This is a genomic window from Methylobacterium sp. AC690 (assembly GCF_979256535.1).
On the sequence record NZ_CEEDOX010000008.1, the window covers coordinates 53013 to 143211 of the forward strand.

Genomic DNA, 90199 nt, shown 5'->3' on the forward strand with positions numbered 1-90199 from the left:
CGGCGCATTGCGGACGCGCTGTCCGCGCGCTGGCGCGCGACGACGTTGGAGCCAGCGCCGTAGGGTCGGAATTCAATCCGGTTCAATCATCGGGGGTGGATTTCGGCCCTTTGCACCCCCTCTGAGGGTCCGCGTCTCGGCAGCTTGATGGACGACGCGCTACGACCAAGTTGGGTGGATGAACGAACCCGCTCGCGCGGGATTGGTGGCAGCTTCGAGGTTTGCGGATTGAGACGAACGCCCCGCGCTGATTGAGCGTCGCCCGGCCTGGGCGGACGATCGTGGCTCCCTTCATCCGAGTGGAGCCATCCCATGACCATCCTTGCCGTTCCCGCCGCTGCCGTCGGCTCGCTGCGTCAGCGCCTGACCGACGACATGACCTTGCGTCGGTTCTCCCGTGAGACGCAGCGCAACTACATCCGCGATGTCGGGCGTCTGGCGACGTTCCTGCGGCGCTCGCCCGACACGGCGACCGTCGACGACCTGCGCCGTTTCCAGATCGCGCAGCAGGAGATCGGCCTCGGGGTGCCGACGATGAATGCCATCGTCTCGGCCCTGCGGTTCTTCTTCGTCCATACGATCGACCGGCCCGATCTCGCCCGCAGGCTGGTCCGCCTCAACCATCCGCGCCCGCTGCCCGACGTCCTGAGCGCCGACGAGGTGCGCCGGCTGCTCGGCGCCACGGTCTGCCTCAAGCATCTGGCGGCCCTGTCGGTGGCCTATGGCGCGGGATTGCGCGTGGCCGAAGTCGCCGCGCTCAAAGTCGCCGACGTCGACTCGACGCGCATGCTCCTGCGGGTCGAGCGTGGCAAAGGCGGCCGCGACCGCAACGCGATGCTGTCCGCCGATCTTCTGGGTCTCCTGCGGCGCTGGTGGACCGAGGGACACCGCCAGGGCGTCCTGCATCGCGAGGGCTGGCTGTTTCCCGGCCAGGACTGGGCCCGGTCGATCAGTACCCGCCAGCTTCACCGCATCGTGGTGGAGGCGGCCCGGTCGGCCGGGATCCCCAAGCGTGTCGGTCCTCACACCCTGCGCCACTCCTTCGCCACCCATCTCCTGGAGGACGGCGTCGATATCCGCGTCATCCAGGTGCTGCTCGGACACGCCCGCCTCGACACGACGGCACTCTACGCCAAGGTCGCCACCCGGACGGTGCGGGCCGTGACGAGCCCCCTCGACAGGCTCGCCCTGTTCCATGGGGAGGGACCCGCACCGGGCTGAGGCGATGCCCGCCACGATCGAGTTGGCCGACGTCTTCCGCGCCGCCGGTCCCGCCTATCGCGCCGATGGGGCCGGGCACCTGAACCTGGCGGCGCTCAAGGTGATGGCGGCGATCGAGCAGTGCCGCACGGCCAGCCTCGGCGGGCATGTCGAGGGCTGCGACGCGTGCGGCCACCTGCGCGTCGCCTACAATTCCTGCCGTAACCGGCACTGCCCACGCTGCCAGGGCGCGGCGGCGCGCGACTGGCTCGCCGCGCGCGAGGCCGACCTCCTCCCGGTCGGCTACTTCCACGTCGTCTTCACCCTGCCCGCCGAGATCGCCGCCATCGCCTTCCAGAACAAGGCCGCCGTCTACGATCTGCTGTTCCGGGCAGCGAGCGCGACCCTGACGCGGATCGCCGCCGACCCGAAGCATCTCGGTGCCCGCATCGGCCTCACCGCCGTGCTCCACACCTGGGGCTCGGCCATGACCCACCATCCCCATCTCCACATGATCGTGCCCGGCGGCGGCCTCTCGTCGGACGGGACCCGATGGGTCGCGTCACGCCCGGCCTTCCTCCTGCCGGTGCGGGTGCTGGGCATGCTGTTCCGCCGCCTGTTCCTCGAAGGGCTCGCGGCCCTCCACGAGGCCGGGACGCTCGCCTTCTTCGGCACCCTGGCCCCTCTCGCCGACGCCAGGGCCTTCGCCCGCGCGCTCGCCCCGGTGCGCAGGAAGCGCTGGGTGGTTTACGCCAAGCCGCCCTTCGCCGGACCGAAGGCCGTGCTCGCCTACCTGTCGCGCTACACCCACCGCGTGGCCATCTCCAGCCGACGCATCCTCGCCCTCGACGGGGAAAACGTCAGCTTTGGCGTCAAGGACTATCGGCGCGCTGAGGGCGGGCAGGCGCGGGTCATGACCCTGTCCGCCACGGAGTTCATCCGGCGCTTCCTCCTCCATGTCCTGCCGCGCGGCTTCCACCGCATCCGGCACTACGGCTTCCTCACCGGCTCGAACCGGAAGGCCGCTCTGGCCCACATCCGCGCGATCCTCGGCACACCGGTCCCGCCGCGATCCACCGACTCTGAGCCGGACGCGCGAGACGCTGCCACCGACGTGCGAGGGCCTTGCCCCTGCTGCGGTGGTCCCATGAGGATCGTCGGCGCCTTCGCGGGCTGGTACGAGCCGCGTGGGCCGCCGTTCCGCCCCGTGCCGAACCAGGCGTGTACGCCATGACCCGGCATGGCCTGTCACCACCACACATCCGAGGAGGCGCACCTCGGGGCACGTCTCTCCGCGTGCCGAACGCAAGAATGGTCTTCACAAACGCTGTCACCCGACCCTGTCGCGCTCCGCCAAACGCCGGAGACCGAGCAATCCGGGAGCGCTCAGGTACCCAGGCGCCGGTAATCACGCGCCTTCCGTCCCTCGCTGGGGACGACGGTCTGCCCAAATCCCCATAGCTCTGCGCCCGCCATCCGCGGGTTCGTTCTTCCACGACTTTCGTACGCCTCGCGGCGCCCGAAACTCTTCAGGTAAGCGGAATGGCTGCTTCCGAGCGGGAGGCTGAGACTACAGCCATTCGGCGGATGGCCACAGCCAAGCGACAGGGAGATGCCGTGCAGGAAAAAACGAGTCCCGCACGGCCGACGATCAGCGCTTATTCCGCAAGTTCGCGCATGACCTTGATCAGGTCGGATTTGCCCTCGAAGCCGATGCCCGGAAGCTCGGGCATCACGATGTGCCCGTCCTCAACCCTTACGCCGTCGGGGAAGCCGCCATAGGGTTGGAACAGGTCCGGATAGCTCTCGTTGCCGCCGAGGCCGAGCCCGGCCGCGATGTTCAGCGACATCTGGTGACCGCCGTGCGGGATGCAGCGCTTGGGCGACCAGCCGAACTGCTTCAGCACGTCGAGGGTGCGTAGGTACTCGACGAGGCCGTAGGACAACGCACAGTCGAACTGCAGCCAGTCACGGTCGGGCCGCATCCCGCCGTAGCGCAGCAGGTTGCGGGCGTCCTGGTGCGAGAACAGGTTCTCGCCGGTGGCCATCGGGCCCTGATAAAATTCTGACATCGCGGCCTGCAGGGCGTAGTCGAGGGGGTCGCCGATCTCCTCGTACCAGAACAGCGGGTATTGCCGCAGCATCTTAGCGTAGGCGATGGCCTGCTCAAGGTTGAAGCGTCCGTTCACATCGACGGCCAGCTGCGCCTGGGAGCCGATCTCCTTCAGCACCGCCTCGATGCGACGCTGATCCTCGTCGATTGGGACGCCGCCGATCTTCATCTTCACGACCGTGTAGCCCCGGTCGAGGTAGCTACGCATCTCGGCGCGCAGCTGGGTATCCTCCTTACCCAGATAGTAGTAGCCGCCGGCCGCGTAGACGAAGACGCGCGGGTTGGCCTCGATGCCCTTCTGGTCGGCGAGCATCCGGAACAGCGGCTTGCCGGCGATTTTGGCGGTCGCGTCCCAGATCGCCATGTCGAGGGTGCCAACCGCCACCGAGCGTTCACCGTGACCGCCGGGCTTCTCGTTGGTCATCATCGCCGCCCAGAGCTTGTGCGGGTCGAGGTTGTCGCCGGCCTCGTTCAGGACGCTCTTCGGATCGGCCTCTAAGATGCGGTTCTTGAAGCGCTCGCGGATGAGGCCGCCCTGGCCGTAGCGGCCGTTGGAGTTGAAGCCGTAGCCCACCACCCGGCGGCCGTCGCGCTCCACGTCGGTGACGACGGCCACGAGGCTGGCAGTCATCTTCGAAAAGTCGATGTATGCGTTGCGGATGGGCGAGGCGATCGGCTTAGTAACCTCGCAGACGTCGACGATACGCATGGTTGCTCTCCTCGGATTTTCAAACGGATTTGAAAGGGCGTGAAGGAAGGGCCGTGGCTCTACGGGACCACGGCTGTCGGGATCTGCAGGACGTGCCTCGCTTCCGTCTCAGGGACGACGTCCGCGGCGGCGATGGCGGCGCGGTCGCGATAGGCCGCCTCGGCTTTCTGGCGATCGAAGGCACCCTCCCACTTGGCGATGGCAATGGTGGCCACCGCGTTGCCGATGAGGTTCGTGACCGCCCGCGCCTCGTTCATGAAGCGGTCGACTCCGAGCAGCAGCACGAGGCCGGCGACCGGGACGGTGTGGATGCTCGACAAGGTCGCGGCGAGGGTGACGAACCCGGCCCCGGCCACACCAGCCGATCCCTTCGAGGTTAGAAGCAGCACCCCGAGGACGACGAGTTGGTCGCTGATGCCGAGCGGTGTGTTGGTGGCTTGCGCGACGAAGATCGTCGCCATGGTCAAGTAGATGCAGGTGCCATCCGCGTTGAAGGTGTAGCCCGTCGGCAGCACGAGGCCGACGACCGACTTCTCGCAGCCGAGCCGCTCCAGCTTGGCCATCATGCGCGGCATGACGGCCTCAGTGGAGCAAGTCCCGAAGGTGATCAGGATCTCATCCTTGAAGTAGCTCAGGACCTTGGTGAGCGAGAACTCGGTCCAGGCGCAGACGGAGCCGAGCACGAGCACGACGAACAGGATCGACGTGGCGTAGACGCCGAGCATGAGGTAGGCGAGCGACCAGACTGTACCGAAGCCGTACTTGCCGATGGTGAAGGCGACGCCGGCCCCGGCACCGATGGGGGCGAGCCGCATCACCATGGCGACGACGCGGAACAGCGCGTCGAGCAGGCTGTCGATGACGGCGACCACCGGCTTGCCGCGCTCGCCGGCCTGGACCAGGGCGAGGCCGAAGAGCAGCGAGATCAGGATAATCTGCAGCATGGCGCCCTTGGCGAAAGCGTCCACGATGGTCGTGGGGATGATGTCCATCAGAAAGCCGACGAGGCCGGGCTGCGCCTCGGCCCGCTTGGCGTAAGCGGCAATGGCGCTGCCATCGATGTGCGTGGCGTCGATGTTCATGCCGACGCCGGGCTGCATTACGTTGACGACGATGAGGCCAATGACGAGAGCAAGGGTCGAGACGACCTCGAAGTAGATCAGCGCCCGTACGCCGATGCGGCCGACCTCCTTCATGTTGCCCATCTTGGCGATGCCGACGACGATGGTGCCGAAGATGACTGGTGCGAGCAGCATCTTGATCAGCTTGATAAAGCCGTCTGCGAGGGGCTGCAGCGTCACGGCGACGTCGGGCAGGAAATAGCCGACAAACCCGCCTGCGACGATTGCGATGAAGACTTGAACATAGAGTCGGCTAAGCCATGACTTCATGTCCTGTTCCCTCCTACCTGCTGCCTCTTGGGCAGCTTGATCAGTGATCCCTCTTGCGGGGCTTGCTGCTGTCTGTACGCCTGGACACCTGCGCTCGGCCAATGCCATGTTCGGTTCGCGCTATGCGCGAACGGCATCGGGCTGGACTGGCGGATGGACCTGGACTGGCTGAAGGACTTTGTCGCGTTGGCCGAGCAGAAGACGTTCTCGCGCGCGGCTGAAGCCCGAAGTGTGACGCAGCCGGCCTTCAGCCGGCGCATCCGGGCGCTTGAGGACTGGGTCGGAACGCCCCTGTTCGCCCGGGGTGCGCAGGGCGCCACGCTGACGCCGGCCGGCGCTCACTTTCAGCCGGCAGCTCACGAGTTGATGCGCAGCCTGGAGCGTGCTCGGCGCGACACACGGGCGGTCGGTGCTCAAGATACGGCGACGCTCTCGATTGCGGCGACCCACGCCTTGTCGTTCACGTTCTTCCCAAGATGGGTCCGCGAGGTCATGCAATCCGGGCCTCTGGGCACCCTCAACCTCATCTCAGACAGCATGGAAGCCTGCGAGCAGATCATGCTGTCCGGTGAGGTGCACTTTCTACTTTGTCATTTCCACCAGGATGCCCCGACCCGTTTTGAGGCCGACCGGTTCCAGAGTGTGCGTGTGGGCGATGACCTGCTCATCCCGCTTTGCGCCCCCTCCGCAGAAGGCACGGGAATGTGGTCGCTGCCGGGATCGTCGACCGAGCCGGTCCCCTACCTTGCCTACAGTCAGGCCTCAGGGCTCGGGCGCATCCTCGCAAGCTGCCAGAACGGGGAGCCGATCCACCTCGCGACCCGCTTCACCTCACACCTTGCCGCAACGTTGACGACCATGGCGCGCGAAGGGCACGGCGCCGCCTGGCTGCCTCAGACGGTTGCAACGGACGATCTGGCTCGTGGCAGTCTTGTCCGTGCAGGGCCCGAGCAATTTGACGTGTCCATCGAGATCAGGCTGTTCCGATCGCTTGAGTGCCGCAATCACGCAGCCGACGAGCTTTGGGATTATCTGAGCGAAACTTAGATCTGTTAATTTATGGCGGCATACCTGTTGAGAGCGACTACCCTCCCCTTGATGAACGTCTGCTTCCGCGAAGCGCGTCAATCACTTTCATTGGCGAGCTTGGGTCGGGGCCGGCTCGTCCGCTCTACGACTGGATTGGGTAGCTTTCTGCCTGTCCACTTCGTGGGCTGAAGATCGCGATAAGCAGATTTGCGCGTTCTTATAACAAACTTGCAAGGTTGCTTTTGACAATGAGAGGCATCGCTTGGGCCCGGCTGCCACCTAGATCGACCCATAGCCCCTAACTGCCTTCACAGCGCGTAGACCAGCCGATCCTCCTTGTTGCGTTAGATCGGATCCCGTCGGGCGAGTTGAGCTAGCAAAGCGGCTCTGCACCTAACCTGTGCGGTGCTCAATTTCGCCTTCCAGTTCCCTGTGAAGCCGCTCGTCGATCGCTTCGGCGCGGACAACGGCAGAACGGGTGCGGAAGCGCTCGACATACCTCAGCAATTCGAGGTTCGGCGGCACGAGCTTCGCACTTGTCGTCCAGCCGAGCGCCGTCGCCCAGAGGACGTCCGCGGCCGTGAACCGCTTGCCGAACAGGTAGGGTCCCCGGCGAAGCTGCGCTGTCAGCGCGTCCATCACGGCGTCGTAGCTTCCATAGGGCGACATCGCCTGAAGTCCCGGATTGCGCGTCATGGCGCGATCGACGATCGCAGGTTCGAAGGCGGCGCCGTGAAACGCGAGCCAGCGCAGATAGGGGCCGCGCAGAGGGTCATCGACTGCAGGGGCGAGCTTCGCCTCAGGATAGAGGTCGGCGAGATAGATGACGATCGCCGCCTGCTCGGTCACGACCACGTCGCCATGCACGATCGCCGGCACCTTCCCGAGTGGATTGATTGACAGAAACGCGGGTGTGCGTTGTTCTCCCGCCTTCAGGTCGAGCGTGCGGAGCGCATAGTCTGCCCCGAGTTCCTCCAGCAGGGTCAGAACACCTGACGAGCGGCTGCGTGGCGCATGGTAGAACGTGATCCGGCGGGAACTCATCCCTAACAACTCCGTCGTTTGATGATCACGTCGTCGAGCACGGCGCGACGCGGCTCAGGGATGTTTGGCCGAATGGCCGGCAGACTCGAGGAAGAGATCCGCGATCTCCTCAGGATGCGAGATCAAGGACAGGTGGCTGGCCTTCACTTCGATCGTCCGCGCGTTCATGCGTGTGGCCATGAAGCCCTCGAGGTCCGGATTGATCGTCCGGTCCTCGGTCGACACGGCGTAGAAACTCGGCTTCGAGCGCCACGCCGCCTGGGTTACCTTGCCCGTCAGCAGGGCTTTGTGGAACGGTTGCTGGACCACGAACAGCACCTTCGCCTTCTCAGGTGGCAGGTCGCCCGCGAAATCCTTCAGGAAGTTAGCCTCACTCAGCGGCGTTGTCCTCGCCGGCGTCGGGGGCGCGAGCCGCGACGTAGACGAGCGCGCTGACGTTAGGGTCGCCCCCGGCTTCGGTGACGATCATCCCCGAGAAGGAGTGGCCGACGAGGACGGTCGGTCCCTCAGCCCGAGCCAGCACGCGCCGGACCGATGTGACCGCCTCCTCGAAGGTAGTCAGCGGGTTCTGCACCGACGTGACGTCAAGGCCGGCCGCCTGCAACCGCGGGATCACCTCCGACCAGCACGAACCGTCGGCGAAGAGGCCATGCACGAGGACGACGTTGCGGGCCTGCGGGATCGCCTGGGCCGTCGCAGACTTCGGAAGAAGTGCAAGTGATGCGGCTGCGGCGAGCCCGCCGTTCAGTGTTCTACGGGTCATCATGGCGGGCATCTCCGTTCGGTGCGCTCAGAGCGATCAGTACGACCGGCCATATTCGTCGTCCGTGCAGGCATGGATACATGCGGTGCTCGTCCATGCCCATGACGAGCGTCGCGTTCGTCTGTGGCAGATCGGTCAGGCTCGGTGCCCGACACCGAGCTTATCGTGTGGGCGAGCGGTTTTCACGCGTGCCCGCCACATCCGCATCCCGGCGCATGCGCGCCGCTCGGCCAGCGCGAGGCCCGGATCACGCTGCAGAAGTTACCCCGGCGGAAGCTCGGGTCCTTGTCGGCCAGAACATCAGCCTTGACGTTGCCGAAGGTCGTGTCCGGCTTGTGCCGGATGCCGTCGTTGAATGCCTGGACGATATCTTCCTTGAAGTCCGGCGTGCGTGGGTAGGCAGAGACCACCGCCTCGCGTTCGTCCTCGGAATACTCTGCATAGGTCAGCCCCAGCACGTCCATCTCGACGCCGGCCGTGACGAGCGCGACCACCGGATGCATATGGACCGGGATGCCGGGCGTCGTATGAAGCGCGATGGCGGTCCAGACCGTGTAGACGTCCGCCTCCGGCATCCCGTACGCCTTCAGGAAGTCCCGGGCGGCATTGGCTCCGTCGACCTCGAAGCGTTCGTTGGGGCTGCTGTAGTCCGGCATCAGGCCGACGTCGTGGAACATGGCGCCCGCATAGAGTAGCTCGCAGTCGAACGTCAGGCCGCGATGGAGGCCGGCCAGGGCACCGAACTGGTACACCCGGCTCGAGTGGTTGAAGAGCAGGTCGGTCTCGGTATCCCGGACAAACTCTGTGATGGCTCGGGCGAGCTTGCTCTCGGGGATGGCGGCGTTGGAACTCAGGGTCATGGGAGGAGGTCCTTTGCTTCGTTTGCCCTGATGGCGTACGAACACCGCGATCTGGCATCAATTGTCGCGATCAGGCGATTTCTGCCAATTGTCGGGTGCGGACGGACAGACGGGAGTTCGGTGATGGTGCGTCGCGTGGCGGTCCTTGCCCTGCCCGGGGTGCAACTCCTCGATGTCGCTGGTCCCCTCGACGTCTTCGCCGAGGCGAATGTCCAGGCCGGCACGATGGTCTATGACCTTGCCATCGTCGGTCTCGGTCCGGGGCCGATCGAGACATCGTCGGGTCGCTGTCTCGTCGCCGACCTCGTCGTGGAGGCGGACGATCCGGTCGCTTTCGATACCCTGTTGGTTGCGGGCGCGCCTTACATGCACGGGCTGGCGCCGGACGAGGCCCTGTGCCGCTGGCTGTCGACGACCGCGATCCGCTCCCGGCGCTACGGTTCGGTCTGCAGCGGGGCGTTCTTGCTTGGGCAGGCGGGCCTCCTCCAGGGTCGACGCGTCGCGACGCACTGGGCGGTGGCGGACGCGCTCGCGGAACGGTATCCCGACGCGCGTGTCGACGCCGATGCGATCTGCATCTTCGACGGTCCCCTCCGGACTGCGGCCGGGGTCACCGCCGGTCTCGACCTAGCCCTTGCCTTGGTCGAGGAAGATCTCGGCTCCGAAATTGCCCGTAAGGTCGCAGCGCAACTGGTGATGTTCTTCAAGCGTGGGGGCGGCCAGCTCCAGTTCAGCCGGCGCGGTGTCGGGGCACTGGCGAGCCGCTCTGCTCTCCAGGAGGTACAGCGCTGGGTGGCGGCGCATCCGGCGGAGGATCACGGCGTTGCGAAGCTCGCCGCTCGCACCGGCATGAGCCCGCGCAACTTCGCGCGTCTCTTCCGGGCCGAGACCGGCCTGACGCCGGCTGCCTACGTTGAGAACGTCCGGATCGAGGCGGCCCGTCGCCTGCTCGAGAATGGCCGGGCGGCGCCGAAGCAGGTCGCGGGCGCCTGCGGGTTCAAGGATAGCGACACGCTCCGGCGGGCCTTCCAGCGCCGCATCGGCCTCACGCCCGCCGAGTATCAGCGCCGCCACGCCGCGCAGGCGACGGAGACGCGGATGTACCCAGAGCTTGCGGCCTCTGACGCGACGTGAGGGTTAATGCCTCGCACTGGACGCCTGCTTTCTTCAGCCGCCTGCCCGAAAGCAGCCATTCTGCTCCCAGCAACGACCGGCCGTCAGCAGCATGGAAGCTTATGTCCGCTTTCGGATAGTGTGGGCAGCACCCCGTGTGACCGGCTTGGGTCGATAGCTGCCACTAAGATGGAATGGTCGGTCCCGCGGCCACAGCATCTTTCGGTCGATGCCGCCTGTCCCGTCATCGACCGCCGCCGTACGATCCCGCCCTCCCAGCGGTCCGGGGCCGGACGGATCTCCGGCCCCGGTCGCACCCGTCACAGGCTCGGGTGCAGTCCGCGCACGGGACTGACGCCTTCCAGCACCGAGGCGGCCCTGAGAAGTGTCGTCTCCGCCTGCCAGCTTCCCACCAACTGCACGTTGATCGGCAGGCCCTCGCGGCTTGTCCCGAACCGCATCGACAATCCCGGCAGGCCGGTCACGTTCAGGGGCACGGTCGCGCCCTGCAGGTAGGTTAGGTCGACGGTCTCGCCGTTGACGACGAGTTCCTGGATGCCGTGCTTGTGCGCCGGCACTGGCAGGACCGGGGTCAGGAGTAAGTCGAAGTCCCGGAAGTAGGCCGCGTAGCCGTCCCGGAGCCGCTCCGCCGCCTGCTCGGCCGCGACGTAGTCCTCCACCGAGGTGTCGGGTAGCGACAGCATGGTCTTGGCCATCCGGTACATCTGGTCCTCGTGCCCGGCGACCGCCTCGCGGAAGGCGGGCTTCATCTCCATGACGTGGAGCTTGTTGAACACGTCCAGGGCGAAATCGCGCTCCAGCGCCGGGATGCGCACCTCCTCGACTTGGTACCCCTCGCCTCTGAGGGCTTCGGCCGCCGCTTTCACGGTCGCCGCGACCTCGGTGTCGATGGGACCGAAGCCCGGCCCGACCATCCAGCCGACGCGCAGCTTCCGGTCGGACGCGGCGCCGAGGCCAGCGTCGAACGGGACGGTGCTGGTCGCGAAGGCGTCCTGCCCGTCGGGGCCGGCGAGTTGCGAGAAGGCGAGGGCGAGGTCGCGGATCGAGCGCGCCATCGGGCCGACGTGCCAGAAGCGGCGCGGCGCCCGCGGCCAGATGCCGGTCATCGGCACGCGCCCGTGGGTGGCCTTCAGCGAGACGATGCCGGTCTGGGCGGCCGGGCCGCGGACCGAGATGGCGAGGTCGGTGCCGAGCCCCAGCGGCGACATGCCCGCCGCGATGGCCGCCGACTCGCCGCCGCTGGAGCCGCCTGGCGTGCGGTCGAGGTCCCACGGGTTGTTCGACCGGCCTGAGAGCAGGTTGTCGCTCTCGATCCAGTAGGAGAACTCGGGCAGGTTGGTCTTGGCGAGCAGGATGCCGCCAGCCTTCTTCATGCGGGCGACGCTGGTGGCGTCGGCATCGGGGATGCGGCCCTTGAAGATCGGCGAGCCGCGCTGGGTCAACACCCCGGCGGTGTCGATGGAGTCCTTCACGGTGAACGGCACGCCGTGGAGCGGCCCGAGGTCGCCACCCGCCATGACCGCCGCCTCTGCTTCCTTCGCGGCGGCGAGCGCGCCCTCCGCAACCGTTACGATGGCATTGACCTTCTGGTCGACGGTCGCGATGCGGTCGAGGTGCGCCTGCATGACCTCGACGGGCGAGAGCTGCTTGGTCCGGATCAGCGCGGCGAGCCGGGTCGCGTCGGAGAAGAGGATGTCCTGGGTCATATCCGTGTCCCGATCTGCTAATTTACCTACCTATCGTTAGGCAGGTGAACAGCTAGGGCTGGATTTTTGGGACGTCAACCCCTAACTAACAGTCGGTAGGCTGCGAGCTCGAAAGCGGAGGCAAGGGTGAGCACGAACGCGAAGGAGACCATCCTGGCCGCCGCGCGGAAGACCGCGCAGGCCCACGGCTACGGCGGGTTGGGCTACCGCGACCTCGCCGCCGAGGTCGGCATCAAGGCCGCGAGCATCTACCACCACTTCGCCAGCAAGGCGGACCTCGGCGCGGCCGTAGCGCGACGCTACTGGGAGGACATTGCGGTCGAGCTCGACGCCATGCTGGAGAAGACCGGCGACCCGATGGCGTGCCTGCGGCTCTACCCGGGCACCTTCCGCCGCTCGCTGGAGGACGGCAACAGGCTCTGCCTATGCAGCTTCATGTCGGCCGAGTACGCCAACCTGCCGGAGGCCGTGCAGCGGGAGGCGCAGGGCTTCGCCGACGTCAACGTCGCGTGGCTCGCCAAGGTGCTGGTCATGGCCGAAGCAACGACGCCCGAGGACGGCGAAGCGCGGGCGCGAGCGATCTTCGCCGCGGTGTCGGGCGCCCAACTCTACGCGCGGAGCCGTTCGGACGTCGCGGAGTTCGACAGCCTGATCGAGAGCTATCGCGCCTCGGGGCTCCTGCCGGCCTAGGGCAGGACATGACAGGCGCCGACCGGCCATCCCCTGAGCCTTTGCGGCTACCCTAGCCCTTGCCCGCTTTCGGGCGGCTCTCAAACTTGCTTAGACGATCGGGTCGGGTCGGACGCAGCAGGGCTGCATTTTAAGCTTGGCAGCTCCGTGGCTCACATCCCGAACGTCGAACCGGTGATACGCAGGCTACGTTCGTAGCACCCTCTCTCTCTACCGACATGGGCCGGTTGGGAGATGAGAAATGGGACATTCAGAGCACGACCCAGCCTTCAAAAACCGTCGACCGTGGATCGCAGGACGGAAGCTCGGTGCTAAACGCGCTCTTAGACCACAGCTATGAACTCACCTACATAATCTAGGGTCTGGACTCGATCAGCACCAGAAGGCGATGACGGCAACGAGTGCGATGGCCGAGACGTAGTTTCGGGCCAGCTTGTCGTAGCGGGTGGCGATGCGACGGAAGTCCTTGAGGCGATTGAAGGTCGCCTCGATCCGCCAGCGTTCGCGGTAGCGGCGTTTGTCGTGGCGGATCTTCCGCTTGCGGCCGTGATCAGCCCCCATTGAAGTGGTCCGCCCTTTGGTATGGCCTTTGAGCCTGTGGAGTTAACCCCGTTTGTGGTCCACGGCCTATGCAAGTTCTCGGGCTGTGACAGCTTGGTTGGCGAAGGCTCGGGGCGTCAAGCCGCCCAGGGCCGTGTGGGGTCGATCTTCGTTGTAGTGGCATCTCCATTCCTCGATGCGCTCACGGGCATCGGCCAGAGACAGGAACCAAGAGGCGTTCAGGCATTCCGCTCGTAGGCGGCCGTTGAACGACTCGACGTAGGCGTTGTCGGTGGGCTTGCCCGGTCGGGAGAAGTCGATCTCGACCCCGTTCAGGTAGGCCCACTGGTCAAGCATGCGCCCGGCGAACTCCGGTCCATTATCGACTCGCAAGCTCTTGGGCCGTCCCCTCAGCCGGACCAAGGCGTCGAGCGCCTCGGTCACTTGGTAGGCGCGGAAGTTGGCTCTCGGTGTGAGTGAGAGCGCCTCTCGCGTGTGGCAATCGACAACGGTCAAGATCCGGAACGGACGTCCGTCGAAGATGCGGTCGGACATGAAGTCCATAGCCCAGACCTCGTTAGGCCCACCGATCGCCGGTCGCCCCTGACGGTAGCGCCAGGCTCGCTTGCGCTTGGGCAGCTTGGGCCGGATCGATAGCCCCTCGTCTCGGTAGATCCGGTAGGTTCGCTTGTGGTTCACCTCCCAGCCCTCCCGTCGCAGCAAGATGTGCAGCCGCCGGTAGCCGTAGCGGACCCGTGCGGCGGCCAGCTCCTTCAACCGCATCCGCAGAGCGACCTGCGGATCGGCTCGCTTCCTGTAACGCTGGGACGAACGGCCGAAGCCGGGGGCCTGGCAGGCCCGACGCTCACTGATGTCGTAGGCCACCTGCAAGTGACCGGCGACTTCACGGCGAACGGCGGGCCTCACCACTTTCGTTTGAGGACGTCCTGCAGCATGGAGCGGTCCAGCGTCAGATCGGCGACCAGCCGCTTGAGCTTACCATTCTCGTCCTCCAGCTGCTTGAGCCGTCGGATCTCCGGCACGCCCATGCCGACGAACTGCTTCTTCCAGCGGTAGAAGGTCGGCTCAGATACGCCCATCTTCCGGCAAACTTCGTCCACCGAGGCGCCGTTCTCCGCCTGCCGCAGGGCGAAGGCGATCTGTTCATTCGTGAAGCGTTTGCGAGGCATGGCATCCACCCTCCTTCAGGGTTCAGGATGCCCGAAAAACTTGCGCTCAGCGCGGACCAGTTTGCTGGGTCAGGGTCACAGTCGCGGTCGGGACAAGCCTTCGAGAAGCGGCCCATCTCGCCCTCGGCCTCGGCGATCACCCACCAAATTAAGCAGAGCCAGGGCCTTCGGCCCGTGGGTCTCCCCAGCGGACCGACGCCTGCCAGCCTGTCGGATCCGTCTTCGGACGCCGTACGGGCGCGGCGGGGAGCGCCCTCGGCCCGAGCAGGGCACGCGCCCGCGAATGCCTGGGGCTCGGTCGGCCTCCGTCTTCGGACGACTCACCCCACCGCGCCGGCGCGCTCCTCGCGCAGCAGCGCCTCGGCGCGGCTCCGGGCGCGGGCCCAGCGCCGGCACTCGCGCTGGGCGTCCGAGAGGGCGCGATGCTCGGCGGCCGGATCGTCGCGGGCCTCCCGCCGCAGGGTCGCCAGGAGCTTACCCGCCAGGGCGTCGCGCGGGGCCGGAGCCACGCCGCCGGCCGCGAGGACGTCCAGGATCACGCGGCGCTGCGCCTCCGCCGTGGCCTTCAGCCGGAGGGCGTGGCGCGGCAGGCCGGCGGCGCGCAGGAGCCGGCTCAGCCACTGTCCGTCCCAGGAGGGCGCCGAGGCGTAGAGCGTGACGTCGCGCAGGGCCGTGAGCATGTGCAGCGCCACCCAGTCATGGGCGACGCCCTCCCGCACGACCCGCTCCCGCGCGAGCCCGTGCACCGCCTCGGCCTCGGGCGCCCAGTCGGTCCAGCCCGGGGCCGGGCGGATGAGGAAGCTCTCCGACGCGCCGTCGGGAAACACCCAGGCGACCTCGATCGGGTAGCTGGTCTTGGCCAGCGAGGACGCCTCGAAATCCAGGAAGGCGATGCGGCTCAAGGCAGGACCATCGGGGCTCGGAACCGGAACGGGGTGGGGAAAAGGGACGCCGCCCGGCAACAAACCGGCGCAGAGCCGAGTTCCGGCTTCGACGAACCACGAAGGATTCCGGGTGAGCGACGCAACTCCGATCTCGATGCCCGCGCGCGGGACGCGCCGCGGGCGCGCCGAGGCCGCTTCCCTTCTCAGATCTTCCCCCAGATCTTCCCGCACACGATCTTCGCTCGCAGAACCCGTCGCGCAGATCCGCCGACGCTCGGCCGCCCTGGCCGCGCCGCATCCGGCGCTCTGGGGCCTTGCCCTGGCGGTCGCCCTCCTCGACGCGGTGTGGCTGCGCCGGGTGGGGATCGCCCTGGCGCCGTTCGGCTTCGGCGTGGCGGCGGCCATGGTGGCGGCGCTCCTGGCGCTCGCGATCCTGTTCGGCCCCATCCTCTCCGAGCCCAAGCTGCGGGCCATGGCGCTGGCGAGCGCCAGCCTCATCGCCGTGACCGTGCCCATTGCGGTGCTGCACTACCTCACCGCCACCTGGGCCCTGCCGCTGGCCGATGCGCGGCTGGCGCGGGCGGAGGCCGCGCTCGGCTTCGACTGGCCCGCCTACCTCGCCGTCCTGCAGGCGCATCCGCGCCTCGCCTGGTGGCTGGCGCTCGCCTACCACACCAGCGGGCCGCAGGTCGGGCTCACGGTGATCGCGCTCAGCGCCACCCTCCGGATCGCCCGGCTCTGGGCCTATGTGCGCCTGTTCGCAGTGCTGCTCCTCGCGGTCGTGCTCATCGCCGCCCTGGTGCCGGCGGCCGGCCCCTTCGTGCATTACGGTCTCGCCACCGTGCCGGACGGCTCCATCGAGACCCTGGGCGCCCTCTGGCACCTCGACGCCCTCGAGCACCTGCGCGCCGGCACCCTGCGCACTCTGGCCCTGGAGGACATCCGCGGCCTCGTGACCTTTCCCTCCTTCCACGTCTGCCTCGCGGTGCTGACCGCTTGGGCGCTGGCGCCGATCCCGGTCCTCGGCCCCCTGGCGATCGCCCTCAACGCCGTCATCGTCGTGGCGACCCTCGGGGCCGGCGGGCACTACCTGCCCGACCTCCTCGCCGGCTTCGTGCTCTCGGTCACGGTCATCGGCGGGCGCGCCGTCCTGCGCGGGCGCCGCACGCGCGCGCCGAACCTCCGGCCCGAACCCGCCCCGCACGGGTCGCGTTGTCCGGGGTGAACACGCGCGGCCGAGATCTGCGGCGCGCCCGATTCAATCCCTCGGAGAGGATCGACATGCGTCCTTCCAGCCTCGCCATCGCGGCGGCCCTGGCCTGCGCCGCGGCCTCGGCCCTGCCGCTGCCGGCCGCGGCCCAGAGCACCGGCTACGTCACCGGCTTTCCCGGCAAGGACCCGGCCGGCGACGACGCGATCGGCTGGGGCCCGGCCTATCGCCCGGAGACCAGCTTCTCCCAGCCGGGCACGCCCCCGACCCCGGGCGATTTCGCCGGCGCAGCCTACCGGGCCCGCACCGGGCGCGGCCCCTACGACGACGTACAGGGGACTGGGCAAAGGACCGGGCAGGGGACCGGGCAGGGCATTGGGCAGGCGCCCGAGCGGCGGTCCGGATTGCGCAGCGCCCGCTTCGCGCCCGACGACGCGGTCGAGGGCGTGCCCTCCCGGCGCCACCGCGCGGCCCGCCATCACCCGACCCGGGGACGGTACGCCGACCGCTGAGGCCGTCGCGCTCCGACAGGACGGCACCGCGTGCTGTCGGGCGTGACATCAGGACTGGCATGATTTGCCTTGACGGCCGCGGCGCCCCACCTCGTGGCGAGAGCCGCCCGCCGCGCCGCACACGGGACCCAAACCCTCGATGACAGCCGCCATTCCCTTCGCCAACACCTATGCCCGCCTGCCGGAGCACTTCTTCGCCCCGGTGAACCCCACCCCCGTGGCGGCGCCGCGCCTGATCCGGGTCAACCACGACCTGGCCGCGGAGCTCGGGATCGACGTCGCCTGGCTCGAGAGTCCGGAGGGCGTCGCGGTCCTGGCCGGCAACCGGGTCCCGGAGGGCGCCGAGCCCCTGGCCATGGCCTATGCCGGCCACCAGTTCGGCAACCGCGTCCCACAGCTCGGGGATGGCCGGGCGATCCTGCTCGGCGAGGTCGTCGGGCGCGACGGTCTGCGACGCGACATCCAGCTCAAGGGCTCGGGCCCGACGCCGTTCTCCCGCCGCGGCGACGGCCGCGCCGCCCTCGGGCCGGTGCTGCGCGAGTACGTGGTCAGCGAGGCCATGACGGCCCTGGGCATCCCCAGCACCCGCGCCTTGGCGGCCGTGCTCACCGGGGATTCCGTGATGCGCGAGTCGGCCCTGCCCGGCGGTGTCCTGACCCGGGTCGCCACCAGCCACATCCGCGTCGGCACCTTCCAGTACTTCGCCATGCGGGGCGACGTCGACGGCGTGCGGGCGCTCGCCGACCACGTCATCGGCCGGCACTACCCGGAGCTGGAAGAGGCCCCGAATCCCTACGGCGCGCTGCTGACCCGGGTGGTGGAGCGCCAGGCTGACCTCGTCGCGCGCTGGCTCCTCGTCGGCTTCATCCACGGCGTGATGAACACCGACAACTGCGCCGTCTCCGGCGAGACCATCGACTTCGGACCCTGTGCCTTCCTCGACGCCTACGACCCCTCCGCCGTGTTCAGCGCCATCGACGAGAATGGCCGCTACGCCTACGGCAACCAGCCGGGCATCCTGCACTGGAACCTGACCCGCTTCGCCGAGGCGCTCCTGCCGCTGCTGGCGCCCGAGACCGAGGATGGCATCGCCGTGGCGCAGGACCTCCTCGGCGCCTTCGGCCCCCGATTCGAGGCGGCCTATTACGGCGGCCTGCGGGCCAAGCTCGGCCTCGCGACCGAACGGGACGAGGACCGCGAGCTCGGCCGCACCCTGCTCGAGGCGATGCAGGCCGGGCGCGCCGACTTCACCCTGACCTTCCGGCGCCTCGGCGCAGCGGATCTCGGCCCCGAGGGCGATGGTCCGGTGCGCGACCTGTTCGACGACTCCACCGTATACGATGCTTGGGCGACCCGCTGGCGCGCACGTCTCGCCGCCGAGCCGATGGACCCGGCCGCGCGCCGGGCGGCGATGGACCGGGTCAACCCCGCCTTCATTCCGCGCAACCACCGGGTCGAGGCGGTGATCGAGGCCGCGATCGCGCGCGACGACTTCGCGCCGTTCCACGAGCTCGTGACGGTGCTGGCCCGCCCCTACGATGACCAGCCCGCCTTCGCGGCCTATGCCGAGCCGCCCCAGCCGCACGAGCGCGTGCTGCGGACGTTCTGCGGCACCTGAACCGAACCGGCTCCGGGCGGGCGGTGTTCTCCGAGGGACCACACCCCGCCCATGACGGAGACACGCCGGATGCCCAAAGACCCCACCGCCGGAGCCGATTCCACGGGCGGCCTCGCCACCGGACCGCGGGACACCGTCACTGGGCAGGTCAAGAATACGCCCGGCGAACCCATGGACAGGCCCGGCACCGAGGCCGCCGAGGCGGGTGCCATCGACGCGCCGCGCCTCACCCCGCAGGGGCGAACCGGTGACGCGGCGCAGGACGAAGACGAGACGGACCCGATGGGCGGTGTGAAGACCGGGCAGACGGACAAGGCCGAGGGCTGAGGGGTCCGGCTGAGGGATCGCCCCACCGGTGTGGAGGGAACGCGGAAAGGCTTGCGGCATTTCTGGTATATTGTATTTCGTAGGTGCGCGGGAGCGCATGCCAGGAGTGTCCCGATGACCCAGACACTGAAGCCGGACCGTCCGATCTGGCCCTCCGTACCGGACGACCGTCCGCCGCCCCGCACCACCCGGCCGGAGCCTTCGGCGCCTCAGATCGAACCTGCCCTCATCGAGAGGCCCAAGGCCGACGAGGCAGCGAACCAGCGCGTCGGGTTCGAGGGCTTCGGCTCGTTCTCGCGCTGAACGTCTCGGCTCACGCCACCGAGGCGACCGGGTGTTCCGCCGCTGCGCTGCCGTCGGTCCAGTCCACCGCGAACAGCCGCATGTCGCGGGTGTCCCGGCACTCCGACGGGGACATGCCGGAGAGCCGGAGCGATGCCCGGGTGGTCGGTCCCAGGAGGCGGATCACCTCGTCCGAGGCCGACAGGGTCAGGTCGGCGGCCTTGGCCCGGGCCTCGATCCGCGCGAGCCGGTTCATCGCCGGGCCCAGCACCGTGAACTCGGCCCGGTGGCCATCGTCGAAGACCCCGACCAGAACCTCCCCGGCATGCAGCGCCATGGTGATGCGCAACTGCGGTCGATCCTCCCGGTGGCGCTCCGCGTTCAGAACCGCGAGACGGGCCATGATGGTCCGAGCGCAGGCCATCACCGCCTCGGCCTGGGACTCCGGGCGCCCAACGATGAACTGCGCCAGGACGCCGTCGCCAACATACTTGTCGACGATGCCGCCATGCTCGCTCACCGCCACGTGGGTCAGGGCACGGACGTCGAGGAGGGCGCGGACCACCTCCTCCTGGGCCTGATCCCGCGAGAAGGCCGAGAAGCCGCGCAGATCGAGTCCGAACAGGCAGGCATGGCGGGACTGAACCGCCCCGACGCCGCCGCCGCGCTGGGCAAGCTCCCCCGCCACGCGGCGCGGCACGAAGCGCGCGAGGCTCGTCCGCTCCTGCTCCATCCGTAACGCGGTGGTCACCGCCATCTGCAGCCGGCGCACCCCGTCGATCACCACGACACTCGCGGCCAGGAAGGTCAGGAGGCCCGGTACCTCCTCCTCCAGGGTCACGTGCGGGCCGAGGAGGGCACTCTCGGGAGCGAGATAGGCGAGGAGAATGGTGCCGCCCCAGGCGAGGCTGACCAGCCCCGAGAACGCCGCGGTGTGCCAGACCCGCATGCTGAGGCCGGTTTGCAGCAGGAGCAGGAAGGCCGGCAGGCGGCTCACCGCGGTGGCGGTCTCCTCGGTTTCCACCGCGCCGAGCAGGATGTGCTCGACGATCAGGAACAGCGCTACGCCGGCGTTCAGCAGGGTCGCGGTCCAGGCCAGCCACTCCGTCCCGGGCACCGCTCCGCCCTCTCGCTGCGAGGCGCGCCAGTCGGCGATCCCGAGGCCGAGGGAGAAGACCGCGTAGACCCCGAGGCCGATCCAGTGATGGGTGGAATGGGTCGAGCCGTCGTAGCCCTGGGCGGTGGCCACGAGCACCAGGACGATGATGAGGTAGAGCAGCAGGGACCGACGGCCCGAAGCGGCCTGAAGCCGTCTCAGAATAGCGGGATCACCGTCGTGTGGACGGCGACGCGAGGGCAGGCGCATGTGGTTGGCAATCGATGAGTGGCGCGTGGTTCCTTACCACGCCAGGCCACCCGCGCATCGGCGGCGATTCGCCGTGGCTCAGAGAGCGCCTTCGCGGATGGCACCGGGATCGGCCAGCGCGTGCAGCAGCCGCGCGGCGCTGTGGGCGAAGCGCAGGGTCACGGCCTTGCGCCGGGGACCGCTCAAGGGATGTTCCGCCGGGTCGCGCAGGATCGCGGCGCCGAATGCATCGGCAACGATGAGGCCGGTGTCCTCCGGGGTCAGGGTGGTGGAGAGCGTCTCGGGAATCGCGAAGTAGAAGCGATCACAGTAGTCCCGGTAATCCGGCCATTTCCGGTCGGCCCGGAAGTCGGCGACGCTGGACTTGATCTCCACGATCGTCAGGCGCCCGGCCGGGCAGAGGGCGATGACGTCGGCGCGACGACCATTTGCCAGGGAAAACTCCGGAATGGTGACGTGACCGAGTTCGGCGAACAGGCGCCGGACGCCGCGCTGGACTTGGAGTGCGGTGGCCGACTGTCGCCGGTCGGGCGGAAGAATCACGGACGCGAGGGCTGCTGACATACGGCTCTGATGCATCGGAACGACGTCCCGAATCGGGACTGTTCGCAGGAAATCAGCCCCGGCGCGGCTTGTCACCTGCGACCCCTTTGCCCCGCTTCGGGTGGAGCCCCGGCTCGGATCATGGCACCCAACGCGGTCGATCGGGGGGAGGTGGACCTGCCGAAGAACGAAGATCCGGACCGGGACGCGCGGACGGAGCGCGTGACGCGTGAACTCGCGCACTTGGTGTCGCTGCATGCGCGGCGGCGACTGCGGGTGCGCCTGTTTAGGGTGGTGCGCGGTACCATGGGCGCTGGTGTGACCCTGGCAACCCTGATCAAGCTGAAGCGCGCGGGCTCTCCGGCGCTCAAGCTCGGCATCGCCGTGCTGGTCGGGCTGGGCTTGGCCTGGCCCTTCGTCGTCCTGGCGGTGGTGGCGCTCGTTCGCCTCGTCCTCGCCCTGGTGAGCCTGTTCGACGAAGGTTCCGCCGATTGTCCCGACATCGCCCGCGGCGATGGATGCGAGCGCCGGGGAAAAGCGGGCGGTTCGCCTGCGCCATCTTATCGTCCGACGCCGAGCCTGGCTCGCGGCCCCGTCAGGACGGGCTCCAAGCGCGCGCCGGCGTGAGGCCGACCCTTTGCCGGCCGTATGACACCGCTCAGGCCATGTCCCACAGGGCGGCGCGGAGCGCGTCGAAACCGTCCGTCAGGGCGGCGGGGCCGGGCTGGAGAATCAGCGGCGACTTGATCTCGTGAATGCGCCCGGCGGCCACCGCCGGAATCGCGTCCCATCCCGGGCGGGCGCGGATGTGGTCGCGGTTCACGCGCTTGCCGCACCAGGAGGCGAGGATCACATCGGGTCGTGCTGCGATCACCGCCTCCGAGGTCACGATCCGGTCCCGAGCCGCCGCCTGCCGGCTGAGTTCGGGGAAGACGTCGTCGCCGCCCGCCGCTGTGATGAGGTCCGAGACCCAGCCGATGCCGGAGATCATCGGGGCGTCCCACTCTTCGAAATAGACGCGCGGCCGCGGCCGCCCGGCGCTCTCCCCGGCGGCGGCCGCGATCCGGTCGGCCAGCCGTATCGCCAGTGTTTCGGCCTCGGCCGGCACGCCGGTCAAGGCGCCGACGGTCCGGATCATCGCCAGGCAGCCGGCCAAATCGCGCTGGTTGAACAGGTGCACGGCGATGCCGGTCCGAGCAAGATCGGCCACGATCTCGGCCTGCAGATCGGAGAAGGCCAGGACGAGGTCGGGAGCGAGGGCCAGGATCTTGGGCAGGTCGGCACTGGTGAAGGCCGAGACCCGAGGCTTCTCCCGCCGGACCCGGGCGGGGCGCACCGCGTAGCCGGAGACTCCGACGATGCGGTCCTCCTGGCCGAGGAGGTACAGCGTCTCGACGGTTTCCTCCGTCAGGCAGACGATGCGCTCAGGCGGGAACCGGCGCACCGCGCCTCAGCCCTTCAGGTAACCGAGGAGCCCGGCCCCGGGTGCCAGCATGAGGAAGGCCCAGGCCAGGGCCGAGGTCACGTTGGCGATCTGGAACGGCAGGCGCTTCACCCCGAACACACCCGCAATCAGCGGCACCACGGCTCGGGCAGGACCGATGAAGCGCCCGATTAGAATGCCGCCGGCGCCCCACTTGCGGCAGAACTCCTCGGCGCGGGCGACGATGGCGGGATAGCGCCGCATCGGCCACATCTGCTTGGCTCCCTCCTTGTAGTAGTGCCCGAACTCATAGGAGACCCAATCGCCGAGCGCCGCCCCGAGGGCGCCCGCGAGCATCACCGGCCAGAACGGGATCCCGACCGAGCCCATCAGAGCCCCGATTCCGAGAAGCAGAAAGGTGGCGGGCACCAGCAGCGACAGGAACGCCAGGGACTCGCAGAACGCGAGCACGCCGACGATCAGCGGCGTCCAACCCTGGTTTGCCTCCACGAAGGCGAGGGTGCTGGTGCGGATTGAATCGAAGTCCATGGGGCTCGCTTGAGGTTCGGCGCTTTCCTGTGACCGAGGGCGCGGATCGGGGCAAGCGCGGGGGCGCCGGCGGGGGTGCGTCGAGAGGGAAAACCGGGTTAAGGGCTGGCCCCACAACTCCTCGGCCGCGGGATTTCGGGAGATTCCGGAATGAACATCCTCTCGATTCAGTCCCACGTCGCGTTCGGCCACGTGGGCAACGCCTCGGCGGTGTTTCCGATGCAGCGCCTCGGCGTCGAGGTCTGGCCGATCCATACGGTGCAGTTCTCCAACCACACCGGCTATGGCGCCTGGCGCGGCCGGGTGTTCGACGGCCCGGCGATCGAGGATCTCGTCGCCGGCATTGCCGAGCGCGGCGTGCTCGGGACCTGCGATGGGGTGCTCTCGGGCTACATGGGCTCGGCCGACATCGGTACCGCCATCGTGCGGGCCGTGGCCTCGGTGCGGGCGCTGAACCCGCAGGCGCTCTACGCCTGCGACCCCGTGATGGGCGACACCGACCGCGGCATCTACGTGCGCCCCGGCATCCCCGAATTCATGCGTGTGCAAGCGGTGCCGGCGGCCGACATCGTCACGCCGAACCAGTTCGAACTGAACCATCTCTCGGGTCTGCCAACCGGCACCCTCGCGGAGGCCAAGCGCGCGTTGGCCTCTGTTCATGCGCTGGGGCCCCGGGTCGTCCTCGTCACCTCGCTGATCACCGACGACACGCCGGACGACGCCATAGATCTCCTGGCGGGGGAGGGCGGTCACTTCTGGCGCCTGCGCACGCCGCGCCTACACCTCGACGTGAACGGTGCGGGCGACGCCATCGCGGCCCTGTTCCTGGTGCACTATGCGCGGACGCGCTCGGCCGCGCTGGCCCTGGGCATGGCCGGGGCCTCGGTTTACGGCCTCCTGCGCCGCACGGCCGAAGCTGGCTCGCGCGAGATCCTCACGGTGGCGGCGCAGGACGAGTTCGTCACGCCGAGCGAGACGTTCCCGGTGGACACCGTCTAAGGTGAACGCTCTTCAAGCTCATCCTTCGCAGAGTCCGGAGAACCAACCATGCCACGCCGCTTCGTGACCCTCGACGTGTTCACCGACACGGCGCTGACGGGAAATCCCCTCGCCGTCGTCTTGGATGCCGAAGGCCTCGACACAGCTGCCATGCAGGCCCTGGCCGCCGAGTTCAACCTGTCCGAGACGGTGTTCGTGCTTCCGCCCGAGGCGTCCCGGCACCGCGCCCGGATGCGCATCTTCACGCCCGCGTCCGAATTGCCCTTCGCCGGGCATCCCACCCTCGGCACCGCCATCCTTCTCGCCTTGCGCGACCAGCGAGCGGGGCTTGCCGACGCGATGGCCTTCGGTCTCGAGGCTTCCCTCGGAACCCTGGCCTGCGTGGTCGAACCTGGGGACGGGCGCGGCACCGGGCGCTTCAAGATGCCGGTTTTTCCGGAGTATCTGGGGGAGGGGCCCGAGCCGAGCCTGGTCGCCGCCGCCCTGGGCCTGGAGCCGGGCGAGATCGGCTTCGCCCGCCATGTCCCGAGCCGGCACCGGGCCGGCCCTGCGTTCCTGTTCGTGCCGCTCGCCAGCCAAGCGGCTCTCAACCGGGCCAGGGTGGTGGCGGCCGCCCTCGGTGACCTCGGGCCCCCGGCCGCGCTTTACTGCTACACTCTCGATCCCGAGGAGGTCGGCCACCGCTATCAGGCCCGAATGTTCGCGCCCCATATCGGCGTGCCGGAAGATCCAGCCACCGGCTCGGCTGCGGCGGCTTTCGCCGGAGTGATGATGCAGTTCGAGCCTCTGGGCGACGGGGAGCATGACATCATCCTTCGCCAGGGCGTCGCCATGAGCCGGCCGAGCACGATCGGGGTCCAACTCGTTATCGACGCCGGTGCCCTGCGCTCCGTGGAGATCAGTGGGGCGGCAGTCCTCGTGAGCGAGGGCACCCTGCTTGTCTGACGGTTTCACGCTGACGCCGCTCAGGCACATCGAGGCCCGGTTGGTACCCTCCGAGTGGGCCTGGGCCCGCGACCATGCCGAGACGATCGCTGAGACCTGGGCCCGGCGGCGCGCCGAGCGACCGGATCTGTTCGACGGACGGGTGCTCCTTGCCCGCGACTGCCGCATCGACGGATCGGCCTGCGTGATCGACCTGTTCGAGGTCGCGTATTCCCAGTTCCTCGCCTTCCGCCACACGGGCTCCCCGGATCCGGCGGTGACCAATGCCTTCGCAGCGGTGGTGCCGTGGAGTTCCGACGGTGCGGCCCTCCTCGGCATCATGGGCGGACATACCGCCAATGCCGGTCAGATCTACTTTGCCTGCGGGACCCCGGACCACACCGACATCCGTGATGGCAGCCGCGTCGATCTCGCCGGAAGCGCTGCGCGGGAGTTCCTGGAGGAGACAGGCCTCGTCCTACCGGCCGACGCACCGGAGGAATGGGTCCTGGTCTCGGGCCAAAGCCAGCGAGCTTTCCTGCGCCCCGTACGCTTCGCCGAGACAGCCAAGGCGCTGCATGGCCGGATGGAAGGCCACCGGCGAAGCGAGGCCGCGCCGGAACTCGCCGGCTTCGCCATCGCGCGCGGGCCGGATGATCTGGATGCTGCCCGGATGCCCGGCTTCGTGCGGGCTTATCTGGCGCGTGCCTTCGCGGCGGACTAGCGGTAGCCGTAGCGCGCCTTGGCGGCCCCGAGAAGGCTGAGGGCTTCGCGTTCGCGTCCACCTGCGCAAGCATCGGCGGCGTGGCGCAGGTCGGCGCTGAAGCGCTCGCCCACGGGTGGATTGAGGTTGCCGGTCGCGACGTCGCTGTCGACCACCGCCTGGGTGCGGGCGATGGACGGGCTGCAGCCAGTGCCTTGGGGCAGGGGCGCTGCGACCACGGGGGCCGGGGCGACGGCGGCCGCAGGCGACACGGAGGCGGTCGGCTTACAGGCGCCGAGCAGGGCGGCGGAGAGAAGAACGGCGACGGCGAGGCTGACCCGGGACACGGCGGCTCCTGACGGTACCCGTGCCGGGACACGGCACAGCTTGATCCGGGGCGGTTTTGCGCCGTGCGCTCCGGCCGGTCAATCGGGTCCGGGGCCGGACGAACTTGGAATGGGAGGGCGACCCCGGTGAGCCGCCCTCGGGTTGGACTTTTCTACCCGCCGCTCACCTGGAGCCGCTCACTTGGACTTGTCGGCGATGGCCTTCAGGCCGGAATCGTAGATGCCGGAGACCGCATCAATCGCCACCGCATCCGGAGCGCCCTTCGCCTTGAAGCTGCCGGTCCAATTCACGGTCGAGCCCGAACCCTTCGGCATCACCGAGAGAGTCGAAGAATAGTCGCTCACCGGCAGGGGCCCGGAAACGATGGCATAGGTGTAGCTCATGGCCTTGTCGTCGCGCTTGGTCTGCGACTCGACGATGGTGCCGCCGCCTTTCAGACTGAGGGTCCGCAGAGTCTTGCCCCCGTCCTGCGACAGCACGCACTTCTCGATGGCAGGATGCCACTGACCGATGCCGCAAAAATCGCCGATCGTCGCCCAGACCTTGGCCGGTGGCGCGGCGACGTCGATGGTTTTGGCGGCATCGAGCGCCAGCACCGGCGCCGTTCCGGCGAGCAGGGCTAGAGTGGGCAGGCCCAGGGTGCGCGACAGCATCCGTGACATGGTGGGTTTCCTTCCAGATTTATTCTTGCGTGGACGGACTGCTTCTGCCGCCGGATCGTATTCGATCCGCCTTCGAAGCTAGGCGGGGTAGAGCTCAGGGCAATGCGTCCGACGCAAACACATGCGAATTCGAACAACTGGGTGTGGAGAATTTGTGCGGCGTTCCCATCGACCGGGATAGCCCTCGACGGGAGAGCCGCTACGCGTAGGGCGCCAAACCTTGTCAAGCCAGCCGCCAGCGGCTAGGTAAACCGCCTTCGCAAAGGTTCGCGCGCCGCCACGGCACGCCCTTGCCCCTCGGGAGAGACGAGCCTTGGCCAGCGCCGGCTCCATGTGCAGCACGACCAACGCCGCCTTCGCGGTCGCCCGGTCGCGCGCGTCTCTCACCGCCCTGCTCCTTCTTATCCGCCCCTGAGGGCCGTCCGGGCGCGTGCGCCTGGGCTCTCAGGGGAGCGCAGTTCGCGAAGGTCGGCGCCGGCACTCTGGCGCTTGCCCGGCCTCCCTCGATTTCTCGGCGCCGCGTCCTCGATTCTGGACCGCGCCCCGACAGGACATCCAACATGACGACCTCCTCGACACCGGCGCCCGAAGCCCGCGCGAAGGACCGCGTTCTCATCTTCGACACCACCCTGCGCGACGGTGAGCAGTGCCCCGGCGCCACCATGACCCTCGATGAGAAGCTCGCGGTCGCCGAACTCCTCGACACCATGGGCGTCGACATCATCGAGGCGGGCTTCCCTATCGCGTCGAACGGCGATTTCGAGGCGGTCTCCGAGATCGCCCGACGCGTCAAGCGCGCCACCGTCGCGGGTCTCGCCCGCGCGATTCCAGCAGACATTGTCCGGGCCGGCGAGGCGGTGCGCCAAGCCAGGCGTGGCCGTATCCATACCTTCGTGTCGACGTCGCCGATCCATCTCGCGCACCAGATGCGCAAGTCCGAGGATGAGGTGGTGGAGATCATCCTGAAGACGGTGTCCCAGGCCCGCGACCTCGTCGAGGACGTGGAATGGTCGGCCATGGACGCCACCCGCACGCCGATCGACTATCTCTGCCGCTGCGTCGAAGCGGCGATCCACTCGGGCGCGACCACCATCAACCTGCCCGATACCGTGGGTTACGCCACACCGGACGAGTACCGCCGGATGTTCCAGGACGTCCGGAACCGGGTACCGAACGCCGATCGGGCAATCTTCTCGGTGCATTGCCACGACGATCTCGGCCTCGCCATCGCCAATTCCCTGGCTGGCATTGAGGGCGGCGCCCGTCAGGTCGAGTGTACCATCAATGGCATCGGTGAGCGCGCTGGCAACGCCGCTCTTGAGGAGATCGTCATGGCGATCCGCACCCGCGGCGACGTCATGCCCTATGAGACCGGCATCGAGACCACGATGCTCACCCGCGCCTCGAAGCTCGTCAGCCACGCGACGAACTTCCCCGTGCAGTACAACAAGGCGATCGTCGGCCGGAACGCCTTCGCGCACGAGAGCGGCATTCATCAGGATGGGATGCTCAAGCACACAGAGACCTACGAGATCATGACTCCGGCCTCGGTCGGTGTTGCCAAGACCTCGCTCGTCATGGGCAAGCATTCGGGCCGAGCCGCCTTCCGGTCTAAACTGGACGAGCTCGGCCTCGTCCTAAGCGACAACCAGATGCAGGACGTGTTCGAGCGCTTCAAGGCATTGGCCGACCGCAAGAAGCACGTCTATGACGAGGATATCGAGGCGCTGGTCGACGAGAACCTTGCCACGGCGCATGATCGAATCCGTCTCGTCTCGCTGTCGGTGATCGCAGGCACCCGCGGCCCACAGCGGGCGACTCTGAAGCTCGACATCGCGGGTCGTGTCGTCACCGAGGAGGCCGACGGCAACGGCCCGGTCGACGCGGTGTTCAACGCGATCCAGGCCCTGGTGCCCCACGAGGCCGACCTCGAGCTCTATCAGGTTCACGCGGTCACCGAGGGCACGGACGCCCAGGCCGAGGTCTCGGTGCGTCTGAAGAGCGGCGAGCGCAGTGTCACCGCCCGCGGCGCCGACCCTGACACCCTGGTCGCCTCGGCGCGTGCCTACCTCTCGGCCCTCAACAAGCTCGAAGCCTGGGCGGAGCGCCTACATGCGCAGAGCCCGGCCGCGGTTTAGCCGAGAAAATAACGCTCCGGGGGTGGACACTCTCCGGGGCGTTTGCTATCAGCCCCCTCGTCGCAGCGGGCTTGGTGGGCCGCAGTGATCGCCGCAAGGCGTTGGGTGCATAGCTCAGTTGGTAGAGCAGCTGACTCTTAATCAGCGGGTCCAAGGTTCGAACCCTTGTGCACCCACCAAACATCTCAATGAATCAGCCGGTTCAGGAGGACGTCGTTTCAATACGATGTCACTGGTTCATACCCTGAAAATTTCGCACGTGGTCAGGTCACCGCATGCCCCGCAGTAGGGTTCGGTGCGATGAATCGAGCGCGCTTACTTGGCTGGCCTCGGTCGGGGCTACGGTGAAGGGGTTCATACCTTGCTGGTCGACGACGCTGGCTGAAGACAGCGATCCCGCCACATGAAGGCCCACCGCGACAAGAGCTTACACTGTGATCCAGAGCCGCCACAGGGCTGCATGGATGGTCCAATCTCCGAGATGGGTTCTAGCTTGCCCTCTGAGGATTACAGCCGGTCAAGGGCAAGCGGTGGACGATCCCCCCATATCGCGTGCCTCGGCGCCGCGATGACTATGCGCGACGCTCTCGCGCGCGGTTCGTCACCCGCAGTCGCAGCGGTCGCCCGGCGATCGCACCGCCGAGACGATCCGTGATCGCTAACGGAAAGCAACGCGCAATGCCGCCGAGCACCTCGGCGAGAAACGCCTTCTGGGCCGCGTCCTCCCCGACGAGTCTGGAGTAGGCGATCCGCGGCTGCCCCTGGAGGCTCCCATCGCGCTTGATGCTGAACAAGACGGTCACCTCTGACCCGCTTGACCCCTCAGGACCTTCGACCGCTCGGGCGCAGGAGCCGAGCAGTTGCCATAATCCGTCCAGGGTCGATGCTGGCTCGGCGTGGGCACTGGTAGCCGCGAGGAGCAGCGGCAGGGTCAAGATCAGAGGGCGCATGTGATCCGTCGGCTTCGCGATCGTAGGCCCGGCGTCTTACTCGGGCCCCGACAGGATGGCTACGCGATGGTGACGACGGAGGGTCGATGGCAGGCCCGGTCGGGACCGAGCGCACGCATCGGTGTTCCGCCCATGATCGATCGCCGCCTGCTCCGTTTCGGCTGTCGTCCGGCACAGCAGACAAAGCCGCGTGCGAGAACGTTCAGTGCCTGGGATGAGCGCCGGTTTGCCTCGTTTCACGGTTCGAACAGGATCCAACTGAACTCTACCGAAGCCCTCGTTCGGCAAGTGCGGCGTGGCCCAGCGGTGGCAGTGGTCGCCACGCATACCCTGTTCATCATACTCGATCGCGATCAGGACTTGCACTTTCGCTCGCGCCCGAACAGGTTTCGGTTTCATCAGATCGAGATCGGACAGCATGCTCTCAGAGCGTCAGAACGCCATCATGGACCTCGCGCGCGGGGAGGGACGCGTGCTGGTCGAGGCCCTGTCCGTCCGCTTCACGGTTAGTGCGCAAACCATACGTAAAGACCTGAACGACCTGTGCGAAGCCCGGCTGCTGTCGCGGGTGCATGGCGGGGCGGTCCTAGGATCAGGCGCGGAGAATCTCGACTACGAGGCCCGCAACGCAATTGCGGCGCAGGAGAAGGCCGCCATCGCCCGCGCGACGGCCGACCTCATCCCGGATCGCTCGTCCCTCTTCATCAACATCGGCACCACGACAGAGGCGGTCGCTCGGGCGCTCCTCGGCCATTCCGGCCTGATGGTGATCACCAACAATCTCAATGTCGCCCACGCCCTGCGGGCTAGCGCCGACATCGAGTGCATCGTGGCCGGCGGCCTGATCCGCCGCTCTGATGGAGGGATCGTCGGCGAGGCGGCCGTGGACATCATTCGACAGTTCAAGGTGGACTTCGCCGTCATCGGCGCTTCGGCGATCGACGAGGACGGCTCGCTTCTCGATTTCGACTATCGCGAGGTGCGGGTGGCGCAGGCGATTATCGCCAATGCCCGGCACGTCGTCCTAGTTTCCGATTCGACGAAGTTCGATCGTACAGCCCCTGTTCGCCTTGCCCAACTCAGTCAAATCGGGACCTTCGTCACCGATCATTGTCGGAGCGAGGCGGTGCGCGACCTTTGCAAAGCATCGGGAGTCCGCCTCGTCGAGACGGGACGCTAAGCGTCGTCGCTTGCGATTGACTTTCGATTTGTTTCGTATTTAGTCGTCTCACTTTCGTAACCGCATCTGAGGTCGGTGATACGAAAGAGGAAACGATCATGCGCACGTTCGACGTTGCCGTCATCGGCGGGGGAATCAACGGCTGCGGCATCGCACGGGATGCGGCAGGCCGGGGTTACTCCGTTTTTCTTGCCGAACAGAACGACTTGGGCAGCGGCACCTCGGCTTGGTCGACGAAGCTGATCCACGGTGGTCTCCGCTACCTCGAACACTATGAGTTTCGCCTCGTTCGTGAGGCATTGACCGAGCGCGAGGTCCTCTGGAGCATCGCGCCGCATATTGTGCGCCCCCTTCGCTTCGTCCTCCCCTTGCATTCAGGCTTGCGGCCGGCCTGGCTCCTGCGTCTCGGCCTCTTCCTGTACGATCATCTCGGTGGTCGTAAGCGCTTACCGGCCACCCGCCGGGTCGATCTTGCGGGTCCGATCGGCGCTCCGCTCAAACCCGAGTTCCGGCGCGGCTTCGAGTATTCGGATGCGCGCGTGGACGACACGCGCCTGGTCGTCCTGAACGCGCGGGACGCCTCGGCCAAGGGGGCTGAGATCGCGGTGCGCACGCGCGTGATATCTGCCGGCCGCGCGGGCGATCTGTGGCACATCGTGCAGCGTGACCTCGCGTCCGGCCGTGAGGAGACGGTGGCCGCGCGCTTCCTCGTCAATGCGGCGGGGCCCTGGGTCGACCGAGTGATCCAGGGGCCCCTGGGTCAGAGTGAGGCGCGGCACGTGCGTCTCGTGCAGGGCTCACACATCGTCGTACGCAAACTCTACGACCATGACCGCGCCTTCATTTTCCAGAATGCGGACGGGCGAATCATCTTCGCCATCCCGTACGCGAACGACACCACCTTGGTGGGAACCACGGACCGTGACTTCACGGGTAACCCGGCGGATGCGGTCATCACCGAGGAAGAGACTGATTACCTCCTCAGGGCTGCGAGCGAGTACTTCGCGCAGCCGCTGCGTCGCGAGGACATCGTCTGGAGCTTTTCAGGCGTGCGCCCGCTCTTTGATGACAAGGCCTCAAAAGCACAAGAGGCAACACGCGATTACGTTCTGCGGACAGAGGGCGTGGATGGCCAAGCCCCCGTGCTGAACGTCTTCGGCGGCAAGATCACGACGTACCGCAAGCTGGCGGAAGATGCCTTGGCGGAGATTGGCCGCCGGCTCGGTCCGCGCGGCGGGCCCTGGACCGGGGCAGCGCCCCTTCCGGGTGGCGACTTTGCGGTGGACGCGGTGGATGGTGTCGAGGACCGCCTCGCTCACGCGGCACCCTGTCTCGCGCTGAGCACCGTCCGTCGCATGGTGGCAGCTTATGGGACAGACGCTCTGCGCATTGCCGAGCGGCTGGGCGAGGACCTGGGCCACGGCCTGCACGAAGGCGAACTGCGCTGGATGATGATGCACGAATGGGCCCGTACCGCCGAGGACGTGCTCTGGCGCCGTTCCAAGCTCGGCCTCGCCTTTTCAGCGGATGACACCGCGGGTCTTGCAGCTCGGATGTCGACCCTCCGGGACCAGGCCGGGGAGCTCGCCGCGGCCGGCTGAGCGGGAGAACTCGCTCAGCGCACATTCCAAGGACGATCAACGAGGGCAGCCCGGTCTTGGCCGGAGACATGCCACGAAAGAGGAGGAACGAATGCTTCGACTGGACGAGACCGACCGATCCGCCGGCGCTTCCGCGTAACAGGCGCCTGATCCCAAGATCCATACCGCTCTTCGCTACAGCAACCTCGTCGCCCAGTCCGAAGCACGAAAGATCTCCATGATCGGTTTTCTGGCTCCTGCGTCCCACCGGCCCCTCCTGCCTGCGGATCGCATCGATCCGACGTACAGGCGCCTGCGCTGGCAGATCTTCGCAGGAATCTTCATCGGCTATGCAGGCTACTACCTGCTGCGCAAGAACTTCTCCCTGGCCATGCCGTACCTCGTCGAGCAGGGCTACAGCCGCGGCGAACTCGGGACGGCCCTGTCCGCGGTCGCCATCGCGTACGGCCTGTCGAAGTTTCTGATGGGTCTAGTCTCGGACCGTTCGAATTCACGGTACTTCCTGCCGATCGGCTTGGTGCTGTCGGCTTTGGTGATGCTCCTCTTCGGCTTCGCCCCCTGGGCGACTTCGAGCGTGACTACGATGTTCATCCTGTTGTTCCTGAACGGCTGGTTCCAGGGCATGGGCTGGCCGCCGAGCGGCCGAACCATGGTCCATTGGTGGTCCCAGAAGGAACGCGGCGGCGTCGTGTCGGTCTGGAATGTGGCCCACAATGTCGGCGGCGGGCTGATCGGCCCCCTGTTCCTCGTCGGGTTGGCCTGGACGAATGACTGGCACTCGGCCTTCTATGTCCCGGCGGCCGTTGCGCTCGGGGTGGCGGTCTTCGCGTTCCTGGCCATGCGCGATACGCCGCAATCGTGCGGCCTCCCGTCCGTGGAAACCTGGAAGCAGGATTTCCCCGAGGGGTACGACGCCAACCATGAGCGCGAGTTCTCCACGCGGGAGATCTTCGTCGAGCACGTGCTCCAGAACCGCCTGCTTTGGTACATCGCGCTAGCCAACGTCTTCGTCTACCTGCTGCGCTACGGCGTGCTGGATTGGGCCCCTACCTACCTAAAGGAAGCCAAGCACTTCTCCGTCGACAAAACCTCCTGGGCCTACTTCCTGTATGAATGGGCCGGCATCCCCGGCACGCTGCTCTGTGGCTGGCTTTCTGACAAACTGTTTCGCGGCAACCGCGGTGCGACAGGCGTCGTCTTCATGGTCGGTGTCATGGTGGCGACCTTGGTCTACTGGCTTAATCCGGAAGGAAACCCAGGTGTCGACCTCGGGGCGCTGATCTGCATCGGCTTCCTGATCTACGGACCCGTCATGCTGATCGGCCTGCAGGCCCTGGAACTAGTCCCGAAAAAGGCAGCGGGAACTGCCGCCGGCTTCACTGGCCTGTTCGGCTACCTGGGCGGCTCAGTGGCGGCCAGTGCCCTGGTGGGCTACACGACGGATCGCTACGGCTGGAACGGCTGCTTCATCCTCCTGCTCGCGTCCTGCGTTCTAGCGATCGTGTTCCTCGGCTTAACCCTTCGACATCATAAAGTCGTCGCAGAAACGCCGTCCTCACAGTGATGTTCAACTAAATGAGTCGCAAATATTCAAATATTTCTGACATTCATTCAATAAAGTCCGTGAAATCGGAGCTCTCGATGATAAGCTTCGCAATGCGATGTTCAGCAGTGCTCATTATTTAATATGTCATCTATGAACTATACTAGTTTATCATGAGTTAATATCGCTCAGCTTCAAAGATAATCATATTGGCTGTCAGAACGGAAATAATTGCGAGTCGGATCTTTGTCGCAGCGCATAATTCGTTAAGCCTGACAGCATTCATTCCCCAATTTCGGCTCCAATTATTATGAATACTTGAAGAGAGAATTCATTATTAGTGCTGTAAGTTCATTGTCTCGCGCACTGCGACTATCGTCTCTACCATGCGGGTGAGGCGGCGGATCGAGCCGCCCGGCCAAGCTCGACGGGTTATCGCGATCTCCGCGCTGTCGAGCGCCGGCAGAAAACGCGGATCGATCCCACGGCGCGCGGCGATCCCGGCTAGGATCGACGGCAACAGAGCCTCGAGGTCAGCGGCGGTCGGGCCCGGCATCTCGATCACACGGAATCGGTCGAGCAACGGTCCCGGCAGAAGGCTGGTGCTGTTGGCCGTGGCGAGCCAGCTCACATGGCTGAGGTTCACTGCCGTCTGGAACGCAGGATCCGGATAGGCGGCGGCCGTTTCGGGCTCCAACAACGGCAGGAGGCTGTCCCAGAGCCGCCCGTAGTCGCGGCGTGTCGAAGCCTTCTCGAGTTCATCGACCAGAATAAGCGGATTGGCGATACCAAAGCGCGCGATCGCCATGGCTGGATGCGCTGGCTCGGCGGTGGCCCAGCGCCGGTCCAGACCGCCAATCGCCGCCCCGCTGTCGTGGGTCGCGTCGACCCGCCAGAGCCCGACGCCGAGATGGTGAGCCACGCGCGCGACCAGCCGGCTCTTGCCGGCGCCGGGCGGCCCAACGAGCAGGGTTGGACGGAACAGGAGGTGAGAGCGGCCGACCAGATCGGTGAGCAAGCGATCGATGGTCTCGACCGCATAGGGAAACTCGAACTGCAAGACAGAGCGCAGCGCCCGCAGGTCCGGCACAGGCGCGAGCGGGACGAGGCGGCCGATGATGGCTTCGTAACCCTTGCTCAGGCTGCGACCGCGGTCGGTCCCCGTTTCCTGAACGTGCGCCACAACGAGGACCTGGCCCGCGGGGATCGCGGCAGTTTCGGACAAGGTGGGCACGACCTCGCGCGAGGCGCTCAGGGCCCGCGACGTCTCACGGTGTTCGGCCACGGATTTGGCCAAGGCCGCCTCGGCTTCGCGGCGACGCCGGCGCTCCCGCTCGCCCGCCTGGTCCGCCACCGGCTGGGTCAGGCGCTCCCCGAAAAAGGTCAGCGCACGCACCAGCAGGCTGCAGGTCAGCGTCTCGCTGGTCGCGCCGCGACTGAGAATGGCTGCGGCGGCGACCACGGACGCGGCGGCCGCACGCAAGGCCAGGAGCGCGCCCTCGAGCGCCCCGGTCCAGGCCTCGAACAGCACCGCTTCCGCGTCCTGCTCGTGGATGTCGCGGTCCGCCTCCGCGTCGCCGCGAGCCGCTCGTCCCAAACCGATCCTCGTCTGCGCCTCGGCCATCGCCGAGAGCTGGAGGGAAAGCTCCGGCAGGGTTTCAGCCTCGAGCCAGAGCGGCAAGGCGAGCCGCGCCGCCGCGGCCGCGTCGGCGCCGCCGCACGAGGTTAAGGTAACAAGATCGGCGAGCGCCCGTGCTGCGGAAAGATCGGCCGCGGCAGCATGCCGGTCGAGAAGGGACACCAAGGCGTTCCGGGCCGCGATGAGGTCCGGATCGCACCAGGGATCGGCTCCGGCAGCTATGGCGGAGGCGCACCAGGTCGCGGCCAGGGCAGCCGCCTCGGGCACGAGGGATGTGATCTCGCTGCTCAGCGCCTCACGCGCGGCCGAGATCCGCAGGTCGCCATCCAGGCAGAAGCGCAGGCGGCGCGGGAGCGCGGCCAGGATGAGCCGCCGGGCGGCCGCGGCGTCGATGCGCGGCAGGGGGGCGGTCGAGGAGAATGCCATGGTGCGGTCCTCCTCAGCGGCCGGGTACGATGATCGACGAGGAGCCCTCATGCCCCCTGCGGCACCAGCGATGAGCAAGACGCAGGGCGTCGAGATCGGCGCGGCGCCGGGCGCGACGACCCAGGGCATGCACGAGGAGATCACGGCAGGTCGGATCCCCGAGGACGGCACAGAGCAACACCGGCGAGAGCGCCCGGTCGAGGCAGCCGGGATAGGCCAGGCCCGCCGCCAGGACCGGGATCGCGACACCGATCGCGGCGGTCGCATCGGCCTGGATTGCCGCCTCCCAGCCGGGGAGCGGCAGGGCGGGCGCCGCGCGGAGCTCGGCGCGCAGGCGCTTCTGCGCGGCAGGATCGAGGGCTTCGGGCAGACGGGTCCGCCACCAGGTCAGGGGCACGCCGGGCAGGGGGCACACGGACGAAGCGGCCGGCGGGTGGGCGACAGGATCGGAGCTCATGCGGGCAGACCTCGAGAGGGCATCGGCGCCGACGCGGCGCAGCGATGCGAACGGGCAGGGTGGGAAGGGGGGAGGAAGGCGCAGCGCGGGGAGAGAGGAAGACGAGCGCGTCGGAGACGGCGGGCTGCAGCCGATCCTCGGCTGCAGCCCGTTCGCGATCAGGGCATCGGCTTCCAGCTCGCGGCGTGGACGTGGGAGCCGGTGACGAACTTTGCCGCCGAGGAGAGCGAGGACACGTTGATGTCGCGGGTCAGGCGCCAACGATCGGTGTCGGGGATCTCGACCACGATGTCGGAGGCAAACAGCCGCTCGCGATCGAGCTGGATGCCCTGGGGCATGGTCGCGTATCCGCTGCGGCGGATCTCAGAGCCGGCCCGGATCGTGACATTCCCGTCGATGGCCACGGCATGAGCCCAGACATCGCGGTGCACGAGGTAGAGCCGGCGCGGCTCGATCGGCCCGGCCAGGGTGGCGCCCTCGCGCAAGCCCGTCATTCGCTCGGTGAACGCGCTCGAACCAGCTGCCTCCTTGTCTCGCCCGCTCGTGGGGTCTCCACCGGCAGGGCCGGCGAGGCGTTCGATCTCGCGCCGTTCGGTGGCCTCCGGCCGGATCGGCTCGAACAGGCGGCAGCCCAGGGCCACCAGCCCGTGGCGGGCATCGTCGAGCAGGCGCTCGAGGCCGGTCCAGGTCGCGGCATCGAGGTCGGGGCGGCTCGGGCGCGCGCCGCGCAGGATGTGCGCTCGCCCGGTGCGCTCGATCCGCGCATCGATGAGCCATTGCAGGCCCATGACATGCCCCTTGCCGAACAGCGGATCGCGGCTGGTCAGGACAAAGACACTGGAGACAAAGACCTTGGACGGATCGCGGCCGTGACACGCCAGGCGCTGGCCGAGGTTGATCGTCTCGCCATTGTACACGGCCCAACTCGTGCCCTCGAGTTCGACCGAGCCGGCAAGGATGTAGGCAGCGATGCGTAAGCTTCCGGCTCCGGCCACGAGGGCGTCGCGGCGGGGCCAGGGGGCGGCGAGCACGACGGCGGACGAACCGGGGTTGGTGACCATGCGGACACCGAGAGGATCGCCGTCGAGGTGTTCGACGCGGCAGGTGGTGTGCACGGCGGACGGGTTGGTGAGAAAGAAGGACAAGAGGGTCGTCTCCAGGAAAGCAGACGCGCGGACGCACCCGCCCGCAAGAACAGCGGCGCGTTGTGCGGTGGGGCCCGGGTGCGAAGGCGCGCCGGTCGGGCATTCCACGAGGCGTCGATGAAGAGGGGCGAGGGGGCTTTGCGGGCGCACCGCATCGGGCGATGCGGCGGCCACGCGATCACGTACGCACGCGACGATACGCTCCCGCGTCAGCGCGGGCCGCATCGAGGCGGGCGTGAGGCTCTCGGGCTTCAGGTCTGGAGGGGCGACCGGTCCGGATCGGCAGCAAGATCGAACTTCTGCTGCGGGGACGGTTTCGCAAACGGCGTAACGCCGCTAAAGGGGCTCGTAGCCATGGTGGTATCTCCTAACGATACGACGGTGGTCAGGCCGCTGCTCGGTGCGCTAACACCGGTGGCGGCCGCTCGCTAAAGCGGACGCCACGTGCAGAGTCTGACCGGGTTCAATCTGGTGCAATGCGGGGATCCTGGAAAGCTCTCTGCTGCGCTTTCTCACGCATGCCGATGCCTCTTTTCCAGGCATAGTTAATTTTGAAACAACGAAGAGTGAGGTGTAGGAAACGCATCGCTATAGCGGCATGCATCTGTGGGGCGAAGCTGCCGTGGGCGGTGCCGCTATCGAACCCCCAGGTCATTGAGTGAAAAGTGGATTGCTTAGACCCGTGAGACGACGATCGTGCGCACTATTTCGACGAGCGACCGGCCGAGACGGTCGAGCTTCTACGCCATGAGTACGTAGGTCGGACGTAGATAGGCGGGGCCATCTCGAACGCCGAGCGCTTGGTTCCGGCCTTGGCGGACTTCTTCTCCTCGCAAAGCTTTTCGCATCCGGCCTTGGTCAGCGCATCGCGCTGCATGTCGAGGTTCTGGTCGAGGGTGGAGACGCGAGCATATCCGACGAGCATGTCTGGACAGTCGCCGAACGGGGTCTAATCCGCAATAGAAATTCGGTCATATTTTCCCGATGGAAACGGGAAGATTTTCGGCTGCTCGAACTGGGTTCGTTGATGATGCTGAGAAAACGATCGGATTTCCGACAGATCGTTCAGGTTGTTCTCGACCCTTCACAGACCTTCGGAAGGTCCGCTTTAGCGCCAGTGACCTTGAAGCATGGCGCACAGGCGGAGGGGCGGTAGGCCACTTGTAAGAATGCCTCATACAACGCATGGCTCCACTATGACCACGCGTCGAACTCTCACCATATCGATCACTGCAGAGCAGGACGCGCTCGTGCGCGCCTGCCTGCATTCGGGCCGTTACGCGAGCGCCAGCGAGGTCGTTCGCGCTGCGCTTCGCCTCTTGTCACGGGAGGAGGCGGACGCGATCCCTGCGCTGCGCTCAGAGGCCACGGAAGTGATGAAGGCCGGCTCGCGTGTCTGACCGCGATCAGGCACTCGGCAATCAAGGAGAGTTGGACGTGTCCATCGATGCGCCCAACTGGTCCAGCCGGACATGGCAGGTCACCACGGACATCCTCGGCGTCGCCAATGCCGAAGGGGTGTTCTTTCAGGTGAACCCAGCCTGGGAGACCGTACTCGGATGGTCCGAAGCAGAAACGGCTCAAAGCTCGTTCCTTGACCTCATCCACCCCGATGACCTGCCCAAATCCCAGGCCGCTTTCGAAAGGCTGATCGGAGGTGAGCCGGTCCTACGCTTCGAGAACCGCTACCGCACCAAGGGTGGTGATTACCGTGATCTGTCGTGGGTGGCTGTGCCGGAGGACGGCTTGTTCTTTTGCAGTGCGCGTGATGTCACCGAGGAGCGCGAGCAGGCGAGGCAACTCGCCAAGCGTACCCAGGAGCGTGACCGTCTCTGGAACAACTCGCAGGACATCCACATCATCATCGACAAGATGATGGGCGTGTTCGAAGCCGTCAATCCAGCCTTCACCGCAATCCTCGGCTGGACATCTGAGGATGTGATCGGCCATACGGCATTCGAATTCATCCTCCCAGAGGACGAAGAGATTAGTACCGCCGCCCTGGTGCATCTCCGCGAGGCCATTCTCCCGGTTACTGAGAACCGCTACCGCCACAAGGACGGAGGCTTCCGCTGGATTTCCTGGGTTGCCGCTCCCGAGGCTGATCTGATCTACGCGAGCGGACGGCACATCACCGCCGAGAAGGAGCAGGCCGAGACGCTGCGCAGGACTGAGGAAGCCCTTCGCCAAGCTCAGAAGATGGAGGCGGTTGGGCAACTCACCGGAGGTCTAGCGCACGACTTCAACAACCTGCTGGCGGGCATCTCAGGCTCGCTTGAACTGATGCAGACCCGGATGCAGCAGGGCCGCCTCACGGACGTGGACCGCTATGTGACAGCGGCGCAAGGAGCAGCCAAACGCGCGGCGGCTCTGACGCACCGCCTGCTGGCGTTCTCGCGCCGCCAGACGCTTGATCCGAAGCCGACCAACGTAAACCGGCTTGCAACTGGAATGCAGGAATTGATCCAGCGCACGGTCGGCCCGAACATCCAGATCGAGGTCGTGGGTGCATCCGGCCTCTGGCCCTCTCTGGTCGATCCCTCACAGCTTGAGAATGCACTGCTGAACCTCTGCATCAACGCCCGTGACGCAATGCCAGACGGCGGGCGCATCACCATCGAGACTGCCAACAAGTGGCTCGATGAGCGGGCAGCTATCAAGCAGGCCATCCCTGAGGGTCAGTACCTCTCGCTGTGCGTAACCGATACGGGCGTTGGCATGCCACCGGAGGTGATCGCGCGGGCCTTCGAGCCGTTCTTCACCACCAAGCCCATTGGCGAGGGCACCGGCCTCGGCCTCTCGATGATCTACGGCTTCGCCCACCAATCGGGTGGGCAGGTGCGCATCTACTCGGAGATCGGACAAGGCACGACGGTGTGCATCTACCTGCCCCGCCACTACGGCGAGGTTGAGGACGACGACGGCTCAATGGTGGTGTCCGACCTGCCGCGATCCGAGCAGGGCGAGACGGTGCTGATCGTGGATGACGAGCCCACAGTGCGCATGCTGGTCGCCGACATTCTGGAAGACCTTGGCTACACGTCGATCGAGGCGGGCGACAGCGCGGCGGGGCTCAAGGTTCTTCAATCGGACGTGCGCATCGACCTGCTCGTGACCTGTCCGTCGTCAGATGATTTGGGACATTCAGCGGTGTTCAGGAGCGGAGGCTCTGGTCCATCTGGGGTGAGAGGTTAGGCGGCCTGCGCGTGGTGGCGCAAGCGTCGTTCCATGAGGGTCTGGCGTTTGATGCGTTCCCGCTCGGCCAGGATCCCTTCGCCGCGTCCGAAGTAGACGTCAGCGGGCGTGAGGTTGCTCAGGCTCTCATGGGCTCGGGCATGGTTGTAGTGTTCGACGAAGTCGGCAACCTGCGTCTCCAACTCGCCGGGCAAGTAGGCGTGTTCGAGCAGGATGCGGTTCTTGAGCGTCTGATGCCAACGCTCGATCTTGCCCTGCGTTTGAGGATGGCATGGCGCACCGCGGATGTGGGTCATGCCCCGAATGCCGAGCCAGTCAGCCAGGTCGCTGGCGACGTAGCTCGGTCCGTTGTCGGAGAGCAGGCGGGGCCGCGGCATCACCCGCGCCTGATCGAGCCCCGCCGCACCCAGCGCCAGGTCGAGCGTGGCGGTGACGTCGCTGGCCTGCATCGTCGTGCACAGCTTCCAGGCGACGATGTAGCGTGAGAAGTCGTCCAGGACCGTCGACAGGTAGTACCAGCCCCAGCCAACGACCTTCAGGTAGGTGAAGTCCGTCTGCCAAAGCTGGTTGGGCGCGGTGGTATTATCGCGGAACTCGTCGGCGGCCTTGATGACGATATAGGCCGGGCTGGTGATCAGGTCCTGAGATTTGAGTAACCGGTAGACGGTCGCTTCCGAGACGAAGTAGCGCCGTTCGTCGGTGAAGCGCACCGCCAGCTCACGCGGACTGAGTTCAGGCTGCTCCAAGGCCAGGGCAACGATCTGCTCGCGGATCTCCGCAGGCAGGCGGTTCCAGACCCGGCTCGGCTGCGAAGGATGGTCCTTCAATGCCTCTGGGCCGCCGCGCTGGTAGGCGTCGTACCAGCGGTAAAACGTCGAGCGCGTGATGCCGAGCTTGTCCAGGGTGGCACGCACCGGCAGGTGGGATTGCTCGACCAGCCGGATAATCTCCAGCTTCTCGGGGGCCGGGTACCTCATGCCTCGTCGCCCCCAGCCCCGCTCATACTTTTTTTGAGCAGGCGATTCTCCAGCACGAGATCAGCCACGACCTCTTTGAGCGCCCCCGTCTCGCGGCGCAGATCCCGCACCTCGTCCGTCGTTGCCGCACGCGCCGTGTCGCCGGACAGGCGCTTCTTGCCAGCCTCCAGGAATTCCTTCGACCAGCCGTAGTACATCGAGGCGGCGATCCCCTCGCGCCGGCACAGCTCGGCGATGCTGTCCTCGCCGCGCAAGCCTTCCAGCACCACGCGGATCTTCTCCTCGGACGAGAACTGCCGACGTGTGGCCCGGCGGATGTCCTTGATCACCGCTTCTGCCGGCTTCTTGGCCGGTCCGGATGGCTGCTTCATCTTCGCTCCTCAGGGGCTACGATGAACCAGCCATCCTCCGTTCGGGAAGACCCTCATTCTGTCCCACAGGTGCTGACGTCGGACAACGCCACCGGCAACGATTTCAGCGCCCGCGACCTGCAGACGCTGACCTCTCAGTTCATGATCGGCAAGACCAGCGATGGCTTTGCGCCCTTAGGACCTTACATGGTCACCAGCGACCTCGTGAAGGATCCGAACAACCTACGCCTGGAGACCCGAGTCAACGGCGTCCAGCGCCTGGACTGGAACACCAACGACATGATTTTCAACTGCCGACAGCTGATCAGCTTCGCCTCGAAGATCATGACGATCAAGCCGGGAGATATCTTCTACACCGGCACACCGCAGGGCGTGATCTTCGGCGAGAAGATCCCACGTGCCGACCGCAAATGGCTTATGCCGGGCGATCAGATCGCCTGTAGCGTCGAAGGCTTGGGCGAGCTGCGCTTCAGCCTGACCTGAAGACGCTTCAAGCTGCCTTGGCACTGGATCACTTCCTGGAGGCGCCGATTTAATGCCCACTCCATAATGCTCAACCACCGCTGGGAGGGCAGGAACCCCAAAAGTACAAAGATAAGCCCCGGCGCTGGGCCGGGACCATGCTGAGATCTGAACCTTGCAGTGGCAGGAGAGCCACTTAGCGAGACGAGTTCGCATCAGCGTCAGCGACGACGCGCCGGACCTGAAGGGTACGTGCAGTCAGGGACGGCGTGGTGTTCAATTCAGAAGCCGGACGCACAGCTGCCGTGGATCGGGCCTGCTCACGGTAGAGGGGCGGAGTGAGGTTGATGCGATCGTCCGCCATCACAGTGCCGGTCAGAGTGGCAAACGCCAGAACAGCGAGAGCAAGAGAGCGGGTGGTCATGGTGTTGATCCCTTTAGCGTTTCAGGGCTTCCGCCCCGGTTCGTGAGAGGGATATGTTCGACGACGCATCATCATTCAAACAAATGGCGTCGATAATGCATATCGATGATGTCAATGACGCAGAGCGCTATGCCGCCTTATGGGATTGGTGGTGCGAATAGGCAGAGTTCACACAAAGCCCACTCCATAACGCACTTATGCGAACCGGTGCTCTGAACATCGTGTGCAAGGTTGAGGGCGGGCAGGGGTGTCAAAGGCGACCCCTGCCCTCTCGCACGTGCCGCCGGTCTCGCCAAAGTCCTCGGCGGTGGGTTGCGCGACGTGAACGAGGTCCTGGGACCAGCGTCTGCATCGCGCTTGGTACAACTACCCCGGAGGCCGGGGGCGGCGTGCGATACCCTCGACGATTATCCCGTGCGCCGGGCCTGTTCGGCCTTCGCGCGCCAGGCATCGCGGTCCCGCTCGGACTGGGCTAGCCGGGCGCGTAGCGTCTCGATCTCGGCGTGCAGCTCGCCGGCATCCACCGCAAGCTCAACACACTGGTCCTGAACCTCCGCGAGCTGCTGGCGCAGCTCGGCGTTCTCGATGACGACGGCAAGGAACTCGGCAGTGCGCTGGTCCGTGTCATTCATGCAGCCCCCAACCGGCTGATGCCGGGCGGCGGGCCTAGCTCAGCCGGTCTGCGATTGCACCCTCACATGAGGCAGTTTTCTGGCGCAGGGATCACTCATTCGTGACAGCGCCGCCTTGCCTCGACGCTGAGCAAAGCTGACGACACGATCAGGTCTGGAGGAACGCTCGTGTCGCCGGCACTGACCTGTTTCCGGGAGGAAAATAGGCCAGTGCGGAGATAAACCATGTCCGAAGCCATAAGTTGCTGCGCCTCCGGCACACTAAGCATCAGATGTCATTCCAAACTGAGCCATAATCCAAATCGCAAAGGACAGTTCTGGAAAATTAATCCGGCGACTGACATTGTCGATTGATCCTTATCCATGGGAACTGATGCTCCGACTGGGGAATTGCTCTTCCCGATAAGAAGCCGGAGGAACGCCTTATGAAGCTTCCGATGATTGCCAGTGCCGTTGCCATTCTCGCGCTCACGGCCGGAGTGTCTCTTGCTGCACCGTGCAATACCGGCGCGGCGAAGGGGAAAACCCCTGAGCAGCAGACCTCGAACGACAAGAGTTCGGCTGTCGATCAGGGTAGCAAGAACCTTGCAGGCGGCCAGCAGCCTGCTTCGCCCGGCACGGTCGGCGCGATGAATAATGTCGGGGCCAACCAGGGTGTAGGCGAGAAGCCGGGCGCTGGCACGGCCGCGAAGGGCAACGAAGATCCCGCGAGCAAAAACCTTGCAGGTGGTCAGCAGCCCGCTGTTCCGGGAACCGTAGGCGCCATGAACAACGCCGGTGCAAACCAGGCAGTCGGCAAATCGGGCGACGATTGCTAATCGTCTGAAAGCCTTTTGCACGAGGCACTTAGCCTCGTGCCATGAACGAAGCCCCGGTCGCTCAGCGATCCGGGGCTTTTTGCATTTGACGGCTTCAGGACAGAGCCGAGTTAGCTCGGCTGCTCCTCAGTCTCCTCGATCGCCGGATCATCTTCCTCAGGTATCGCCGGTGGCTTCTTCTCAGGCTGCTCCGGTGCATCTTCGATGGGCTGAAGATCGGCGCCAGGCATTGGCGTATCAGCTGAGTTCACGGCTTCGCTCCCTAATCATTGTTGGGAGCAAAGCGTTGGCGATTGGAAGCGTTCCTACGGGCTGACGTGCCTTAGGAGATAACCCAGGCGAGCATCAGGATGCCGCCGAGGAACATTCCATAGGTCGCCATCACGGCGGCGACCTCACGATGCTGCTGGAGGACGGAGCGAGAAGCGATCAACATGGGACTGGACCGGGAGCAGGTGCGCTCCCTCCATCTGGCTCATGTGCCCCGCTAAATGCGAGGCCTCCGGCATGTGGAACAAAGGGAAAACGTCGGGTGTCGTTTGGCGGTCACAGAGCCGCTGAGCGCTGGCCTTGTCCGTTGCTCGAAGCCGGTGCCGAGAGCCTTGCCGGTGATGCGTGTCTCAAAGCCTTACCGGCATCGCGAAGCGTCTGGTGCGCCTGCTCGAACGGATCTGGCAAAGGCGCCATGTGATCCCAACCCATTGCGTTGCGACGTTCGATCAGGTCCATGACCGCGTTCACGGCCCGACGGAGCCGAACCTGGGTCATCGTGACTTCACCGTCTAAGGCTGGGCTGAGCGCCTCAAACAGTAGCTCCTCCTTGAACGCGGTTTCGGTCAGGATCTCCTCGACTTCGTGACGCACAGGGTCGAGGAACTCGACGCCAAAGCCATCAGCCTCTCGGCGAGCAAGGCGGCATGCACGTGGTAAGCTGCTCCTGCCAATGGAGAGATCAAAATTCGCAGGGATCGAGACGTTCTTCGGCGTACGTAAGAAGCTTCCGTGAGACGAAATATCCGTAATCACACAAGAAATTGGGCTACCAGAGCGTGGAATGAAGATCCTTGCTTCGAGGTCGCACTGTTGTCTCTGAACACGCCGCCGATCAGGCATCTTGCACCTCCTGACTGTTGCAATATTACGCCTCTTACGGACCAATATCAGGGCCAGAGAGTTAATTAGAAATGAAAATATCTTAGCAAACAAATTTTCAAAGCGAGGAACATTTAGGCAGAAGCCTGGATCAGCGAAATCTTATCCTGATATGCCGCCTACAAATGTTATTTGCATTGCTGAGGCGCTACCGTCTCGTGGTATAAGCTCTCGTCCCAGATCTGGATGCTATTGAAATGCAGCTAGCGTCCATGGCCCTAGATGGACGTATAGCCGCTCAGAGAAACCGGCCAGCTTTAGCTGTCGAGTTTTGAAGGCGCATTACGGGTTCGAGAGCGCTTGCCTTTAAAGGCTGGGGCTAAACCCCAGCCCCATCGGCTTTGGCTGCCTCAAGAAATTTTACGTGGCCGCCCAGCCTTCTTCTGCTTCGGCTCGGCCGGGGCTTCAGATGCGGCCTCCTCAGGCTCCGCAGCCTTGGTCTGATCCTTCCGATAGTTCCCGAGCCCCAGCGAGCGAGCCAGCTCGGAACGCTGCGCCGAATAGCTGGCAGCGGTCATCGGGTAATCGGCAGGCAGGCCGTGCTTGGCGCGGTAGGCCTCAGGAGAAAGGCCCCGGAGGGTCAGGTGACGGCGCAGCGTCTTGTAGGGCTTGCCGTCCTCGAAGCTGATGAGTGCGTCCGGCGTGATCGACTTCTTGATCTGCGCAGGCGTGGGCTTCTCGATCTGGTCAGCTGCCGGTGTAGCAGGGCCGCTGAGTCCCTTCAGCGTTTGATGTACGGAGGTGATCAACTCGCCCAGATCGGAAGGCCGGACGGAGTTCTTGGAGACGTATGCCGACACGATGTCGGCAGTCATGTCAACGTAATCGACAGTGGCTTCTTGGAGAGCGGCTTCTTGAGAGGTGTTTTCTTCCGGAGCATCGAGCACGTGAAATCCTTATGGCCTAATGATCCCGCGGCTCTCTTGCAGAGAACTGCACCGCGAGTGGAGCCATTGATCAGATCTCCATTCCCGATGTAAAGATACGTGTCGCATTTAGATCGTAGGATGCGCTACCGCGGAGCGTGCCTCTGCTCTTCCAGAGCTGTGGTTGCTGGTCTTGGACCAGATAGGACGAAACAGGGTGAAGCTCTTTGAGCGCGTTCGATGTCGCGCCGGATGGGCTCACTCGTTTCGGCTAGGCGGAGGACTCAGCGCGGATCAGCGTTCTAGAGCCTCAGCAGCGTACCGGGCACGAGCTGCCCCATCAGCCGGTAAGCCCGCGACTTCGCACCATGCACTGAACGCGCTCGGTTCAATCGGCACGCGCACGACCTCGACGCCGCTACACTGCACCTCTCGCTCGACCTGTTCGGTGGAAGCACGCCAAGCCTCGTACTGCACCGGTAGCTTGCCACCGTCGGACAGGCTCTGGCGAAGCGCCTCGTAGTGCTCCGCAGCATACCAGGGCAAGGCAACACGACTGGGGCGATCCATCAGCGGCTTCCGTTTGAGAATAGTCGGGCTGCGTTACGGTTGCAGCTCCGAGTGGAACGACTGGCTGTGCCAGGTGGTTGCTGACGGAGTACCAAGGAGAAATACATGCTGACGGGTGGCTTACTGTGGCTTTTAGGCGTGCCGATCCCCGTTCTTATCCTGGTCTGGTTCTTTTTCCTTCGAGGACGGTAGGTAGTGTCAGGCGTCTCGGAAGCGAGGCGTCTTTTTGATACGTCATTGCCGGCCCTGGCAGGTCATGCGAATGGCGAAAGAGTACCGGCTAAAACCCAAGGCCGAGACCCCGCAGGGCGTAACTCTCGACAAGCCTGGCATCTACGAGTGGGCCATCACCTACCCGGATGGTTCAATCCGACGTTACGTGGGCAAGTACACGCGCCGGAGTCGCCCGATGCGCGAGTACCACGCCAACGTCGAGCGCATCCTTGATCAGCGCCCTTACCGCAAGGCATCGCCAGAAGGCTTCCGGCGTTTGCACCGCGAACTGGCTGCGGCGGCTTCCGAAGGACGCACGGTCGTCCTCACGATCATGACGTCACACGTGCGTTATGGACCGCCGCTAGTGCGGCGCAGATCGACGAGGCTCAAGCCTTGCGTCTGTCCGAGGCGATCGACGCACGCAGGATGCTCGATAAAGGCGTTCAGGCGGCTGCTGGCCGGGGCTCACTCCCCGTGAGGGCAATCCCTCCGCGAAAGCACCAGCGGCCCCCTGAGCGGCAGATAGCCATCGAGCGCCGCAGACGCCTCGCCGCGTCCGGCCCCATGCCATCAGCCCTCGCAGCGCAGTTCACGACGGGCGAGCTGGCCGTGCTCCGCATCGCCGCGGACGAGTTTCAGGCCCGTCAGGTGTGCGCCCTGTGTCTCGATGCGATCGCAGCCCGCGCCGGGGTATCTCGCACGCTCGCCAAAGGTGCGCTCAGGCAGGCCCGACGCCTAGGAATGGTTGAGATCCGCGAGAGGCGCAGGACGGTCGCCAAGAGCCTGCCAAACCTCATCCGCGTCGTCGACCGTGAGTGGTTGGCCTGGATGAAGCGTGGCGCCTCCCAGGCCAAACCTCGGGCGAACGGCATAGGGGACAGATTTGCGCCTACAACGGATAGAAGGTTGGTAACTACGGGAACAACGAGGCCAGCGGAGACCCCGCAAGGGGCTATTGAGAGGGGCAAGGCAGGCAGCAAGGGTGTCAGTTGAACCTCCACCGTTCAGACGGGCAAAACCCGCCCAGCCATGCGTGGCATTCGGAAGGCTGATCGCTTTGCCAAACGATGCAGCTGGCTCCGCCAAAGTCCTTTCACAACGGTAGAGAATGGTAAGGCTCCGGTAGACACGGCAACATCACGGTAAGAACGGCGGTAGTAACTGGGGTATCACACTACACGCACTGAACCATCAGTTGCCAGCGTTGGGCAGGCATCGGATAGACTCTGCCTCGTGATGGGGCAGCCCATTGCGCATCGGGGGAAGAGATGACGATGGCGAGCGATCTGGCTGAACTGCGGGCCGAGGTGTCGGCCCTGCGCGCCTTGGTGCTGACCATGGCCCCCATGGTGTTTGGTCAGGAGGGGATATCGGCCGAAACGTCGAGGCGCTGGGCGCCGCGTTCGCGAAGCAGATCCAGGGCATCAACATCGAGGGCGCTGATCCGGAGATCCTGCAGCGCATGCGCGATCTGAAAGCGGGTGCTGTGGCGGACCTATTCAGCGACGCAGCAGACCAGGTCCGTGCTGGAGGTGATGAGGAGCCAGACTTCGGCGGCTGAGCGAACATCCCCTCTGCATTGCGTCGCCTCGCAGCCGGCGCCATCTCGACGGCATGGGATGGAGCGCAGCACCGCCGATCGTCAGAGCGTTGGAGCGCACAACGAGCCACTAAGCGCCTGCCCCTCAGGCGACGGTCATCGTCATCGAGAACGACTAGGACGAGGCCCAGCAGCTCGCCGCCCTTGAGGCTGCCGGCACCTATCAGCCCAGTTGGCAACTCATCTCCTGGCGCATTGTCGATCCCCAACCAAGGAACCGCCCATGACGACGATCGCCAGCCTGCTCATCCTGCAGCTCCTCCGCTAAGCGGACTAGCTTCAACGACTAGGGAGCGGCTGGGGGAAACCCCGGCCGTTTTCGTTTGGGCTACCGCATAAAGAAACCCGCTCCCCGAGTGATCCTTGAATGCGTTCGCGCGGCGGATGTACCCGACCACTGTCTTTGGGTCCCGGTGCCCGCTCTGGTCCATGATGCGCGCGAGATCCGTGCCCCGCTCGGCCGCTGTCGTGATGTACCCAGCCCGCAAGGAGTGCGCGCCGAAGGTCGAGGCGTCGAGGCGTCGAGGCGTCGAGGCCAGCGGCCTTCGCGTACCCCTTGATGATGTCTGCAACGGCCTAGGTCGTGAGGCGCGGCGTCCCGGTCTGTACCCTGCCCTCTTGGACTGGCTTTGAACGGCGTACAAGAACTCGCAAGCCGCCTTTGAGCAAGAGGCAGTAACAAGCCTCCGCGACCAACGTTGGAACCCCTTCAGGCCGAGCTTGGTAGGTATCCCACGCCGACTGCCTCAACCGAGACTGTTCGCAAGGAGAGACCCTTTGTTCCAGAAACTCACACTCAGCGCTGGCTTGGTGGCCGCCGGCTTGTTCCTCGCGGCTGCTCCGGCTTCAGCAGCACCACTCGGCGCTCATACAATGCCGGACGCGGCCTCGACCGTCGAGAACGTCCAGTATGGCTATGGCTACAGGGGTGGATACGGTCGGCGTGGGTACGGCGGCGGATATGGTCATCGCGGTTATGGAGGTCCGCGCTTCGGGCCTCGGTTTGGCGGACGTCACTTTGGCTACGGCCGGGGACGCGGGTACGGCTATGGCCATGATCGTGGCTATGGACGGCGCGGCTTCTACTAAGAGCATTCGGCGTCCTGCGGAAACGTAGGACGCCTCTAGCCTGCCAGGAAAACGATTATTTCCCTGACATTCAGGTGGCATGCGTCTTGTGCATCCCGGTGTGTCTTCGCTTCAGAAGCGCCCTTCATCACCACCGTGCAGCAGCTTCGCTATCTGCTCCGTACCCTGCGCCCGTGCCTTCGTCTCAGACGGCTGTGCGCGATCTGATCGCTGGATCAGTTTTCCATGCTTCCAGATGGCCCATTGCCAAGTCCCTGCGGACCTCGGGTTCGGCTCAGCCTCAAGAGTGTATGGGTAGGTATTGATGGTCGGATCGGTCATGTAGCGATCATGCCATGAGCCTCGGTGGGCGTCATCCGCCACAGCCCTCAGGGTGGCGCCGGACAGCCCAATGCAAGCACAAGCAGGGCGTCGCGCTTCACGACCAAGACTGTAGCCGACATCATCAAGCGCTACACGAAGGCCGCCAGCCTCGACGCCTCGACCTTCTTTGGGGCACACTCTCTGCGGGTAGGCTACATCACGACCGCGGCCTTGCGTGGCGCGGATTTCACCCACATCGTGGATCTGTCATGGCACAAGGTCCCTCGAACGATTGTCGGGCCGAAGGCAGGATCCATGGTATGAGACTACTCATTCTGCATTGAAAGTCTGTCCGCCATGGATGTCGTTCTCACGCCCGAAGGATCCGCCGGCGGAAAGTGGACGTTAAAAGACCGCCTTGGTCGGAACCTTGGCAGCATTATCAAACCTGAAGACGCCAGCGACTTCCAGATCCAGCCTGACGCGTTGGGCCTACTCAAAAGTGTGAAACGGCGGCATCCGTCTCTCAATGAGGCCATGTCCGCCATCGCAAGCGTCACGAATAGCGCTTGTACACTTGATAGTCGAGACTGGGATTAGCGCCGAAAACCTTGGCAATCCGCTCCACACCCGACGCAACAACCAAGAGACTGCACCGGCCATGATCGAGTTCTTTGACCGAGCCGGGCGAGAAGCCGCATACTGTCACGATGGGCATTCCATCTACCTTTGGAACGGTAAGCCTGCCGCCTTCATCCACGATGACAAGGTTTACGCTTATGGCGGCCGCTTCATCGGTTGGGCGGATCGGGGCTGGATCTCGGATGAGAGTGGAGAGTGTCTTTTATTCGAGCGCGATGCCGTTGGTGGCCCACAAAAACCGAGCCGTCTGACAAAGACGACGCCAGGGCCGAGAGGCACCAAGCCACAGCGCGGCGAACGACTTCCTACGCCGACGGGCCAAGCTAACCTTACGAGTTGGTCAGAATACGTGTTCTCTGACCTGATCTGAGGGGATAGGGCGTCGTCCCTGTGCAGGCTCGAAAACCGATGTCACCAGATGAGAGCACTCATCTCGCGCGCGCGCCAGGCGAGTGCTCCTATTTGCCGATTGTAGGGTCCGTAGGCCCCAACTCAGCATCCGTCCGGTCAAGGTTGTATGCGACGGCGGGACTAGCTCGCCGGTAGATGTGTTATCCTGCCGGTATGACGAAGCCCTTTGCGCACCCCTTCACGATCCATATCGCACCGGCCAAGCAGCCGCGCAGCATGTTCGTATGGAGTATTGGCCGACGCGGGATGGTTCAGGAGTCTGCGACCGTCACCTACGCTACCCCTGAAGAAGCTCGGTTGGCTGGTAAAATAGTCCTCGATCGGACGATTGCAGCCTGGCAGGATTCACATGCGACGGATCTAAGCGGCCGCCGAGAGATCGAAGGGTGTAATCGGCTGAGTGGTAAGCCGCTCCAGCGGGCTGATCCTTGCTCAGTGATCTGCCACGTAGCAAACACCCCACCGATATGCGGGCCTGCCTGCTCGCCGAGCCATCGCACATCGCCCCCGCTCTGAAGAGCACAGAGGCGGCTATGATCACTCGGCCAAGAGCGATCTCGTTCACGATTGACAGAAATCCGGCCAGCTACCGCTTCAGCGGCTTTCGTCAGAAGGCGGCGCTCATGATTGACCAGCATCTTGTCTTTCCGAAGAAGACGCGCGGTACGAATACGCATTTCCTACGTAGAACCTTAACCATAAGGCGGCTCTGATTGGCAACCTGATCTGCTTATCTTGCGGATTTTGCCCGTATTATTGAGCAGTCACAGCACCGCAACCCGCGCACGATGGTCGGGTACATTCCGAGCTCAAACGCCTTCAAAGATCATTAGGAAGCAGGCTTGTGTAAGCAGACACTTTCTACTGCGACCGCCGCAGCTAGCCTGATCAAAAAATTTGTAGGCAGCTAGTGTATCTGAGGATATCTGTAGACAATCTTCTGCACATTTCCATCGAGTATCTCGGCGGATGTTGGCTGAACTCCCAGGGACTTTTCGTCGACACACTTCTGAGCATGAATTTTTGCTGAGTCTAGATCACCGGTCCAAGGTATTGAACCTAAGGCATTTTTTTCACGACGAACAATTATCCGGAACATTTTGAATCTCCAAAAACACAGGCGTGATGTACACGAAAGTGAAGGAGCTGGACACGATAAAATAATTTAATATTTAAATTAAATCACCTGCCGGAAATATTGTTGAGGCCAGTCCGTGAAGGAGGCGTTTTCGGCGCAGGGCTTCCGAAGGACATGCTTGGGACTGCCTGAACGAAACGGCTGCGCTTCCCTCAGCATCGGTTCAGTAGTTGGGGCTCAGCCTTTGGTTTCGCCGGTCAGCCAAGGCTGAGGTCGGACGCCAACAGGGTTCAGGTCATGATGCGCGTGAAGGTGCTCGGAATAGCTGCTGTGATCGCTTCCGGTCTCGGCTTGGCGAGTTCGGCCCAGGCAGCTTCCCTCTCGTTCAACTCCTTCGAGCAGACCCGCAATGACGGTGTGGTCGAGTATGTAGCTGGAGGCTGCGGCCCTGGCTTCCATCCCAATCCATGGGGCCGCTGCCGGCCGAATGACCGTGGCTATGGCTACGGGGACTATGGCTACGGTGGTCCCAGGCGGTTCTACGAGGGACGGCCCTACGGCTACGGAGAGGGCTATCGACGCCGTGGTGGCTACGAGTACGACCGTCCGCAGCGGTTCTACGACGGCTACTGAGGACATCGGCGAGGTGTCCGGTCGTGCGGGGACGGATCATGAAAGCGGGGTCGTGCACGCGAGATGTCTGCTTGATGCATGAGTGCCAAACGGCACGGCGTTCCGGCTAAGAGGGGCCTAGATCAAGATCACTGAACAAGTCACGGCCAGCCGCCATTCGACGGAGACCGCGCAAACCCAAGTGGATTGTGCCATGAACACTCGCATTACTTCTGCTGTTGCTGCTGTCGTCCTGAGCGTTAGCGCGATAGCTTCGCCCGCTCTGGCCCAGAGCTACACTGCTCCCGCTGGCATCGCTGCCGTGGCAGCGCCTGGTGGCCTTGAGGGCCGCAGCTACGACGACACTACGACCGGATCGATCCGAACCGTGCGTGGCCATGACTCGGCCCAGGAAGGCAACGCCAACCAGCCGAGCTTCCTCGTCCAGCAGTATGGCCAGACCTCCGGCGGCACGGCTCGCTAAGTCCTCAAACGATTGAGACGACCGACGGCGGGGCAAAAGCCTCGCCGTTTTCGTATCGAGGGTCATGCGGCTTTCCCTCTGCCACGCCACGTTTCAGCGGCTTTATGCGCGAGGGTCACGGCCTCTTCGATCCAGGCTGCGTCGGCGTTGGTGACACGTACCAACCCCTCTAACGCCTTGAGGCGATCACGCTCGGCCTTGGTCAGGAAGCGACCTCCGAACGCCTTCGGAATTGTCCAGTCGAGGGTGAGGGCGTAGCCAGCGGCGCGGCTCCACGGCTCGACCCGCTGTGTGTCCCACAGGCGCATCCCCGGCCGGCTGCAGGGCGCGGAAGGATCACTGTCCTTGGAGGCGGACGGCGGCGAGGAGCGTTTCGGCGCAGCCGCCATGCTGCTTCTAAATGGCGAGGCTTCGATGGCCTCCGCGAGAGCGTACCAGTCCAACCCCGCTACGGTGAGTGTCCGGCCGATTGCATGGGCCGTCGCGACCACCTCTCCATCATGCTCGCTGGCAAGGCGGGGCAAGAGCTTGGCGAGGCGGTCCAAGGTAGCGGCCGGGATCTTGGGGGAAGCCATACGATCCTCTCAGGCTGAACCGGCAAGGCGGGCGAAGCTGACAAGGATCTGGAGCCGGTCGGTCGGTACGAGGCAGTTCAGGGCGACGCTGGCGGGCTCCAGAGCCATCGGGTCGGTCTCAGCTCAGGCTAGGACGTCTCTCGGATGCGAAAGAGTATTCCGGGAGCAGGTTCCGTCTGTTGGCCTGCGTGCAGTCTTACGGTCTACACGATAGAGAAGCAGGCGACCGCCTAACGGCGCGAGGTCGCCGCCGCAATAATCACCCGCTCACGCAGAGTCTGACTTTAAGGACGACCCATGCTTCGCCCCTCCTGGAGCGACTAATGAATCAGCACCACAGCACCGCGCGAACCCCATCAAGCGGACCTAGAAAGAACGGAGAACGCTTAGAAGTCCATCCCGCCCATACCGCCACCCATACCGCCGCCTGGCATCTGCGGAGCCTCCTTCCGCGGGGCCTCGGAGATCATAGCCTCGGTCGTGATAAGAAGCCCAGCGACCGACGCTGCCCCTTGCAAGGCAGCTCGGACAACCTTGGCCGGGTCGACAATGCCAGCTTGAAGCATGTCGACGTACTCCTCCGTCTGAGCGTTGAAGCCATACGTCGCAGACGAGTTTGCCAGGATCTTTCCGACCACGATCGAGCCTTCGACGCCTGAGTTCTGCGAAATCTGGCGGATCGGAGCTTCAAGTGCCTTCAGCACGATTTTGATGCCGGCCTGAACGTCTGGGTTGTCGTTCTTCAACCCCTCTGCCGCGGCCTTTGCACGAAGGAGAGCGACGCCGCCGCCGGGCACAATGCCTTCTTCAACCGCAGCGCGCGTCGCATGAAGCGCGTCGTCAACGCGGTCCTTCTTCTCCTTGACCTCGACCTCAGTCGAGCCCCCGACGCGGATGACCGCAACACCACCGGCGAGCTTGGCTTGACGCTCCTGGAGCTTCTCACGGTCGTAGTCCGAGGTAGTCTCCTCGATCTGCGCTTTGATCTGCGCCACACGTGCTTCGATGTCGGCCTTGTCGCCCGATCCATCGATGATCGTGGTGGTCTCCTTATCGATACGCACCCGTTTGGCGTGACCCAGCATCTCAAGGGTGACGTTCTCCAGTTTGATGCCGAGGTCCTCGGCGATCATCTGACCCTTGGTCAGCAGGGCAATATCCTCAAGCATGGCCTTACGGCGATCGCCGAAGCCTGGTGCCTTGACAGCCGCGACTTTGAGGCCGCCGCGCAGCTTGTTCACGACGAGCGTGGCAAGCGCCTCACCCTCGATGTCCTCGGCGATGATGACGAGCGGCTTACCCGTCTGAACCACGGCTTCAAGGATCGGGAGCAGCGCCTGGAGCGAACCGAGCTTCTTCTCGTGGATGAGGATGTAAGGGTCCTCGAGATCGGCCAGCATCTTCTCCGCATTCGTGATGAAGTACGGGGAGAGGTAGCCGCGATCGAACTGCATGCCTTCGACCACATCGAGCTCGGTCTCGGCCGTCTTCGCCTCCTCGACGGTAATGACCCCTTCCTTGCCGACCTTCTCCATGGCGTGGGCGATCATCTCGCCGATTTCCTTGTCGCCATTGGCCGAGATAGTGCCGACCTGGGCGATCTCGGCGGAGGAGGCCACCTTGCGGGCACGCTCACCAATATCCTTCACGACCGCCGCAACAGCGAGGTCGATGCCGCGCTTCAGGTCCATCGGGTTCATGCCGGCGGCCACGTACTTCACACCCTCGCGGACGATGGAGGCAGCCAACACGGTTGCCGTCGTCGTGCCGTCGCCGGCGATGTCGCTCGACTTCGAGGCCACTTCACGCACCATTTGGGCGCCCATGTTCTCGAACTTGTCGGCGAGCTCAATCTCCTTGGCGACGGTGACGCCATCCTTGGTGATGCGCGGCGCGCCGAAAGACTTCTCAATCACAACGTTGCGGCCCTTAGGCCCGAGCGTCACCTTTACGGCACTGGCAAGAAGCTCGACACCGCGCAGCATCTTCTCGCGGGCATCGGCAGAAAAACGAACGTCTTTGGCAGCCATGGGAAAAGTCACTTCAATGTTAGCTTGGCCCCGAGGCACACCACATCGGGCGCCTCAAGGGGCAGCGTTGGCAGATCGCGCGCGGGTGTATGGCCCTTAGGCGACGACGCCCATGATGTCGGATTCCTTCATGATCAGGAGGTCCTGACCGTCGAGCTTGACCTCGGTGCCGGACCACTTGCCGAACAGGACGCGATCACCCGCCTTGACGTCCAGCGGGTTGACGCGACCGGCTTCGTCACGGGCGCCAGGGCCGACGGCGACGATCTCGCCCTCCTGCGGCTTCTCCTTAGCATTGTCCGGGATGATGATGCCGCCCTTGGTCTTCTCTTCGCCTTCAATGCGGCGGACGACGACACGGTCGTGCAAGGGGCGAAAGTTCATGGTTGAGTTCCAATCTCCCTGCCGATGATGTCGGACCGGTACGGTCAAATCATCGCAAGGAAGGCGGCTGCAGAAAGATTCACAGCCGCCCTGCACGAGACGTGCTTAGCACTCAATGAGTGAGAGTGCTAATGCGCTGCAGCCCGGGATGTGGAGCGGCTCAGGGATACAGCGACACCTGGTGAGATAGACGGCTCGCCTCAGCGTTTTACACAAGACCTGTAGCTTGTTTGAAAAGTAGCTTATCTTCTCGCTTTAGCTTTGCGAGCCGCGTAGCGGGTGTCCCGCGCGAGCTTCTGCTCCACCTTTTCTGCGGCTTGGCGCTCGGTTTTTTCGATTGCTTGACGAGCTATCTCAACGGCAGCGCGCTCTTGCGCGGCAGCGGCCTCCCGCACGCGGTCAGCCTCTGTCGAAAGGCGCAAAGCCTCACGATCTGCTGCCCGGATCTCACGGGCTTCCGAGATAGCTTCACGCGCAGATTGTCTAGCGACAACTGCCGGGTCATCAGTTGCAGGTCGCGCACGAAAACGAGCTAAGGTTTCTTGACGTGCCGTCTCCGCGGTTTGAAGGCGACCAGATAAAGGGTCTTTTTCGAAATGGCTCACACATATTCCTTGCGCGATTGGCTAAATCGCTGAGGGCAGAAACAATAAAAGCCGCTTCCAACACGACGACCGACTAGCGCTTGTTGGCTGCCTTCACGGCGTTGCCGACGACGTCCTTGGTGGAGGGGGCTGACGCGTTCGTCTTTGTGGTTTCCTTTTTCGGCTTCTTGCTCTCGCGGTTTCCGCGCTTGCTCTCTTGGGCCATGTCGGTCTCCTGTGCGCCTACGGGCGCGGCACTCGTGAATGTCGGTCTGCCTTCCCGGAAGGATCAGACCCTTCCGGGGCCTTCCGCTCCGACTAGGCGAGGACGAGTTCGGCTTGGGACACGGCGCGCTCGCCGGACGCCGACTTGATGCGGTAGCAGGGATTTCCGCCGCGATCCTCGGGCATCAGGCGGATCACCTCGTAGGTGTCGCCCCGCGCGTTGCGATCCGATGCCTCGCTGGCGCGGGACTGACGGACGCGCTGACCGAGCTTGAACTGGTGGGACATGGTGGTTGGTCCTTCCGCTGGACGCGGTGGGAAGGCGGTGCCTTCCACTCGACACAGGTCCAACCCCTCGCACGGGTCAGGCTCTGGGGCGGCCCCGCCCCCTTCAAGATGGGACTTCTTCGTGTCGGGTGTAAGGGCTAACGGCGCCTCGGCGGCGCAATAGTAGCCGTATCCTCAACCTGCGGAGCCGGCTGAACCAATGATACAACGGACTGCCGGATAGAAAAATCACCCCGCCAAGACATTAGTCTTATCAAATTGCCTGTCTGATATCCGATCGTTTTCTTGGCATACTGTATGTATGCATCCGACGCATCCAGGAGCACTCAGAGCTTCAACGGCGGTCTTCGCCGCCGTGGAGTAGCTTCTTAATCGCCTCAGCTCCCTTAGCTGTCGCTGTAGCCCTCGAAGTGGGTGCTGGGGCGGCCCGCGTCGATGGAGTGGTCGGAGTCGGTGCCGGGGCTGCGGTGGGTGAGAACGGGTTGGCCGTTGGGCTCGCCGGAGTGTCTGCCGGCGCACCGCACTCAGCCTTCCGGAAGTCATTCCATTTCTGTCCGTTCAGGGTCCCGCCCTACTTGGCGGCCTGGTACTTCACGGAGCAGTCCTTGGTCGACAAGGCTGACGCCGGCGTCGCGAACGAACCCGCGAAGGCGAGCAAGGCAACGGACAAGGCAAGGCGGGCCATGGCAGACAGTCCTCTGATACGATGAATGGATGGCTGGCCCTAGCTCTGGATAGCCTGCTCCGCATCAACGGACGCTCATGCAGAATGACGCGGTGACGCACACGGCGCAATGCAGAGGGACGTTCGCTCAGCCGCCGAAATCTGGCTCTTCATCACCTCCGGCACGAACCTGGTCTGCTGCGTCGCTGAACAGGTCAGCCACGGCGCCCGCTTTCAGATCGCGCATGCGCTGCAGGACGTCGGGATCGGCGCCTTCGATATTAATGCCTTGGATCTGGTTGGCGAAGGCGGCGCCTAGCGCCTCAACATTTTCGGCCGAGATCCCTTCCTGACCGAACACCATGGGGGCCATGGTCAGCACCAACGCGCGCAGGGCCGACACCTCGGCCCGCAGTTCAGCCAGATCGCTCGCCATCGTCATCTCTCCGCCTATCGTGCGTCAGGCTATTCCCATCCAGAAGCACAGCCTACCGAATGGCGCTTGATCGCTACGGAGCATTCGGGGGGCCGCTGGTGCTTTCGCGAAGGTATCACCCCATGAGGAGGACGCCTCAGCCAGCAGCCGCCTAAACGCTCGTTCCGAGCACCTTGCAAACATCTTTCGCTGCGGATGAACAGCTCTGGGCCATGAACATCCCTTCCCGCCGCCAACGTTCGACAAGGCAGGAACGTGCCAGTTCAGGCTCAACTCAGGGGCAGATCTCTGGGACGGTCGCGCGGCATACCGGTAAAGCCCTCCAGCCAAGCCTCACGTTCTTCGGAGCCGGCGGGGTAGGGACAGCATTCACGCTTGCGACCATGGGCACGGGCGTGGGCACCTTGGTTGATCGGATCGGACTGGGATCTCGGGTGCTCGGACATGGGTGATGCCCTCCAAAACCCGCCAACCTCGTTCGCGGTCGAGTTGATCCGAGGCGTAAGTGCCTTGCGGAGCCGAGGAGCGCCCTATGGCTTCATCATGCCGCGTTTGTAGCGGTCCGAATTGGAAGCCGACCCCTTAGTCCCGCCCCGTTCGTAGCCGATCCTATGCCGGCAGTGGCGAAGGGATGAACGCCCCTAACGCTTCAGCCTGGTGGAGGGAGCAACGCGCTTGATCAACGTCTTAGCAGCCATCGTATCGGTCTTCGTGGTTTTGGTAACGGGCGCTTTGCTGAAGGTGGCGCTCCTGCCCTTCCGGCTTGTTCGCGGGCTTCTGCGCCGCCGACTCGCTCCAACCTAGGGGAGGTGCTTCGCGACCAAAGCACCGAGCCACAGCAATGCGACCAGGATCAGCACCGCCCAAACGGCGATCATGATCGTTGCGGCCCGGATGCCCAGGAGCGCCGAGTGCTCCGGTGGGCTTCTGCCTACCTGTGGGATGATCTTCGGCTCGTCACGCATCGCATGCCCGCCTGTGCTTGCCATCCAGTAGGGGGGCGCACAGCGCGAACCACTCACCGACGACAATCAAAAGCAGTACCACGCATGGCTGCGCCGGTCCTGCCTATCTGAGGGATGTCGGAGATCGCCCTACCGATGGGCAAAACTCTGCCGTTCCGGCAGCTTCTTGGAGGGTTTTGCCGGCAAATTCGTACCCAGAGTTATGCCCTTATCCGTTGGATGCATCGCTTTGCACCCTATGGCCTTCGGCTGTGCCCTTCCCTCGGAAGACAATGCGAAACCGTTTCGCTTCTGGCCGGCACCACGGCGCATCCACGCCTGCCACTCGCGGCTGATGATGCGGAGAAGGTTGGGACTGTTCTTCCGGCCCTCGTGGCGGCGCTCCTCGATCGTCAGCAGCCCGTCACCCTCGGCGAGGGCCGACAGATTGCAGGAGAAGGCCCGCGAAGGAGGCGAGGCACGAGCGGATTACGACGCGACCCAGCAGGCCACCGAGGACAAGACGGTGCGCCTCAAGGCCCTTCGGCTCGCCAAGGAGCAGGCTGACAAGGAGGCCGCCAAGAAGGTGGTCAAGAAGGCAGCCAAGAAGAGGTAGCTCGGTCTTGCGTGCTTCGATGCAGGGGCGCCCCAAGCCGAAATAGAGGTGTTGCGAGCTAAAATTGCCTGTCTGCGGATTATACCGCCAAGGTTGGGTTAAACTTGTGTTAGGGATGTGAACACCCCCTTTGGCCGGCTGCCATCGTATCGGCGCCCGAGGGGATGTCCTTCATCAGAGACGGAGCCCAGATGAAGTTGATCGTCACCGGCCGGCAGAACGACAGCGACGTGTCGTTCCAGCGCTCGTCTCTCGACAAAGCGTTGCAGAAGGCGCGCGATCTAGAAGCCGAGGGATTTGACGGTGTCAGCATCAGCGACATCACTGGCCGGTCCTATGGACCGGCTGAGTTCGACGACTGCTTCGTGCGGTCGCCAGCATGACCACCGCTGACTACGGTCTCCGGGAGCGGGCCGAGATAAGGGCTGCTAAGAAACAAGAACGAGCAGAGACAGTGGCCGCCGAGCTAGTGGAGCAGGCGCGTAAGGGAGGGGAAGCACGAGCAGCTTATGACGCTGCTCGGCAAGCCACCGAGGACAAGACGGTGCGCCTCAAGGCCCTTCGGCTCGCAAAGGAGAAGGCAGCCTAAGAAGCGCTGATCCAAGCTTGCGGGTCCCTGTGCGTTACTGCCGGGCTCCCACCCATTAATGGGGGGCGCGTGATGGCTCAAACTGGTCAGGTTCACCCAGGATAAGCGTTGGGAAATGCCTGCGTACAGGCCCATATGATCTCCATGATCATCTTCACTCCCAATCCCCATTCCCTGCGGGTCACACCGTCTGCAACGGAGCCTGGTCGGTTCGACTGGGCGATCTGGAGAGACAAGGAGGTGGTGCAGCGGTCAGTGCGCTCTTTTGGCTCTGAAGGAGCCTCGGAAGCAGCCGGTGACACAGCCCTTCGGGCGGTCACTGCGATCTGGCAGACTGCGAAGTAGCAGAGCGCAGCTCTCTCGTGGGGGAGCCGAATATACAGCTCTCACAATGTCAGGTGTGGAGATCGGCTTTCATCTGGGAACCAGAGAGGCTGATCCGCCGCTTGAAGGGGGATCGGGCCTTGCCATGATCTGGCCGGGCGTAGGTCTGACGCGATTGCGCGTAGATGGCCTCACCGAGAGGCCCTTCCGCTCCCGACAGAGCGGCCATCGTACAAGTGGCTCCTACCTGTAGACCCAGCTCATGCGTGTGACTGCGACCGTAGAGGTAGGCTGCCAAGCGAGCCCGTATGTTCTCGGGAATGTCAGCGATAAGGAGCAGCATCTTGTCCGCGTCGGCGCGATAGACACGCCCTAGCAGATCGAGCGAGACAGGACAGGCTTCGGTCTCATGGTAGATCGGACGATCCGAGATCACGACGGCACCTGCCTTCCGGTAAAACGCAGGCTGGTCAGGAGATAGTTAACCAAACGTAACCGACACAGGGAACGAGCAATTGCCCTGGGGTGTGACACAGGACTGGGGCAACTATGGGCGCGGGCATGACTTGTCACAGCCTACATGGACGACAGCGATTTATGTCGGCCTAAACGAAAGTGCCCTGTGAAATACCTTGTTCTCGCCAGCGTCGCCCTGTTCGCCACTGCTCCTGCCTATGCGCAAACTGGTCCGCTGCGCCAGCCCGGCACTGCTATCGTCACCCAGGAGCCGAACAGCACTGGCAACGATCGAGACATTGTCGTTTCGCGGGGCGCCACGGGTGCCGACACGGCAACCTCCGACTCGGCTGCAGGCGGCAATGCGAACAAGCCTGAGCAGGCTGTTCCGAACGGCAGCGCTGGTGGTGGGAGCGGCGGCAGCAATTAAATAGGGACCGCTTCAGATCGGTTTATCCAGCTGGCGTTTCTACAGGAAAGACATTTACCCGCCTGGCTACGGTCATGGCGGGTTTTTGTTTCAGCGTGCGAACCCACCCTCACCCACAGCATGGCGCGAACGATGGAAGGGTCATACAGCCCTCGTGCGCCCTTCGGCTTTCAGCACAGCGTCCTCGCTGCGATAGCTGATCCGGCCGCACGAGCCGTGTCCCCCGACAGGCGCTTCTTGCCCGCCTCCAGGAACTCCTTGGACCAGCCGTAGTACATCGAGGCGGCGATCCCCTCGCGTCGGCACAATTCGGCGATGCTGTCCTCGCCACGCAAGCCTTCCAGCACCACGCGGATCTTCTCCTCGGAGAAGAACTGCCGACGGACTTGTCGCAAACCTTGCCTTAAGCCGCGGCAGAGGCCGGATCTGCCGCGTTTTCAGGTTTTGTTAACCGTCGAAAGTCCGAAGCAGAACCCGAGCAACTGGTTCTGCTCGCGGACGGTCCACGCGCCGGCAAAGCCAAAGCCCTTGCGCAGCCAGAGCATGGCCTCGAAGCCGCAGATCGTGCGGCGCGCTGTGTTGAACGAGCGGAAGCCGCCCACCCGCGGCATCGGCTGCTTCACCCGGAAGTGGTCGCTTTCGATGCCCTGCTGTAGGTGCTTCGTGACGTAGTGGAGTGGGATGCGGGGCAGCAGGCCCACCTTGCGGCTCTCAGCGATGGTCGGCGGGTAGGTGCTGGCGCCATCTGTGCCGATCCGGTCAGGGGCGAGAAGCGGCTGATCCGCCAACATCTTACGGAAGAACCGCTTGGCCGCGTCGAGGTCTCGCCGGGCGGTCAGCAAGAAGTCGACGGGGTTCCCGTTCTTATCGATGGCGCGGTAGAGGTAGCGCCACTCACCCCGCACCTTGATGTATGTCTCGTCGATCCGGAGCGACCCGCAGTGCGGCTTGCGGAACTGGCGTAGCCGCTTCTCGATCAACGGTGCGTAGGCGAGCACCCACCGGTTCAGGGTGGAGTGGTCCACCTCCAGGCCGCGCTCCAGGAACAGCTCCTCGATGTCGCGGTAGCTAAGCGGGTAGCGCAAGTACCAAGAAACCGCTTGCACGATCAGGGCGGCCTCGTAGTGCCGACCCTTGAAGTCGCCCTTGGCGCGCTGCTTGAGCTTGGCGGCGATGGCGGACAGGATCATAGGGGGCCTCCGAAAACGGAGGCGCCATGCAGGCCGTATAGTCAACGCGGGGTAAACGCCGACGCGATCGCGTTTGCGACATGTGTGGACGGCCCCTGCGGTGCAAGTGGAAAGTGGTGCCGCCCGGTCGGGGTGCAGTCATGTGTCCGGCCTGTTGACGCGGCGCTGATGACCGCTGGCCCTGATGAAGTCCGCGATTGAGGTCCCTATCAGGCCCACGCGCTATGATGCGCTTGTCGCAAGGCGGGCTCTCCTCAATCCCGGCTCGACCGGTTCGTCATCACCTCTCAGCACTCGGCACCCCCGCAGCCGGCGAGACAGCCGGCAGACGGGATCTCATCAGACGGCGGGCGCTCTGTAGACTTCGCCGCGCATCATCACCGCCCAGGCGATCCGGGCGGTCTTGTTGGCCAGAGCCACCGACACGACCCGGGCGGGCTTGCGCTCCAAAAGCCGCTTAGCCCAGGCTCGGCCGGGATTGTCCTGGCGTGCCACCCGAATCACCGCCGTGGCCCCCACCACGAGCAGCCGGCGGATCATGCCGTCACCCTGCTTGCTGATGCGTCCGAGCCGCTCTTTGCCGCCGCTGCTATGCGGTTGTGGCGTTAGACCGAGCCAAGCCGCAAACTGCCGGCCGGAGCGGAACAGGCCGGGGTCGGGCACGGCCGCCGCGATGGCACTCGCGGTGATCGGCCCAATGCCTGGGATCGTCAGCAGGCGGCGGCTCGCAGCGTCGTTGCGGCACCAAGCCACGATCTCGGTCTCGGCCTTTTTGACTTCCTCGGCGACCGCTTCGATCTGACCGATGAGGCGCCGGATCGCGGATCGGGCCAACTCTGGCAGGTCGGCCTGCTCGGTCCTGAACTGCGCGATGGCGCTCGTCACGCCGGCAGCACCCTGGGCTGCCACGATGCCGAACTCAGCCAGGTGACCGCGCAGGGCATTGATCAGCATGGTCCGCTGCCGGACGAGCAGATCGCGCACCTTGTGCAGCATCAGCACCGCCTGCTGATCCCGCGTCTTGACGGCGACGAAGCGCATGGTCGGGCGTTGGACGGCTTCAGCGATCGCCTCCGCATCAGCCGCATCGGTCTTGCCGCGCTTCACGTAGGCCTTCACGTAAGCTGGCGGCATCAGCTTGACGGTATGGCCGAACTTCGTCAGCTCGCGCCCCCAGTGATGCGCGGTCGCGCAGGCTTCCATGCCGACCAAGCAGGGAGAGAGTTTAGCGAAGAAGGCTAGGACCTCAGCCCGGCGCAACGACCGCCGCACGAGGACCTTGCCCTGCGCATCGATGCCGTGGACTTGGAAGACGTTCTTCGCCAGATCGAGGCCGATGGTGCTAACCTGTGCCATGGACGGCTCCTGTCGATGAGATCCAACGGACCTCATCCTGGCACAGCGATGCCGTAGCGGGGGCCGTCCACCCCATCAGGCCCCTCTGGCAATGGGTGAAGGCGCAGATCGGAGCGACGCATGTCTAAGAAGCCCCGCCCCTCGATTAACGACCAGCTAGCCCAGATCGCAGCAAAAGGACCACCTACAAACAACGCTGTCACGTTGCCACGTGACAGCGTGGAAACGTTGGAACGTGGGTCCTGACAACGTGGTGGCTGGCCGGGCTGTTGCTCATGATACCTCTGAAGAGGAGCGGGATGGCTATAAGCGGCGGGTGCGTTTCGAGAAGCCGCATGCGTCCGTCTACGCCCACCCGAAGGTCTTCAAGGCGCTGCGTGAGATCGCGGCGGCTCAGGACTGCAAGCCACACGACCTCTACCTCGAAGGGCTTCGCCTCGTGTTGCGTGCCCACGGCCGGGACTTCGATGCACTAAACCGTGGAGAATAGCCAGTTGTCACGTGACAACGTGGCATCGTGGGGAAATCCGTAGGCGGTGAGCGGAAGAGACGATCATGGACGAGTTTACTGTCAGGGTGTCCGCAGCACGTACAAGATGCCATCAATGACTGCGCGCAGTGGCCGGCGCCACGGGCGGCCTGTGCTGGACGGCGCCGGTAGAAACGGCGCAAGCACCGCCCACTCGGCATCATTGAGGCTGGTTGCGTAGGGCAGGCTCTCGCACGCAAGCTCGGCGCGGGCAGCGGGCGTCCACATTGGGGTTCCTGGGTGAGGGTCAGACACTCTCCCAACCCCCACGATGCCCGCCGCTCACCCAACAGCTAAGCTGTTCAGCCCGTTATGAAACGGGGTCTCAGCAGTCATTAAAGTATTTCAGAAATGATCCTAATATCGTGCTAGAAGAAATCCCGGTTCGTATAGCGACCGGGCGAAAAATTATTCATGACGTCAGTCTGCATTATAGCCGTACAGGCCAGCGGTTTCGCTGAGATCTTGGTTCCTGCGCATCCTAGGCCGCCAGGGATCACCGAACCTGCCGATATGTCCAGCGGACGGCAGCTTCTAATACTGCAAGCGTACATCCGGAACCGATTTCAGCGCTTTGTAGTGGTTGCTGATGACATTGCCAGTGTATTCAAAGGTCCCCTCACGCTTGACAGCCTCGACTTCTTGGGAGGCCTCTACAAGGCCTATGACGGGCTTGTTGATGAGGATCAATCAATGACAGTCTTCAGCAATCCAATGTGCATCGCCTTCGGGGTTGGAAGCGAAAGCCTTTCAAAGCGGGTTAGGAACACGATAAGGCGCAACGCTCCGTACAATGGTCAGTGGACACCTTGCGGAATGAAGATAGTACTGGGAGAAAATCGAGCGGGGCACTAAGGTCGAAGCCACTTCATCGTTCCCTAGGCACGATCCCCTCGTCAATCCGAAGCGTCTCATCCATTACCGAGTGGTCACTGCCGATAGAGCGACACGCTACGTTCTAGCGCGCGGTCTTATCACTCTCGATCATGCCGGCCGCCCGATACGAGGAAGCGGTGTCCTGATCGACATCACTCAGAACCGGCTGGATGAGGCTGCTTCCGCTCAATCTGTCCACCCGCTGAAACGCGCCGCCGAGCATTGTCTTGCAGCGCATAAAGCCCTCCAAGACCTGCCTGGAACGCTTCTCCATTAGATGAGCGCCATGCTGCTGCTGGAGGTTGGACGTCGCCTATCAAGGCTAGAAAGCGATCAGCGCCGGGCGCGAATGAACTGACCCACGAGAACAGATTGTTCTCAAAAGTTTTCCTCGCTATCGAAGTCCTGCAGGAGTAGCATTACGGCATCGGCGCTATTGGTTGGAGTAGGTCAATGACCCCCCTCGATGCCAAACGTCTAGAAATCTCTGAGTTAATTGCGGCTGAGTTGGGCTTTGATGATCTCGACGGGATGGATACTGCAGACCGCGCGATGGTCGACCAACACACCGACGACGCAATCGCGAGCTGTGCAGCGTATCTTACCAATCCTGCTGATGGCGAAAACTCCAATATCAGGTTGCGACAGTTATTAAAGCAGCACCTATCTCTCTCCAACATGCAAATTACGCAAGACAATAACCATCACATCTAGCTCGGGATCGGAGAAGCGTGATGGTACAGGCACCAGGCAACTTCAAAGAATTTTTCGATGCCTACGTACTGGAGGAGTGGGCTCATTCAGCAGCCGGTTCATCTCGCAATCTTGGGTATGAACACGCGTTGCCTGCATTAAGCCCGGAGCACTGGCAAATGGTGCTAACGAGCGTCACCGCACGCATGCAGATGCGAAGCACTTTGCCGTCGCCTGGATGGAAGACTGCCCTTGCGCACCATGTTGGGCGCCCGGCAAACTGACCCTGCTCATACAGGCGCCCCTTGGACCCACCTCAGCTGCGACCGCCGGCCAATAGCTCAGCGCGATACCTGGTAGTTTAGATCCCAGACCGTTCTCTCCATCTGGGCTCGTTCCTCGGGTTCGAGAGCCGTGACGAACGAAAGTGAGGGGACGCCGATGCAAAATTCACTAGATGATACCCTGGGTTCTACCAGAGTCGCCGCACGCGGCTTTCTAGCTGATCTGCGTGAACACGCAGATCACGCGGGGTCGCCCGGATGGGTCAGCATCCCCACTCTGGTCCATCGCATCGCCGAGGAGGCCACTCGAACAGCAGGAGATTGGCCAACTCGCTCAGGCCGACACCGCTTCCTTGTGGAGCTAGCAGGCGAGGCGCGAAGCGAATGGATGGTGCAGCGCGAACCGGCCGGCCTTCGAGCACAGTTCTATGACGCCCTGCACAGACGCATCACCGAGATGGCAGACGCCGAGCGCGCCTGACACACCAATGCCAGGCGATCCTGCTCCGATATTAATCGAACAATGCGGCGGCTGTTGGCGGAACATCGTGCACCGCGGTACAGAGCGAGGTCATCCCCTCGAAGGATGATGCGTGAGCCTGTTCCCATGCCGATCAAGCGGCCAGTCAGATTGGGAGGTCTCCGCGTCAGGTGCGAGCTATGACAAATCCTCCGGTCGATAGTGGCGGCCTTCCGTCTCTGCCAGCGGTTTGGCTGCAAACCGCGGAGGGGATAGCGAAGCATTCGCTGGGATACGCCTCCATCGCTGAGGTGCCTCCTGAACACCGCAGCCGCGTTCTGGATCTGACGAGTGTAGGAATGGTGGCGCTCGGCGTCGAGCCGCCGCCTGGCTGGCAGGCGGCTCTGGCGAAACAGTGTGGCTGGGACAATTCCTGACGTCGGACTGTCGCCGATAGTTCGCTAAGTTGTCACGCGGCTTCCAGTTTCGGTGGCAATCTCATCAGCAAGCAATTGGTCTAATTCGCTATCGGCGTTCTAGACCCGTCTGCGGTTCACAGGTCAGACTGGGAGCGGTGCTACTTACCTCGAATGCACAAGCCATCACGGAAGCGGTACTCGTGATCTTGCTTCCGTAGGTACGTATGCGCAGTCGAAGGCTGGCAAGTACAGGCGATAGCCAGAGATCCGAAGAAGCTGGCACCCTGACGCTTCGATGAAGGTGAGGGAGGACAGCCCTACAGGCTCCCTCCACAGCGCCCAATGCCGCTCAGCCGAGATGCCGAAGCGTGCATGGCAGAGCGAATGGCGCCACGCCGATCAAAGGGCAAGCGTCACGTAGTAAAATGCGCTACGAGAAAATCTCAAATAAATTGATGGAGCTAATATGGACGAGGCCTCGTACGCTCTCATGGTCAATTTGACTGCGCAAATGGAAACTATGCGGACCGCAATGATTCAACTTGCAAGCAACCATATCCGGTCGCTACCTATCTCGATGAAAGAGAGCGCCTTGGTGGAATTGCAAGATGCTATGAGTGAAATACCGATGCCAAAAAGTCCCTCACTGGAAGGTGAGGACACCTTCCATAAAAACGTTCGATCTGTCGTTCCAGGGCATGCTCAGTTGTTTGTGCAAGAGCTTCGGCGGGAGCTTTCTAAGACGAACTAATATCGGAAGGAATCATTCTCAGCCCAACCTTAATCATGAATTAAGCTGAGTTGGCGACCTGCGACTCGGATTGCGTACCCGAGCGCGCCACATCGGAGGTATGATCCACTGAAATAAGGAGCTTTAAAAATGAGCGACGAAGTCAAAAGACTACAAATCCCCCTAGAGAACGCAACAAGTGCTCCGATCATCTTCCTGGATGAGGCGCCGGTCTTCGGTATGCACGGGGCAGTAGGCCACGTCGCACTTACTGCGGTCATCCAAGACGAAGACGGACAAGGAGGCGTGACTGCGAGGCGGGTCGTTGTCGCCCATCTACGCGGCACAGTGGAGGCCTTTGCGTCACTTCGTAATGCGATCAACGGAATGGAATTGATCCTCACAGGACCAGCGCGACCTGAGGGACCGACGAATTAATTGGCATTAGCGAGGTGCTGGCAGGCTTGGGCGTGATTATAGCGGAAAGCCTCGCCGTACCGGCTGGCGGTCGTCCTGGGGCATTCTGGAGCACATAGGAGCCGATGAAGTCTGCCAAGCGCACTCACATATTCGAGCGATGAGCGAGCCGAGCGCCACTTACCCTTACGTTTTAGAAGTTCAGCCGAACCCACACGCCAAAGGAAGTTGGCAATGGGCTATTCGGCAAAACAATAAGCTTATTCAACGATCGGATCGCGCGGCGAACTCCGAATCAACCGCACGCGCGCGGGGGTTAGAGCAAATCGAGAAGTTGATCCACGGCGCATATGACGAGCGGCGGTGAAACGCTCAAGGCTGCGTGAAACACATAGCGCAAGAGTGTCGGAAAAACGATCGGATACCCGACAACATAGCAAATAGGACGAATGTCTTGTTTGAATGGTTTTCTGCCGGTCTGCTTTTATCGGGAGAGGCATCAGAGCGGACGTCGCGATCCCCGCCCGCTCACGACCCTTCTGCGACCTTGAGAGTGTCCGCTTCCGGCCTGTCCAATCTTTCTGCGCCGTTTAGCTTCGCTCGAACTTGTCCTATGGAAGACGGTTGTGAGGAAGCCGCTCTTTTCCAGGATAGCGATGAAACGTGACGTGCTGCTGGAACTGAACGATCAGCTCCACGAGGCCACTGGCATTGCCGCGATGACGTTCATCGCTTCTGAGGTGGTCGGCCGCGCTCTGGACGTCACCAGCGCCGGATACGGCACGATGGATGCCGATATGGATGGCTTCGTCATCGAGCGGAATTGGTCCGCCCCGGGTATCCCCGGCATCGCGGGCCGCTATCGGATGCAGGATTTTGGGCACTACAGCCCGGATTTGCAACTCGGTCGCGACGTTGTCATTTCCGATGTTCGGTTGGACCCACGAACCGTAGAAACTGCCGCCGCTCTGGAAGGGGCTGGCGGACGGGCCTTCGTCAACATCCCGGTCATGGAACGCGGCCGCATGGTCGCCGTGTTCTTCGTCCTCAGTACGACACCGCGACTGTGGACGACCGAGGAACTCGCATTCATCCGCGAAGTGGCAGACCGGACGCGATCGGCGGTCGAGCGCCGAAGAGCGGAGGAAGATCTGCGAGCTATGGCGGCCTCACTGGAGCGGCAGGTGGCCGAGCGCACGGCGGACCGCAACCAGCTATGGCAGCTCTCCTCCGACATCATGCTCCGCTGCGGCTTCGACGGTGGCATCATCGCCGTCAACCCGGCCTGGGCCGACGTGCTCGGCTGGTCAGAGCGGGAACTTCTCGGCAGGACGATCTTCGACTTCATTCACCCCGACGACTTGGAGCACACGGTCAGGGGGGCGCAGTCGTCGTCAGAGGGACACGGGTTCGCGCGCTTCGACAACCGCTACCGCCACAGGGACGGCAGCTATCGCTGGATCAGCTGGTCAACCCGTCCCGACGCCGGGGTCATCAACGCCGTAGGCCGGGACTTCACCGTCGAGCGTGAGCGTGCCGACGCCTTAGCGGCCGCCGAGGAGGCCTTGCGCCAGTCCCAGAAGATGGAGGCGGTCGGCCAGCTCACGGGCGGGCTGGCGCACGACTTCAACAATCTCTTGGCGGGTATCTCCGGCTCGCTGGAGATGATGCAGAACCGCATGAGCCAGGGACGGTTCAACGATGTCGAACGCTACATGGTAGCCGCGCAGGGCGCCTCGAAGCGCGCCGCCGCGCTAACCCACCGCCTGCTCGCGTTCTCCCGCCGCCAGACGCTCGACCCCAAGCCGACCAATGTGAACCGGCTGATCAACGGCATGGAGGATCTGATCCAGCGCACGATCGGCCCGACCATCCATCTGGAGACGGTCGGCGCCGCCAGCCTGTGGCCCGCGCTAGTGGACCCGTCGCAGCTTGAGAACGTACTACTGAACCTGTGCATCAACGCCCGGGACGCGATGCCGGACGGAGGCCGCATCACCGTCGAGACCGCCAACAAGTGGCTGGACCGACCGGCAGCGCAGAAGCACGCTATCCCGGAAGGCCAGTACCTTTCGATGTGTGTGACTGACACCGGCACCGGGATGCCGCCGGAGGTGATCGCCCGCGTGTTCGAGCCGTTCTTCACCACCAAGCCGATCGGCGAGGGCACCGGGCTTGGTCTGTCGATGATCTACGGGTTCGCACAGCAGTCCGACGGGCAGGTGCGCGTCTACTCGGAGGTCGGCGAGGGCACGACCGTGTGCATCTACCTGCCGCGCCACTTCGGCGAGGGAGAAGTGGACGAAGCGACGGAGAAGGCGCTGGCCCTCCCGCGCGCCGAGCAAGGCGAGACGGTGCTGATCGTGGACGACGAGCCGACCGTGCGCATGCTGGTCACCGACATCCTGGAGGACCTCGGCTACACCGCGATCGAGGCAGGCGACAGCGCGGCCGGGCTGAAGGTCCTGCAATCGGACGTGCGCATCGATCTACTGGTCACGGACGTGGGCCTGCCCGGCGGCATGAATGGACGGCAGATGGCCGACGCGGCCCGTGTGTCGCGACCAGACCTCAAAGTGCTGTTCATCACCGGCTACGCGGAGAACTCGGTGCTCGGCAACGGACACCTCGCTCACGGCATGGCGGTTCTGACCAAGCCGTTCGCGGTCGAGGCGATGGCCGCGCGCATCCGGGAAATGATCGCGTCCTGATCCGGCGCACCTGTGTCGTGATCTACTTCTCTCCCAGCCCATCACAATCGCAGCCCGGAGCCCCGTAAGACGACCCTATGCAAACGACCGCTTTCGGGCGTTGAGCAAACTACCACTCCCCACCCCAGGCAGAAATTGACTGCCGGCGGACGAATGGCCGCTTTTGGGAAGCCCCGACGACTGCTCGTACGGCTGGATTGGGTCGGAAGCAGACGGCATGCTTTGTCGGGAAAACGAACGTTTTACTGACAAATGTAGCTGCATGGTGTGGCAGGGGGAAGTTCGCCGGAGGCCTACGAAACGTCCGGACATCGCTTGAAGCAGACAAGCTCGCGCCTCGCCTGTCAAAGTTGTAGCCAGCCTAGCCGTTCAGCAGCGCGGTCGGCTTTGAGGGCACCGAGTTATCCTCAGTCACCGGGCGTAGTCCGTTACTTTACATCTTTACTCTCATCACGGATGAAATTTGAGCCTATGGGAACATGCTCAAGGGAAAATAGCTTCTTGACCAGCATACTAAACGGGTTAGGGAGGCCGCGATGAAGGTCACAGTGAACATCGATTGCACCCCTGAGGAGGCGCGCACATTCATGGGCCTTCCAGACCTTCAGCCTATGCAGACTGCTGTCATGGCTGAGATGGAGAAGCGTATGCTGTCTGAGATGGACCGCTTCTCACCCGAGACAGTGATGAAAAGCTGGATGTCACTCGTCCCCCAGAACCCTGAGCAAATGCAGGAGGCATTCACGAAGCTGTTCCAGCAAGGCTTTGGCGGACCTAAATCACGCTCAAAGTGAGCGCTCGTTTGCCAACGCGGGCAACGGGCCACGCAGCATCCAAGAGGACACCTTACCGCCCCCACAACTCCTCTTGTTTCTCTGCCGATAAGTGCGGCCCATGCCCTCGTAGCCCGCAGGACAGTGCCGGACACAGGTCCCAGCGGCGATACCGTGCTATAAGATCGTCCGGTTCACAAAGCGACCGGCGGAAGCCAGCCATGTCGACCGTGTGCGTCGTTGCCGTGAGACCTGATGGATATGGCGAGGTTCTGCTCGACGCTCAGGTGCGTCCCGCCGATATCTCGCCGCCCGTAGAAAGGTCCGGCAGCAAACAACTAATCCTTCTGCAATTATCAATTCAGAAAAACTTCCAAAAATTCCTCAATGCTACGAATATTCTAGACGCTAATTTCAGGCAGCCCTACTCGGCCGAGGGTTTGAGATTTTTGACCTCTATCTATAACGCATACGACATGATCGTAGATGACGAGCATCAGTCTTTGACGATCTTCAGTCGTAGTGAGGATGTCCGCTTTATGGTCAGCAGCGAGGCTTTCTCACTACGAGTCCGCAAAACAATCAGGCGGAATGCTGGATATGATCCTCAATGGTTTCCGTATGGCATGAAAACCATCTTGGTCGGGTATTGAAGCCGACGAAAACATTTGGTTTGCGCCCGAAGCCATCCTTTTGGAATTAGCTGGTGCGAACGTCAATTAGAGTGCACCATGTGCCGAAGATCTAGGCGCGGGATACACCTCATGGGCGATGTCGTGCGACCAAATTTTGCGCCGAAGGTAGGGGTAAGCCCAGCAGTATTGGCCCTCAACCCATGTGATCTGCTGAAAAGTTACGGAAAGGTCGGTCCCTACGGTGTGGCGCTCTACGGCATGAGTCATCCGGGCTCGTACCGCATGCTGAACGTGAAGCTCACTCACTACGAGACGGACGGGAGTTATTCCTTGGCCGTTCTCCCGGAAACGAAGGACGGAAACTCTGAGGCCCGTGCAATCGCTGGAGCGGTTCTCGAAGCGTTGCGCGTAATGGCCCTTATCGACTCGTGGCCGTGAAGCAAAATTTGTCGCTACCCCTCGGCTTGGTACGCGAGCTTAACTCCGTCTGCTGTGACTTTTTGCGAACCCTGCCCATCCCTATCGCGCGGCTTCCAGTTTCGGTGGTAATTTGACCAGCAAACAATTGGTCTAATTCGCTATCGGCGGTCAAGACCCGTTTGCTATTCACAGATCAGACTGGGAGCGGTGCTACTTACTTTGAATGCACAAGTCATCACGGAAGCGGCACTCGCGATCTTGCTTCCGTAGGTACATATGCGCAGTCGAAGGCTGGCAAGCACGGGCGATAGCCAGAGATCCGAAGAAGCTGGCACCCTGACGCTTCGATGAAGGTGAGGTAGGACAGCCCTACAGGCTCCCTCCACAGCGCCCAAAGCTGCTCGGCCGAGATGCCGAAGCGTGCATGGCAGAGCGAATGCCGCCACGCCGATCAAAAGGCAAGCGTCACGTAGTAAAATGCGCTACTAGAAAATCTCAAATAAATTGATGGAGCTAATATGGACGAGGCCTCGTACGCTCTCATGGTCAATTTGACTGCACAAATGGAAACTATGCGGACCGCAATGATCCAACTTGCAAGCAGCCATATCCGGTCGCTACCTATCTCGATGAAAGAGAGTGCCCTACTGGAATTGCAAGATGCTATGAGCGAAATCCCGATACCAAAAATTCCCTCGAGAGAAGGTGAGGACACCTTCCATAAAAACGTTCGATCTGTCGTTCCAGGACATGCCCAGATGTTTGTGCAAGAGCTTCGACGGGAGCTTTCTAAAACGAACTAATATCAAAAGGGATCATTCTCAACCCGAGCTTGAACATGAATTAAGCTGAGTTGGCGAAATGCGACTCGGATTGCGTACCCGAGCGCGCCACATCGGAGGTATGATCCACTGAAATAAGGAGCTTCGAAAATGAGCGACGAAGCCAAAAGACTACAAATCCCCCTAGAGAACGCAACAAGTGCTCCGATCATCTTCCTGGATGAGGCGCCGGTCTTCGGTATGCACGGGGCAGTAGGCCACGTCGCACTTACTGCGGTCATCCAAGACGAAGACGGACAAGGGGGCGTGACTGCGAGGCGGGTCGTTGTCGCCCATCTACGCGGCACAGTGGAGGCCTTTGCGTCACTTCGTAATGCGATCAACGGAATGGAATTGATCCTCACAGGGCCAGCGCGACCTGAGGGACCGACGAATTAATGAAGGTCCACTTATCTCTGCTGGCTCCACGCCGCAGCACTGTGTATCAGCGCTCCTAGCTTTCCGACGGTTCGTTTGATCGATTTAATTAGATAAGTAGGGTGGGAGTGTCACTGCTGCGCGCTCGCCAGCGGCTCGCGCAGGACTCGGTCGAGCAGGATCTGAGCGACGTAAGGGCGGTGGCCGAGGGCGCGCTCACGGGTGTAGATCTTGGCGATGGTCGCGCTGTCCTCAGGGTCCCAGTAATCCAGGCTGAGGATCGGCACCGGCGGCTCCGCCTCGGCGAGGGGGCGCAGGGCCTGCCGGTGCGGGTCGAGCTCGCTGGGCTCGGTCCAGCGGTAGCCGTTCGCCGGGGCGTCGTAGGTCGTCAGCAGGCTCTCGGCGACGACCCCGTCGACCTGCCCGATGAGTTCGGGCAGCAGGGCGTAGCCGCGGTTCATCAGCAGCATCCGGTCGGGATGGCGTCGGCGGATGGTTCGGACGAGGTCGATGGCGGCCAGGCGCATGCCGGCATAGCGCTCCGGGTCGGTTTGCTCGAGATGGGGCGGCGTATCGAGGGTGTCGAAGAACAGCCCGGAGAACCCGCGCTCCAGCAGGGCTGGAACCGCGACGTCCAGGATCAGGGTCCGCCAGGCGGGCCGGCGCACGTCGCACAGCACGGTGTCGGGCCAGTTCGGGTTGTCTCCGATGAAGAGATTCGGGTCGTCGATCCGGGCGAACAGGGGATTCGTGCGCTTGATTTCGCCGAGGCTGAGATAGCCCAGCACCTCGGTCCCGCGATCTCGCATCGGCGTCAGGGGGCCCTTGAAGCCCGGATCGAGCACGACGAGGTCGAAGCCCTCGAACGCGGCCGGCTCCAGGTCTTCGCCGTAGAACAGCGTCCAGGCCAGATGGGGGTAGCGGAGCCGGTCTCGCGCGCGCGCTGGCCGGTCGAGGAGGAGGCCGGCGGCCCCCAGGCCGGCGAGGAGCCGCAGGACGCTTCGGCGCAGGATGCTGGGGCGCAGGATACCGGGGCGCACGCGACTGGGGCGCCCGGCATTGTCGCGACCGTCGGCGGGATCACGCATCGCTCGACCTTCTGAGGCGGAAGTAGCGGCGAACCGGCCGGGCCCGTGCCTCGGCCGACCGCAGGGAGGTGTTGTTGGTGACGAAGGCATGGAAATGCAGCCAGGGCAGCTCGTGCGCGAGGAGCATCACCGCGAGGAGGAACGTGAGGGCCGAGGCGAACAGGTTGCCGTAGCCGAAGAACGGAAATCCGAGGGGCAGGAGGGCGGCGGTCAGCGTTCCGTTCAGGATGCAATACGTCGCCGAGACCGCGAGGGCGTGGCGGCGCAGGTCGAAGTAGAGCAGGAAGATGAAGCAGAAGGAGGCGCTGGTCTGGAACACCATCCCGACCAGGGCCGCCCGCAGGATGCCCATCTGGCTCGCCCGCAAGCCGAGGGGCTCGATCGCCACGTAGGAGACCAGGATGGCGATGAGGGCGACGGCCGCGAGGGCGATGAACAACCCGAACAGCTTGGCCATCACGAAGCGTGACAGGCGGGCCTGCATCCGCGCGAGGTCGCGGCGGCTGACCCCGTGGGCGAGGCTGCCGTAGAAGGCCCGGCTCAGGCGGAAGAAGTTTGTCTCCACGTGGACGAAGAACACCGCCAGGATGGGGATCGACGCGAGCTGCGCCCAGAACATCGGCGTGTCGTAGTTCGGCATGGTCCGGAAGGCGCCGCCCACCGTGGAGACGCCGACGGGCGCGGCGACCCACATGATCAGCTTGTCGACCCAGAGGCCGAGGGCGCAGGTGAGTCCGATCAGCGGCAGATCCCAATGCGTCCGCAGGGTCCGCGCCAGCGCGGCATCGGGCACGAGCGCCATCCCGTAATCCTGCAGCAGGCGCCGCGCCAGGACGAGGTCGATGATCGTCAGCCCGATGTTGAAGGCCGTGAGGAGCCGCAGCGGCTCGCTGCTCGGGGCGATCGCGATGAGCGCCACCATGACGGCCGCACCGGCACCGAAGGCCACGGCGACGATGACATGGCTTCGGATCGCGCCCATGAAGGGGATGAGCAGCCAGGCCGCGCCCATCAGCAGCAGGTTCTGCAAGCCGGCCACCGTATCCGGGCCGGGCAGGTCCGCGGCGAACAGGTAGAGCGGGCCGGCAACGAGGAGGGCCACGGCGGCGAAGAGGCCCTGCGCGACCACGAACGCGTAGGTGACGCTCGTGTCGCGCTTCAGCCAGACCTGATCCGAGACGAAACGCGTGCCGACGAAGGCGATCGGACCGGTGAGAATCGCCGAGATCAGGGCGTTGTAGATGATGATCGAGCGGAAGAGCGGAAGTCCGGGGCAGTCGTCGGCGGGACAGGCGGCGAGATCGATGCCGCCGATCGCCAGGACCGTGAAGATCCACGGGCCCGCCACCAGCAGGGCCGCGTAGACGTAGGCTCCGGCGGTGCTGGTCAGGGAGCGCCCCTGCGTCATGCGCTCCAGGGCGAAGCCTAGGCCGGCCATGGTATCCTCCCGATCTCCCCCGCCGGTCCGGTATCCCGTAGGGATTCGGACCGTCCGGAGGCTGGTGGGTCGAGAGCGGCCGGGTCGACGGAGTCGCAGAGCGCCTCGTAGAGGCCGACGATCCGGTCCTGATCGAACACCGCGTGAATGCGCGCACGCAGATCCTGATCCGAGGCGCCCCGCTCACCCACCGCCGCAGCCGTCACAGCATACTCTCCGTTCGCTCGCCGCGGTAGGTTTTGATGCTACAGAGAATAATATTGCGATTAATGTATTATCATTTTCACTATACTGATTAGATTGACTGTTGCGACATAAATCAAGATAGATCAAGTAAAGCTTCCGATAATCCTAATTCAGATGTGATGCGAAACGATGTGGCCCTGGCTCGCGCAGGACCGACATCAGGTCGTGCATGGAACCAGGCGCCGCCCAGATGGGGGGCCCAGGACATTACGCCCTGGGTGTTGACGAGGTAGGCGAGCTCGGTCCGGTTCTTGGCCTGGAGCTTCTTCATGATGTTGCGCACATGCACCTTCACGGTGTTGGTGCACATATTGAGTTTGTAGGCGATCACCTTGTTCGGCGTGCCGATCTGCAGGACGCCGAGGACAGCTGCCTCGCGCTCCGTCAGCCGGACCGACCCGCGTCCGCGCGCCTCGGCGGCCGGTGGGGCTGGGGGCGTGCAGACGATCCCGGCCGGGACGAAGCAGCCGCCGGCCAGCACCAGGGCGATGGCGCTCTGGGCCACCTTTACGGAACTCGTCATGGGGATGAATCCACTGAGTCCCCGTCGCATCGCTTCCGTGACCTGATGGTAATCCTCAAGTTCCGATAGGAGGACGACCGGAACGCCGGGACTGACGCTGGCGAGGGTCTCCAGCTCACTCTCCATCTGCGCGATGCTGCGATGGGTTGCGGCGATCACGACGACGGAGGCCGGGGCCCGGTCCTTGGCGGTCTTCTGCCAAAGTCCGACGGTGCAGAAGCCCAGGACCTGGGGCGCGTCGGCACTTCTCTGGATCTGGGAGATCAAGCTCTCCCGAAACAGGACCCGGGGGTCGATGATGACGAGGGTCGGTTGTTCAATCTTCCCAATTAGGATGTCGGATTTGATGTCCACAACCGGCATAGCTGAAGCCCCATCCGTGACATGTGACAATTATCTATCGGAGTGGAGCCTCAGAACCGCAGACCACCAATCCGGAGAATCCAGGCGTAACGGAATTAATACAGTTTTACAAAGAGCTAAATTCAGAATTTATGAATATTAGCGTTTGATAAATTCACAAATATATTTTTCTCTTCGATAAAATGGATCACCTCAAATTTTGACGAGTAAATTTTAGTTAGATAGCGATGCTGTCTCAGCGGTAGTTTTCCGTCCGGCCGCCACCCGCACCTTGGTGGCTCTGGTGGCTCTGGCCTCGACCCGGCCGCGCCTGTGGGTGCTCCTCGATCTGAACCGGGCTCAGGAGCGCGAAATCCCGATAACATCGTCGACGAAACGCTGCTGCGGCCCTTGAACGTCGAGCGCCTCAGCATTCTCCTGTCCTGGGCCGGGGAGCGCGCGGCGGCGTTGGCCGCACTGTGCCGGGCCGACGCGCTGATGCCGGGCACGCAGGAAATCGGTCGGATCATCCTGTTCGATCTCCTTCTTGCCAAAGGCCTGCGGGCGGAGGCTGCCGAGCGCACCGATTGGCGCAACAGATAACCTGCGATCGGAGCTATCACTAAAGAATATGGCTGATCATATGATGGTATAGCCCTAAATATCATTGATGCTAACTCAATCAGATTAGAGCGTGCTGCCGTTAGGCGCTATCGCTAATCCCCCCATCGCGATTGCCATAAATCTTAAAAAAATGACTAATATTATCTCGATTATTATTACAAATGGTTCTGATTTAAATTCATTCAAATAGGGGATTGCAATGCTTGAAGTCGTTCCAGACCGGACGGATCATCATCTGAGATCTTCGGAAACTGCGCATGCGTTGCATCTCTACGATGCGTCATCCGAGCACCTGATGCCGCAGGTCACGTCGACCCCGGCGATCAAACATGCGGTAGTAATGGCCGGTGGCAAGGGGACGCGGCTCCATCCCTATTCGGCGCTGTTTCCCAAGCCCCTGATGCCGCTCAACGACATGCCGGTCCTGGAGCTGCTGCTGCGACAGATGAAATGCGCGGGCATCACCGACGTGATCCTGGCGGTGAATCATCTCAGTCACCTGCTCGAGGCCTTCTTCCGGGACGGCGAGCGCCTCGGCCTCAACATCCGTTACCGACTCGAGGACCAGCCCCTCGGCACCGCCGGCGCCCTCGGCGCCATGCTGGACGACCTCGACGAGGCCTTCTTCGTCACCAACGGCGACCTTCTCACGACCCTCAGCCTCAAGAACATGATGGCTGCCCATCGGGAGGCCGGGGCCGACATCTCGATCGGCGTGTTCGAGCGCGAGGTGAAGATCGATTTCGGCCTGATCGAGATCGACGAGCGCAGCCGCATGACGGCCTATCGCGAGAAGCCGAAGAGCACGCACTTCGTCAGCATGGGGGTCTACGCCCTGTCGCGGGAGGCGGTCCGCCAGCACCTCGTACCCAATACCTACCTCGACATGCCCAACCTCATCGCCAAGGTGAAGGCGGCCGGCGGCGACGTGGCCTGCTTCCACGAGGATTGCGTCTGGCTCGACATCGGGCGTCCCGACGACTTCGCCCTCGCCCAGCAGATGTTCGTCTCGGATCGCAGCCTGTTCCTGGCCTCGTGACGCGATGTCGTCGCATCAGCCGGGCGGCGGCATCCTGATCAGCGGCGCGGGAGGCTTCATTGGCCGGGCCCTCGCCGCCCACCTCGACGGGCGGGGGCTGCCCGTCGCGACGGTCGGCACCCGGCGGGATGTCCGGGCCGAGCACTGGACCGTGGCGCCCGGGCACTGGAGCGTCGCGACCTGGGGAAAGGCCCTGGACCATTTCCGACCCACCACGGTGTTCCACCTCGCGGGCGCGACGCAGGGGACGCCGGAGGGATTGCAGGCGGTCAATCTCGGCCTAGCCCAGGCGCTCTTCGCTGCCCTGCGCCGCACCGAGCTGCGGCCGACCGTCATCGTGGCGGGAAGCGCCGCCGAGTACGGCGACGCCGTCGTCGATGGGGTACCGGTGCGAGAGGATGCGCCCTGTGCACCACTCACGGCCTACGGCCGGAGCAAGCTCGCCCAGACCCGGGCCGCCCTCACCTTTGCGGCCGAGACCGGGATCCGCGTGCTCGTGGCGCGGATCTTCAACCCGATCGGCCGGGGATTGCCCGGCCATCTCGCGCTGGGCGATTTCGCCCGGCAGATCGACGCGATCGGACCGGGCGGCGGAACCCTCGTCACCGGCGACATCGAGGTCTGCCGCGACATGCTCCTCGTCGACGACGTGGCCTGGGCCCTCGCCCAACTCGCCGCCAATCCGGCCGCTTCCGGAGTGGTCAATTTGTGCACGGGCGTACCCACCCGCCTCGGCGACCTGCTGGAGGGCATGATCCTGGCCTCGGGCAAGCCGATCACGATCGCCCGCGACCCGGCCCGTCTGCGCCGCGGCGAGCGCCGGGTCATCGTCGGCTCGCCCGACGCTCTGGCCGCCCTCGGCGCGAAGCCGCCGCGGCGCGACCTGCGCCAGGCCGCCGGTACGATGCTGACGGCTCCCCTGCGCGCCGCCTGATCCTGCCTTTCTGTCGTCGTAAATATACGTTCCTAACTATATTCAAACGTATCAAACTAAATATATGTCATAATTGAATCATCGAATATTTATATCGAATAATTCATTATTACTATATTTCATATGCGTTCGAAATCGGGTTTTAATTTGGGGATAGGCTGTGGGTAAAAAATATATTACATACGTTGCTGCATCTATAAAATTTCTTATGGGCGCAATACCCGCTTTCGCCCTGATCAAAGTGGATGCTGCAAAAATAACAGCCGGAGAGTTATGGGTTTTAGGATCTGTTGACGAGGAGAATTCTGAGATTGTCTTAGACGATAGGTTCGCTCATCGGACAGACGGGAAAGGAAGGTTTGAGTTTTTGATCGTCTACCATCCTGCTTCCTGCATCATATCACTGCGGACCTTGAGGCAGGTGAGGGAAGTTGTAGTCGGAGAATGTGGTCAACAAGGCATCCAAGCGCCAAGCCTAATCGGTCCAGCTGGACCGATGGGACCGATAGGTCCCAGGGGTGCGCGTGGCCCCCAAGGCGAGATGGGGATCATGGGGGAAATGGGGCCGTCCGGCCCTAATGGACTGCCCGGCTTTGAAGGATTGGAAGGACCGGTGGGTGTAGAAGGACCACGTGGGGAGACTGGTCCCGCTGGAGAGACGGGACCTCAAGGTCCAAGAGGCGAGCCTGGGCATATTGGCCTTGCAGATCTCCCTAGGCCTATTGCTAAGCCTAGCATTGCTAGAAGAAAAAGCCTTCTTTCGCCTGTGAGGCTCCCCAGGGTAGCACCCCAGCCTGCACCAAAGAAAAATTGGCCAGTCGAACCTTCCGAGGATTTAGCTGGAGGAGGGCCCAACGAGGGAGATCGCCATTGAAGCGGAACAGTTTTAGTTTCAGAAGGTGCCGCGCGATGGAAGTGCGTAGGCAAGAAAATGGACTAAGTGTGTAAGGATTACAGCTGTGCCAACTTGAAGGTGGGCATCCTGAATAGGAACTAGACCGATACCAGCGAATGAAACAGGTAATAGCCCATGCTTTGCGTGGCTTCCTGCGCCGCTTTCCTCTGAAAACCGGCTGGAACTGGCTCTAACGGCCTGACAGTTCCGCTAAATTCCCATATTTCGTTCTGTATAAAGCTCGGCACGGGGCTTTCCTGTGCGATGGCACAGCGCAAAGCCGACTGCCGCCTACGTGTAAAGACATTGTAGGTAGGCATAAACTGCACCGCCCTGCCTTGCACGGCCGTTTCGGATACGATGAGGATGGATCATGGTAGAGATAGAAGCGCAACTGACAAATGTTGATTCGATCGATATATTTTCCATCGAGAGCTCCTAAGTTTTGTAATTTTAATCTAGTGTAATAATTAAATGCCAATTGGCAGTTGCTGTCCCGCGCAAACTTAACGCAGCACGGTCGAACCAATGCAGAGCCGTTCGCGTAAGTGCGATTATGGCTCCTGTTGTTGCAGGGTTGCCCCCGGGTCTGCCCAACGTCTCCGCCCTGACGTCCGAACCCGTCCGCTGAAGCGTCGTCCGTTCATTCGTACGTCCGCTGTTTTGCAGCGGCCTTTACGGACAGTATCGTGGGCACCTTCAATGCGTCCGTGAGGGCATGCCCCTGCGGACGCGCTGCACCGCATACCCTTTGCTTTCGAGGATCAGATGAACGCGAACGCACAAGTGCAGAGCCCTACCGTGCGACTGCGCAAGGGGCCGACAATCCTACTACAGAGCGGAAACTACTTTGATTTCCTAGCGCCGGAAGACTGTAATTTCACGATCGAGGACATCGCGCACGGCTTGGCGATGATCTGCCGGTTTACCGGCCAGTGCTCGCGGTTCTATTCCGTGGCGCAGCATAGCGTTCACGTCACGGAGATCGTTGCACCGCCGCACCGGCTCGCCGGGCTGCTACATGACGCGGCCGAGGCTATGCTTGGCGACGTGTCGAAGCCCCTCAAGCTCCTCCTGCCGGAATATCGCGCCCTCGAAAAGCGGATCGAGGCGGTGATTTTCGAGCGATTCGGCGTGCCGGCCGATCTGCACCCCGACATCAAAGACGCCGACGTGCAAATGCTGGCGACCGAACAGCATCAGCTCATGCCCGACCGCGAGGGGCGATCCTATGCCGGCGGCAAAGAGCCGGCGGCGTGGCCGCTGCCGATCCTCAGCCCCGAGCAGGCAAAGGCGTGGTTCCTTGAGGTCTACGCCGGCCTTCGCGAGGAGGGCGGGCGGTGAAGCGATCGGAATTCTCGCGCATTCTGCGACAGATGGAGCACGTTCGCGAAGCCTCCTATGAGGCGGAGACCAAACGCGAGGAGAAGCGCCTCCTGGCCGAATACAATCGTCTTTCCAAGGCGATCCGCCCTTATTCCACGGGGGCGCAGAAGCTTGAGGAGGACACCCCCGAGGAAGCTGCCGGCGATCGTGCAGCATGGGCCGCGGCGCGATGATCCAGCAACCGACAGGCGGCGAGGTCGACACGTCTCCCGAAAGCGGCGGCGACCCGTGGGAGCCGGTGCGCCGGCCGAGCAGGCCAGACACGCCCGAGCGTCGGGTCTACCAAGAGCGCCTTGCGAGAGCGACCGCCCGCGCACGGGTCGTGATCAAGCCGGGCGACCGGATCAGCCGCAAGATATGCGGCGGGCGAGGCACCTTCACCTTTACGGGATGGGAGGGGGATTGGCTTTGCGGACGCACGGTATCGGACTGCGGCGCGATTAGCGTTTTGAAGGTCAACGGCAAGCGCGTCGACTTCGACGATCCGCCACCCCGGAGGACATGGGGCGCCATCCTTGAAGACATGAAGGCCGCGGACAGGCGGATAAGGGCTCTTTCGACGCCCTCAACCTAGTCCGCCGCACAAAATCTAGTAGTCGCGCAAACGGTCGTTTGATCGAAGCCAGAAACACTTTCCCGACGAAGCACAGAGAGCCAAAACTATGCCCGTATATGTGCTTGAGGCGGCGACGCTTCATATTGACGACGTCGAGATTGCGGCGCGAGACGTGTCAATCGGCTGGCCCGACCTCGGCCTATGGCCGGTGCCGGAACTGCAATTCCGGCTCGACGGCATAGAGAGCCCCGGCCGGATCGCGCACCTGTTCCCCGGCGAGAAACTGCAATTCCATCCCGGCCCGGCCGGACGTGCGCCAGCACCGCCGGCGAGCAGTTTCTGTGCGACCGGCAACAAGCGAACACGGCGCCGGCAGGCCGCTAGGGCTCGGACGGCAACCTAGACGAGCCGGACGAATAACCGTCGTTTTCCAGACACACGAGGAACCCATGAGCGGCAACGAAACCCCCGTCAGAGATACACAATCGCCGATCCTAGTTGTGTGCGGGTCGAGGCGGTGCGCCGACATAATGCTCCGCGAGCACGCTGAAGTAAGCCCGCGCCACCCACGCTTGAGGTACGCGGTTTGCTCTGAGAACCTTCGAGCAATGCCGCGCGGGACCTTGTACGTCGACCTGATCGAGGAGGGGCGCGACTTCACAAACGTTAGCAAGGCCGACCTTGACGACATGAGGGCCGTCGTTGCCGCTCGGGCCTATACTCGCCTGCCGCTCGATGGCCTAGCGGCCGAACTTGCGGCGTCCGACAAATCGAACGCGGCGGTCGCGTAGGCGAAACGGTCGTTTTGTCTACGTTGCCGCTCGATGCGAGTTGACGCTTCCTGCTCATAGAGCAAACTGCCTGCGATGACTGAAATCGGTCAGCCATTAGCATCGCTAAGACATTGTAATGATCTCTAACGTTCCAACCGCACAGGAACTTCGCGAAGTTGCGATCCGGACTTATTTCATTGCATGGAAGGAAGCATCTAAGCTATTAGAGGGAGTTAATTTATGGGGATACATAAACGTTACTTTGGACAATGGAAAACTTGTCGCCAGCCCCGGTGATGAGCTTGATCATCTGACCAAACAACAAAGTGAAGACAATTTCGCTAAATATGAAGCCGCACTTCAACCCGATATACATGCGGTTATGTCGCTAATACAACACAGCCAGGAACTAGCATTAAAAACCTTTATTTGCGAAATAAGCCCTTATTTACTGCTTTTGGGATCGGATATTAGACAATGGGCAAAAAGCAACACAGATTTTACAGATCTAAAAACGATTGATGCTAGCGATTTGCTTCGTGTTGTTTCGGCGATATGCGATAAACAGCTTTCTGAAAACTTCAAGCAAAAAATCGAAAAAATCCGTCGCGGCCGGAATAGTTACCAGCACTTAGGAAAACAAAAAGAGAGGATAGAAGTCATCGAACCACTAAAAATTCTCACGCAACAATATGTAGAGATGTTTCCAGAAAGAAATTGGCTTGAGGATTTCAATACCTCTCAGAAATCCGGCTAGATGATTTATTTGATAGCGATTTCACATCTAGAACGGCCGTTCTTGCAAATATTTCTGAGATTAGCGAATACGTGCCGGAGCAAATGTGGCGCCGCTTGTTGGGGTTTCAGAAAAAATCCCGGCTGCTCGAATGCACCGATTGCATCAGGGAAGCCCGCTTTGATAACCGAAATTTTTCGGCAGACACTATAGAGGTTTTGCCAGGATTAAATGAAGCTCATTGTTTTTTATGCCGACAGACGTTCAAGATAACGAAAAGCGAATGCAAGAACTGCGGCTTTGATCTTGCGCATGTTTTAGATGACGGAAGTGAGTTTTGCTTCCACTGTACTGATTGACGTAGAGTGGTCGAAGCAATTTGTGCAGGTCAGGAAAACGATCGTTTTGCTGACATGGATGGTTGCATACGGCAACGTCCGAGTCGGGTGGCAAGCGGAAGTTCGCCGAACGTCTGGATTACGGCTGAAGCGAGTGTAATCCGTCTTGAAGCTCTCTTGCATTTGTCGGATATCCTACAGTTGAGCCAGAGTTTAATCTTTGTTAGCGACAGAAATCTTGCGATCAACTACACGTTTATCTTGTGCGATTTGCGGATTTCATGGCGGCAGTAATGACAAAGCTTTATCTCGACTTTGACGATGGTCGTTCCCAGCTTAGGGATGAAGACGGCATCGACTATCCCGACAAAAAGGCTGCTCGGACTGAGGTTCTAAAAGTCCTCTCCGAGATCGCCAAAGATGCTGTGCCGAAAAGCGATCAGCAGGTGCTCACAGCAACGGTCCGTAACGCGTCCGGAGATACCGTATACAGCGCAAAGGTCACGGTGTCGGGCGGGTGGCATAAACCACGCCATCCATGAGGTTTCTCGTTTCTCAACGGCTATGACCTTCGATCAACTCCATACGATTTGCCACACAAGCGGAGATATTTGAGGTAACTGAAGCCTTTGGCCTTGCAGTCGCTTAGGTCGTCACACCGACCGGAGGGCATGGCCCAGGAGGGCACATGCTCAATCCGTTCATTCAGAAGCTTGGACGCCGTTTCGTACTCTCAGGAGCCGAAGAAAAGGCCCTGACGGGAGCGAGTGAGCGCCTTCGCGATGTCCAAGCTCGGACTGCACTTATCTTGGAGGGAGACGTGCCCGATCACGTCCACCTGATCCAGAAAGGCTTCGCCTGCCGCTACAAGGTGCTTCCAGACGGCGGGCGGTCGATCGTTGCCTTCCTGATCCCGGGAGATTTCTGCGACCTAAACGTGTCCATCCTTGGGACGATGGATCACTGCATCGGAGCGATCAGTTCCTGCGATGTGGTGCGTATTCCGCGCTCAGTCATGAATGAACTCAGTGGGAACTATCCGATCTTAAGCCGCGCCCTGCAGTGGGCTGGCTTGGTCGATGAGGCGATCCTCCGGGAATGGCTGGTGTGCATGGGCCGTCGTTCGGCCGACAAGCAGGTCGCGCACCTGTTCTGCGAGTTCCTGATCCGCCTCCAAGTGGTCGGCCTAGCGACCGAGAACAGCTACCACTTCCCCTTGACCCAAGCAGACCTCGGCGACGCCACTGGGCTCTCGAACGTACACGTCAACCGGGTGCTGCAGGAGTTGCGAGGTCTGAAGCTGGTTGTGTTCAAAGAGCGGCGTGTCACCCTACCCAACGTCGCGGCCATCCAAAGCTATGCAGGCTTCAACCCGAACTACCTGCACCTGCATCCGAAGGCTCCACCTTACCCCGCTATGTAGGGTATCAGACGTTCCCCCAGGGATAAGATCCCACACCCATTTGTTAAACTTTTAGTCGAGTACAGGGCGTATGGTGTAGCGCATCGCGGCCATACCCTCGGCCTTCCGCGCCTGTGAGACCTCGTGTGCTCCCGCCTGCTGCGCGCGGAGAGTCCTATGCCTCGCTACTTCTTCGACATCCATGACGGCCAAACACTTCGCGACGACGAGGGTATGGAATTCGCGGGTCCTGGGGAGGCGGCTCAGCACGCAAAGACGGTTCTGCCCGAGATTGCAGCGTACGAGGTGCCCAAGGACGGCGAGCATCAAGCCTTTTCAGTGCTGGTGACGGACGAGGATGGGCATCCCATCTACTCGGCCGCCGTGACGTATACCGGCACATGGCTGATCCGATGACTGAGCCTCCCCCGATCGAGCGTCGTCGCTTCCCTCAGTATTGCGCCATCCTACTGGACACGGACGGTCATGTCGCGACCCAGATCCCCATTACGGCATCCGACGATGAGGAAGCCAGAGCGAAGGCAAAGGCCCTCGTAGATGGGCATGCTATCGATTTGTGGGACGAATTCCGGTTCATCGAGCGGTTCGAACCGCCTCAGACCCTTCCGTAAACTAAGGCTATCGCAACAGCGTTAAGTTCACAATTGATGAACCGCTTTGCGTCAGTTCGGGTCGTTATAGCTCGACGGCTCGAAGGTCTGAGTAGGGTCGATAGCAACCTGAACGATATGTCGGATATCCGATCGTTTTCCTGGCATCGTAGACCGACCCGGTTCGAACAGCCGAAAACCGCCTTCTTCTCGTCGGGAAAATATGACCGGATTTCTATTGCGGATTAAACGCACCTGATTCAGTATCCCGACATGCTTGTCGGATATGCCCGCGTCTCCACCCTCGACCAGAACCTCGACCTGCAGCGGGATGCGCTGACCAAGGCTGGATGCGAACGCCTGTTCGAGGAGAAGAAGTCCGGCAAGGCCGGGACCAAGCGCCCCGAGTTCGAGGCGGCGCTGGCCTACCTGCGGCCGAGCGACGTGCTCGTCGTGTGGAAACTCGATCGGCTCGGTCGCTCCCTCGTCGAGATGATGCGCACCATCGACAGCTTGCGGAAGAACGAGGTCCACTTCCGCTCGCTGACCGAGCAGTTCGACAGCGACACGGCGCATGGGCGCTTTGCCCTGCAGATGCACGGTGCCATGGCCGAGTACTTCCTGGATCTGAACCGCGAGCGCACCATGGAGGGGCTGAAAGCGGCCCTGGCGCGAGGACGCAAAGGCGGACGGCCCAAGAAGCTTAGCGAGGCTGACATCGAGGTTGGCCGCGCCCTGCTGCACTCGGGCACCATCTCGATCGCGGCCATCGCCAAGCGGCTCGGGGTCAGCCGGGACACCTTCTACAGCTACTTCCCCCAGGCACGCACCCGCAGCCAGGCCGCCGCGGCTGCGGCAGCACGGCAGGACTGACCCGGATGCCGATCCGGCGCGAGCACCGTTTCTTCTATCCGATCGACTGGCCGCAGCTCTCGGCTGTGATCCGCTTCGAGCGGGCCAAGGGGCGGTGCGAGGTTTGCGCCCGTCCGCATGGGCAGCGCGTCTTCCACCTCGGGGACGGTCGTTGGTGGGATGGGGAGGAAGCCTCTTGGCGTGATGGAGCCGGACGCTTCATCTGTCTGGCGATCGGAGCCGATGATGTCCTCGGACGGGTGCGGACCACGAGGGTAGTCCTGGCCACTGGCCACCGCGATCATGATACCGCCAACAACGGGCCCGAGAACCTCGCCGCCTTCTGCCAGCGCTGCCACATGAACCACGATCGCGCTGAGCATCAACGCCGTCGCTGGCGAACTCTCTTTCGTCGTAAGGCGATAGGTGACTTTTTCAAAGGGCCGTATCAGAGCATCTGACCCAAGATGTCCGACGCCATGGCCCTTTCGTAAATCGAAGCGCTATCTAAGAAGTGATGACGCCTATCATGCGCGGAAAATTCATAGACAAACAAATTTGCCTTGAACAATACGCTGACATATACGATGCCTTTGTCTTGGCTCTCCACACCCAGATGTTAGCATGTCAGACAGCACAGACAACCAAGCCGTCGATTTCGTTGCTCTCGCGAGTGACATCGTCGCCGCGTATGTCTCGAACAATTCCGTTCCGACCTCTGAACTGCCGAGCTTGATCCAGGGCATCCACGCTGCGCTCACACGGCTTGCCAGCGGAGCGGCCGAGCCCGCTCCGGAGGAGATCCACGAGAAGCCGACGCCCACGCAGATCCGCAAGTCCGTGACGCCGGGCGGTCTTGTCAGCTTCCTTGATGGCAAGACGTACAAGACGCTGAAGCGTCACCTGACCGGCCATGGCCTCGATCCACACAGCTATCGTCAGCGCTACGGCCTGCCGGCCGACTACCCGATGGTCGCTTCGGATTACGCCGCCCAGCGTTCGGCCCTGGCAAAATCCATCGGTCTCGGCCGGCTCGGCGATCGCAGCGAGGAGCCACAGCCGAAGGCCAAGGGGCGTGGCAAGGCTGCGTAGGCCTCGACCCTCTTGCAAGGCGGCCCCCTCGCGCAACCACCCTCCACATCAAGGATGTTTCCGAACAGTCGAGCTTGCCTACTCTGCTGCGGAATACGTTGGCGATGGTTGCGAACGGTGCCAGAAATCAGGGCTCGGTCAATCGATACCGAGGTTACTCGGCATCGCCGCTTCTGACACACGAGAGCAGTCGAACAATCGTAGCTTGCTAGGGTATCCCGTCCGCGAATTGGCTGGTCGAGCCGGTCAGGAAGTGGTTTCGACGAGTGCGATACACCTATCCCCATGGAGGCGTGCGCTGTAGTTCGGGAGGCCCACACGCCCGGAGGCGTGACAGTCGATGTGCTCGGGCGACTGGTATCCAGGATTGGCCAGTCGACTCTGCCC

Annotated in this window: 85 protein-coding genes, 1 tRNA gene and 5 pseudogenes; 49 read left to right on the plus strand and 42 right to left on the minus strand. The window is 63.3% G+C overall.

Translation table 11 applies throughout. The features are described 5' to 3' along the window. Nucleotides 1-312 precede the first annotated feature (312 nt). Both AC0IY1_RS11040 and AC0IY1_RS11045 read left to right on the plus strand, forming a co-directional pair. The gene (locus AC0IY1_RS11040) at nt 313-1221 is read left to right on the plus strand and encodes a tyrosine-type recombinase/integrase (RefSeq protein ID WP_471769498.1); all 909 of its coding nucleotides are present in this window, start codon (nt 313-315) and stop codon (nt 1219-1221) included. Between the two features lie 4 nt (nt 1222-1225). Beyond that, on the plus strand, nt 1226-2434 hold the full coding sequence (locus AC0IY1_RS11045; RefSeq protein ID WP_471769500.1) for an IS91 family transposase: 1209 nt from the start codon (nt 1226-1228) through the stop codon (nt 2432-2434). A gap of 424 nt (nt 2435-2858) precedes the next feature. On the opposite strand, the gene AC0IY1_RS11050 is transcribed toward AC0IY1_RS11045, so the two are convergent. Continuing rightward, nucleotides 2859-4022, minus strand: a complete 1164-nt coding sequence (locus AC0IY1_RS11050) for a mandelate racemase/muconate lactonizing enzyme family protein (protein WP_471769502.1) — start codon at nt 4020-4022, stop codon at nt 2859-2861. Between the two features lie 59 nt (nt 4023-4081). Beyond that, nucleotides 4082-5413 carry a C4-dicarboxylate transporter DctA gene (dctA, locus tag AC0IY1_RS11055; protein ID WP_471769504.1) on the minus strand — a complete coding sequence of 444 codons (1332 nt, stop codon included), beginning with the start codon at nt 5411-5413 and terminating at the stop codon, nt 4082-4084. A 153-nt stretch (nt 5414-5566) separates the two neighbouring features. On the opposite strand from dctA, the gene AC0IY1_RS11060 reads away from it, so the two are divergent. Continuing rightward, entirely contained in the window at nt 5567-6460 is an 894-nt protein-coding gene (locus AC0IY1_RS11060; protein ID WP_471769506.1) for a LysR family transcriptional regulator, read from the plus strand. Between the two features lie 375 nt (nt 6461-6835). Here the strand turns inward: AC0IY1_RS11060 and AC0IY1_RS11065 are convergent, their stop codons facing one another. The 3 genes and pseudogenes from AC0IY1_RS11065 to AC0IY1_RS11075 all read right to left on the minus strand — a co-directional run bounded on the left by AC0IY1_RS11065 (nt 6836) and on the right by AC0IY1_RS11075 (nt 9109). Beyond that, entirely contained in the window at nt 6836-7486 is a 651-nt protein-coding gene (locus AC0IY1_RS11065; protein WP_471769508.1) for a glutathione S-transferase family protein, read from the minus strand. 54 nt (nt 7487-7540) lie between these two features. Next, nucleotides 7541-8252, minus strand: a pseudogene (locus tag AC0IY1_RS11070) (alpha/beta fold hydrolase). Nucleotides 8253-8431: 179 nt separating this feature from the next. Then, nucleotides 8432-9109: an HD domain-containing protein gene (locus AC0IY1_RS11075; protein WP_471769510.1), complete on the minus strand. Its 678-nt coding sequence runs from the start codon at nt 9107-9109 to the stop codon at nt 8432-8434. Nucleotides 9110-9232: 123 nt separating this feature from the next. Between AC0IY1_RS11075 and AC0IY1_RS11080 the strand changes: the two genes are divergently transcribed. Further along, nucleotides 9233-10243, plus strand: a complete 1011-nt coding sequence (locus tag AC0IY1_RS11080) for a GlxA family transcriptional regulator (protein WP_471769512.1) — start codon at nt 9233-9235, stop codon at nt 10241-10243. A 299-nt stretch (nt 10244-10542) separates the two neighbouring features. Here the strand turns inward: AC0IY1_RS11080 and AC0IY1_RS11085 are convergent, their stop codons facing one another. After that, nucleotides 10543-11949 carry an amidase gene (locus AC0IY1_RS11085; protein WP_471769514.1) on the minus strand — a complete coding sequence of 469 codons (1407 nt, stop codon included), beginning with the start codon at nt 11947-11949 and terminating at the stop codon, nt 10543-10545. A 126-nt stretch (nt 11950-12075) separates the two neighbouring features. On the opposite strand from AC0IY1_RS11085, the gene AC0IY1_RS11090 reads away from it, so the two are divergent. After that, nucleotides 12076-12639: a TetR/AcrR family transcriptional regulator gene (locus AC0IY1_RS11090; RefSeq protein ID WP_471769516.1), complete on the plus strand. Its 564-nt coding sequence runs from the start codon at nt 12076-12078 to the stop codon at nt 12637-12639. A gap of 372 nt (nt 12640-13011) precedes the next feature. Here AC0IY1_RS11090 and AC0IY1_RS11095 read toward each other — a convergent pair. From AC0IY1_RS11095 to AC0IY1_RS11105, 3 genes and pseudogenes are all read right to left on the minus strand, one after another. Next, nucleotides 13012-13182 (minus strand): annotated as a pseudogene (locus AC0IY1_RS11095) (transposase); the annotation flags it as partial. A gap of 84 nt (nt 13183-13266) precedes the next feature. Continuing rightward, nucleotides 13267-14369 (minus strand): IS3 family transposase gene (locus tag AC0IY1_RS11100; RefSeq protein ID WP_471769518.1). Its coding sequence is split into 2 segments (ribosomal slippage): nt 13267-14108 and nt 14108-14369, totalling 1104 coding nucleotides; the frame shifts between segments, so codons are not numbered across the junction. A gap of 320 nt (nt 14370-14689) precedes the next feature. Beyond that, entirely contained in the window at nt 14690-15271 is a 582-nt protein-coding gene (locus AC0IY1_RS11105) for a 3'-5' exonuclease (protein WP_471769520.1), read from the minus strand. A 112-nt stretch (nt 15272-15383) separates the two neighbouring features. Between AC0IY1_RS11105 and AC0IY1_RS11110 the strand changes: the two genes are divergently transcribed. From AC0IY1_RS11110 to AC0IY1_RS11130, 5 genes are all read left to right on the plus strand, one after another. Continuing rightward, a complete protein-coding gene (locus tag AC0IY1_RS11110) occupies nt 15384-16478 on the plus strand; it encodes a phosphatase PAP2 family protein (RefSeq protein WP_471769522.1) in 1095 nt (364 codons plus the stop codon). Between the two features lie 56 nt (nt 16479-16534). Then, on the plus strand, nt 16535-16975 hold the full coding sequence (locus AC0IY1_RS11115; RefSeq protein WP_471769524.1) for a hypothetical protein: 441 nt from the start codon (nt 16535-16537) through the stop codon (nt 16973-16975). A 139-nt stretch (nt 16976-17114) separates the two neighbouring features. Further along, nucleotides 17115-18593, plus strand: a complete 1479-nt coding sequence (locus tag AC0IY1_RS11120; RefSeq protein WP_471769526.1) for a protein adenylyltransferase SelO — start codon at nt 17115-17117, stop codon at nt 18591-18593. 69 nt (nt 18594-18662) lie between these two features. After that, nucleotides 18663-18920, plus strand: a complete 258-nt coding sequence (locus AC0IY1_RS11125) for a hypothetical protein (RefSeq protein ID WP_471769528.1) — start codon at nt 18663-18665, stop codon at nt 18918-18920. A gap of 114 nt (nt 18921-19034) precedes the next feature. Next, a complete protein-coding gene (locus tag AC0IY1_RS11130; protein ID WP_055957201.1) occupies nt 19035-19223 on the plus strand; it encodes a hypothetical protein in 189 nt (62 codons plus the stop codon). A gap of 10 nt (nt 19224-19233) precedes the next feature. On the opposite strand, the gene AC0IY1_RS11135 is transcribed toward AC0IY1_RS11130, so the two are convergent. Beyond that, nucleotides 19234-20568 (minus strand): adenylate/guanylate cyclase domain-containing protein, encoded by a 1335-nt coding sequence (locus AC0IY1_RS11135; protein WP_471769531.1) that lies wholly within the window; start codon nt 20566-20568, stop codon nt 19234-19236. Nucleotides 20569-20646: 78 nt separating this feature from the next. Then, nucleotides 20647-21132, minus strand: a complete 486-nt coding sequence (locus AC0IY1_RS11140) for an MmcB family DNA repair protein (RefSeq protein ID WP_471769743.1) — start codon at nt 21130-21132, stop codon at nt 20647-20649. Nucleotides 21133-21282: 150 nt separating this feature from the next. Between AC0IY1_RS11140 and AC0IY1_RS11145 the strand changes: the two genes are divergently transcribed. Further along, entirely contained in the window at nt 21283-21738 is a 456-nt protein-coding gene (locus AC0IY1_RS11145; protein ID WP_471769533.1) for a hypothetical protein, read from the plus strand. 31 nt (nt 21739-21769) lie between these two features. Here the strand turns inward: AC0IY1_RS11145 and AC0IY1_RS11150 are convergent, their stop codons facing one another. Continuing rightward, entirely contained in the window at nt 21770-22555 is a 786-nt protein-coding gene (locus AC0IY1_RS11150) for a cobalamin-binding protein (protein ID WP_471769535.1), read from the minus strand. 6 nt (nt 22556-22561) lie between these two features. Next, on the minus strand, nt 22562-23083 hold the full coding sequence (locus AC0IY1_RS11155) for a DedA family protein (protein WP_471769537.1): 522 nt from the start codon (nt 23081-23083) through the stop codon (nt 22562-22564). Between the two features lie 150 nt (nt 23084-23233). Between AC0IY1_RS11155 and pdxY the strand changes: the two genes are divergently transcribed. The 3 genes from pdxY to AC0IY1_RS11170 are packed head-to-tail and all read left to right on the plus strand — an operon-like array spanning nt 23234 to nt 25730. Next, nucleotides 23234-24082 (plus strand): pyridoxal kinase PdxY, encoded by an 849-nt coding sequence (pdxY, locus tag AC0IY1_RS11160; protein WP_103711422.1) that lies wholly within the window; start codon nt 23234-23236, stop codon nt 24080-24082. 48 nt (nt 24083-24130) lie between these two features. Beyond that, nucleotides 24131-25027 carry a PhzF family phenazine biosynthesis protein gene (locus AC0IY1_RS11165; protein WP_471769539.1) on the plus strand — a complete coding sequence of 299 codons (897 nt, stop codon included), beginning with the start codon at nt 24131-24133 and terminating at the stop codon, nt 25025-25027. After that, nucleotides 25020-25730 (plus strand): NUDIX hydrolase, encoded by a 711-nt coding sequence (locus AC0IY1_RS11170; protein WP_471769541.1) that lies wholly within the window; start codon nt 25020-25022, stop codon nt 25728-25730. The genes AC0IY1_RS11165 and AC0IY1_RS11170 overlap by 8 nt, the downstream gene beginning before the upstream one ends. Here AC0IY1_RS11170 and AC0IY1_RS11175 read toward each other — a convergent pair. Both AC0IY1_RS11175 and AC0IY1_RS11180 read right to left on the minus strand, forming a co-directional pair. After that, nucleotides 25727-26056, minus strand: coding sequence for a hypothetical protein (locus AC0IY1_RS11175; RefSeq protein ID WP_471769543.1), 330 nt, complete (start codon nt 26054-26056; stop codon nt 25727-25729). The two genes, AC0IY1_RS11170 and AC0IY1_RS11175, sit on opposite strands and share 4 nt — an antisense overlap. Before the next feature lie 177 nt (nt 26057-26233). Continuing rightward, a complete protein-coding gene (locus AC0IY1_RS11180) occupies nt 26234-26719 on the minus strand; it encodes an SRPBCC family protein (protein ID WP_471769545.1) in 486 nt (161 codons plus the stop codon). 560 nt (nt 26720-27279) lie between these two features. Between AC0IY1_RS11180 and AC0IY1_RS11185 the strand changes: the two genes are divergently transcribed. Further along, on the plus strand, nt 27280-28857 hold the full coding sequence (locus AC0IY1_RS11185; RefSeq protein WP_471769547.1) for a 2-isopropylmalate synthase: 1578 nt from the start codon (nt 27280-27282) through the stop codon (nt 28855-28857). Between the two features lie 103 nt (nt 28858-28960). Then, nucleotides 28961-29036: transfer RNA gene (locus AC0IY1_RS11190), tRNA-Lys, on the plus strand. A gap of 393 nt (nt 29037-29429) precedes the next feature. Here AC0IY1_RS11190 and AC0IY1_RS11195 read toward each other — a convergent pair. Continuing rightward, nucleotides 29430-29651 carry a hypothetical protein gene (locus AC0IY1_RS11195; protein WP_162242085.1) on the minus strand — a complete coding sequence of 74 codons (222 nt, stop codon included), beginning with the start codon at nt 29649-29651 and terminating at the stop codon, nt 29430-29432. A gap of 574 nt (nt 29652-30225) precedes the next feature. Here AC0IY1_RS11195 and AC0IY1_RS11200 point away from each other — a divergent pair. From AC0IY1_RS11200 to glpT, 3 genes are all read left to right on the plus strand, one after another. After that, the gene (locus AC0IY1_RS11200) at nt 30226-30987 is read left to right on the plus strand and encodes a DeoR/GlpR family DNA-binding transcription regulator (RefSeq protein WP_103711451.1); all 762 of its coding nucleotides are present in this window, start codon (nt 30226-30228) and stop codon (nt 30985-30987) included. Nucleotides 30988-31085: 98 nt separating this feature from the next. Next, a complete protein-coding gene (glpD, locus tag AC0IY1_RS11205; RefSeq protein ID WP_471769549.1) occupies nt 31086-32588 on the plus strand; it encodes a glycerol-3-phosphate dehydrogenase in 1503 nt (500 codons plus the stop codon). A 217-nt stretch (nt 32589-32805) separates the two neighbouring features. Beyond that, a complete protein-coding gene (gene glpT, locus AC0IY1_RS11210) occupies nt 32806-34152 on the plus strand; it encodes a glycerol-3-phosphate transporter (RefSeq protein WP_471769551.1) in 1347 nt (448 codons plus the stop codon). Between the two features lie 316 nt (nt 34153-34468). Here glpT and AC0IY1_RS11215 read toward each other — a convergent pair whose 3' ends face one another. From AC0IY1_RS11215 to AC0IY1_RS11230, 4 genes are all read right to left on the minus strand, one after another. Continuing rightward, nucleotides 34469-36196 carry an AAA family ATPase gene (locus AC0IY1_RS11215; RefSeq protein ID WP_471769553.1) on the minus strand — a complete coding sequence of 576 codons (1728 nt, stop codon included), beginning with the start codon at nt 36194-36196 and terminating at the stop codon, nt 34469-34471. A gap of 13 nt (nt 36197-36209) precedes the next feature. Continuing rightward, entirely contained in the window at nt 36210-36653 is a 444-nt protein-coding gene (locus AC0IY1_RS11220; RefSeq protein ID WP_471769555.1) for a hypothetical protein, read from the minus strand. A 158-nt stretch (nt 36654-36811) separates the two neighbouring features. Next, nucleotides 36812-38023, minus strand: a complete 1212-nt coding sequence (locus tag AC0IY1_RS11225) for a hypothetical protein (RefSeq protein ID WP_471769557.1) — start codon at nt 38021-38023, stop codon at nt 36812-36814. 478 nt (nt 38024-38501) lie between these two features. Continuing rightward, nucleotides 38502-38723, minus strand: coding sequence for a recombinase family protein (locus tag AC0IY1_RS11230; RefSeq protein ID WP_471769559.1), 222 nt, complete (start codon nt 38721-38723; stop codon nt 38502-38504). A gap of 271 nt (nt 38724-38994) precedes the next feature. Between AC0IY1_RS11230 and AC0IY1_RS11235 the strand changes: the two genes are divergently transcribed. Beyond that, on the plus strand, nt 38995-39198 hold the full coding sequence (locus AC0IY1_RS11235; RefSeq protein WP_471769561.1) for a type II toxin-antitoxin system ParD family antitoxin: 204 nt from the start codon (nt 38995-38997) through the stop codon (nt 39196-39198). Nucleotides 39199-39262: 64 nt separating this feature from the next. After that, a pseudogene (locus AC0IY1_RS11240) lies at nt 39263-40993 on the plus strand (hybrid sensor histidine kinase/response regulator); the annotation flags it as partial. Here AC0IY1_RS11240 and AC0IY1_RS11245 read toward each other — a convergent pair. Then, nucleotides 40990-42341, minus strand: a protein-coding gene (locus AC0IY1_RS11245; RefSeq protein WP_471769563.1) for an IS3 family transposase whose coding sequence is annotated in 2 segments (ribosomal slippage) — nt 40990-42005 and nt 42005-42341 — 1353 coding nt in all. Because the reading frame shifts where the segments join, the coding sequence is not laid out codon by codon here. The pseudogene AC0IY1_RS11240 and the gene AC0IY1_RS11245 sit on opposite strands and share 4 nt — an antisense overlap. A gap of 21 nt (nt 42342-42362) precedes the next feature. On the opposite strand from AC0IY1_RS11245, the gene AC0IY1_RS11250 reads away from it, so the two are divergent. Then, a complete protein-coding gene (locus tag AC0IY1_RS11250; protein ID WP_471769565.1) occupies nt 42363-42824 on the plus strand; it encodes a fumarylacetoacetate hydrolase family protein in 462 nt (153 codons plus the stop codon). Between the two features lie 810 nt (nt 42825-43634). Here AC0IY1_RS11250 and AC0IY1_RS11255 read toward each other — a convergent pair. Next, complete coding sequence (locus AC0IY1_RS11255; protein WP_471769567.1) at nt 43635-43859, minus strand: hypothetical protein; 225 nt, start codon at nt 43857-43859, stop codon at nt 43635-43637. Between the two features lie 425 nt (nt 43860-44284). Here AC0IY1_RS11255 and AC0IY1_RS11260 point away from each other — a divergent pair, with 425 nt between their 5' ends. Beyond that, nucleotides 44285-44677, plus strand: a complete 393-nt coding sequence (locus AC0IY1_RS11260) for an exopolysaccharide production protein YjbE (protein WP_471769569.1) — start codon at nt 44285-44287, stop codon at nt 44675-44677. Nucleotides 44678-45223: 546 nt separating this feature from the next. On the opposite strand, the gene AC0IY1_RS11265 is transcribed toward AC0IY1_RS11260, so the two are convergent. Both AC0IY1_RS11265 and AC0IY1_RS11270 read right to left on the minus strand, forming a co-directional pair. Next, the gene (locus AC0IY1_RS11265) at nt 45224-45790 is read right to left on the minus strand and encodes a PilZ domain-containing protein (RefSeq protein WP_471769571.1); all 567 of its coding nucleotides are present in this window, start codon (nt 45788-45790) and stop codon (nt 45224-45226) included. A gap of 389 nt (nt 45791-46179) precedes the next feature. Continuing rightward, nucleotides 46180-46644 (minus strand): Ros/MucR family transcriptional regulator, encoded by a 465-nt coding sequence (locus AC0IY1_RS11270; RefSeq protein ID WP_471769745.1) that lies wholly within the window; start codon nt 46642-46644, stop codon nt 46180-46182. An 883-nt stretch (nt 46645-47527) separates the two neighbouring features. Between AC0IY1_RS11270 and AC0IY1_RS11275 the strand changes: the two genes are divergently transcribed. Next, a complete protein-coding gene (locus tag AC0IY1_RS11275) occupies nt 47528-47959 on the plus strand; it encodes a hypothetical protein (RefSeq protein WP_471769573.1) in 432 nt (143 codons plus the stop codon). Between the two features lie 2322 nt (nt 47960-50281). On the opposite strand, the gene AC0IY1_RS11280 is transcribed toward AC0IY1_RS11275, so the two are convergent. Next, nucleotides 50282-50491 carry a hypothetical protein gene (locus AC0IY1_RS11280; RefSeq protein ID WP_471769575.1) on the minus strand — a complete coding sequence of 70 codons (210 nt, stop codon included), beginning with the start codon at nt 50489-50491 and terminating at the stop codon, nt 50282-50284. Nucleotides 50492-51134: 643 nt separating this feature from the next. On the opposite strand from AC0IY1_RS11280, the gene AC0IY1_RS11285 reads away from it, so the two are divergent. Continuing rightward, nucleotides 51135-51485, plus strand: coding sequence for a 4-fold beta flower protein (locus AC0IY1_RS11285; protein ID WP_471769577.1), 351 nt, complete (start codon nt 51135-51137; stop codon nt 51483-51485). 1416 nt (nt 51486-52901) lie between these two features. Further along, nucleotides 52902-53237, plus strand: coding sequence for a GCG_CRPN prefix-to-repeats domain-containing protein (locus AC0IY1_RS11290; protein ID WP_103712511.1), 336 nt, complete (start codon nt 52902-52904; stop codon nt 53235-53237). Nucleotides 53238-53762: 525 nt separating this feature from the next. Here AC0IY1_RS11290 and AC0IY1_RS11295 read toward each other — a convergent pair. The 9 genes from AC0IY1_RS11295 to AC0IY1_RS11335 all read right to left on the minus strand — a co-directional run bounded on the left by AC0IY1_RS11295 (nt 53763) and on the right by AC0IY1_RS11335 (nt 59851). Further along, complete coding sequence (locus AC0IY1_RS11295) at nt 53763-54275, minus strand: hypothetical protein (protein WP_471769579.1); 513 nt, start codon at nt 54273-54275, stop codon at nt 53763-53765. Nucleotides 54276-54661: 386 nt separating this feature from the next. After that, nucleotides 54662-56305, minus strand: a complete 1644-nt coding sequence (gene groL / locus AC0IY1_RS11300) for a chaperonin GroEL (protein WP_471769581.1) — start codon at nt 56303-56305, stop codon at nt 54662-54664. A gap of 96 nt (nt 56306-56401) precedes the next feature. Next, on the minus strand, nt 56402-56689 hold the full coding sequence (groES, locus tag AC0IY1_RS11305; RefSeq protein WP_471769583.1) for a co-chaperone GroES: 288 nt from the start codon (nt 56687-56689) through the stop codon (nt 56402-56404). 242 nt (nt 56690-56931) lie between these two features. After that, nucleotides 56932-57294 carry a DUF6481 family protein gene (locus tag AC0IY1_RS11310; RefSeq protein ID WP_103712506.1) on the minus strand — a complete coding sequence of 121 codons (363 nt, stop codon included), beginning with the start codon at nt 57292-57294 and terminating at the stop codon, nt 56932-56934. Nucleotides 57295-57367: 73 nt separating this feature from the next. Continuing rightward, complete coding sequence (locus tag AC0IY1_RS11315) at nt 57368-57499, minus strand: hypothetical protein (protein ID WP_280952021.1); 132 nt, start codon at nt 57497-57499, stop codon at nt 57368-57370. A gap of 92 nt (nt 57500-57591) precedes the next feature. Further along, nucleotides 57592-57786: a hypothetical protein gene (locus AC0IY1_RS11320; RefSeq protein ID WP_471769585.1), complete on the minus strand. Its 195-nt coding sequence runs from the start codon at nt 57784-57786 to the stop codon at nt 57592-57594. A gap of 812 nt (nt 57787-58598) precedes the next feature. Further along, nucleotides 58599-58886 carry a hypothetical protein gene (locus tag AC0IY1_RS11325; protein WP_146056532.1) on the minus strand — a complete coding sequence of 96 codons (288 nt, stop codon included), beginning with the start codon at nt 58884-58886 and terminating at the stop codon, nt 58599-58601. A gap of 269 nt (nt 58887-59155) precedes the next feature. Further along, a complete protein-coding gene (locus AC0IY1_RS11330; RefSeq protein ID WP_471769587.1) occupies nt 59156-59332 on the minus strand; it encodes a ribosome modulation factor in 177 nt (58 codons plus the stop codon). 354 nt (nt 59333-59686) lie between these two features. Further along, the gene (locus tag AC0IY1_RS11335; protein WP_156375749.1) at nt 59687-59851 is read right to left on the minus strand and encodes a hypothetical protein; all 165 of its coding nucleotides are present in this window, start codon (nt 59849-59851) and stop codon (nt 59687-59689) included. 427 nt (nt 59852-60278) lie between these two features. Here AC0IY1_RS11335 and AC0IY1_RS11340 point away from each other — a divergent pair, with 427 nt between their 5' ends. From AC0IY1_RS11340 to AC0IY1_RS11350, 3 genes are all read left to right on the plus strand, one after another. Then, nucleotides 60279-60446 carry a hypothetical protein gene (locus AC0IY1_RS11340; protein ID WP_471769589.1) on the plus strand — a complete coding sequence of 56 codons (168 nt, stop codon included), beginning with the start codon at nt 60279-60281 and terminating at the stop codon, nt 60444-60446. A 191-nt stretch (nt 60447-60637) separates the two neighbouring features. After that, nucleotides 60638-60829 (plus strand): hypothetical protein, encoded by a 192-nt coding sequence (locus AC0IY1_RS11345; RefSeq protein WP_146056531.1) that lies wholly within the window; start codon nt 60638-60640, stop codon nt 60827-60829. A 1152-nt stretch (nt 60830-61981) separates the two neighbouring features. After that, nucleotides 61982-62245: a hypothetical protein gene (locus AC0IY1_RS11350; protein WP_103712460.1), complete on the plus strand. Its 264-nt coding sequence runs from the start codon at nt 61982-61984 to the stop codon at nt 62243-62245. A gap of 203 nt (nt 62246-62448) precedes the next feature. On the opposite strand, the pseudogene AC0IY1_RS11355 reads toward AC0IY1_RS11350, so the two are convergent. From AC0IY1_RS11355 to AC0IY1_RS11365, 3 genes and pseudogenes are all read right to left on the minus strand, one after another. Then, nucleotides 62449-62640 (minus strand): annotated as a pseudogene (locus AC0IY1_RS11355) (transposase); the annotation flags it as partial. A 42-nt stretch (nt 62641-62682) separates the two neighbouring features. After that, the gene (locus tag AC0IY1_RS11360) at nt 62683-63435 is read right to left on the minus strand and encodes an IS6 family transposase (RefSeq protein ID WP_471769591.1); all 753 of its coding nucleotides are present in this window, start codon (nt 63433-63435) and stop codon (nt 62683-62685) included. A 339-nt stretch (nt 63436-63774) separates the two neighbouring features. Then, nucleotides 63775-64791, minus strand: coding sequence for an IS110 family RNA-guided transposase (locus AC0IY1_RS11365; RefSeq protein ID WP_471769593.1), 1017 nt, complete (start codon nt 64789-64791; stop codon nt 63775-63777). A gap of 235 nt (nt 64792-65026) precedes the next feature. Between AC0IY1_RS11365 and AC0IY1_RS11370 the strand changes: the two genes are divergently transcribed. Further along, a complete protein-coding gene (locus AC0IY1_RS11370; RefSeq protein ID WP_471769595.1) occupies nt 65027-65281 on the plus strand; it encodes a hypothetical protein in 255 nt (84 codons plus the stop codon). A gap of 87 nt (nt 65282-65368) precedes the next feature. On the opposite strand, the pseudogene AC0IY1_RS11375 reads toward AC0IY1_RS11370, so the two are convergent. Both AC0IY1_RS11375 and AC0IY1_RS11380 read right to left on the minus strand, forming a co-directional pair. Next, nucleotides 65369-65548 (minus strand): annotated as a pseudogene (locus AC0IY1_RS11375) (transposase); the annotation flags it as partial. Nucleotides 65549-66278: 730 nt separating this feature from the next. Then, a complete protein-coding gene (locus AC0IY1_RS11380; RefSeq protein ID WP_471769597.1) occupies nt 66279-66470 on the minus strand; it encodes a hypothetical protein in 192 nt (63 codons plus the stop codon). Between the two features lie 179 nt (nt 66471-66649). Here AC0IY1_RS11380 and AC0IY1_RS11385 point away from each other — a divergent pair, with 179 nt between their 5' ends. The 5 genes from AC0IY1_RS11385 (at nt 66650) to AC0IY1_RS11405 (ending at nt 73756) form a co-directional block, all read left to right on the plus strand. Then, nucleotides 66650-66910, plus strand: a complete 261-nt coding sequence (locus tag AC0IY1_RS11385; RefSeq protein WP_471769599.1) for a hypothetical protein — start codon at nt 66650-66652, stop codon at nt 66908-66910. Between the two features lie 2945 nt (nt 66911-69855). Next, complete coding sequence (locus AC0IY1_RS11390; protein WP_471769601.1) at nt 69856-71910, plus strand: ATP-binding protein; 2055 nt, start codon at nt 69856-69858, stop codon at nt 71908-71910. Between the two features lie 536 nt (nt 71911-72446). Then, a complete protein-coding gene (locus AC0IY1_RS11395) occupies nt 72447-72704 on the plus strand; it encodes a DUF6489 family protein (RefSeq protein ID WP_471769602.1) in 258 nt (85 codons plus the stop codon). A gap of 200 nt (nt 72705-72904) precedes the next feature. Next, complete coding sequence (locus AC0IY1_RS11400; RefSeq protein ID WP_471769604.1) at nt 72905-73336, plus strand: hypothetical protein; 432 nt, start codon at nt 72905-72907, stop codon at nt 73334-73336. Between the two features lie 111 nt (nt 73337-73447). Continuing rightward, a complete protein-coding gene (locus AC0IY1_RS11405; protein ID WP_471769605.1) occupies nt 73448-73756 on the plus strand; it encodes a hypothetical protein in 309 nt (102 codons plus the stop codon). A 1312-nt stretch (nt 73757-75068) separates the two neighbouring features. Here AC0IY1_RS11405 and AC0IY1_RS11410 read toward each other — a convergent pair. From AC0IY1_RS11410 to AC0IY1_RS11420, 3 genes are all read right to left on the minus strand, one after another. Next, nucleotides 75069-76025 (minus strand): endo alpha-1,4 polygalactosaminidase, encoded by a 957-nt coding sequence (locus tag AC0IY1_RS11410; protein WP_471769607.1) that lies wholly within the window; start codon nt 76023-76025, stop codon nt 75069-75071. After that, a complete protein-coding gene (gene pelG, locus AC0IY1_RS11415; protein ID WP_471769609.1) occupies nt 76018-77463 on the minus strand; it encodes an exopolysaccharide Pel transporter PelG in 1446 nt (481 codons plus the stop codon). Before pelG ends, AC0IY1_RS11410 begins: the two co-directional genes overlap by 8 nt. 319 nt (nt 77464-77782) lie before the next feature. Beyond that, on the minus strand, nt 77783-78499 hold the full coding sequence (locus tag AC0IY1_RS11420) for a response regulator transcription factor (RefSeq protein WP_471769611.1): 717 nt from the start codon (nt 78497-78499) through the stop codon (nt 77783-77785). A gap of 486 nt (nt 78500-78985) precedes the next feature. Here AC0IY1_RS11420 and AC0IY1_RS11425 point away from each other — a divergent pair, with 486 nt between their 5' ends. The 14 genes from AC0IY1_RS11425 to AC0IY1_RS11490 all read left to right on the plus strand — a co-directional run bounded on the left by AC0IY1_RS11425 (nt 78986) and on the right by AC0IY1_RS11490 (nt 89812). Then, a complete protein-coding gene (locus AC0IY1_RS11425; protein WP_055956758.1) occupies nt 78986-79177 on the plus strand; it encodes a hypothetical protein in 192 nt (63 codons plus the stop codon). Nucleotides 79178-79493: 316 nt separating this feature from the next. After that, nucleotides 79494-80237, plus strand: coding sequence for a sugar phosphate nucleotidyltransferase (locus AC0IY1_RS11430; protein ID WP_471769613.1), 744 nt, complete (start codon nt 79494-79496; stop codon nt 80235-80237). Between the two features lie 4 nt (nt 80238-80241). Beyond that, nucleotides 80242-81171, plus strand: a complete 930-nt coding sequence (locus tag AC0IY1_RS11435; protein WP_471769615.1) for an NAD-dependent epimerase/dehydratase family protein — start codon at nt 80242-80244, stop codon at nt 81169-81171. A gap of 1663 nt (nt 81172-82834) precedes the next feature. Continuing rightward, nucleotides 82835-83410, plus strand: a complete 576-nt coding sequence (locus AC0IY1_RS11440; RefSeq protein WP_471769617.1) for a hypothetical protein — start codon at nt 82835-82837, stop codon at nt 83408-83410. Beyond that, nucleotides 83407-83625, plus strand: coding sequence for a hypothetical protein (locus AC0IY1_RS11445; RefSeq protein WP_471769618.1), 219 nt, complete (start codon nt 83407-83409; stop codon nt 83623-83625). Before AC0IY1_RS11440 ends, AC0IY1_RS11445 begins: the two co-directional genes overlap by 4 nt. Beyond that, nucleotides 83607-84026, plus strand: a complete 420-nt coding sequence (locus AC0IY1_RS11450; RefSeq protein WP_471769620.1) for a hypothetical protein — start codon at nt 83607-83609, stop codon at nt 84024-84026. The genes AC0IY1_RS11445 and AC0IY1_RS11450 overlap by 19 nt, the downstream gene beginning before the upstream one ends. A gap of 431 nt (nt 84027-84457) precedes the next feature. After that, complete coding sequence (locus AC0IY1_RS11455; RefSeq protein WP_471769622.1) at nt 84458-84799, plus strand: hypothetical protein; 342 nt, start codon at nt 84458-84460, stop codon at nt 84797-84799. A 118-nt stretch (nt 84800-84917) separates the two neighbouring features. Then, the gene (locus AC0IY1_RS11460) at nt 84918-85538 is read left to right on the plus strand and encodes a hypothetical protein (protein ID WP_471769623.1); all 621 of its coding nucleotides are present in this window, start codon (nt 84918-84920) and stop codon (nt 85536-85538) included. 598 nt (nt 85539-86136) lie between these two features. After that, nucleotides 86137-86397 (plus strand): DUF6894 family protein, encoded by a 261-nt coding sequence (locus AC0IY1_RS11465; RefSeq protein WP_471769625.1) that lies wholly within the window; start codon nt 86137-86139, stop codon nt 86395-86397. A 146-nt stretch (nt 86398-86543) separates the two neighbouring features. Continuing rightward, nucleotides 86544-87278 (plus strand): Crp/Fnr family transcriptional regulator, encoded by a 735-nt coding sequence (locus AC0IY1_RS11470; RefSeq protein ID WP_471769627.1) that lies wholly within the window; start codon nt 86544-86546, stop codon nt 87276-87278. A 156-nt stretch (nt 87279-87434) separates the two neighbouring features. Then, nucleotides 87435-87674 (plus strand): DUF6894 family protein, encoded by a 240-nt coding sequence (locus AC0IY1_RS11475; protein WP_471769629.1) that lies wholly within the window; start codon nt 87435-87437, stop codon nt 87672-87674. 467 nt (nt 87675-88141) lie between these two features. Next, nucleotides 88142-88741 carry a recombinase family protein gene (locus AC0IY1_RS11480; protein ID WP_471769630.1) on the plus strand — a complete coding sequence of 200 codons (600 nt, stop codon included), beginning with the start codon at nt 88142-88144 and terminating at the stop codon, nt 88739-88741. A gap of 5 nt (nt 88742-88746) precedes the next feature. Beyond that, entirely contained in the window at nt 88747-89181 is a 435-nt protein-coding gene (locus AC0IY1_RS11485; protein WP_471769632.1) for a hypothetical protein, read from the plus strand. Between the two features lie 163 nt (nt 89182-89344). Continuing rightward, nucleotides 89345-89812, plus strand: a complete 468-nt coding sequence (locus AC0IY1_RS11490) for a Ros/MucR family transcriptional regulator (protein ID WP_471769634.1) — start codon at nt 89345-89347, stop codon at nt 89810-89812. The last annotated feature ends 387 nt before the right edge of the window (nt 89813-90199 follow it).

What these genes read in the sequence shown, in the direction of transcription:
- AC0IY1_RS11040 (WP_471769498.1), top strand. Translation starts at nt 313, where the DNA reads ATGACCATCCTTGCCGTTCCCGCCGCTGCCGTCGGCTCGCTGCGTCAG.
- AC0IY1_RS11045 (WP_471769500.1), top strand. Translation starts at nt 1,226, where the DNA reads ATGCCCGCCACGATCGAGTTGGCCGACGTCTTCCGCGCCGCCGGTCCC.
- AC0IY1_RS11050 (WP_471769502.1), bottom strand. Translation starts at nt 4,022, where the DNA reads ATGCGTATCGTCGACGTCTGCGAGGTTACTAAGCCGATCGCCTCGCCC.
- dctA (WP_471769504.1), bottom strand. Translation starts at nt 5,413, where the DNA reads ATGAAGTCATGGCTTAGCCGACTCTATGTTCAAGTCTTCATCGCAATC.
- AC0IY1_RS11060 (WP_471769506.1), top strand. Translation starts at nt 5,567, where the DNA reads ATGGACCTGGACTGGCTGAAGGACTTTGTCGCGTTGGCCGAGCAGAAG.
- AC0IY1_RS11065 (WP_471769508.1), bottom strand. Translation starts at nt 7,486, where the DNA reads ATGAGTTCCCGCCGGATCACGTTCTACCATGCGCCACGCAGCCGCTCG.
- AC0IY1_RS11075 (WP_471769510.1), bottom strand. Translation starts at nt 9,109, where the DNA reads ATGACCCTGAGTTCCAACGCCGCCATCCCCGAGAGCAAGCTCGCCCGA.
- AC0IY1_RS11080 (WP_471769512.1), top strand. Translation starts at nt 9,233, where the DNA reads ATGGTGCGTCGCGTGGCGGTCCTTGCCCTGCCCGGGGTGCAACTCCTC.
- AC0IY1_RS11085 (WP_471769514.1), bottom strand. Translation starts at nt 11,949, where the DNA reads ATGACCCAGGACATCCTCTTCTCCGACGCGACCCGGCTCGCCGCGCTG.
- AC0IY1_RS11115 (WP_471769524.1), top strand. Translation starts at nt 16,535, where the DNA reads ATGCGTCCTTCCAGCCTCGCCATCGCGGCGGCCCTGGCCTGCGCCGCG.
- AC0IY1_RS11120 (WP_471769526.1), top strand. Translation starts at nt 17,115, where the DNA reads ATGACAGCCGCCATTCCCTTCGCCAACACCTATGCCCGCCTGCCGGAG.
- AC0IY1_RS11125 (WP_471769528.1), top strand. Translation starts at nt 18,663, where the DNA reads ATGCCCAAAGACCCCACCGCCGGAGCCGATTCCACGGGCGGCCTCGCC.
- AC0IY1_RS11130 (WP_055957201.1), top strand. Translation starts at nt 19,035, where the DNA reads ATGACCCAGACACTGAAGCCGGACCGTCCGATCTGGCCCTCCGTACCG.
- AC0IY1_RS11135 (WP_471769531.1), bottom strand. Translation starts at nt 20,568, where the DNA reads ATGCGCCTGCCCTCGCGTCGCCGTCCACACGACGGTGATCCCGCTATT.
- AC0IY1_RS11140 (WP_471769743.1), bottom strand. Translation starts at nt 21,132, where the DNA reads ATGTCAGCAGCCCTCGCGTCCGTGATTCTTCCGCCCGACCGGCGACAG.
- AC0IY1_RS11155 (WP_471769537.1), bottom strand. Translation starts at nt 23,083, where the DNA reads ATGGACTTCGATTCAATCCGCACCAGCACCCTCGCCTTCGTGGAGGCA.
- pdxY (WP_103711422.1), top strand. Translation starts at nt 23,234, where the DNA reads ATGAACATCCTCTCGATTCAGTCCCACGTCGCGTTCGGCCACGTGGGC.
- AC0IY1_RS11165 (WP_471769539.1), top strand. Translation starts at nt 24,131, where the DNA reads ATGCCACGCCGCTTCGTGACCCTCGACGTGTTCACCGACACGGCGCTG.
- AC0IY1_RS11180 (WP_471769545.1), bottom strand. Translation starts at nt 26,719, where the DNA reads ATGTCACGGATGCTGTCGCGCACCCTGGGCCTGCCCACTCTAGCCCTG.
- AC0IY1_RS11185 (WP_471769547.1), top strand. Translation starts at nt 27,280, where the DNA reads ATGACGACCTCCTCGACACCGGCGCCCGAAGCCCGCGCGAAGGACCGC.
- AC0IY1_RS11200 (WP_103711451.1), top strand. Translation starts at nt 30,226, where the DNA reads ATGCTCTCAGAGCGTCAGAACGCCATCATGGACCTCGCGCGCGGGGAG.
- glpD (WP_471769549.1), top strand. Translation starts at nt 31,086, where the DNA reads ATGCGCACGTTCGACGTTGCCGTCATCGGCGGGGGAATCAACGGCTGC.
- glpT (WP_471769551.1), top strand. Translation starts at nt 32,806, where the DNA reads ATGATCGGTTTTCTGGCTCCTGCGTCCCACCGGCCCCTCCTGCCTGCG.
- AC0IY1_RS11215 (WP_471769553.1), bottom strand. Translation starts at nt 36,196, where the DNA reads ATGGCATTCTCCTCGACCGCCCCCCTGCCGCGCATCGACGCCGCGGCC.
- AC0IY1_RS11220 (WP_471769555.1), bottom strand. Translation starts at nt 36,653, where the DNA reads ATGAGCTCCGATCCTGTCGCCCACCCGCCGGCCGCTTCGTCCGTGTGC.
- AC0IY1_RS11225 (WP_471769557.1), bottom strand. Translation starts at nt 38,023, where the DNA reads ATGCGGCCCGCGCTGACGCGGGAGCGTATCGTCGCGTGCGTACGTGAT.
- AC0IY1_RS11230 (WP_471769559.1), bottom strand. Translation starts at nt 38,723, where the DNA reads ATGCTCGTCGGATATGCTCGCGTCTCCACCCTCGACCAGAACCTCGAC.
- AC0IY1_RS11235 (WP_471769561.1), top strand. Translation starts at nt 38,995, where the DNA reads ATGACCACGCGTCGAACTCTCACCATATCGATCACTGCAGAGCAGGAC.
- AC0IY1_RS11250 (WP_471769565.1), top strand. Translation starts at nt 42,363, where the DNA reads ATGAACCAGCCATCCTCCGTTCGGGAAGACCCTCATTCTGTCCCACAG.
- AC0IY1_RS11255 (WP_471769567.1), bottom strand. Translation starts at nt 43,859, where the DNA reads ATGAATGACACGGACCAGCGCACTGCCGAGTTCCTTGCCGTCGTCATC.
- AC0IY1_RS11260 (WP_471769569.1), top strand. Translation starts at nt 44,285, where the DNA reads ATGAAGCTTCCGATGATTGCCAGTGCCGTTGCCATTCTCGCGCTCACG.
- AC0IY1_RS11265 (WP_471769571.1), bottom strand. Translation starts at nt 45,790, where the DNA reads ATGCCTGATCGGCGGCGTGTTCAGAGACAACAGTGCGACCTCGAAGCA.
- AC0IY1_RS11270 (WP_471769745.1), bottom strand. Translation starts at nt 46,644, where the DNA reads ATGACTGCCGACATCGTGTCGGCATACGTCTCCAAGAACTCCGTCCGG.
- AC0IY1_RS11275 (WP_471769573.1), top strand. Translation starts at nt 47,528, where the DNA reads ATGGCGAAAGAGTACCGGCTAAAACCCAAGGCCGAGACCCCGCAGGGC.
- AC0IY1_RS11280 (WP_471769575.1), bottom strand. Translation starts at nt 50,491, where the DNA reads ATGACCGATCCGACCATCAATACCTACCCATACACTCTTGAGGCTGAG.
- AC0IY1_RS11285 (WP_471769577.1), top strand. Translation starts at nt 51,135, where the DNA reads ATGATCGAGTTCTTTGACCGAGCCGGGCGAGAAGCCGCATACTGTCAC.
- AC0IY1_RS11290 (WP_103712511.1), top strand. Translation starts at nt 52,902, where the DNA reads ATGATGCGCGTGAAGGTGCTCGGAATAGCTGCTGTGATCGCTTCCGGT.
- AC0IY1_RS11295 (WP_471769579.1), bottom strand. Translation starts at nt 54,275, where the DNA reads ATGGCTTCCCCCAAGATCCCGGCCGCTACCTTGGACCGCCTCGCCAAG.
- groL (WP_471769581.1), bottom strand. Translation starts at nt 56,305, where the DNA reads ATGGCTGCCAAAGACGTTCGTTTTTCTGCCGATGCCCGCGAGAAGATG.
- groES (WP_471769583.1), bottom strand. Translation starts at nt 56,689, where the DNA reads ATGAACTTTCGCCCCTTGCACGACCGTGTCGTCGTCCGCCGCATTGAA.
- AC0IY1_RS11315 (WP_280952021.1), bottom strand. Translation starts at nt 57,499, where the DNA reads ATGGCCCAAGAGAGCAAGCGCGGAAACCGCGAGAGCAAGAAGCCGAAA.
- AC0IY1_RS11320 (WP_471769585.1), bottom strand. Translation starts at nt 57,786, where the DNA reads ATGTCCCACCAGTTCAAGCTCGGTCAGCGCGTCCGTCAGTCCCGCGCC.
- AC0IY1_RS11325 (WP_146056532.1), bottom strand. Translation starts at nt 58,886, where the DNA reads ATGGCGAGCGATCTGGCTGAACTGCGGGCCGAGGTGTCGGCCCTGCGC.
- AC0IY1_RS11330 (WP_471769587.1), bottom strand. Translation starts at nt 59,332, where the DNA reads ATGTCCGAGCACCCGAGATCCCAGTCCGATCCGATCAACCAAGGTGCC.
- AC0IY1_RS11335 (WP_156375749.1), bottom strand. Translation starts at nt 59,851, where the DNA reads ATGCGTGACGAGCCGAAGATCATCCCACAGGTAGGCAGAAGCCCACCG.
- AC0IY1_RS11345 (WP_146056531.1), top strand. Translation starts at nt 60,638, where the DNA reads ATGAAGTTGATCGTCACCGGCCGGCAGAACGACAGCGACGTGTCGTTC.
- AC0IY1_RS11360 (WP_471769591.1), bottom strand. Translation starts at nt 63,435, where the DNA reads ATGATCCTGTCCGCCATCGCCGCCAAGCTCAAGCAGCGCGCCAAGGGC.
- AC0IY1_RS11365 (WP_471769593.1), bottom strand. Translation starts at nt 64,791, where the DNA reads ATGGCACAGGTTAGCACCATCGGCCTCGATCTGGCGAAGAACGTCTTC.
- AC0IY1_RS11380 (WP_471769597.1), bottom strand. Translation starts at nt 66,470, where the DNA reads ATGGAGAAGCGTTCCAGGCAGGTCTTGGAGGGCTTTATGCGCTGCAAG.
- AC0IY1_RS11385 (WP_471769599.1), top strand. Translation starts at nt 66,650, where the DNA reads ATGACCCCCCTCGATGCCAAACGTCTAGAAATCTCTGAGTTAATTGCG.
- AC0IY1_RS11390 (WP_471769601.1), top strand. Translation starts at nt 69,856, where the DNA reads ATGAAACGTGACGTGCTGCTGGAACTGAACGATCAGCTCCACGAGGCC.
- AC0IY1_RS11395 (WP_471769602.1), top strand. Translation starts at nt 72,447, where the DNA reads ATGAAGGTCACAGTGAACATCGATTGCACCCCTGAGGAGGCGCGCACA.
- AC0IY1_RS11400 (WP_471769604.1), top strand. Translation starts at nt 72,905, where the DNA reads ATGTCGACCGTGTGCGTCGTTGCCGTGAGACCTGATGGATATGGCGAG.
- AC0IY1_RS11405 (WP_471769605.1), top strand. Translation starts at nt 73,448, where the DNA reads ATGGGCGATGTCGTGCGACCAAATTTTGCGCCGAAGGTAGGGGTAAGC.
- AC0IY1_RS11410 (WP_471769607.1), bottom strand. Translation starts at nt 76,025, where the DNA reads ATGCGTGATCCCGCCGACGGTCGCGACAATGCCGGGCGCCCCAGTCGC.
- pelG (WP_471769609.1), bottom strand. Translation starts at nt 77,463, where the DNA reads ATGGCCGGCCTAGGCTTCGCCCTGGAGCGCATGACGCAGGGGCGCTCC.
- AC0IY1_RS11430 (WP_471769613.1), top strand. Translation starts at nt 79,494, where the DNA reads ATGCCGCAGGTCACGTCGACCCCGGCGATCAAACATGCGGTAGTAATG.
- AC0IY1_RS11435 (WP_471769615.1), top strand. Translation starts at nt 80,242, where the DNA reads ATGTCGTCGCATCAGCCGGGCGGCGGCATCCTGATCAGCGGCGCGGGA.
- AC0IY1_RS11440 (WP_471769617.1), top strand. Translation starts at nt 82,835, where the DNA reads ATGAACGCGAACGCACAAGTGCAGAGCCCTACCGTGCGACTGCGCAAG.
- AC0IY1_RS11450 (WP_471769620.1), top strand. Translation starts at nt 83,607, where the DNA reads ATGGGCCGCGGCGCGATGATCCAGCAACCGACAGGCGGCGAGGTCGAC.
- AC0IY1_RS11455 (WP_471769622.1), top strand. Translation starts at nt 84,458, where the DNA reads ATGAGCGGCAACGAAACCCCCGTCAGAGATACACAATCGCCGATCCTA.
- AC0IY1_RS11460 (WP_471769623.1), top strand. Translation starts at nt 84,918, where the DNA reads ATGATCTCTAACGTTCCAACCGCACAGGAACTTCGCGAAGTTGCGATC.
- AC0IY1_RS11465 (WP_471769625.1), top strand. Translation starts at nt 86,137, where the DNA reads ATGGCGGCAGTAATGACAAAGCTTTATCTCGACTTTGACGATGGTCGT.
- AC0IY1_RS11470 (WP_471769627.1), top strand. Translation starts at nt 86,544, where the DNA reads ATGCTCAATCCGTTCATTCAGAAGCTTGGACGCCGTTTCGTACTCTCA.
- AC0IY1_RS11475 (WP_471769629.1), top strand. Translation starts at nt 87,435, where the DNA reads ATGCCTCGCTACTTCTTCGACATCCATGACGGCCAAACACTTCGCGAC.
- AC0IY1_RS11480 (WP_471769630.1), top strand. Translation starts at nt 88,142, where the DNA reads ATGCTTGTCGGATATGCCCGCGTCTCCACCCTCGACCAGAACCTCGAC.
- AC0IY1_RS11485 (WP_471769632.1), top strand. Translation starts at nt 88,747, where the DNA reads ATGCCGATCCGGCGCGAGCACCGTTTCTTCTATCCGATCGACTGGCCG.
- AC0IY1_RS11490 (WP_471769634.1), top strand. Translation starts at nt 89,345, where the DNA reads ATGTCAGACAGCACAGACAACCAAGCCGTCGATTTCGTTGCTCTCGCG.